The 113,239-nt window shown below is 67.6% G+C and carries 103 protein-coding genes, 1 tRNA gene and 14 pseudogenes (2 of these 118 cut by a window edge); 61 read left to right on the forward strand and 57 right to left on the reverse strand.

Annotated elements, in window-relative coordinates:
* Positions 1-539, forward strand: partial view of an ABC-F family ATP-binding cassette domain-containing protein gene (locus RGU41_RS06365; RefSeq protein ID WP_322135805.1) — the end only. The gene continues 1,060 nt to the left of window position 1, outside the view; the window shows 539 of its 1,599 coding nt (coding positions 1,061-1,599); its start codon lies beyond the left edge, outside the window; it ends in the stop codon at positions 537-539.
* Positions 540-569: 30 nt separating this feature from the next.
* Here the strand turns inward: RGU41_RS06365 and RGU41_RS06370 are convergent, their stop codons facing one another.
* From RGU41_RS06370 to RGU41_RS06380, 3 genes are read right to left on the reverse strand one after another with little or no spacing between them, the layout of a single operon-like run.
* Positions 570-1,412 (reverse strand): SURF1 family protein, encoded by an 843-nt coding sequence (locus tag RGU41_RS06370; RefSeq protein WP_322135806.1) that lies wholly within the window; start codon positions 1,410-1,412, stop codon positions 570-572.
* Entirely contained in the window at positions 1,409-1,669 is a 261-nt protein-coding gene (locus RGU41_RS06375) for a hypothetical protein (RefSeq protein ID WP_322135807.1), read from the reverse strand. The genes RGU41_RS06370 and RGU41_RS06375 overlap by 4 nt, the downstream gene beginning before the upstream one ends.
* Positions 1,666-2,037: a DUF3099 domain-containing protein gene (locus tag RGU41_RS06380; protein WP_134448670.1), complete on the reverse strand. Its 372-nt coding sequence runs from the start codon at positions 2,035-2,037 to the stop codon at positions 1,666-1,668. Before RGU41_RS06380 ends, RGU41_RS06375 begins: the two co-directional genes overlap by 4 nt.
* A gap of 206 nt (positions 2,038-2,243) precedes the next feature.
* On the opposite strand from RGU41_RS06380, the pseudogene RGU41_RS06385 reads away from it, so the two are divergent.
* The 3 genes and pseudogenes from RGU41_RS06385 (at position 2,244) to RGU41_RS06395 (ending at position 5,731) form a co-directional block, all read left to right on the forward strand.
* A pseudogene (locus RGU41_RS06385) lies at positions 2,244-2,881 on the forward strand (SDR family oxidoreductase).
* Between the two features lie 20 nt (positions 2,882-2,901).
* Positions 2,902-3,885 carry a zinc-binding dehydrogenase gene (locus RGU41_RS06390; RefSeq protein WP_134561128.1) on the forward strand — a complete coding sequence of 328 codons (984 nt, stop codon included), beginning with the start codon at positions 2,902-2,904 and terminating at the stop codon, positions 3,883-3,885.
* A 175-nt stretch (positions 3,886-4,060) separates the two neighbouring features.
* A complete protein-coding gene (locus RGU41_RS06395; protein WP_322135808.1) occupies positions 4,061-5,731 on the forward strand; it encodes an HNH endonuclease signature motif containing protein in 1,671 nt (556 codons plus the stop codon).
* A 36-nt stretch (positions 5,732-5,767) separates the two neighbouring features.
* Here RGU41_RS06395 and serB read toward each other — a convergent pair whose 3' ends face one another.
* Positions 5,768-6,415: a phosphoserine phosphatase SerB gene (serB, locus tag RGU41_RS06400; RefSeq protein ID WP_134560139.1), complete on the reverse strand. Its 648-nt coding sequence runs from the start codon at positions 6,413-6,415 to the stop codon at positions 5,768-5,770.
* Positions 6,412-7,656: a glucose-1-phosphate adenylyltransferase gene (locus RGU41_RS06405; protein WP_134446608.1), complete on the reverse strand. Its 1,245-nt coding sequence runs from the start codon at positions 7,654-7,656 to the stop codon at positions 6,412-6,414. Before RGU41_RS06405 ends, serB begins: the two co-directional genes overlap by 4 nt.
* Positions 7,657-7,737: 81 nt before the next feature.
* Between RGU41_RS06405 and glgA the strand changes: the two genes are divergently transcribed.
* The 3 genes from glgA to RGU41_RS06420 all read left to right on the forward strand — a co-directional run bounded on the left by glgA (position 7,738) and on the right by RGU41_RS06420 (position 10,114).
* Positions 7,738-8,919 (forward strand): glycogen synthase, encoded by a 1,182-nt coding sequence (gene glgA, locus RGU41_RS06410; protein ID WP_134446607.1) that lies wholly within the window; start codon positions 7,738-7,740, stop codon positions 8,917-8,919.
* Positions 8,920-8,968: 49 nt separating this feature from the next.
* The gene (locus RGU41_RS06415; protein ID WP_134446606.1) at positions 8,969-9,751 is read left to right on the forward strand and encodes an ABC transporter ATP-binding protein; all 783 of its coding nucleotides are present in this window, start codon (positions 8,969-8,971) and stop codon (positions 9,749-9,751) included.
* A gap of 111 nt (positions 9,752-9,862) precedes the next feature.
* On the forward strand, positions 9,863-10,114 hold the full coding sequence (locus RGU41_RS06420) for a type B 50S ribosomal protein L31 (RefSeq protein WP_134446605.1): 252 nt from the start codon (positions 9,863-9,865) through the stop codon (positions 10,112-10,114).
* Positions 10,115-10,222: 108 nt separating this feature from the next.
* On the opposite strand, the gene RGU41_RS20765 is transcribed toward RGU41_RS06420, so the two are convergent.
* Together RGU41_RS20765 and RGU41_RS20770 are read right to left on the reverse strand one after the other, a co-directional pair.
* The gene (locus RGU41_RS20765) at positions 10,223-10,504 is read right to left on the reverse strand and encodes a hypothetical protein (protein WP_416173194.1); all 282 of its coding nucleotides are present in this window, start codon (positions 10,502-10,504) and stop codon (positions 10,223-10,225) included.
* A 110-nt stretch (positions 10,505-10,614) separates the two neighbouring features.
* Positions 10,615-10,908: pseudogene (locus RGU41_RS20770) on the reverse strand (exonuclease domain-containing protein); the annotation flags it as partial.
* An 81-nt stretch (positions 10,909-10,989) separates the two neighbouring features.
* On the opposite strand from RGU41_RS20770, the gene RGU41_RS06430 reads away from it, so the two are divergent.
* Positions 10,990-11,889 carry an alpha/beta fold hydrolase gene (locus RGU41_RS06430; protein WP_134560141.1) on the forward strand — a complete coding sequence of 300 codons (900 nt, stop codon included), beginning with the start codon at positions 10,990-10,992 and terminating at the stop codon, positions 11,887-11,889.
* Positions 11,890-11,932: 43 nt separating this feature from the next.
* The gene (locus RGU41_RS06435; RefSeq protein ID WP_322135809.1) at positions 11,933-13,018 is read left to right on the forward strand and encodes a glycosyltransferase family 1 protein; all 1,086 of its coding nucleotides are present in this window, start codon (positions 11,933-11,935) and stop codon (positions 13,016-13,018) included.
* Here RGU41_RS06435 and RGU41_RS06440 read toward each other — a convergent pair.
* Positions 13,006-13,662 carry a histidine phosphatase family protein gene (locus RGU41_RS06440; RefSeq protein ID WP_241975454.1) on the reverse strand — a complete coding sequence of 219 codons (657 nt, stop codon included), beginning with the start codon at positions 13,660-13,662 and terminating at the stop codon, positions 13,006-13,008. The two genes, RGU41_RS06435 and RGU41_RS06440, sit on opposite strands and share 13 nt — an antisense overlap.
* 76 nt (positions 13,663-13,738) lie before the next feature.
* Positions 13,739-14,590 carry a Sir2 family NAD-dependent protein deacetylase gene (locus tag RGU41_RS06445; RefSeq protein WP_134446600.1) on the reverse strand — a complete coding sequence of 284 codons (852 nt, stop codon included), beginning with the start codon at positions 14,588-14,590 and terminating at the stop codon, positions 13,739-13,741.
* 140 nt (positions 14,591-14,730) lie between these two features.
* On the opposite strand from RGU41_RS06445, the gene RGU41_RS06450 reads away from it, so the two are divergent.
* Positions 14,731-15,531, forward strand: a complete 801-nt coding sequence (locus RGU41_RS06450; protein ID WP_134561122.1) for a TrmH family RNA methyltransferase — start codon at positions 14,731-14,733, stop codon at positions 15,529-15,531.
* A gap of 63 nt (positions 15,532-15,594) precedes the next feature.
* Positions 15,595-16,830, forward strand: coding sequence for a D-alanyl-D-alanine carboxypeptidase (locus tag RGU41_RS06455; RefSeq protein ID WP_322135810.1), 1,236 nt, complete (start codon positions 15,595-15,597; stop codon positions 16,828-16,830).
* Positions 16,831-16,857: 27 nt separating this feature from the next.
* Here RGU41_RS06455 and RGU41_RS06460 read toward each other — a convergent pair whose 3' ends face one another.
* Positions 16,858-17,646: an SGNH/GDSL hydrolase family protein gene (locus RGU41_RS06460; RefSeq protein WP_134446597.1), complete on the reverse strand. Its 789-nt coding sequence runs from the start codon at positions 17,644-17,646 to the stop codon at positions 16,858-16,860.
* Between the two features lie 58 nt (positions 17,647-17,704).
* Between RGU41_RS06460 and RGU41_RS06465 the strand changes: the two genes are divergently transcribed.
* Positions 17,705-19,522 (forward strand): DEAD/DEAH box helicase, encoded by a 1,818-nt coding sequence (locus RGU41_RS06465; RefSeq protein ID WP_322135811.1) that lies wholly within the window; start codon positions 17,705-17,707, stop codon positions 19,520-19,522.
* 110 nt (positions 19,523-19,632) lie between these two features.
* Positions 19,633-20,112 carry an Lrp/AsnC family transcriptional regulator gene (locus RGU41_RS06470; protein WP_134446595.1) on the forward strand — a complete coding sequence of 160 codons (480 nt, stop codon included), beginning with the start codon at positions 19,633-19,635 and terminating at the stop codon, positions 20,110-20,112.
* Positions 20,113-20,127: 15 nt separating this feature from the next.
* On the opposite strand, the gene RGU41_RS06475 is transcribed toward RGU41_RS06470, so the two are convergent.
* Entirely contained in the window at positions 20,128-20,406 is a 279-nt protein-coding gene (locus RGU41_RS06475; protein WP_322135812.1) for a hypothetical protein, read from the reverse strand.
* 17 nt (positions 20,407-20,423) lie between these two features.
* Positions 20,424-20,636, reverse strand: coding sequence for a SixA phosphatase family protein (locus tag RGU41_RS06480; protein WP_322135813.1), 213 nt, complete (start codon positions 20,634-20,636; stop codon positions 20,424-20,426).
* A gap of 119 nt (positions 20,637-20,755) precedes the next feature.
* On the opposite strand from RGU41_RS06480, the gene RGU41_RS06485 reads away from it, so the two are divergent.
* Positions 20,756-21,343 carry a TMEM175 family protein gene (locus RGU41_RS06485; RefSeq protein ID WP_134446593.1) on the forward strand — a complete coding sequence of 196 codons (588 nt, stop codon included), beginning with the start codon at positions 20,756-20,758 and terminating at the stop codon, positions 21,341-21,343.
* Between the two features lie 133 nt (positions 21,344-21,476).
* On the opposite strand, the gene RGU41_RS06490 is transcribed toward RGU41_RS06485, so the two are convergent.
* The 6 genes and pseudogenes from RGU41_RS06490 to RGU41_RS06515 form a co-directional block, all read right to left on the reverse strand.
* Positions 21,477-21,680: a cold-shock protein gene (locus RGU41_RS06490; protein WP_035840308.1), complete on the reverse strand. Its 204-nt coding sequence runs from the start codon at positions 21,678-21,680 to the stop codon at positions 21,477-21,479.
* A gap of 256 nt (positions 21,681-21,936) precedes the next feature.
* Positions 21,937-22,773 carry a DUF3097 domain-containing protein gene (locus tag RGU41_RS06495; RefSeq protein WP_322135814.1) on the reverse strand — a complete coding sequence of 279 codons (837 nt, stop codon included), beginning with the start codon at positions 22,771-22,773 and terminating at the stop codon, positions 21,937-21,939.
* A 44-nt stretch (positions 22,774-22,817) separates the two neighbouring features.
* Positions 22,818-26,228 (reverse strand): annotated as a pseudogene (locus RGU41_RS06500) (error-prone DNA polymerase).
* A 75-nt stretch (positions 26,229-26,303) separates the two neighbouring features.
* Entirely contained in the window at positions 26,304-27,314 is a 1,011-nt protein-coding gene (locus RGU41_RS06505) for a hypothetical protein (protein ID WP_322135815.1), read from the reverse strand.
* Positions 27,302-27,940: a hypothetical protein gene (locus RGU41_RS06510; protein WP_322135816.1), complete on the reverse strand. Its 639-nt coding sequence runs from the start codon at positions 27,938-27,940 to the stop codon at positions 27,302-27,304. The genes RGU41_RS06505 and RGU41_RS06510 overlap by 13 nt, the downstream gene beginning before the upstream one ends.
* A 2-nt stretch (positions 27,941-27,942) precedes the next feature.
* Complete coding sequence (locus RGU41_RS06515; RefSeq protein ID WP_322135817.1) at positions 27,943-28,653, reverse strand: hypothetical protein; 711 nt, start codon at positions 28,651-28,653, stop codon at positions 27,943-27,945.
* A 110-nt stretch (positions 28,654-28,763) separates the two neighbouring features.
* On the opposite strand from RGU41_RS06515, the gene RGU41_RS06520 reads away from it, so the two are divergent.
* The 3 genes from RGU41_RS06520 to RGU41_RS06530 are packed head-to-tail and all read left to right on the forward strand — an operon-like array spanning position 28,764 to position 30,535.
* The gene (locus RGU41_RS06520) at positions 28,764-29,462 is read left to right on the forward strand and encodes an SOS response-associated peptidase (RefSeq protein WP_134446589.1); all 699 of its coding nucleotides are present in this window, start codon (positions 28,764-28,766) and stop codon (positions 29,460-29,462) included.
* A gap of 54 nt (positions 29,463-29,516) precedes the next feature.
* Positions 29,517-29,681 carry a hypothetical protein gene (locus tag RGU41_RS06525; protein ID WP_166787273.1) on the forward strand — a complete coding sequence of 55 codons (165 nt, stop codon included), beginning with the start codon at positions 29,517-29,519 and terminating at the stop codon, positions 29,679-29,681.
* A gap of 8 nt (positions 29,682-29,689) precedes the next feature.
* Entirely contained in the window at positions 29,690-30,535 is an 846-nt protein-coding gene (locus tag RGU41_RS06530) for an SMP-30/gluconolactonase/LRE family protein (protein WP_134446588.1), read from the forward strand.
* Positions 30,536-30,568: 33 nt separating this feature from the next.
* Here the strand turns inward: RGU41_RS06530 and RGU41_RS06535 are convergent, their stop codons facing one another.
* Entirely contained in the window at positions 30,569-31,219 is a 651-nt protein-coding gene (locus tag RGU41_RS06535; protein WP_134446587.1) for a DUF1345 domain-containing protein, read from the reverse strand.
* 154 nt (positions 31,220-31,373) lie between these two features.
* Here RGU41_RS06535 and RGU41_RS06540 point away from each other — a divergent pair, with 154 nt between their 5' ends.
* A complete protein-coding gene (locus tag RGU41_RS06540; protein WP_134446586.1) occupies positions 31,374-32,336 on the forward strand; it encodes a J domain-containing protein in 963 nt (320 codons plus the stop codon).
* A gap of 24 nt (positions 32,337-32,360) precedes the next feature.
* Here RGU41_RS06540 and RGU41_RS06545 read toward each other — a convergent pair whose 3' ends face one another.
* The 3 genes and pseudogenes from RGU41_RS06545 to RGU41_RS06555 all read right to left on the reverse strand — a co-directional run bounded on the left by RGU41_RS06545 (position 32,361) and on the right by RGU41_RS06555 (position 36,213).
* A complete protein-coding gene (locus tag RGU41_RS06545; RefSeq protein ID WP_322135818.1) occupies positions 32,361-33,014 on the reverse strand; it encodes a hypothetical protein in 654 nt (217 codons plus the stop codon).
* 304 nt (positions 33,015-33,318) lie between these two features.
* Positions 33,319-34,185, reverse strand: coding sequence for a DUF4097 family beta strand repeat-containing protein (locus tag RGU41_RS06550; RefSeq protein WP_166787272.1), 867 nt, complete (start codon positions 34,183-34,185; stop codon positions 33,319-33,321).
* Between the two features lie 57 nt (positions 34,186-34,242).
* Positions 34,243-36,213: pseudogene (locus RGU41_RS06555) on the reverse strand (amino acid transporter).
* 193 nt (positions 36,214-36,406) lie between these two features.
* On the opposite strand from RGU41_RS06555, the gene RGU41_RS06560 reads away from it, so the two are divergent.
* Positions 36,407-36,838 carry a hypothetical protein gene (locus tag RGU41_RS06560; protein ID WP_322135819.1) on the forward strand — a complete coding sequence of 144 codons (432 nt, stop codon included), beginning with the start codon at positions 36,407-36,409 and terminating at the stop codon, positions 36,836-36,838.
* On the opposite strand, the gene RGU41_RS06565 is transcribed toward RGU41_RS06560, so the two are convergent.
* The 3 genes from RGU41_RS06565 to arfB form a co-directional block, all read right to left on the reverse strand.
* On the reverse strand, positions 36,780-38,180 hold the full coding sequence (locus tag RGU41_RS06565; protein WP_134446582.1) for an MFS transporter: 1,401 nt from the start codon (positions 38,178-38,180) through the stop codon (positions 36,780-36,782). The two genes, RGU41_RS06560 and RGU41_RS06565, sit on opposite strands and share 59 nt — an antisense overlap.
* A gap of 235 nt (positions 38,181-38,415) precedes the next feature.
* Positions 38,416-38,889 (reverse strand): GNAT family N-acetyltransferase, encoded by a 474-nt coding sequence (locus RGU41_RS06570; RefSeq protein WP_134446581.1) that lies wholly within the window; start codon positions 38,887-38,889, stop codon positions 38,416-38,418.
* A gap of 34 nt (positions 38,890-38,923) precedes the next feature.
* Positions 38,924-39,346: an alternative ribosome rescue aminoacyl-tRNA hydrolase ArfB gene (gene arfB / locus RGU41_RS06575; protein WP_322135820.1), complete on the reverse strand. Its 423-nt coding sequence runs from the start codon at positions 39,344-39,346 to the stop codon at positions 38,924-38,926.
* A 208-nt stretch (positions 39,347-39,554) separates the two neighbouring features.
* On the opposite strand from arfB, the gene RGU41_RS06580 reads away from it, so the two are divergent.
* The 9 genes and pseudogenes from RGU41_RS06580 to RGU41_RS06620 all read left to right on the forward strand — a co-directional run.
* On the forward strand, positions 39,555-40,520 hold the full coding sequence (locus RGU41_RS06580; RefSeq protein WP_322135821.1) for a hypothetical protein: 966 nt from the start codon (positions 39,555-39,557) through the stop codon (positions 40,518-40,520).
* Positions 40,517-42,025: a GH36-type glycosyl hydrolase domain-containing protein gene (locus RGU41_RS06585; RefSeq protein ID WP_322135822.1), complete on the forward strand. Its 1,509-nt coding sequence runs from the start codon at positions 40,517-40,519 to the stop codon at positions 42,023-42,025. Before RGU41_RS06580 ends, RGU41_RS06585 begins: the two co-directional genes overlap by 4 nt.
* Positions 42,026-42,160: 135 nt before the next feature.
* On the forward strand, positions 42,161-43,099 hold the full coding sequence (locus RGU41_RS06590; protein WP_322135823.1) for a heavy metal-binding domain-containing protein: 939 nt from the start codon (positions 42,161-42,163) through the stop codon (positions 43,097-43,099).
* A gap of 40 nt (positions 43,100-43,139) precedes the next feature.
* Positions 43,140-43,946 carry a heavy metal-binding domain-containing protein gene (locus tag RGU41_RS06595; protein WP_322135824.1) on the forward strand — a complete coding sequence of 269 codons (807 nt, stop codon included), beginning with the start codon at positions 43,140-43,142 and terminating at the stop codon, positions 43,944-43,946.
* 16 nt (positions 43,947-43,962) lie between these two features.
* Positions 43,963-44,784 carry a hypothetical protein gene (locus tag RGU41_RS06600; RefSeq protein WP_134446576.1) on the forward strand — a complete coding sequence of 274 codons (822 nt, stop codon included), beginning with the start codon at positions 43,963-43,965 and terminating at the stop codon, positions 44,782-44,784.
* A 44-nt stretch (positions 44,785-44,828) separates the two neighbouring features.
* Complete coding sequence (locus RGU41_RS06605) at positions 44,829-46,259, forward strand: FAD-binding oxidoreductase (protein WP_322135825.1); 1,431 nt, start codon at positions 44,829-44,831, stop codon at positions 46,257-46,259.
* Complete coding sequence (locus RGU41_RS06610) at positions 46,204-47,541, forward strand: class I SAM-dependent methyltransferase (RefSeq protein WP_322135826.1); 1,338 nt, start codon at positions 46,204-46,206, stop codon at positions 47,539-47,541. The genes RGU41_RS06605 and RGU41_RS06610 overlap by 56 nt, the downstream gene beginning before the upstream one ends.
* A 127-nt stretch (positions 47,542-47,668) precedes the next feature.
* Complete coding sequence (locus RGU41_RS06615; protein ID WP_416173180.1) at positions 47,669-48,061, forward strand: DUF1206 domain-containing protein; 393 nt, start codon at positions 47,669-47,671, stop codon at positions 48,059-48,061.
* Positions 48,046-48,417 (forward strand): annotated as a pseudogene (locus tag RGU41_RS06620) (DUF1206 domain-containing protein); the annotation flags it as partial. The gene RGU41_RS06615 and the pseudogene RGU41_RS06620, both read left to right, overlap by 16 nt.
* Before the next feature lie 25 nt (positions 48,418-48,442).
* Here the strand turns inward: RGU41_RS06620 and RGU41_RS06625 are convergent.
* The gene (locus RGU41_RS06625) at positions 48,443-49,138 is read right to left on the reverse strand and encodes a phosphatase PAP2 family protein (RefSeq protein WP_241975456.1); all 696 of its coding nucleotides are present in this window, start codon (positions 49,136-49,138) and stop codon (positions 48,443-48,445) included.
* Between the two features lie 71 nt (positions 49,139-49,209).
* Positions 49,210-49,947, reverse strand: coding sequence for a phosphatase PAP2 family protein (locus RGU41_RS06630; RefSeq protein ID WP_134446573.1), 738 nt, complete (start codon positions 49,945-49,947; stop codon positions 49,210-49,212).
* 211 nt (positions 49,948-50,158) lie between these two features.
* Here RGU41_RS06630 and cls point away from each other — a divergent pair.
* A pseudogene (gene cls, locus RGU41_RS06635) lies at positions 50,159-51,567 on the forward strand (cardiolipin synthase).
* A 260-nt stretch (positions 51,568-51,827) separates the two neighbouring features.
* Here the strand turns inward: cls and RGU41_RS06640 are convergent.
* Positions 51,828-51,909 (reverse strand) — tRNA-Leu (locus RGU41_RS06640).
* A 149-nt stretch (positions 51,910-52,058) separates the two neighbouring features.
* Between RGU41_RS06640 and RGU41_RS06645 the strand changes: the two genes are divergently transcribed.
* From RGU41_RS06645 to mshC, 3 genes are read left to right on the forward strand one after another with little or no spacing between them, the layout of a single operon-like run.
* Entirely contained in the window at positions 52,059-53,384 is a 1,326-nt protein-coding gene (locus RGU41_RS06645; RefSeq protein ID WP_134446572.1) for a M20/M25/M40 family metallo-hydrolase, read from the forward strand.
* Between the two features lie 14 nt (positions 53,385-53,398).
* Complete coding sequence (locus RGU41_RS06650) at positions 53,399-54,253, forward strand: undecaprenyl-diphosphate phosphatase (RefSeq protein WP_134446571.1); 855 nt, start codon at positions 53,399-53,401, stop codon at positions 54,251-54,253.
* 10 nt (positions 54,254-54,263) lie between these two features.
* The gene (gene mshC / locus RGU41_RS06655; RefSeq protein WP_322135829.1) at positions 54,264-55,604 is read left to right on the forward strand and encodes a cysteine--1-D-myo-inosityl 2-amino-2-deoxy-alpha-D-glucopyranoside ligase; all 1,341 of its coding nucleotides are present in this window, start codon (positions 54,264-54,266) and stop codon (positions 55,602-55,604) included.
* Positions 55,605-55,616: 12 nt separating this feature from the next.
* On the opposite strand, the gene RGU41_RS06660 is transcribed toward mshC, so the two are convergent.
* Positions 55,617-56,567 carry a PAC2 family protein gene (locus RGU41_RS06660; RefSeq protein WP_134446569.1) on the reverse strand — a complete coding sequence of 317 codons (951 nt, stop codon included), beginning with the start codon at positions 56,565-56,567 and terminating at the stop codon, positions 55,617-55,619.
* Between the two features lie 81 nt (positions 56,568-56,648).
* On the opposite strand from RGU41_RS06660, the gene RGU41_RS06665 reads away from it, so the two are divergent.
* From RGU41_RS06665 to RGU41_RS06720, 12 genes and pseudogenes are all read left to right on the forward strand, one after another.
* Positions 56,649-57,398, forward strand: coding sequence for an HAD family hydrolase (locus RGU41_RS06665; protein WP_255454103.1), 750 nt, complete (start codon positions 56,649-56,651; stop codon positions 57,396-57,398).
* Positions 57,399-57,430: 32 nt separating this feature from the next.
* Positions 57,431-58,612 carry a tRNA (adenine-N1)-methyltransferase gene (locus tag RGU41_RS06670; protein WP_322137311.1) on the forward strand — a complete coding sequence of 394 codons (1,182 nt, stop codon included), beginning with the start codon at positions 57,431-57,433 and terminating at the stop codon, positions 58,610-58,612.
* 85 nt (positions 58,613-58,697) lie between these two features.
* A complete protein-coding gene (locus tag RGU41_RS06675; RefSeq protein WP_134561108.1) occupies positions 58,698-59,666 on the forward strand; it encodes an FKBP-type peptidyl-prolyl cis-trans isomerase in 969 nt (322 codons plus the stop codon).
* Positions 59,667-59,951: 285 nt separating this feature from the next.
* Complete coding sequence (locus RGU41_RS06680; RefSeq protein WP_322135830.1) at positions 59,952-61,622, forward strand: HNH endonuclease signature motif containing protein; 1,671 nt, start codon at positions 59,952-59,954, stop codon at positions 61,620-61,622.
* 81 nt (positions 61,623-61,703) lie between these two features.
* Entirely contained in the window at positions 61,704-62,732 is a 1,029-nt protein-coding gene (locus tag RGU41_RS06685; protein WP_241984946.1) for a helix-turn-helix transcriptional regulator, read from the forward strand.
* The gene (locus tag RGU41_RS06690) at positions 62,729-63,739 is read left to right on the forward strand and encodes a WYL domain-containing protein (RefSeq protein ID WP_322135831.1); all 1,011 of its coding nucleotides are present in this window, start codon (positions 62,729-62,731) and stop codon (positions 63,737-63,739) included. The genes RGU41_RS06685 and RGU41_RS06690 overlap by 4 nt, the downstream gene beginning before the upstream one ends.
* A gap of 3 nt (positions 63,740-63,742) precedes the next feature.
* Entirely contained in the window at positions 63,743-64,105 is a 363-nt protein-coding gene (locus RGU41_RS06695) for a hypothetical protein (protein WP_322135832.1), read from the forward strand.
* Positions 64,098-64,319, forward strand: coding sequence for a twin-arginine translocase TatA/TatE family subunit (tatA, locus tag RGU41_RS06700; protein WP_134561105.1), 222 nt, complete (start codon positions 64,098-64,100; stop codon positions 64,317-64,319). Before RGU41_RS06695 ends, tatA begins: the two co-directional genes overlap by 8 nt.
* A gap of 47 nt (positions 64,320-64,366) precedes the next feature.
* Positions 64,367-65,119, forward strand: coding sequence for a twin-arginine translocase subunit TatC (gene tatC / locus RGU41_RS06705; protein WP_134446563.1), 753 nt, complete (start codon positions 64,367-64,369; stop codon positions 65,117-65,119).
* 9 nt (positions 65,120-65,128) lie between these two features.
* Positions 65,129-67,587 (forward strand): annotated as a pseudogene (locus RGU41_RS06710) (DEAD/DEAH box helicase).
* Between the two features lie 9 nt (positions 67,588-67,596).
* A complete protein-coding gene (locus RGU41_RS06715; RefSeq protein WP_322135833.1) occupies positions 67,597-68,745 on the forward strand; it encodes a hypothetical protein in 1,149 nt (382 codons plus the stop codon).
* Positions 68,703-69,293 carry a nitrilase-related carbon-nitrogen hydrolase gene (locus tag RGU41_RS06720; RefSeq protein WP_322135834.1) on the forward strand — a complete coding sequence of 197 codons (591 nt, stop codon included), beginning with the start codon at positions 68,703-68,705 and terminating at the stop codon, positions 69,291-69,293. Before RGU41_RS06715 ends, RGU41_RS06720 begins: the two co-directional genes overlap by 43 nt.
* A 13-nt stretch (positions 69,294-69,306) precedes the next feature.
* Here RGU41_RS06720 and RGU41_RS06725 read toward each other — a convergent pair whose 3' ends face one another.
* From RGU41_RS06725 to RGU41_RS06740, 4 genes and pseudogenes are all read right to left on the reverse strand, one after another.
* On the reverse strand, positions 69,307-69,672 hold the full coding sequence (locus tag RGU41_RS06725; protein WP_134446560.1) for an RNA polymerase-binding protein RbpA: 366 nt from the start codon (positions 69,670-69,672) through the stop codon (positions 69,307-69,309).
* Between the two features lie 109 nt (positions 69,673-69,781).
* Complete coding sequence (locus RGU41_RS06730) at positions 69,782-70,567, reverse strand: glycerophosphodiester phosphodiesterase family protein (RefSeq protein WP_322137312.1); 786 nt, start codon at positions 70,565-70,567, stop codon at positions 69,782-69,784.
* Between the two features lie 30 nt (positions 70,568-70,597).
* Positions 70,598-71,609 (reverse strand): annotated as a pseudogene (locus RGU41_RS06735) (SPFH domain-containing protein).
* Positions 71,602-72,075, reverse strand: a complete 474-nt coding sequence (locus RGU41_RS06740; RefSeq protein WP_322135835.1) for an NfeD family protein — start codon at positions 72,073-72,075, stop codon at positions 71,602-71,604. The pseudogene RGU41_RS06735 and the gene RGU41_RS06740 overlap by 8 nt, the downstream one beginning before the upstream one ends.
* A 116-nt stretch (positions 72,076-72,191) precedes the next feature.
* Here RGU41_RS06740 and RGU41_RS06745 point away from each other — a divergent pair, with 116 nt between their 5' ends.
* Entirely contained in the window at positions 72,192-72,956 is a 765-nt protein-coding gene (locus RGU41_RS06745) for an SDR family oxidoreductase (RefSeq protein ID WP_134446556.1), read from the forward strand.
* A gap of 5 nt (positions 72,957-72,961) precedes the next feature.
* Here the strand turns inward: RGU41_RS06745 and RGU41_RS06750 are convergent, their stop codons facing one another.
* Positions 72,962-73,555 (reverse strand): HdeD family acid-resistance protein, encoded by a 594-nt coding sequence (locus RGU41_RS06750; protein ID WP_166787271.1) that lies wholly within the window; start codon positions 73,553-73,555, stop codon positions 72,962-72,964.
* Positions 73,556-73,705: 150 nt separating this feature from the next.
* Here RGU41_RS06750 and RGU41_RS06755 point away from each other — a divergent pair, with 150 nt between their 5' ends.
* The gene (locus RGU41_RS06755; protein ID WP_416173141.1) at positions 73,706-75,247 is read left to right on the forward strand and encodes a hypothetical protein; all 1,542 of its coding nucleotides are present in this window, start codon (positions 73,706-73,708) and stop codon (positions 75,245-75,247) included.
* Positions 75,232-76,071: an ATP-binding cassette domain-containing protein gene (locus RGU41_RS20775; RefSeq protein ID WP_416173142.1), complete on the forward strand. Its 840-nt coding sequence runs from the start codon at positions 75,232-75,234 to the stop codon at positions 76,069-76,071. Before RGU41_RS06755 ends, RGU41_RS20775 begins: the two co-directional genes overlap by 16 nt.
* Positions 76,072-76,232: 161 nt before the next feature.
* Here RGU41_RS20775 and RGU41_RS06760 read toward each other — a convergent pair whose 3' ends face one another.
* From RGU41_RS06760 to RGU41_RS06775, 4 genes are all read right to left on the reverse strand, one after another.
* Positions 76,233-76,586 carry a VOC family protein gene (locus RGU41_RS06760; protein ID WP_134558400.1) on the reverse strand — a complete coding sequence of 118 codons (354 nt, stop codon included), beginning with the start codon at positions 76,584-76,586 and terminating at the stop codon, positions 76,233-76,235.
* 37 nt (positions 76,587-76,623) lie between these two features.
* A complete protein-coding gene (locus tag RGU41_RS06765) occupies positions 76,624-76,947 on the reverse strand; it encodes a hypothetical protein (RefSeq protein WP_322135836.1) in 324 nt (107 codons plus the stop codon).
* Between the two features lie 153 nt (positions 76,948-77,100).
* Positions 77,101-77,706 carry a hypothetical protein gene (locus tag RGU41_RS06770; RefSeq protein WP_322135837.1) on the reverse strand — a complete coding sequence of 202 codons (606 nt, stop codon included), beginning with the start codon at positions 77,704-77,706 and terminating at the stop codon, positions 77,101-77,103.
* A gap of 1 nt (position 77,707) precedes the next feature.
* Complete coding sequence (locus tag RGU41_RS06775; protein ID WP_322135838.1) at positions 77,708-78,328, reverse strand: helix-turn-helix domain-containing protein; 621 nt, start codon at positions 78,326-78,328, stop codon at positions 77,708-77,710.
* A 134-nt stretch (positions 78,329-78,462) separates the two neighbouring features.
* Between RGU41_RS06775 and RGU41_RS06780 the strand changes: the two genes are divergently transcribed.
* Positions 78,463-79,092: a dihydrofolate reductase family protein gene (locus RGU41_RS06780; protein ID WP_134446550.1), complete on the forward strand. Its 630-nt coding sequence runs from the start codon at positions 78,463-78,465 to the stop codon at positions 79,090-79,092.
* Between the two features lies 1 nt (position 79,093).
* Here the strand turns inward: RGU41_RS06780 and RGU41_RS06785 are convergent, their stop codons facing one another.
* The 9 genes from RGU41_RS06785 to dhaK form a co-directional block, all read right to left on the reverse strand.
* On the reverse strand, positions 79,094-79,732 hold the full coding sequence (locus RGU41_RS06785) for a hypothetical protein (RefSeq protein WP_322135839.1): 639 nt from the start codon (positions 79,730-79,732) through the stop codon (positions 79,094-79,096).
* Positions 79,719-81,320: a VWA domain-containing protein gene (locus RGU41_RS06790; RefSeq protein ID WP_322135840.1), complete on the reverse strand. Its 1,602-nt coding sequence runs from the start codon at positions 81,318-81,320 to the stop codon at positions 79,719-79,721. The genes RGU41_RS06785 and RGU41_RS06790 overlap by 14 nt, the downstream gene beginning before the upstream one ends.
* 2 nt (positions 81,321-81,322) lie before the next feature.
* Positions 81,323-82,564, reverse strand: coding sequence for a toxic anion resistance protein (locus RGU41_RS06795; RefSeq protein ID WP_134558403.1), 1,242 nt, complete (start codon positions 82,562-82,564; stop codon positions 81,323-81,325).
* A 45-nt stretch (positions 82,565-82,609) separates the two neighbouring features.
* A complete protein-coding gene (locus RGU41_RS06800) occupies positions 82,610-83,770 on the reverse strand; it encodes a hypothetical protein (protein WP_322135841.1) in 1,161 nt (386 codons plus the stop codon).
* A gap of 132 nt (positions 83,771-83,902) precedes the next feature.
* Positions 83,903-84,106, reverse strand: a complete 204-nt coding sequence (locus tag RGU41_RS06805; RefSeq protein ID WP_134446545.1) for a hypothetical protein — start codon at positions 84,104-84,106, stop codon at positions 83,903-83,905.
* Positions 84,107-84,192: 86 nt separating this feature from the next.
* Positions 84,193-84,432, reverse strand: coding sequence for an HPr family phosphocarrier protein (locus RGU41_RS06810; RefSeq protein ID WP_322135842.1), 240 nt, complete (start codon positions 84,430-84,432; stop codon positions 84,193-84,195).
* A gap of 8 nt (positions 84,433-84,440) precedes the next feature.
* Positions 84,441-84,932 (reverse strand): dihydroxyacetone kinase phosphoryl donor subunit DhaM, encoded by a 492-nt coding sequence (dhaM, locus tag RGU41_RS06815; RefSeq protein ID WP_322135843.1) that lies wholly within the window; start codon positions 84,930-84,932, stop codon positions 84,441-84,443.
* Positions 84,925-85,572: a dihydroxyacetone kinase subunit DhaL gene (dhaL, locus tag RGU41_RS06820; protein ID WP_322135844.1), complete on the reverse strand. Its 648-nt coding sequence runs from the start codon at positions 85,570-85,572 to the stop codon at positions 84,925-84,927. Before dhaL ends, dhaM begins: the two co-directional genes overlap by 8 nt.
* A gap of 11 nt (positions 85,573-85,583) precedes the next feature.
* Complete coding sequence (gene dhaK / locus RGU41_RS06825; RefSeq protein ID WP_134446542.1) at positions 85,584-86,585, reverse strand: dihydroxyacetone kinase subunit DhaK; 1,002 nt, start codon at positions 86,583-86,585, stop codon at positions 85,584-85,586.
* Between the two features lie 267 nt (positions 86,586-86,852).
* Between dhaK and RGU41_RS06830 the strand changes: the two genes are divergently transcribed.
* Positions 86,853-87,569, forward strand: coding sequence for an MIP/aquaporin family protein (locus tag RGU41_RS06830; protein ID WP_241975266.1), 717 nt, complete (start codon positions 86,853-86,855; stop codon positions 87,567-87,569).
* A gap of 115 nt (positions 87,570-87,684) precedes the next feature.
* A pseudogene (glpK, locus tag RGU41_RS06835) lies at positions 87,685-89,200 on the forward strand (glycerol kinase GlpK).
* Positions 89,201-89,323: 123 nt separating this feature from the next.
* On the opposite strand, the pseudogene trpD reads toward glpK, so the two are convergent.
* Positions 89,324-90,375: pseudogene (trpD, locus tag RGU41_RS06840) on the reverse strand (anthranilate phosphoribosyltransferase).
* 85 nt (positions 90,376-90,460) lie between these two features.
* Between trpD and RGU41_RS06845 the strand changes: the two are divergent.
* From RGU41_RS06845 to RGU41_RS06865, 5 genes and pseudogenes are all read left to right on the forward strand, one after another.
* Positions 90,461-91,150, forward strand: a complete 690-nt coding sequence (locus RGU41_RS06845) for a cytochrome c oxidase subunit 3 (protein WP_134446538.1) — start codon at positions 90,461-90,463, stop codon at positions 91,148-91,150.
* A 23-nt stretch (positions 91,151-91,173) separates the two neighbouring features.
* Entirely contained in the window at positions 91,174-91,986 is an 813-nt protein-coding gene (locus RGU41_RS06850; protein ID WP_134446537.1) for a c-type cytochrome, read from the forward strand.
* A gap of 93 nt (positions 91,987-92,079) precedes the next feature.
* Positions 92,080-93,150 carry a ubiquinol-cytochrome c reductase iron-sulfur subunit gene (locus RGU41_RS06855; protein WP_134446536.1) on the forward strand — a complete coding sequence of 357 codons (1,071 nt, stop codon included), beginning with the start codon at positions 92,080-92,082 and terminating at the stop codon, positions 93,148-93,150.
* A gap of 2 nt (positions 93,151-93,152) precedes the next feature.
* Positions 93,153-94,768, forward strand: a pseudogene (locus tag RGU41_RS06860) (cytochrome b).
* A gap of 52 nt (positions 94,769-94,820) precedes the next feature.
* Positions 94,821-95,729 carry a methyltransferase gene (locus RGU41_RS06865; RefSeq protein ID WP_322135845.1) on the forward strand — a complete coding sequence of 303 codons (909 nt, stop codon included), beginning with the start codon at positions 94,821-94,823 and terminating at the stop codon, positions 95,727-95,729.
* A gap of 67 nt (positions 95,730-95,796) precedes the next feature.
* On the opposite strand, the gene RGU41_RS06870 is transcribed toward RGU41_RS06865, so the two are convergent.
* From RGU41_RS06870 to RGU41_RS06890, 5 genes and pseudogenes are all read right to left on the reverse strand, one after another.
* Positions 95,797-96,219 carry a cytochrome c oxidase subunit 4 gene (locus tag RGU41_RS06870; RefSeq protein ID WP_134446534.1) on the reverse strand — a complete coding sequence of 141 codons (423 nt, stop codon included), beginning with the start codon at positions 96,217-96,219 and terminating at the stop codon, positions 95,797-95,799.
* Entirely contained in the window at positions 96,220-97,962 is a 1,743-nt protein-coding gene (gene ctaD / locus RGU41_RS06875; protein ID WP_134446533.1) for a cytochrome c oxidase subunit I, read from the reverse strand.
* Between the two features lie 3 nt (positions 97,963-97,965).
* Positions 97,966-98,853, reverse strand: coding sequence for a cytochrome c oxidase subunit II (coxB, locus tag RGU41_RS06880; RefSeq protein ID WP_166787268.1), 888 nt, complete (start codon positions 98,851-98,853; stop codon positions 97,966-97,968).
* 163 nt (positions 98,854-99,016) lie between these two features.
* Positions 99,017-99,373 (reverse strand): iron-sulfur cluster insertion protein ErpA, encoded by a 357-nt coding sequence (gene erpA / locus RGU41_RS06885; protein ID WP_134446531.1) that lies wholly within the window; start codon positions 99,371-99,373, stop codon positions 99,017-99,019.
* Between the two features lie 112 nt (positions 99,374-99,485).
* Positions 99,486-100,921 (reverse strand): annotated as a pseudogene (locus tag RGU41_RS06890) (dipeptidase).
* A 37-nt stretch (positions 100,922-100,958) separates the two neighbouring features.
* Between RGU41_RS06890 and RGU41_RS06895 the strand changes: the two are divergent.
* Positions 100,959-101,567 (forward strand): DUF3043 domain-containing protein, encoded by a 609-nt coding sequence (locus RGU41_RS06895; RefSeq protein ID WP_134446529.1) that lies wholly within the window; start codon positions 100,959-100,961, stop codon positions 101,565-101,567.
* A 70-nt stretch (positions 101,568-101,637) separates the two neighbouring features.
* Here RGU41_RS06895 and RGU41_RS06900 read toward each other — a convergent pair whose 3' ends face one another.
* Positions 101,638-102,792 carry an alkaline phosphatase family protein gene (locus RGU41_RS06900; RefSeq protein WP_322135846.1) on the reverse strand — a complete coding sequence of 385 codons (1,155 nt, stop codon included), beginning with the start codon at positions 102,790-102,792 and terminating at the stop codon, positions 101,638-101,640.
* Between the two features lie 115 nt (positions 102,793-102,907).
* Here RGU41_RS06900 and RGU41_RS06905 point away from each other — a divergent pair.
* Positions 102,908-105,456: pseudogene (locus RGU41_RS06905) on the forward strand (DNA gyrase/topoisomerase IV subunit A).
* 48 nt (positions 105,457-105,504) lie between these two features.
* Positions 105,505-106,209 (forward strand): SDR family NAD(P)-dependent oxidoreductase, encoded by a 705-nt coding sequence (locus tag RGU41_RS06910; protein ID WP_322135847.1) that lies wholly within the window; start codon positions 105,505-105,507, stop codon positions 106,207-106,209.
* Between the two features lie 20 nt (positions 106,210-106,229).
* Here the strand turns inward: RGU41_RS06910 and RGU41_RS06920 are convergent.
* The 3 genes and pseudogenes from RGU41_RS06920 to RGU41_RS06930 all read right to left on the reverse strand — a co-directional run bounded on the left by RGU41_RS06920 (position 106,230) and on the right by RGU41_RS06930 (position 110,168).
* Positions 106,230-107,005: pseudogene (locus tag RGU41_RS06920) on the reverse strand (SDR family NAD(P)-dependent oxidoreductase).
* 72 nt (positions 107,006-107,077) lie between these two features.
* Positions 107,078-109,159, reverse strand: coding sequence for a DNA gyrase/topoisomerase IV subunit B (locus RGU41_RS06925; RefSeq protein WP_134446524.1), 2,082 nt, complete (start codon positions 109,157-109,159; stop codon positions 107,078-107,080).
* A 31-nt stretch (positions 109,160-109,190) separates the two neighbouring features.
* Positions 109,191-110,168: a helix-turn-helix transcriptional regulator gene (locus RGU41_RS06930; protein WP_166787267.1), complete on the reverse strand. Its 978-nt coding sequence runs from the start codon at positions 110,166-110,168 to the stop codon at positions 109,191-109,193.
* Positions 110,169-110,458: 290 nt separating this feature from the next.
* Between RGU41_RS06930 and RGU41_RS06935 the strand changes: the two genes are divergently transcribed.
* The 3 genes in view from RGU41_RS06935 to RGU41_RS06945 are tightly spaced (at most 46 nt apart) and all read left to right on the forward strand, a layout consistent with a single transcriptional unit that may run on beyond the window.
* On the forward strand, positions 110,459-112,147 hold the full coding sequence (locus RGU41_RS06935; RefSeq protein WP_322135850.1) for an MFS transporter: 1,689 nt from the start codon (positions 110,459-110,461) through the stop codon (positions 112,145-112,147).
* 46 nt (positions 112,148-112,193) lie between these two features.
* Complete coding sequence (locus RGU41_RS06940; protein ID WP_322135851.1) at positions 112,194-112,970, forward strand: SLC13 family permease; 777 nt, start codon at positions 112,194-112,196, stop codon at positions 112,968-112,970.
* Positions 112,940-113,239, forward strand: partial view of an SLC13 family permease gene (locus RGU41_RS06945; RefSeq protein WP_322135852.1) — the 5' portion only. 330 nt of this gene lie beyond the right edge of the window; only the first 300 of its 630 coding nucleotides appear in the window; the start codon lies at positions 112,940-112,942; the stop codon falls past the right edge of the window. The genes RGU41_RS06940 and RGU41_RS06945 overlap by 31 nt, the downstream gene beginning before the upstream one ends.

Consider the following 113,239-nt stretch of genomic DNA (forward strand, 5'->3'; position numbering starts at 1 on the left):
TCGTCATCCTCGGCCTCAACGGTGCGGGCAAGACCACGCTTCTGCGGATGCTCGCGGGCGTCGACAAGCCGGACACCGGCACGATCGTCCCCGGCCACGGTCTCCGCATCGGGTACTACGCGCAGGAACACGAGACCATCGACGTCAAGCGCAGCGTTCTGCAGAACATGGTGTCCTCGTCGCCGAACATCACCGAAATGGAAGCCCGCCGGGTCCTCGGCTCGTTCCTGTTCACCGGTGACGATTCCGACAAGCCGGCCGGGGTTCTTTCCGGTGGAGAGAAGACCAGGCTTGCCCTCGCGATGATCGTGGTCTCCGGCGCCAACGTGTTACTCCTCGACGAACCGACGAACAACCTCGACCCCGCGAGCCGTGACGAGATCCTCGACGCGCTCGCGCACTACGAGGGTGCCGTCGTTCTGGTCAGCCACGACGAGGGCGCCGTCGAGGCGCTCAACCCGGAACGCGTGCTGATTATGCCGGAGGGCACAGAGGACCACTGGAACAAGGACTACCTCGACCTGATCATGCTCGCCTAGCTTCCGCTATCGGTCGGTGCGTACTGTCTGTCAGTGCGTGCTGTCGATGAGGTCGTCTTCGACCTCTGCGTCCGTACGCGGCTTGGCGGCCGCACGGCGGGCGCGTTCCTCTGCGCGCGCGCGCTCTTCGGGGTCGTCCGCGTTGAGAGAGCGGAATTCCTGCCGCACCGCCCAGCCGAGCCCGATGAAGCCGAGCAGGGCGAACAGCATCCACTGGAACGCGTACGACAGGTGCGAGCCTTCGTCCGCGACCGGCCTGGTCACGCCGGCCGGCCGGGTGGCCGGCGCGGGATCCTCGGAGGCCATCAGGCCGTATGCCGCGGTGTACGTGGGTGCGCCGACCCGGTCGGCGACGTCGGCGAGGTGGATCGTGGCGATCTGGTTCCCGCTCGCCGTGCGCCCGGGAAGGGTCGGTTCTCCGGCCTTGAGCCTGGCGATGACCGTGACTTCACCCGTCGGCGCTGCGGGAACCGGGCCGGGGGCCTCCGCCGTCTCGCCGGTGGGGACCCAGCCACGATCGACGACGAAGACCGTGCCGTCAGCGAGGAGCAGCGGCGTGAGCACCTCGAAGCCCGGGTGCACGTTCAACGGGCGATTCCGCACGATCAGCTCATCGGCGACGAGGTACGTTCCCGTCATCGTCACCGGCAGCCACTTCTGTGACTCGTTGAAGGAATCGAGAGTGGGAAGTGCTTCGGTCAGGCTCACCGGGATGTGGTCGTAGTTCGCGTCGACCTTGTTGATCTCGACGAGGGCCTCGTTGCGCCTGGCGAACTGCCACATACCGAGGCCGGCGCAGGCGGCGCCGAAGATGATGGTGAGCACGAGGTATCCGGCCCACCTGCGGGTGAAGGCGAACTTCCAGCCGGTCACGACGGGTCCGTCCCTGCGGCCGGGCGGCCCGGTATTGTTTCCGGTGCAGCTTCGAGCGCGAAGACGGCCACCGGAAAGTCCCTGGCACCCAGGAATTCCCGCAGATACTCGACATGCTCCGGGCAGGCGAGCCAGGTCTTGACCCGGTCAGCGGTATGGATACGCGGGTTGCGCCAGTCGATGCGCCACTGCGCGTCCTCCCGGCAGCCGGCCCTCGAACAACGCGGTACGTCGAGGTCGTCGTCGAAACCGATCATTCGTCCGTACCCGGGCCGCGGGACGGGTCGTGAGTCGGCGCCGGCCGGTCGGAGGCTTGCCCGGGTGGCGACTGGGCGGCCGACGAGGATTCAGGACTGGTCGAGGACTGACCGCGGTAGAGCTGAACGGCTCCCGGGCGGACGACGGCGGTTCCCGCGCCGTTTCCGTGGACGTTTGCGACGATGACCGCGAAATAGGGGAGCAGGATCGCTCCGGCGGCGCAGACCAGGAGCCACCAGCCGTGCACGAAGAGCATCAGGACGATGCACACCATCCGGATGCCCATGGTCACCGAGTATTTGATCATCCGGGCGCGTCGCTCGGCCTCCGGAGACGGAGGCAGGGACGTGATCGACTGCTGTTTCATACTCTCATCGCTTCGGTCAACCGGTGGAGATTTTGCCTGATAAGCCTACGTCTCGCCCGGTCTGTGGGATGACACCGTAAACTGGAATATACGTGCGTACGGCTGGTCGTTCGCTGGGAATAGATTGGAACCGTATGCCCTCCGTCAGGACCGTTCTCGTGACCGGGGGCAACCGTGGGATCGGCTTTGCCATCGCCGAAGAATTCGTGCGCCAGGGCCATCGCGTCGCGGTCACGGCCCGCTCCGGGTCCGGCCCAGAGGGCAGCCTCACGGTACGTGCCGACGTCACCGACGCCGCATCGATCGACGCCGCGTTCACCGAGATCGAAGCGTCCCTCGGACCGGTTGAAGTGGTCGTGGCCAACGCCGGCATCACCAAAGACACCCTTCTGATGCGGATGACGGAAGACGACTTCACCTCCGTCATCGACACGAACCTGAGCGGTGCCTTCCGCGTCGTCAAGCGCGCATCCAAGGGCATGCTCAAGGCCAGGTTCGGCCGGATCGTGCTCATCTCGAGCGTGGTCGGCCTCTACGGTTCCGCCGGGCAGGTCAACTACTCCGCCTCCAAGAGCGGGCTCGTCGGGCTCGCCCGCTCGGTCACCCGCGAGCTCGGCGCCCGCGGCATCACTGCGAACGTCGTCGCACCCGGCTTCATCGAGACCGAGATGACCGCGGAGCTTTCCGAGGCCGTCCAGGCCGAATACAAGAAGAACATCCCGGCAGGACGCTTCGCTTCCCCGCCGAGGTCGCCAAGGTCGTCACGTGGCTCGCGGGCGACGACGCCGGTTACATCTCCGGCGCCGTGATCCCGGTCGACGGCGGACTCGGAATGGGTCACTGACCTCCGCCATGAGACCGACAATGACGGCGACAATGCGGGCGGTTGTCGTCGACGGGCCTGGTGACCCCGGTGTTCTGCGCGTCCGTGACGTGCCGATGCCGACGCCGCGACCCGGATGGGTGCTGATCCGGGTTGAGGCCTTCGGGCTCAACCGGTCCGAACTCCACTTCCGTTCCGGTGTCGCGTCGACCGGCTCGTTTCCGCGCATTCCTGGGATCGAAGCGGTCGGAACGATAGCGGATGCCCCGGGTGGGGAGTATCCCGTCGGCGCCCAGGTGGCCGCGATGATGGGCGGCATGGGCCGCTCCTTCGACGGCGGTTACGCCGAATACGTGTCGGTGCCGGCCGCGATCGTCGTGCCCTTCACCAGCGGACTCGGCTGGGACGTGCTCGGTGCCGTGCCCGAGATGCTGCAGACCGCGGCGGGGTCGCTGCGTGTCGGGCTGCAGGCCGCCGACGGCCAGAGCCTGCTCATCCGCGGCGGAACGTCCTCTGTCGGCCTCGCGCTGGCCACCCTCGGCGCGCTGCGCGGGATGCGGGTGCTTTCGACCACGCGGAATCCCTCGAGCGTCGGCCTGCTCGAGGCTGCAGGCGCCGACCACGTCATCATCGACGATGGCGAGGTCGCGCGCCGGGTGCGGGAGATCGTGCCTGGCGGTGTCGACGGAGCCGTCGAGCTCGTCGGCGTCAACGTCCTGCGCGACACCCTCCGAGCGGTGCGAGCCGGAGGCACCGTCTGCTTCACCGGGATGCTCTCCGACACCTGGACGATCGACGAGTTCTACCCGATGGACTGGCTTCCCAACGGAGTGCGCCTCACCGCGTATTCCGGAGAGGCCGCAGACCTGACATCAGCGGAGTTGCAGGCCTTCCTCGACGCCGTCGCAGCCGGTCACGCGCGCGTCCCGCTCGGCCGTGTCTACAGGCTCGATGAGATCGTGCAGGCCCACCGCGACATGGAGGCCGGTACCGCCGGCGGAAAACTCGTCGTCCTTCCGCGCTGAACTCCCCGACTGAGGTCGGACGGATCGTCACACCGCTGGCGAACGGCGCCGGTCACATGCACAGCGTCCGCCAGGGGTCGGTACCCTCGTTTCCAGGTGTGAAACTCGGAATGAGAAGCCTGAAATTATGTGAGTAAGTCTCGCATTCGTGTTCGATTCGGGGTAGAATCGGGGTATGGCAGGAGCTTCCGATCCCCAGTCACACACCCCGCAGACACCCGGTTCCGGGGTCGCGGGAGATCAGCCCATCGCAGGTGTCGAGTCGGCCCATCCGGTTGCGGTTGTCGAGGGTTTCGAGGGCGCGGAGGGCGCGGAGGGTCTGGCCGGGTCGGTGCCGTCGGTGCATGCGGATGCTGTCGCCCGTCTCGCCGAGGCCCAGGCGGTTCTCGCCGAGGCCCTGGCCGCGATCCCGGTCGGGCTGCTCAGCGACACAGAAGCGGTCACGGCGCTGAGCACCGTGGAGGCGATCGGGCGGACAGTGGACGCGGCCAGGGTGAGCACGGCGACGGATGTGGACCGGCGGGCCCGGGTCCTCGGCCGCGAGGGCCTGGCCTGGCGGATGGGCTGCACGGGCCCGTGGGATGTCCTCACCCGGGTGACGCGGGTGTCGGCCCGGGAGGTGAAGCGGCGCACGAAGCTTGGCGACGCGGTGTTGCCGCGGCCGTGCGGCGGGAGCAGCTGGTTGCCGCCCTTGTTCCCGACCGTCGGGGCCGCCCTGGCAGCGGGGGAGATCGGGGTGGAGACGGCGGAGTTGATCGTGGCGGGGTTGCAGGTGATCAGTCACCGGGTGGCGCCGGATGACCTGTTGACGGCGGAGCGGGCCCTGGTCGCCACGGCGGCGGGGCTGATCACCCCGGAGACCGAGGATTTGGCCGGGGCAGGTGTGCCGGTGACGACGGACCTGATCCGGGGCATGGTCGCGCAGTGGCAGGCGGCCCTGGACCCCGACGGGGTCCTCCCGACCGAGGACCTGTTCGAGGCGAAGTCCAACATCGGCTTCGGACAACTCAAGAACGGGTTGTACCCGGTGAAGGGCGGAGTGACACCGGAACTGTTCGGGGTGATGAACACCCTCTTCGACGCCTTCCTCAGCTTCCACGCCCGCCCGGCGTTCCCCACCGCCGAGGAGCAGGCGCTGATGGATTCGGGGCAGATGATCCCCGGCGCCGAGACCGCGGACGGCGAGAGCGACACGGGCCCGGATCTGGACGTGATCGAGGCAGAGCTCCGGGAGCGCCGGGCGGATACCCGCACGAGTGGGGAGAAACGCGCCGACATCCTCCGGGCGTTGTTCGAGCACGCGGCCCGCGACGAGGACACGCCCAGCATGGGCGGGTCCGCCCCGACGGTGATGGTGCACGTGAACGCTGCGGACCTCGCCTCGGGGGTCGGGGTGGGGTGGGTCGACGGGGTCGAGGCCCCCGTGTCGCTCAAGACGGTGCACCAGCGCATCTGTGACGGCGGCTTCCAAGGGGTCCTCTTCGGGGCGAACAACGAAGTGCTCAAGCTCGGGCCGGAACGACGGTACTTCAACCGGGCCCAGCGCCGGGCGATCACCGCCCGGGACGGCGGCTGCATCATCCCCGGGTGCAACGCCCCGGCGCACTGGGCCGAAGTGCACCATGTGAAGCCCTGGGCGAAGGACGGCCCGACGACCGTCGACAACGGGGTCTTACTCTGCTGGTTCCATCACCACAGCATCGATACCTCCGGGTGGGAGATCCGCATGGTGAAGGGCTCACCGCAAGTGCGGGCCCCTGGGTTGATCGATCCGCAACGACTCTGGCGGCCACCGAACAGGCACCGCGCCCACCAGGTCCTCACCGGACCACCCAGACGCGACTAGAGTCCACCGGACACGGCGGCGCCTGTAGTGGAAGTGCTAGCCGCGGAGGCCGAGGATGGGCAGGACCTGGCTGAGGTCGCAGATGTCGATCGCGACATCCGCCTGTGCCCGCACGAGAGGCTTCGCGTTGAACGCGATGCCGAGACCCGCGACGTGCATCATCTTCAGGTCGTTCGCTCCGTCGCCGACGGCGACGGTCTGGGGGAGCGCGACGCCGAGTTCCGCCGCCCACTCCTGGAGGGTATCCGCCTTCGCGGTTGCGTCGATGATCGGCCCGACGAGGTTGCCGGTGAGGTGGCCGCCGACGACTTCGAGCCGGTTGGCTCGCCAGTGGTCGATGCCGAGGCTCTCCGCGAGCGGATCGAGCACTTCGTGGAAACCGCCGGAGACGACCCCGATTCTGCTGCCGTGGGCATGCAGTCCGGCGATGAGCTCGTGCACGCCCGGAGTCGGGCGCACCAGGAGCCCGACGTCGGTGAAGACGCTCTCCGGCAGCCCGGCGAGGGTCTTCACCCGGGCACGGAGGCTCTCGGCGAAGTCGATCTCACCGCGCATGGCCTGCTCGGTCACCGCAGCGACGAGTTCGAGCGAGCCCGCAGCATCCGCCAGGAGCTCGATCACTTCGTTTTCAATCAGGGTGGAATCGGAATCGAGGACGACAAGGAAACGAGTGGGACGGGTCACGGGTGTACGTGCACGCCCTTGCCGACGACGGTGATGCCGGACTCGGTGACGCTGAAGCCGCGCGCGAGGTCACGGTCCCTGTCGACACCGACGGAGGCTCCGGCGGCGACGACGACGTTCTTGTCGAGGATGGCCCGACGGACGGTCGCGCCGGGCAGGATCTGCACCCGGTCGAAGAGAATCGAGTCCGCGATGTGGGCGCCGGAATCGATGGCCACCCACGGCCCGAGCACACTGCGCTCGATGTGGGCGCCGGAGATGACGCAGCCGAGGGACACGATCGAGTCGATCATCGTGCCGAGCGAACCACGCCCGTCACGGACGAACTTGGCCGGCGGCGAGTTGAGCTGCTGGCTGAAGATCGGCCACTTCTGGTTGTAGAGGTTGAAGACCGGGAGCGCGCTGATCAGGTCCTGGTGTGCCTCGAAGAAGGAGTCGATGGTTCCCACATCGCGCCAGTAGTACCGGTCGCGATCGGTGGAGCCCGGTACCTCGTTGCGCTGGAGGTCGTAGACACCGGCTTCGCCGCGGGACACGAAGTCGGGAATGATGTCCCCGCCCATGTCGTGGCTCGAGTCGGTGCGTTCTCCGTCACGCAGCACGGCCTCGATCAGGGCGTCGGCGTTGAAGACGTAGTTGCCCATCGAGGCGAACACCTCGTGCGGCGCGTCGGCGAGGCCGATCGCGTCCTTCGGCTTCTCGCGGAACTCCCGGATGTGGTCCGGAGTGGCCCCGTCGACCTCGATGACGCCGAACTGGTCGGCGAGGCCGATCGGCTGGCGGATCGCAGCGACCGTCGCCTGTGCCCCCGAGGCGATGTGGGCCGCGATCATCTGGCTGAAGTCCATGCGGTAGACGTGGTCGGCGCCGACCACGACGACGATGTCGGGCTTCTCGTCGTGGATCAGGTTGAGGCTCTGCAGGATTGCGTCCGCGGAGCCGGAGAACCAGCGCTTGCCGAGGCGCTGCTGCGCGGGCACGGACGCGATGTATGAGTTGAACAAGCCGCCGGAGACGTGCCAGGTCTGGGAGACGTGACGGTCGAGGCTGTGCGACTTGTACTGCGTCAGGACGACGATCTGGGTCAACCCGGAATTGATCAGGTTGGACAGTGCGAAGTCGATGAGCCGGTAGTTGCCGCCGAACGGAACGGCCGGCTTTGCGCGGTCCTCCGTCAACGGCATCAGTCGTTTGCCCTCGCCACCAGCGAGTACGATTCCAAAGATCTTCTTCGATGCCATGTCTTTACAGTAAGGGCATCCGGGGCCTGTGGCCACCCGAAAACGGTGTGTCGGATGCGATGCTGCGCTAGTTTTACTTTCATGCGAGTCGATCTGTTGACCAAGGAATATCCACCAGAGGTTTACGGCGGGGCCGGCGTGCACGTCGCTGAGCTCGTCAAGGCCCTCCGTACCGACATCGACGTCGTGGTGCGCTGCTTCGGTTCGCCGCGCGACGAACCGAATACCTTCGCATACGGCGTCCCAGCCGAGCTTGCGACGGCGAACGGCGCCCTGTCGACACTCGGCGTCGACCTGTTGATGGCCCAGGACGCCGCGGGCACCGACATCGTGCACTCGCACACCTGGTACGCCAACGGCGCAGGGCACCTCGCCAAGCTCCTGCACGGCGTCCCGCACGTCGTCACTGCACACAGCCTGGAGCCGCTCCGGCCGTGGAAGGCCGAACAACTCGGCGGAGGCTACCGGGTCTCGAGCTGGATCGAACGCACGGCCTTCGAGGCAGCGGATGCCGTCATCGCCGTCAGCGGGGGAATGCGGGCGGATATCCTCCGCAGCTATCCGGCACTCGACGAGTCCCGGGTGCACGTCGTCTACAACGGCATCGACCTCGAGGCCTGGAAGCCGACCGCGGACGAGGACATCGTCCGTTCGCTCGGCATCGACCCGACCCGACCCTCTGTCGTGTTCGTCGGACGGATCACCCGGCAGAAGGGACTCCCGTATCTTCTCCGTGCCGCAGCGTCTCTCCCGCCTGAGGTCCAGCTCGTGCTCTGCGCCGGGGCACCGGACACCGCAGAAATCATGGCCGAGGTGACCGCTGGAGTCAGGGCGCTCCAGGCCGAGCGCACCGGGGTCGTGTGGATTCCGGAACACCTGTCCCAGCACGACCTCTCCGCCGTCCTGACGGCCGGCACCGTCTTCGTCTGTCCCTCGGTCTACGAGCCTCTCGGCATCGTGAACCTCGAGGCGATGGCGTGCGGCCTCCCGGTTGTCGGTTCGGCGACCGGCGGCATCCCCGAGGTCGTCGACGACGGGGTCACCGGACGACTCGTGCCCATCGACCAGGTCAGTGATGGCACCGGCACGCCGATCGACCCTGACCGTTTCGTCGCCGACCTCGCCCGCACCCTCCTGGAGGTCGTCTCAGACCCCGATCGTGCCGCGGAAATGGGCAGGGCCGGCCGGATCAGGGCAGAGGAAAAGTTCAGCTGGAGCCAGATCGCCACGAGCACCCGGGAGATCTACGCCGGGTTGCTCTGAGCCCCGCCCGGCGTGCCGACGCCTCGGCGACGGCAGATAACATGGATGCATGGTCAACGTTCTTCAATTCACCGACGTCTCCGTCGTCCGGGCTGGCACAACCATCCTCGACTCAGTGAACTGGAGTGTTGATGACGATCAGCGCTGGGTGATCCTCGGCCCGAACGGCGCTGGAAAGACCACGCTCCTCCAGATCGCCGCCGCGATGCTGCACCCCACCCGGGGCACAGCCGAGGTGCTCGAGGAGCCGATCGGCGGCACCGACCTGTTCGAGCTGCGTCCGCGCATCGGCTTCGCGTCGACCGCGCTCGCCCGGAAGGTTCCGGCGGGTGAAAAGGTGATCGACGTCGTCATGACCGCCGCGTATTCGGTGACCGGTCGCTGGACCGAGGAATATGAGGCCATCGACGAGCGCCGCGCCCAGCGTGTCCTCCAGGAATGGCGCCTCGACCACCTCGCCGATCGCACCTTCGGAACCCTGAGCGACGGTGAACAGAAGCGAGTGCAGATCGCCAGATCGATCATGACCGACCCCGAACTGCTCCTGCTCGACGAACCGGCGGCGAGCCTCGACCTCGGCGCCCGCGAAGAACTCCTGCGCCTGCTCGGCGGTTATGCCCTCGAGCAGAGTTCACCGGCCATCATCATGGTCACCCATCACGTCGAAGAGATCCCCCTCGGCTTCACCCACGCCCTGCTTCTCTCTGGTGGACGCGTCGTTTCGGCCGGCCCCTTCGCGGAGTCTCTGACGGCGGACACCCTCACCGAAACGTTCGGCCTGCCGATCGGCCTGAGCGAGGACGCCGGTCGCTTCACGGCCCGTGCGGCCTGACGTTCGCTTCTGCTAGACTCGACAGTCGGTCCTCGGGCCGTGTAACTTTTCCTGCCGCCGTTCCCCGGGCCATCCGGTCCGGACCGGCGCAACTCATATAAGGAAGTTTTCATGAAGTCTGACATCCACCCCACATATGCCCCCGTGGTCTTCCGCGACCTCGCGTCGGGTGCGACCTTCCTGACTCGTTCGACGGTCTCGAGCGCCAAGACGATCGAGTGGGAAGACGGATCCACCTACCCCGTCATCGACGTGGAAATCTCCTCTGAGTCGCACCCGTTCTACACAGGCAAGCAGCGCATCATGGACTCCGCCGGACGCGTGGAGAAGTTCAACTCCCGCTACAAGGGCTTCGGCAAATAAGACCGACGCACTCGAGCGCGATACACGAAAGGCGAGCAGCCACGGCTGCTCGCCTTTTCTGTACCCCGCGTTCCGTACCCCGCGCGGATGCCTGCGGTGCTGCTCGCGTTACCGCTCGGGCCACGCGCCGCTCGCGACGAACTTCGGGTCGCGTTCGCGGCGCATGTAGTCCTGGAAGCGCTCGGCCTGCTGCATGGACCACTGCACCTGCAGCTCGTGCAGTTCGGCGACCGTGCCCGGCAGCACGGCGACGTGGGCCTTCGCGATGGCCTGGGCGACCCTGCCCGCGGCGATCGCGTCCGCACCGGCGTCATGGGCGTCGTCGAGGGACACCCCGTAGTAGGCGCTCGTGACCTCGAGGGTGCGCTTGCCCTTGCGGTAGCGGTCCACCTGCTTGTCGATGACCAGCGGGTCGACGACGGGGAGGGCGACACGAGTGGTGCGACCCCGTAGCGGATGGCCTCCCGGTTGAGCAGGGAGAGGTCGTACGGCGCGTTGTATGCCACGATCGGAAGGCCCCTGCTGAGCAGTTCCCGGATGGTCGCGACGATCTCGGTGACACCTTCGCCGGCGGCGCGCCCGTTCGCAACGGCCTGGGCCGTCGTGATGCCGTGCACGTTGGTCGCCTGCTCGGGGATCTCGATGCCGGGGTCGAGCAGCCAGTCGATGCGCTCGACGACGGCCCCTGAGACATCGATCACGGCCACCGTCGCCGAGACGATGCGACTCGTCTCCACGTCGATTCCGGTCGTTTCGAGGTCGAAGACGGCGAGGGTGTCACTCCAGTTGCTCATGGGGCCAGCCTAGGGCCGACCGCCGACATCCCCGGGCGTCGACGCCGCTCCGTCGCGCGCGTCCTGCGTAAACTGGAGGGGATGATTGTTCCTTCGCCATACGACGCCCAGCTCGCCCGGATCCCGGTGAGCGTCCACACCGTCCCGGTGCTCGGGACCGACACCCGCTACTGGGAGTACGGGGATCCCGCAGCGACGACGACGATCGTGATGGTGCACGGCTTCCGCGGCGACCACCACGGCCTCGAGCCCGTCGTCGCCCAGCTCGCGGGGTATCGCATCCTCTCGCCAGACCTGCCAGGCTTCGGCGAATCGGCGGCGCTCACGACCCTGGGACACGACGTGCCCGGCTACTCGGAGTGGCTCAGGGGCTTCGTCTCGGCGGTCGCCCCGACCGGGCGCACCGTGATCCTCGGGCACTCGTTCGGCTCGATCATCGTGGCCTCCGCCGTCGCGGGCGGACTGCCCGCGGATGTCGTCGTGCTCGTCAACCCGATCGCGGCGCCGGCCCTGTCCGGTCCCCGCGGAATCCTCACCCGCCTCGCGGTGTTCTACTACTGGTCAGCGGCCGCCCTACCGGAGCGGCTCGGCTTCGCCCTGCTCCGCAACCGCGTCATCGTGCGGGTGATGAGCATCGCGATGGCCAAGACCCGTGACCCCGCCCTGCGCCGCTGGATCCACAACCAGCACGACCGGTATTTCTCCGCCTTCTCCGATCGCCGGGTCGTGCTCGAAGCCTTCCGCGCGTCCGTCGGAAGCGACGTGAGTGAATTCGCCGCGCGCATTCCGCAACGCACCCTGCTGATCGCGGCGGACAAGGACGACATCACCCCCGTCGAGGCCCAGTACCGGCTGCGCGCGCTGTTCCCGGACGCCCGTCTCTATGTCATCCCCAACGTCGGGCACCTCATCCACTACGAAGTTCCCGCCGAAGCGGCAGAACAGCTGCGCCGCTTCCTCGACGAGGCGGCGTCGGCATGATCGGCCCCGGCATGATCGGCCCCAGCAGGATCGAGTTGACAGCATGAGGATCGTTTTCGACTGCCGCTACACCCGGTTCGACCGGCACGACGGCATCAGCCGCTACACCTCCGAACTCGTCACCGAGCTGAGCCGGCTGCACGCCGTGACGATGCTCATCAGCGACCACAGGCAACTCGCGATGCTCCCCGCGCTCCCGTGGCAGCTCGTGAACGCGCCCACGAGCATCCGCGAGCCCCTCGTCGCCCTCCGCGTCAACCGGCTGCACCCCGACGTCGTCTTCAGCCCGATGCAGACCATGGGTTCGTGGGGCCGCAACTACAGACTGCTGCTCACCGTCCACGACCTGATCTACTATCGCAACCGCACACCCCCGCGCGACCTGCCCGCCTTCATCCGGCTGCTCTGGCGGTTCTACCACCTGTCCTGGTGGCCCCAGCGGATGCTGCTGAACCGCGCTGACGGCGTCGTCACGGTCTCCGAGACGACACGGGCACTCATGCTGAAGCACCGCCTCACCCGCAAGCCCATCACGGTCGTCCCCAACGCCGCCGGTGCCCTCGGCGAGGCGGCAGGCGCAGGGACGGGCGTGCGTCGCACCGGGCCGGCAACGGGCAGCCTCGTCTACATGGGCTCGTTCATGCCGTACAAGAACGTCGACACGCTCGTGCGCGCCCTCGCTGACCTTCCCGGCCATGACCTGCACCTGCTCAGCCGGATCGGTGACACGGAGAAGGCCCGCCTGCAGGGGCTCGCCCCCGGAGCGCGGATCGTTTTCCACGACGGCGTCTCCGACGCGGAGTACGTGTCCCTGCTCGATTCGGCGACGGCCCTGGTGACCGCGTCCCTCGACGAGGGCTTCGGGATCCCCCTCGTCGAAGCGATGAGCCTCGGGATCCCGGTCGTCGTGAGCGACATTCCGATCTTCCGGGAGATCGGCGGTGAGGCCGCGCTCTACTTCGAACCGCGCGACGCCGGGGGGCTCGCGGCTGCCGTGCACCAGCTCGACGAACCGGGGGAGTGGGCGAAGCGCTCAGGGCTCGCCATCGACCAGGCCGCCCGGTACAACTGGGCGGACTCCGCGCAGATCCTGCTCCGCGCGATCCGGGAGACCGCTCAGCCCGAGTAGTGCGTGTTCTCCGCTAAACCGCGGATCGTCGCGTCGAAGTGCTCGAGCTCGAGCCGGCCGTCGGTCCAGAGGAAGTCGTGGACGGATCCGTTGGCGATGATCTCGTCGGGGTGCGGGCGCACGCCGGCGGTCAGGTAGCGGATCAGGGTTCCGATCACGCCGCCGTGGCAGACCACGAGTACCGCGTCACCCGGGAACTCCTCGGCCACGCGGCCGAGGGCCGGAAGCACCCTGTCGAGGACCTGTTGGCGCGACTCGAGGCCGGGCACCGGCATCCCGTTCGGGAACTGGCGCTGCCGTTCTGCGAACGTGAGGCCCTCGATGTGGCCGTGGTGACGCTCGGTGAGGTCGTCGATGATCTCCGGCCGCGGCAGGCCGAGTTCCCCCGCGATGATGCGGGCGGTTTCCGCGGCCCGGTCGAGCGGGCTCGAGACGATCTTCTCCCAGGCGGCGGAGCTCTCGGTCAGGCCGCCGTCGAGGCTGGGCGCCAACCCCGCGCGGCTGCGCTTGAGGAGCCGCAGGCCGGTCTCGGCGGCCTGGGCCCGTCCCGTCGAGTTCAGCGGGATGTCGGTGCGGCCCTGGATCCGGGTGGCGAGGTTCCAGTCGGTCTGGCCGTGTCGGACGATCGAAAGCCTGGTCTGCAACCGGTGCATGGTCTCGCGTGGCCCCTGTCTGCGCTGTCCTGTCTGGCGCTGTCCCGTCTGGCGACCAGGACCTCCTCTACCCCGTGAGGCGTTCGGCGAGCCCGGCCAGCACCTCGGAGGTGCCGGCTTCCAGCTTAACCAGTGCGCGCGCGTCTCCCTTGGTCACGCCCCGATTGATGACGATAATCGGCAGTTTGCGCCGGCGGGCCTGTTCGAGCAGTCGGATGCCCGAATTCACCGCGAGAGACGATCCGGCGACGATGAGCGCCTGGGCCCCGGCGACGAGGGCGGTGGCCTCGACGAACTTGACCGTCGGCACGAGCTCGCCGAAGAAGACCACGTTGGGTTTGAGCATCCCGCCGCAGACCGTGCACGCGGGGATGACGAAGCCCGTGAGGTCGGTGACGTCGGCGTCACCGTCCGGTGCGAGACGGGCGGAGTCCGGCCGCCGCAGGGACGGGTTGTCGGCTTCGAGGCGGGCCGCGATGCTCTCCCTGTCGAAGGCCTGGCCGCAGCCGAGGCAGACGACGAGATCCATCGAGCCATGCAGGTCGACGACGTGGCGGGAACCGGCCCTGGTGTGCAGCCCGTCGACGTTCTGGGTGATCACGCCGGAGATGACACCATGGGCCTCGAGGGCGACGAGCGAACGGTGCCCGAGGTTCGGCTCAGCTGCGCGGAACCGACGCCAGCCGAGGTGGCTGCCCGCCCAGTACCTGACCCGGGCCCTGGGGTCGTCGATGAAGGTCTGATAGTTCATCGGGGTGCGGACCGGCGCGCCCTTCCCCCGATAGTCGGGGATGCCCGAATCCGTGCTGAGCCCGGCGCCGGTCAGCACCGCAGCACGCTTTCCGCGCAGGAGTTCGGCGACCGTGTCAAGGGTGTCGGCCGAAACCTCGCCCGCGACGGGAATCGTCTCGGTGGTCATAACGCTCCGTCCTGTCCACTCCGAGTCTAAGCTGGCCAGTTTTCGTCCTTGTTACAGAACACGGGTACGTGACCTCGAGTACGTGACCGGGTGAGACAACTGGCAGTCTGGACGTGTTCTCCTTCGAAAGGCAAATCACCGTGCAGATCATCCCCATCGACTCCCTCGACCTTCCCGGTCTTGCCGACTACTCCCAGCTCACGGATGTCGCACTCCGGCGGAAGTCCGAACCGGCGGGCGGCCTGTACATCGCCGAGTCGACCAAGGTCATCGCGCGCGCCCTCGAGGCCGGACATCGCCCCCGCTCGGTGCTCCTGCAGGAGCAGTGGCTGCCCGACGCCCTCGAACTGCTCGCCGACTGGCCGGACGTGCCGATCTACGTCGGCGCGGCATCCGTGCTCGAAGAACTGACCGGGTACAACCTGCACAGGGGGGCACTCGCCGCGATGCACCGACCCGTGCTCGCGCCGGTGTCCGATCTGGTCAGGGGCGCCCGCCGGATCGTGATCCTCGAGGACATCGTCGACCACACCAACGTCGGCGCTATCTTCCGCTCGGTCGCCGGACTCGGCGCCGACGCCGTTCTGATCACCCCGCGCTGCGCCGACCCGCTCTACCGGCGCAGCGTGCGCGTGAGCATGGGCACGGTGCTTCAGGTGCCCTGGACCCGGCTCCCCGAGTGGGACGAAGCCGTTCCTCTGCTGCACGAAGCCGGCTTCCACCTCGCAGCACTCGCCCTCGCGGACAACGCGGTGAGCCTCGACGACTTCGCGATCGACCCGCCGGAGCGGCTCGCGATCGTGCTCGGCGCCGAGGGCGACGGGCTCAGCAGGCAGGCGCTCTCTGTCGCGGACACGGTCGTCACGATCCCGATGCTGCACGGCGTCGACTCGCTCAACGTCGCATCCGCGAGCGCGGTCGCACTGTACGCGCTGCGCTGACCGGGACTGCGCCGCGCCGCGGTGTCCAGCGTTTCCCTATCCGTGGATCGGTAAAGTGAGCGGATGCCTTCCGCGAGTCGTTCCACCATCCTGCGTCGCCGATTCGCGGTCCTCGGGGGCCTGCTCGTCGTGATCCTCCTCGGGGGCTACTTCGCGACAACGAGTGCCGCAGCACTTCCAGCGTCGGCGGCGACGCTCACGCAGCCTGCCGCGCTCACCCAGCCGGCGACGGCAATGAAATGGCCGGGAATCGGGGAGGGCGCGATCGGCGCCGTGGGCTACGACGGGGTGCTCGGCTCCAACGGCAGCCAGGCCGCCGTGCCGATCGCGAGCATCACCAAGATGGTCACCTCCCTCGTGCTGCTCGAGGCGAAGCCGCTCGCGGCCACCGAGGCCGGTCCCGACGTGAAGTTCACCGACGCCGATGTGCAGATCTACTACGACGTGCTCGCCCAGGACGGCTCGGTCGCCCCCGTCGTGTCCGGGATGGTGCTGAGCCAGCGCCAGGCCCTCGAGGGCATGCTGCTGCCCTCCGCGAACAACTACAGCATCACCCTCGCGAACTGGGCGTTCGGTTCTGTCGACGCGTATCTGAAGGTCGCCAGGGCCTGGCTCACCGACCATGGCCTGACCGGGACCACGATCGCGGACACGAGCGGGATTTCGCCGCTGAGCGCCAGCACGCCGGCCGACCTCGTCGAGATCGGCAAACTCGTGCTGAAGAACCCGGCGCTCGCCTCGATCGTCTCGGAGAAGACGGCCACGCTGCCGACGATCGGGACGGTGACCAACACCAACGAGATGCTCGGCGAGCACGGTGTCGACGGCATCAAGACCGGGACGACGGACGAAGCCGGCGCGTGCCTGCTCTTCTCCGCGGACTTCACCGTCGGAGACACGACCGTGACCCTCGTCGGGGTCCTGCTCGGCGGGACCACCCACGACACCCTCGACGCCGACATCGGGCGGCTCATCGAGAGCGTCAAACCCGGCTTCCGTGAGGTCACCCTGACCGAAGCCGGTGCGTCCTATGGAGCGTACGCGAGCGTCTGGGGGCAGAACGGTTCGGTCGTGGCCGCCGAGAAGGCATCCGCCCTCGTCTGGTCTGACACGGCCGTCACGGGCGTCGCAACGGCCCGTTCGGTCGGGGTCGGCTCGGACGGAGACGCCGTCGGGTCTCTCGACTTCGTGGTCGGCACCCAGAAGTTCAGTGTGCCCCTGGTGCTGGACGGCACACTCAGCGATCCCGGACCCGGCTGGCGCTTCACGCACCCTGGCGAACTGCTCGCGTCCCGCTGACGCCTCTGCGCTGTGTGAAGAGCTGGGCTACTTGACGGCCTGGCGGAACGGCCCGGCCTCCGGGCGTTTGGGCAGCACGTGGTCCCCGGACGACTGGTGCCTGATGCGGCGCAGCACCCACGGCACGAGATACTCCCGCGCCCAGACCATGTCCTCGCTGCGCGCCTGGCGCCAGGTCTGCGCGGGCAACGGCTCGGGCTCGGAGGGTTCGAGACTGTTGGGCACGTTGAGCACGTCAAGCACCATCCGGGCGACGGTGTGATGTCCGAGGGCGTTCAGGTGCAGCCGGTCGGGCGCCCACATCCGTGCGTCCTGGATCTCGGTGAGGGCCCACAGGTCGGCGACGACGCAGTCGTAGCGCGCAGCGACGGCACGGATGTTCTCGTTGTAGATCGCGATCTTGCCGCGGATCCCGCGGAAGACCGGGGCGAACCCGACATCGGCGCCCGTGAACAGCACGATCGTGGCTCCGTCGCGGCTGAGCAGGCGCACGGCCTCATCGCACCGGGCGGCGATCTCGTCGGGGTCTGACCCCGGTCGGATCACGTCGTTGCCGCCTGCCGAGAAGGTGATCAGGTCCGGATGCACGTCGAGGGCCTGCTCCAGCTGCTCGTCCATGACCTGCCGGATCAGTTTGCCGCGCACGGCGAGATTCGCATACGCGAAGTCCGTCGAGCCCTGGCTGAGTACCTCGGCGACGCGGTCTGACCAGCCGCGGAATCCTCCCGGGCACGCGGGCTCGGGATCCCCGACACCCTCCGTGAAGGAATCGCCGACGGCTACGTACCGCGACCAGGGATGCAATGGCGTTGTCATCAGTCCATTCTCCTCGTTTGCACGAAACTGTCTGCGCACCTTGCTAGGTTCTATTGAAGTGACTACCTCAGCAGCGTTCGAACCGAACCAGGGAACGAGTGCAGCCGAACACCTGTCCCCGTCGTTCCCCGGCCGGGCCGCCTGGGGTACCGCGACCAAGCTGCGCGCCTGGCAGGAAGAGGCCTTGGCCGCCTATTTCGTGCACCAGCCCCGTGACTTCCTCGCCGCCGCGACACCGGGAGCAGGCAAGACCACGTTCGCACTGCGGCTCGCCTCCGAGCTTCGTGCGCGGCACCTGATCGACCGCATCACCGTCGTAGCCCCGACCGAACACCTCAAGCGCCAGTGGGCGGATGCCGCCGCTCGCGCGGGCATCCGCCTCGACCCCTCGTTCAAGAACGCGGACGGGCGTTACGGCAACCACTTCCACGGTGTCGCCGTCACGTACGCTCAGGTCGCCAGCCGGGCCGCCCTGCACCGCGAGCTCACCCAGTCCAGCCGCACCCTCGTCATCCTCGACGAGGTGCACCACGAGGGCGACGCCCTCAGCTGGGGCGATGCGATCCGGGAGGCCTTCGAACCGGCGACCCGCCGCCTCTCCCTGACCGGGACCCCGTTCCGGTCAGACACCTCGCCCATCCCCTTCGTCAGCTACCTGCCGGACGAGCACGGCATCCGTCTCTCGCAGAGTGACTACAACTACGGCTACGGTCGCGCCCTTGCCGACGGCGTCGTGCGCCCGGTCATGTTCATGGTCTACGCCGGGCACATGAAGTGGCGCACGCGTGCCGGCGACGAGATGGAAGCCAAACTCGGCGAGGGCAACACCAAGGACATCACGAGCCAGGCCTGGCGTACGGCGCTCGAGCCGACCGGGCAGTGGATCCCCGCCGTGCTGCGCGCCGCTGACTCGCGCCTCACCCAGGTCCGGCACGGCATCCCGGACGCCGGCGGCCTCGTCATCGCAACGGACCAGTCAGCCGCACGCGCGTATGCCACCATCCTCGAGGAGATCTCCGGGGAACCGGTGACCGTCGTGCTTTCTGACGAGAAGGAGTCGAGCGACCGGATCGACGAGTTCTCGAAGAACACCCGGCGTTGGATGGTCGCCGTCCGGATGGTGTCAGAGGGTGTCGACGTTCCCCGGCTCGCCGTCGGCGTCTACGCGACGAGCGCATCGACACCCCTGTTCTTCGCGCAGGCCATCGGCCGCTTCGTGCGCGCCAGACGGCGCGGCGAGACGGCCTCGATCTTCCTGCCCAACGTGCCGAGCCTGCTGAGCCTCGCCAACGCCCTCGAACTCGAACGCGACCACGCGCTCGACCGGAGCAACAGGGACGACGGCGACGACGGGATGTACAACCCCGAAGACGCGATGGTCGCCGCGGCGAACCGGGACGAGAAGGGGTCGGACGGACTCGGCGAGGACGAGTTCACCTGGCAGGCGATCGACTCCCAGGCGACCTTCGACATGGTCATGTTCGACGGCGACGAGTTCGGCCAACTCGCCGAACCGGGAACGGACGAGGAATTCGACTTCATCGGCATCCCCGGACTCCTCGAGCCGGAACAGGTTTCTGAGCTGCTCCGGCAACGGCAGTCCCGCCAGGCCAAACGGTCGACCGACCGGCGAAAGAACCCGGTCACGGGCGAGATCGCCCCCGAGGAACCGCCGCCGCTTTACCGCACCCTCAAGGAACAGCGGACCTTGCTCGCGAGTCTCGTGGGCATGTGGTCGAAACTCGCGAATGAGCCGCACGGGATCGTACACGCCGAACTACGGCGGGTCTGCGGGGGACCCGCAGTTGCCCAGGCGAGCGTGACCCAGCTGCAGAACCGGATCGACTTGCTGCGTCGCCGCCTCGGCCGCAGCTGAAGCCACCGCCTCGCGCGATCGATCCTCGATCGTTACCCGGTCCAGGCGCAGACCCTTGCGTCAAGGAATGATTCGTCGCATAAGCTCTTAGGGACGAAAGAGTGTGACTGATGGAACCGAAGAAAGCCGAAATCGACAGGGTCGACCGGGCATTGCTGAAGGCCCTCTCGGTCAACGCGCGAGCCTCCGGCGCCGCACTGGCTGCCGAGATCGGTGTCGCCGAGTCAACCGTGTCGCTCCGGTTGCGCCGGCTGCAGCAGCTGGGCCACATCCGCGGGTACCGGGCGAACATCGACCTCGCAGCCCTCGGAGCCTCCCTGCAGGCGCTCATTTCCGTGCGGCTCGTCAAACACGCCCGGGTGCAGATCGACGACTTCCGTAATGCCGCTCCGCACTGGCCCGGCGTCATCGGTCTCTTCCACACCGCGGGGGCCGACGACTACCTCCTGCACGTCGCGGCGGCGAACGCGTCCGCGCTGCGTGACTTCGTGCTCGAACATCTCGCCGAGCATCCTGCTGTCGCGCACACCGAGACCAACCTCATCTTCGAGTACGTCGACGGTGACGGCTGGCAGGACCTCGTCAACTAGTCGACGACCGTCCCCTCACTGAGCGCGGTGACGGTGCGGAAAGTCTTCCGGCGGGCGCCCGGTCGCCAGGATCTCGGCCGGTCGCCTGCCGGCGTCAGACCACGGTCCGGCCAAGCCCAGCACGGCGAGGGTGCTGGTCGGCATCGGTATCCACGTTCCGGTGAGGAGTTCGGCGAGGCCGGTGATCCCGGGATTGTGCACGACGAGAACGACCGTGTGGTCCTCGTCGGGAAGCTCCCTGACGACGTCGAGCAGTTCGTCGGCGGATGCCGCATAGCCGCGGCTGTCGACCACGGTCGGCGGCGATTCCGTCAGTTCACCCTCGGCGATTTCCCAGGTGCTGCGAGCGCGGTGCGCGGGGAGACGACCGCGAGATCGATGTGCCCGATATTGCGGGCGAGCCACGCTCCGGCGAGCGGCGCCTGGCGCAGTCCCCGTTCGGCGAGCGGGCGCTCGAGGTCGGAGACCTCGCCGGACCAGTCGGACTTGGCGTGCCGCAGCAGGATCAGGGTGCGCTCACTCATACCCTGAGTCTGCCACCGACGGCCGGACAGGTTGTGCGAAATCCGGCTCCTGACAGGGCGAACGGAATCTGGGATGATGCCCTCAGCGCACCTGAACGGACGACAGGGACCGGAGGCACATGACCAAGAACAGGCTCGAAGCGTTCAGCGATGGCGTGCTCGCCATCATCATCACGATCATGGTGCTCGAGATCCGGGTCCCGGAGGAACCGACCTGGCAGGGGCTCGTGACCATCCTGCCCACGCTGTTCAGTTACCTGCTGAGTTTCCTCTACATCGGGATCTACTGGAACAACCACCACCACTTGCTGCGCCTCGCCTCCGGCGTGAACGGCGGCATCCTCTGGGCGAACCTGCACCTCTTGTTCTGGCTCTCCCTGTTCCCCTTCGCTACGAGGTGGAGCGACGAGTCCGGCTTCGCCGAGGTCCCGGTCATGGTCTACGGGTTCACGCTGCTCCTGGCCGCCGTGGCGTTCTACATCCTGCAGCGGACCCTGATCCGTTACCAGGGCGCCGACGGAGCCCTCGCCACGGCCCTCGGACGGGACTGGAAGGGCAAGGGCTCGCCCTTCATCTACCTGGCTGGGATTCTGCTCGCCCTGGTGCAGCCGCTCGTGTCCATGGGCGTTTTCGCGATCGCCGCACTCATCTGGCTGGTGCCGGACCGGCGGGTCGAGCGTTTCGTCGGAGACGGCCGCGCAGACTAGGGCGGCGGCGAGAAAAGCTTCGGCTTAACGAAGTAATGCCCCCGCCGAAGCTGGGGCATTACTGGAGCTCTCTGGGCGAATGACCTCGGTCAGACGCAGTTCAAGCAGTGTGCTGATTCAGCACTGAGCAGAATCAGAGGGCGCGGATGTTCTCGGCCTGGGGACCCTTGGGGCCCTGGGTTACCTCGAACTCGACCTTCTGGTTCTCGTCGAGGGACTTGTAGCCATTGGAAGCGATCGCGGAGTAGTGCGCGAACACGTCGGCGCTTCCGTCGTCGGGAGCAATGAATCCGAAGCCCTTTTCAGCGTTGAACCATTTCACGGTACCTGTTGCCATTTTTGAAACTCCTCCAGGAGTGTTAGACCGACCCCGACTGTCGGGGCCGTTCGTCGCGGTATTCGTCGTCCGCTTCCGAAAGGAATACGCCGCATGGACCGAAGTCCGTGCGTTTTAAGACGTGCAAGCACTACAACTACTGGGACAAGACTAGACCACTTCGCTCGGTAAGAACCGGATTTGGGGCGAATTCGAGTCATAACCGTTACGTTTTATGAATATTTCGCCCGAACAGGGGCGGTATTCAGCCCACCTGTCAATCGACGGTCGCGAAGTCGATGAGCTGTTCGACCCTGCCGAGGAATGCGGCCTCGAGGTCGGCATACGACCGGACCCGGCCCAGGATGCGTTGCCAGGCCCTGGCGATGTCGGCCTGGTCCTCGTGCGGCCAGCCCAGGTGCTCGCAGATCCCGTGTTTCCACTCGACCGTGCGGGGGATCGTCGGCCAGTCCTTCATCCCGAGTCGCTCGGGTTTGACGGCCTGCCAGACGTCGACGTAGGGGTGCCCGACCACGAGGACGCTCCGCCCGTGCGGACCGCGAGCGACGTTCTCGGCGATCCGGCTCTCCTTGGACCCTGGTACGAGGTGGTCGACGAGCACGCCGACCTTCCTGCCTGGTCCCGGGCCGAATTCGGTGAGGAGTTCCTCGAGGTTGTCGACTCCCTCGATGTATTCGACGACGACGCCCTCGATCCGGAGGTCGGCGCCCCAGACCTTCTCGACGAGTTCGGCGTCGTGCCGACCCTCGACGAAGATCCGGCTGCCGCGGGCGACCCGCGCGCGGGTCGCGGCCATGGCCAGGGAACCGGATGCCGTCCGGGCGCGTTGCTGGGCCGCCCTGGCGGGCACGACGAGCCTGACGGGCTCCCCGTCGATCAGGAACGCTGAGCCGAGGGGAAAGAGCCGGAGCGCGCCGTGCCGGTCCTCGAGGGTCACGATCTGCTTCTCGAGGCGCACGATGGCGCCGCAGAACCCCGTGGCGACTTCTTCGACGACGAGGTCGCGGACGGCGTCGTGGGTCGGGATGACCTTCCGTCCCACCTCGCGCCAGCCCGGCCTCAGGGCGTCCTGTCCGTATCGATCGTCATTCACCCGTTCGACGTTAGCCGAAGACCCACGGGAGAGGGACGGCTCTCTCAGCGGAAATCCCGGGAGGTCGTCGGCGCCGCGAGGGTGAGGGTTTCGAATTTGTCGGCGAGGAGATTCGTGACGCCCTCCGGGGAACGCTCCAGGATGCCGCGCACCACGAGCGCGGGCGATTCCCTCGCGATTCTTCGGTAGCGGTTCCAGACGCCGATTCCGGCGATGACGTTGAGAGTCCCGGTTTCATCCTCGATATTGAGGAAGGTCACCCCGCCGGCGGTCGACGGGCGCTGCCGGTGGGTGACGACGCCGCCGACCTGGATCCGGCGTCCGGACTCGGCGGCGGGAAGCCGGTCGATCGGAAGGCTGCACCGCGTGCGGCCAGGCCCGCGCGCGCGTGGCTGATCGGATGGTCGTCCGGGGAGATGCCGGTTGCCCAGAGATCATAGACGACCTGTTCGACGGGGCTGAGCAGGTCGAGCAGAGGCGGCTGCACGGTGACGGCGGTTCCGCTGAGGTGGTTCGGTCGTTCGGTCGCCGCCTCTCCGGCCGTCCACAGCGCGGTCCGCGGTTCGAGCCCGAGACCGGAGAAAGCACCGGCGGCGGCGAGCGCCTCGAGCTGTTCCGTGTTCAGGCCGACCCGCCCCGCGGCATCCGCCATCGACAGGTACGGCCCGTTGAGGCCGCGCTCTGCGACGATGCGGCCCGCCAGGTCGCCGCCGATGCCGGAGACCTCGGCCAGGCCGAGGCGCACCGCGAAGTCGCCGTCCCTGCGGTGGTCTGCCCAGTCCGGCGGAACAGCTCGGTCGAAGGGCGGCACCGGAGGCTGCTCTGGGCACAGGCACACCGAACGGCGAACTGTCGGGGGACCGTCGGTGGTTTCGAGGCCCGCGTCGGCGCCCGATCGGAGGATGTCCGGACGGAGCACGGTGACGCCGTGGCGGCGGGCGTCCGCGACGAGCGACTGCGGAGAGTAGAAGCCCATCGGCTGGGCGCGGAGGAGGGCGGCCAGGAAGGCGCCGGGGTAGTGCAGGCGCAACCAGGCGCTCGCGTACACGAGCAGGGCGAAGCTGATCGAGTGGCTCTCCGCGAAGCCGAAGTTGGCGAAGGCCTCGATCTTGGCGTAGATCGTGTCGGCCACGTCCCCGGTGATGCCGTTCGACGCCATCCCGGCGTAGAGCCGGTCGCGGAGGGTGGAGATCTTCTCGATGCCGCGCTTGGATCCCATCGCGCGACGGAGCAGGTCGGCGTCCTCGCCGGAGCACCCGCCGACGGCCATGGCCATCTGCATGAGTTGCTCCTGGAAGAGCGGGATGCCGAGTGTGCGTTCGAGCACGGGCTCGAGTTTCGGGTGCAGGTACGTCACCGGTTCCTGGCCGAGCTTGCGCCGGATGTAGGGATGCACGGCGCCGCCCTGGATGGGCCCCGGCCGGATCAGGGCGATCTCGACGACGAGGTCGTAGAAGCGGCGCGGCTGGAGGCGGGGCAGGGTGCCCATCTGGGCGCGGCTCTCGACCTGGAAGACTCCGACGGAGTCCGCCCGGCAGAGCTGGTCGTAGACGCCGGCTTCCTCGCGGGGGATGGTCGCGAGGGTCCAGGTCTCGCCGAGGTGTTCTGCGGTGAGGTCGAAGGTGTACTGGATGGCCGCGAGCATGCCGAGTCCGAGCAGGTCGAACTTCACCAGGCCCATCCAGGCGCAGTCGTCCTTGTCCCACTGCAGCACTGTCCGGTTGTCCATCCTGGCCGGCTCGATCGGGCAGACCTCGCCGACGGGGCGGTCGGTCAGGACCATGCCGCCGGAGTGGATGCCGAGGTGCCTGGGGGAGCCGAGCAGCTGCTCGGCGAGGTCGGTCACGAGCGGGGGATGTCGTGTTCCGGACTCGAGACGGATTCGCCCCAGCGCTCGACCTGCTTGGACCAGGCGTCCTGCTGGCCCGTGCTGAAGCCGAGCGCCTTGGACATGTCGCGCACGGCGACCTTCGGCCGGTAGGTGATGACGTTCGCGACCTGGGCCGCGTTGAGCCTGCCGTAACGGCCGTAGACGTACTGGATGACCTCCTCGCGCCGGTCGGAGTCGAAGTCGACGTCGATGTCCGGCTCCTCGTCGCGAAGGCTCGACAGGAAGCGTTCGAAGGGGAGCCGGTAGAAGATGGAGTCGACCGCGGTGATGCCGAGCACGAAGCAGACGGCCGAGTTCGCCGCAGAGCCGCGGCCCTGACAGAGGATGCCGCGGCTGCGCGCGAACCGGACGATGTCGTGCACGATCAGGAAGTAGCCGGGGAAGTCCTTGGCCTCGATGACCGCGAGTTCCTTCTCGATGCGTTCGAGCACCGACGGAGAAGCTCCCGGGTACTTCTCGGCGACGCCGTCCGTGACCAGGGACCGCAACCAGGTCATCGGTGTGTGCCCCGCAGGGACATCCTGGCGGGGAAGGCGGGGGCGCGCCCGGCGTAGCGAGAAGGCGAGTTCGGCGGCGAGCGGAACGGTGTTCGCGACCGCGTCGGGATAGCGCGCGAACCGGGCGGCCATTTCGGCGCCGCTGCGCAGGTGCGCTCCGTCGGAGCCGGGGAGCCAGCCGTCCATCTGGTCGAGGCTGCGCCGGGCGCGCACGGCGGCGAGCGCGGAGGCGAGCCGGGAACCTGCCGGCGTTGCGTAATGCACGGCGTTCGTGGCGAGCACCGGCAGGCCCGCCTCAGCGGCGAGGCCCGCGAGGGCGTCGTTGCCGGCGCTGTCCGCGGGGTAGCCGTGGTCGTACAGTTCCACGAAGACGTTGTCCCTGCCGAAGAGGCGCACGAGTCCGGCCAGTTCCCTCGCCGCAGCAGCAGGCCCCCTGTGACGAGAGCCCGGCGCACGGCGCCCTTGCGGCATCCGGTCAGCACGGCCCAGGTGCCGTCGGCCTGGGCTGCGAGATCCTCGATGTCGTAGACCGGACGGCCCTTCTCGCCTCCCGCGAGATGGGCGCTCGTGAGGGCGGCGGCGAGGCGATGGTAGCCGGCCTGGCCGCGGGCGAGAACGAGCAGGTGGGTGCCGGCCGGGTCGGGAACGCCGGCCTGCGGCTCGCCGAGGCCGAGGGACAGCTCTGCTCCGAAGATGGTGGCCAGGTTGGGAAAGCTCTCGGCCGTCTCGGCGAGGCGCACGGCGCCGTAGAGCCCGTCATGGTCGGCCAGGGCGAGAGCGGAGAGTCCGAGCCTCGAGGCCTCCTCGAGCAGGGCCTCCGGCGAACTGGCGCCGTCGAGGAAGCTGAAGTTGGAGTGCGCGTGCAGTTCGGCGTACGGCACGAGGGCAGCCCGCGTGGTTGAGCCGGCCGGAACGGCGGGCTCCGCCGGGCGGTATGGCCTGCGCTTGCCCGACCACGCCGGGCTGTCGCCGCCGTCGGCTCCCGCGGGCGGACCGCCGGGGCGGCGCCGGTCGGAGAGGGCGCGCTCGAGTTCGGACCACGGGATCGGGGGATTGCTCCAGCCCATCAGTCGGTTCCGTTCTGAGTCATACCGTTGTCAGCCATACCGTTCTCAGCCATACCGTTCCCAGTGGTTCCGTCGTCAGTCATACCGGGCCTCCGCAACCCAGCGGGCGGACTCGAGCAGGAGCAGCCAGGCCGCGCCCGATCCGTCCACGAGCTGGAGGCGATGGCCGTGGTGCGCCCTGGCGAGATCCCACCAGCGTTCGACGAGCGGCCAGGGTCCGGCCCAGGCCGTGACAGGGGACAGGTCGTCGGTTCGCCCGGTTTGAGAGAAGGCGGCAGGAGTCCCGGAGAGGATGCCCCGCTCGTCGACGCCGACGGCAGCGCCGTCCGTGGCGTGGAGCAGGACCGACGGCGATTCCAGGAAAACGGTCGCGGGGGAGAGCCCGGGGAGGCTGCCAGGCCAGGGCGCCGTGGCCGTGCGTTCGCGTGCCGAGGCCGGCTGGGCGGGGACGACGGGGACGGCGTCGCCCCAGGGAACGAGCACCCGGCGGTCCCTGAGCAGCCGGCCGCCCGCACTGATTGCGGTGAGCACCCCGTCGTGCCCGAGCAGGCCCTGGACCCGGGTGAGCGCGTGGTGGATCCGCTCGTCTGGCCCGGAGTCCCAGAGACCCTGCTCGTGATCGGCTGTCGAGTCCACGCGTTCGGGGATGATCCGCACCCGGGTGATGGCGGCTTCGAGCTCGCTCGCACCGGGGCCGGCCCCCTGCAGTTGCCACCGCACCCGGTCGGCGATGTCCGCGCCGGTGAACCAACGCGGATGCCGCCACGAACGCGTGTGCACGGCTCCTGCCCCCGCCGCGGCCTCGGTGCACACCTCGATCGTGACTTCGGTGCAGACCAGGCGCGAGGCGGCGAGGTCGCCGACGAAGGCGTCGAGTCCCGCCCGGATGGCGAAGGTGACCTGGTCGACCCGGTCGAGGGGAGGTTCCCAGTCGAAGGCCACCTCCCGGTGGCGGGGAGGGACCCGGGGAACGACTCGGCCATCGTCCGCCGCCCCTGCGATCCGGTGGGCGCGGGCCGCTGCCGCTCCGAACCGGTGCCGCACCCGGTCGGCGGGGAGCGCCGCGAAGTCCCTCAGCGTGTGCACGCCCAGGCGGCGCAGCAGGGTCGCGAGGTCCCTGTCGATGAGCCCGGCGTCGACGAGGGTCGTGACCGGGCGGACGGCGAGAAAGGCCGCTGACCCCCGGGGAGAACCACCCTGACCGGGGTGGGGGCCTGGTCCCTGGCGACCTGTTCCGCGGCGAAGGCGCCGTCCGCGATGCCGACCCGGGCGCCGGGGATCCCGAGCCCCACGACGCACGCGACGAGGGCGTCCGCGGCCGCCTCTTCGCTGCCGTAGAACCGGGCAGGCCCGCGGGAGCGGATGGCGCAGAGTCCGGGACGCAGGACCTGCACGCCGGGTGTCGTGTCCTCGAGCCGCTCGATGACGGGTTCGAAGGCCCGGTCGTCGAGTACGCGGTCGTAGCCGAGCACGACGAGCTCCGGGCAGCGGAACTGGGCCTCGCGTGCGGCGAGTCCTCTCCGCACGCCCGTCGTGCGGGCCGCCGGCGAGCAGGCAAATACGATGCCGCGGTCGACGAGCGCGAGGGGCACGTCCTCCGGGAGCCCGGCGCGCACCCTGGCCGCCGTCACGGGCCAGTCGGGGCACCAGAGCACCAGGGTGCGCTCGGGTCCGTGCGGGTGCCCCACTGTCGTACCGGTGAGTGCTGTCATTGTCAGACCGCCTCGCTGTACCGGTGCGCGCCGAAGGGGATACCGAGGCGGGGCGGGTCGACGGACTCTGCCTCCGCCGGGCCGCCGGCGAGCGACATCCGTGCGGTGCGGGGTGCGCCGGAGCGCGCGGACGCCGCGACGGTCACCTCGCGTCCCGTGAGGTGACCGTGACCGTCGCCGAGCCCGGTCCAGGTGCTTGAGCGCACGGAGAGCCTCGCCTCGGCCTGCGGCCAATCGCCGGCGACGAGGAGTGTGCACCCGCGTTGCCGGAGCCGGGCGGCGAGCCGGGAGGCCTCCGCCTCCGAGACCCGCCGCGTCGGTCGCACCGCGACGACGGGGAGAACGTCCGCGAGGGCCGCCGTGACGGTGAGCCACTGGTCGCCCGGCGCAGGGACCAGGACGAGGCGCGTGAGGTCGATGCCGAGGCTCGTCGCCGCTTCGGGGCCGAGGTCGGGCAGCCCGATGATCCCGCACCAGGACCCGGCCTGGGACGGCCCGGCGAGGAGCGCGAGAATGAGGGAGACGGAGCCGTCCACGGTGTAGACCGACCCGGGCCTGAGCGCGCCGCCCGGCAGGAGGCCGGCGAATCCCGTTGCCGCCTGGCGGCTTTCGAGTCCCGCCCGAGTGGATTCCATCCCGCGGATGCGCGCCTGCAACCCGGCCGCGAGTTCTCGCGGGTCGGGTCCGCTGCGGGGGACGGGGAAACTGGACACCCCACCATATTCGAACAGACATTCGATTAAGTCAAGACGATCCGGGGCGGGCGGATGCACGGCCGATGCCCGGGGAGAGGGTTGTCGGTGGGCCGCGCTAGCCTGAGACCATGTGTGGTCGATTCATCATCACGGACACGGCGCCGGACCTCGCCGCGATGTTCGACGTCGAGCATGAGGGCGAGGACCTCCCGGAACCGTCGTGGAACATCAAGCCAACCGAGCGGATTCCGATCGTGCTCGAGTCGGCGAAATCAGGCGCCGTCGTGCGCAGGATCGAGTCTGCGCGCTGGTCGCTCGTTCCCTCCTTCGCGTCGGCGCTCGTGTCGAAGTTCCCGACGTTCAACGCCCGGTCGGAGACGGTGGGGGAGAAGCCCACCTTCCAGCCCTCCCTCGCATCGCGGCGTGCTCTCGTGCCCGCCACCGGTTACTACGAATGGCACACCGAAGGCACCGTCAAGACCCCGTACTTCGTGCACTCGGACGATGGGCTGCCCCTGGCCCTCGCCGGTCTCTACGCGTGGTGGCGCAACCCTGCCCTCACGGAAGACGACCCGGCGCGATGGGTGCTGAGCGCCACGATCCTCACCCAGGAGTCGAGTGGCCGTCTCCGGGGCCTTCACGAGCGGATGCCCGTCGTGCTCCCGGAGGAGACCTGGGACCAGTGGCTCGACCCGCACACGGTCGGCGACCAGGAGTTCGTGGACGCGGCCGTGGCCGCCTCCGCGGAATCCGTGGAGGGTTTGCGGTTCCACGAGGTTGCGCCCCTCATCGGCGACGGGCCCGAACTCATCGAACCGGTCGCCTGAGCGGCTACGCTCGTCATGGCACGGAACGGCCGGGCCGGTGTCGAAAGGACCCCTATGAAAATTGTCGCCTTCATCGTCGCGATGGCCGTGTTCGTCTTCGGACTGTGGCTCTTCGGGTTCGCCTTCACGGTCACCGCGGGCCAGTTGCCCATCTTCTTCGGCGGGATCCTCTGCGTGGCCCTCGCCGTGGCGATTCCCGTCCAGATCCTGCGCGACTGAGCAACCCCGTGCAGGCCGAACAGCGTACCGATCCCCTCGCCTTCCACGGTGAGGGCCCCGTATGGTCCCCGTCCTGGGGCGGCCTGCGCTGGCTCGACATGTTCGCGGGAGACATCCTCTCGCTGGACGGTGACACCGTGCATCGCAGGCACGTCGGCAGCATGGTCGTGACCGTGCGGCCGCGCCGCGCGGGCGGCGCCGTCCTGGCCCTGCAGCGCGGTTTCGCCCTCGAGGATGCCGAAGGGACGATCACCGAACTCGGGGAGCTCTGGAGCGATCCGCTCCTGAGACTCAACGAGGGCGGCTGCGACCCGGACGGCCGGTTCTACTGCGGTTCGATGGCGTTCGACCAGTACCCGGGCGCCGGTTCCCTCCGCCGCCTCGACCCGGACGGCTCGGTCGAGGTCGTCCTGACCGGCCTCACCATCTCCAACGGGCTGGACTGGAGCCCGGACGGCTCCCTCGCCTACTACAACGACACCGCGACGGGCCGGGTCGCGGTGTTCGACTACAGTGCAGAGACGGGCCTGACGGGCCTGCGCAGTTTTGTCGAGATCCCGGCGGAGTCCGGCTTTCCCGACGGTCTCACCGTCGACAGCGACGGCGGGGTCTGGGTGGCACTCTACGGCGGGAGCGCCGTGCATCGCTACACGCAGGATGGCCGCCTGGACGAGGTCGTCGAGGTCGCCGCAAGCCGCGTCACCGCGTGCACCTTCGGCGGACCGAACCTGGACGAGCTTTTCATCACGACGTCACGGGAAGGCCTCGACGACGGGGAAGAGGCACTCGCCGGATCGTTGTTCCGGGTGGATGCCGGGGTCACCGGCCTGCCCGTGCGCGCGTTCGCCGGCTGAACGTCCGGCCCAGCGCCTGACCCGAAGCCGGGCTCAGTGCAGCAGCCCGGCGACGAGGTTGATCATCGTCGCAAGGATCACGGATCCGAAGAGGTAGGACAGCAGGCCGTGGCGCAGCGCCGTCATCCGGATGATGTGTGTCTTCAGGTTGGTGTCCGACACCTGGAACGTCATGCCGAGGGTGAATGCGAGATAGGCGAAGTCCCCGTAGCTCGGCGGCGCTGTCTGGTTGAATTCGATCCCGCCATCCGCCCCCTCGTAGTAGAGCCGGGCATAGCGGAGGGTGAACAAGGTGTGCAGAAGCGTCCAGGACAGCACGACGCTCAGCACGGACAACAGGGCCAGCACGACCTGCGCTGCTCCCGTCGTGGAATGCGTTTCGACGAGCAGAAGGCCGAGCGCGCCGAGGCTCGCGAGGCTGATCAGGAGCACGAGCAGGTCGGACACGCCCCGGGACGGGTCCTCACGGGTCGCATGCGTCGCGGTCGTCGCGGCGTCCATCGGCCCGATCACGATCCAGACCCAGGCGATGAACGTCACGCAGGCCGCTGCCCAGCCCACGATCGGGGCGAGCACCCAGTCGCCCCCGATCGACGCCACCACCCCGGCGGCAAGGCCGATCACGGCCATCACGATCAGGCGGGTGCTCGAGCGACGCACCGTCAGGCGTTCCCAGGTCTTCATGGGCCGATCGTCCCACAGATCCGTCAGGATCCCGTGAGCGGCTCGGGTGGGGCGAGATGACAGAAACGGTCGATAAGGTGAAGAGAACGTCTGACACAGGTCAGACCCCGGACGGCGGCTTGCCGCACACGATCGAACGAAAGAGACCGCGAGGATGTCAGAGAGCCCGGCGGCGGCATCACCCTATGAGGTGCTGGGCGTGAGCCCTGAGGCGACCAGCGAGGAATTGCGACGCGCCTACCGCAAGAGGCTGCGTCTCACCCACCCGGATGTCGGGGGTCGCGCCGCCGACTTCCAGGCCGTCCAGGTGGCGTGGGAACGGATCGGCAATCCCGAGAGCCGGGCCGATTACGACAGGCGCCGGTACCCGGACAACGAGCACGGGACCGTGCACACCGGCTCCGCCTCCGGTTCGTCCGGTTCCGGTTCGTCCGCAGGCTCGGCGCGCGCTTCGTCGGCGGCGACAGGTCCGCGTGCGCGGATGTACGGACACCCGGGGGGCCACGCCCGGCAACGGTACCTCGAGCTCCTGCGCGAGTGGGTCGGCCGCGGGACCGTCATCGACGATCCGTACGCGCCCCAGCTCGTCCGCTCCGCGCCCCGCGAGATCCGGCACTGCCTGGCCCGCGCCCTCGCCCAGGAATCGACGGCACACCTCGTGTCCCTGCTCGGCATCGGCTACACGGCCTGGCACGACGTGCTCGCGGGCTCCCACCCCGACCCGATCGACCATGTCGTCCTCGGCCCCGCCGGGCTGTTCGCAATCCTCTCCGAGGACTGGGGCGCCTCCGTCGAACTCCGGCGCGGCGAGCTCCTCGCGGAGACCCTCCGGCCGGAGGACCGTCCCGTTCATGAATTCGAGGATGCCGCGCGGGCGCTCTCGCGCGCCCTTGGCGTGCGCTTCACCGCCCTCGTCGTCGTGCTCCCCGACGACGCCCTGTCCGACCCGCTTGCGGTACCCGGCCGCGGCCGGCGTCCCACGGTCGTCATCATTCCGCGGTCGCGGCTCGTCGGCCTGTTGCGCGAGGGGCTGCCGGGGATGGATCGGGGCAGCTTCGAGAAGGTGTTCGACCTGCGCAGCCGCCTGCAGGACGGCATCCGCTTCGTCACCGACTAGCGGCCCGCGCCACTCGGCCCGGGTCTAACGCAGGCCGAGTGTGTCGACCCAGTAGGCCAGGAAGTTCGCGCCGGCGGCGTCGTGGATCAGGTCACCCTCGATGATCACGGGGTACGGTCGCTCGAGGACCCCGTCGGACGGGCGCACATCCACGTGGGCGACCTCGTACCCGGCGGTGTGCAGGTGGTCGGCCATCAGGTAGTCGCTGCGTGAGTCGCCGACGGAGCGCCACACCCGGGGGAGCGGGCCGGTCTCGGCGAAGAAGGCGAGGGCGCGTTCGGCGCCGTGGTCTTTGTCGAGGGTGACGGATTCGATGTCCGTCGAGATGATCGTGGGATCGATCCGGAACGGCACAGCACCCGACGCGTCCGGGGAGACCCGGTCACCGAAGCGGACCCCGAGCCCGAGGCCCGTGAGGATCGCGAATGAGGCCTCGTTGAAGTCGGCAGCGGCCGCCGCGTAGTCGGAGTCTGCGGCATCCGTGCGTTGTTCGACCGAGACCATGGCCTGCTTGGTCTCATCGAAGAACATGGTGTCGGCGAAACGGTCGTGCACGAGCGAACGGATCGCGTCGACGGCGGCCGCAGGCAGTGCGACGCTCGGGTCGACGACAACGTCGCCCATTCCCGCTGCGGTGATCGGGAACCAGACGGCGCCCTTCTCGCAGACACCGTACATGCGCATGGTCTCCGGGAGGCCGGCCGCGAGGAGGGCGTGATGACCTGCTCGCGAATGAAGAGCGCCGACCGGCCGGTGATGAAGGCGATCGGCACGTTCGCGGCCGCGAGCGTGATCAGGTCGGCGATGATGCTGTCGCGCCGGATCGTTCGGGTGACCGGACTGGCGATCGGCCCGTCGACGTCGAGGAGGAGGCCGAGGGGAGGGAGGCTGTCTGGCATGGCTCCATTGTTTCATGGGCCGCCCGGTGCATGGCCCGCCCGGTGCACGGCCCGCCCGGTGCGCGGCCGCCCGTCGACGGGCGTCAGCCGGTCGTGACGCGCACATCACCGTTGGTGGTCTGGGCGATGATCGTGCGCCGTGCGGAGGGATCGCTCGGGACGGAGCCTGTGTCGACGTTCCCGTTCGTCGTCCGCGCGTCGACGAGGTAGGAGAGTCCGGCTGCCGGCATGCGCACCGTGATCGAACCGTTGGTGCTGCGGGCCTCGACGGCCTCAGGGGCATCCCGGAAATCGACCTCGACGGCTCCGTTCGTGGTCGTGGCGACCACGCGGCGGGAACCGGCATCGCGCACCCTGATCGCGCCGTTGGTGGTGTGGACCTCCACCCGGCCGAGCGTACCCGTCGTCTCGACGGCTCCGTTCGTGGTCGTCAGCCTCAGCGCGCCGGTGAGTGCCGACGCCTCGATCTGCCCGTTCACCCCGTCCGCGGTGAGGGAGAGTGCCGCAGGGAGGGCCACCGTCATGTTCAGGGAGCAGAAGCCGAGCCACTGGCTCGGGCACCCGCCGGTGACCTCGGTCACGCCGTTCGCCGTTGTGATCGCCAGCGTCGGCGTGGCGCCGAGCGAACTGCCGTCTGCCCGCACGTGCACCTGCGAATCGGGGCTGGGTTCGAAGCGGATGGCGGAGTTCGGAACCCGGACAGCCACGCTCGACCCGGCCTCGGCATCCGCTGCGAGATGGACGGGCGTGCCGACCGCGCCGCCGGTCAGAAGAAGGATGAGCAGTGCGGCCCCGGCCAGGATGACGACGCCGAGCACAACGACGGCGACGATGAGGCCTGCCCGCCCTCCGCGGCGCCGATCCGGCTGCGGGGGCACGGCCGGCTGGGGTGGCACCGGCGTTCGGGGCTGGACCGGTGGACGTTCCGGCGGCATTGCGCTCGCGTTCATGCAGCAGACCATACCCGTGTCCTGCCCTCCCGGTACGGAGCGAGGCCTGGGCAGCGGTCAGCTGACGTGCACCGCCGGACGGCGCTTGACGTCGCGCTCGGCGACGCGGAGCACCTCGCGGGTCACCGGGGCGACCTCGCCGTTTCCGAAGAACAGGAACCTGGCCATGTTGGAGATCGGGCTGCCCTCTGTCCACTCGAAGTAGATCGTGGGGACGATGCCGGTCACGTCGCGAATTTCGAGGAGCACGGAAGCCAGGGTGTTGGGGATGTTGCCGCTGTAGACCTCGAGGACCCGGTAGCCGTGCTTGACGACGCCGCGAACGAGGAGGTCCTCCTCGAACTCGGAGGAGTCGGTGCCGTGCACCTCGAGGAAGATGGTCTGCGAGTCGCGGGGAATGTGCGAGTACCGGCGCTCGTCGCGGTCCTTGTGCCGGTACTCGTGTTCGCTGCCGTCGTCCGGTTCGTTCGCGATGACCCGGACTGCGCCGTCGGCGGCATCCGCTTTCACGAAAGCGAGGGCCCTCTCGTCGAGGGCCACGGATGTCGCCCGAAGCTGGAAGGACCGGCGTACCCGGGAGATCAGCGAGATGAGCAGGATCCCGGCGATGAACAGCCCGGCGATGCGCAGGCCGTCCGGGCGTTCGATGACGTTGAGGACGGTCGTGTACGCGAAGACGAGGAAATGGCTCCGAAGCCGATCGTCCGCTTGCGCTGGCCCTGCCTGCGGGCGGACAGGGTCACAGCGGCGGACGCCGACGTGATCAGCACGAGAACGCCTGTCGCGTATGCGCCGCCCTGGGCGTCGACGCTGGCCTGGAAGACGACCGTGATGATGAACGCGATCGCGGTGAAGACGAGAACGAGCGGCCGCACGGCGCGAGCCCACTGCGGTGCCATGCCGTAGCGCGGCAGGTACCGGGGCACGAGGTTGAGCAGTCCGGCCATGGCGGACGCCCCGGCGAACCAGAGGATACAGATGGTGCTGACGTCGTACACGGTTCCGAACACCGGGCCGAGGAACTCGTGTGCGAGGTACGCGAGCGCGCGCCCATTGGCCTGCCCGCCCGGCTGGAATTCGGCCTGGGGGATCAGGAACGTCGTCATGAAGCTCGTCAGGATCAGGAAGCCGCTCATGATCACGGCGGCCGTCGTCAGCAGGCGGCCGGCGCCGCGGATGCGCCCTGCGGGACGCTCGGGTGTGTCCGTCGGGTCGCCGGTGATCTGCGGCATCACGGCGACGCCGGTCTCGAAGCCGGAGAGGCCGAGGGCGAGCTTCGGGAAGACGATGAGGGCGATCCCGACCATGATCAGCGGATCACCGTGCTGGGCGTTGAGCGCGCTCCACCAGTCGGTGATCATCACCGGCCGGCTCGCGATCTGCGCCAGGGAGACGCACACGACCACGAGGTTGAGCGCGAGGTAGACGCCGACGAGCACGACGGCGATGCCGATCGCTTCCTTGAAACCCTTGAGGAACACGATCGCGAGGAGCGAGATCAGGGCGAGGGTGATGCCGATCTCGTTGCCGTGGAACCATTCGGGGGCGAAGGGATTCTCGATGGCGTGTGCCGTGGCATCCGCCGCGGAGAGGGTGATCGTGATCATGAAGTCGGTGGCCGCAAAGCCGAGCAGGGCCAGGACGAAGAGCTTGCCCGCCCACCAGGGCAGGAGGTGTTCGAGCATGTGGATGGACCCGGAGCCGTTGAAGCTCTCGCGGGCGACCCTGCGATACACGGGGAGCGCGCCGAGCAGGGTCAGCAGGACGAAGTGACGATCGTCGCAAAGGGGAGAGCAGGCCGGCCGCGAGCGCGGCGATGGCCGGCTGGTAGCCGAGCGTGGAGAAGTAGTCGACGCCGGTGAGGCACATGACGCGCCACCAGCTGTGCGTCTTCTCCGCTGTGCGGGCGTGCGGACCCTGGTGCGGGCGCTCACTGTCCTGAAGGAGCCAGTGCGAAAGACGGTCCCGCCGGGTGGTGACGGGTCGGGGAACCGCGGTGGAGCCGGCCTCCGTCGAGGAGTGAGGCATACGAGGGGCCCTTACTGGTCTGGAGGTCGCGTAGTGCAGAGATCAGCCTACGCGCACGAAAGGCCTGCTGGCACGTTCCTCAGCACCGAATTGACGCCGGATACCGCGGTGGTGTCGGGGATGTCGTCCGGGGTACCGTCCCGGGTGATGTCGGCGGACCAGACCCGGCCGGCGGCGATTATCCTTGAACACGATGATTACGAGACGAATGGCCGCCTTGCGACTGGATATTCCGCTCGAGATGGCGCAGCGACACGACCTTCCCTCGCGCCTGACCGAAGCGGAACTGGCCGAGATTGAGAACAACCCGCCGGACTGGCTGGTGCAGTCGCGGGCCAACCGCACGGGCAAGAAACCGGTCTGGGTCGAGCTCCGCTGCGACGTCTGCGGTTTCTCGGAGGCGGCCCGCCCGAAGAAGTGGTGGCCGGCCTTCACGTACCTCACGTGTGACGACCATGGCGCAGACGAACTGCCGGAGCCTGCCGCCGGTCTCAGCCGTACAGAGGTCGACGGTGTCGGCACCCGCTTCATCGGAATCGTCGACGAGACCCCTGACCGGATCGGCCTCAGGCCCGGGCGCGCCGGGGCATCGACACCGCGGCGACCACGGTCAGCGCGGCGGTGATGGCGACCGCGACGAAGACGGCGACGGATGCCGCCTGAACGCTCGCGGCATCCCGCACGCCCGATGCCGACGAGCCGATGATCCCGTTCGCCACTGCGCCGAAGATCGCGACACCGACGGCACTGCCGATGGACCGGGAGAACAGGTTCGCGCCGGTCACGACGCCGCGCTCGTCCCATTCGACGCTCGACTGCGCCGCGATGAGCGTGGGTGTCGCGACGAGGCCGAGGCCGAGGCCCACGACGAAGCAGCTCAGCGCGGTCACCACCACCATCGGAGTGCCGGCCGTCCCCGCGAGGAGCAGGGCGCCGAACAGGACGATGGACACGCCGATCAGCGCCGTGTTCCGGAAGCCGATCCTGAGGTAGAACCGGCCGGACAGCGCCGCGGAGATGGGCCAGCCGACCGTGAGGGCGGCGAGAGCGAGTCCGGCGACGAGCGGCGGCGTGCCGAGCACGCCTTCGAGGTAGGTCGGAACGAAGGAGGTCAGCCCGATCAGGATCGCGCCGACGCCGACCGAGATCAACGCGGTACTGAGCAGCAGGCGCCTGCTGAACGCCCAGAGCGGCAGCACCGGTTCTGCGGCACGACGCTCCGCCAACCCGAACAGGACGAGGAGCACGGCCCCGGTCGCGAAGGCCGCGATGCTCGGCACGGAATCCCAGGCCCAGGCCTGACCACCCTCGAGGACCGCGAGGATCAGAAGAGTGAGTGCCGTCGTCAGGAGGACGGCGCCGAGGTAGTCGACGCGGTGCCGGCGGGCCGTCACGGTCTCGTGGAAGGTGCGTTGCAGCATCCAGGCAGCGATGAGGCACAGCGGGATGTTCACGAAGAAGATCCAGCGCCAGGACAGGAACTGCGAGAAGATCCCGCCGAGGCTCGGTCCCACCACCGAGGAGATCGCCCAGACGCTTGCGAGGTAGCCCTGCACCTTGGCCCGTTCGACGACGGTGTAGATGTCCCCGGCGATCGTGATCGCCATCGGCTGCACGGCGCCGGCGCCGAGGCCCTGGATCGCCCGGAACGCGATCAGCGCAGGCATGCTCCAGGCCAGGCCGCAGAGCACGGACCCGAGAAGGAACAGTCCGATGCCGATCATCACGATCGGTTTCCGGCCGAGCGTGTCCGAGAGTTTCGCGTAGACCGGCACGGAGACGGCCTGCGCGAGCAGGTAGATCGAGAACAGCCACGGAAACTGGGCGAATCCGCCGAGGTCGCCGACGATCGTCGGCACCGCTGTGGCGAGGATCGTCGCGTCGATCGCCACGAGCCCCGTCGTCAGCATCAGGGCGATCAGGATCGGGCCGCGCGCGGATCGGAAACCTACTTCAGTCGTGCTCATGCGGCCTCCGTCGTCATTTCGGTACGAGGGATGTAATCGGCGCCGACGGTTCCGCATTCCCATTCCAGAATAAGAAGTCCGAGCCGAGGCAAGAGAAGGCCCCCGGACGAATCCGGGGGCCTTCCTGCACTGTCTCAACCAGCGCTCGTCCGTTCGCTGAAGTTATCAGCGACCGGAAGTCTGGACCGAGTCTAGTCGACGTCCGGGACCGGGCCGGTGAAGCGGATGCGCGGGCTCAGGCGCGCCGCAACGCTGCGCCGTCGAGACGGTACGTCGTCCAGCCGTCGAGGGGCCGGGCGGCGAGAGACTCGTAGAAGCCGATCGCGGGCGCGTTCCAGTCGAGGACATCCCATTCCAGGCGCGCGTACCCGCGCTCGACGCACAGTGCCGCGAGGCTGGTGAGGAGTGCGGTTCCATACCCGCCGCCCCGGTGGGCCGGCCGTACGTACAGGTCCTCGAGATGGATGCCGTGCACGCCCTCCCAGGTCGAGAAGGTCAGGAACCACACGGCCATCCCGGCCAGGGTACCGGCCTCCTCGCCGTCGATGACGAACGCGTGGACCGCGGGCTCGTCGCCGAAGAGGGCGGCGAGGAATCCCTCCTCCGTCGCCGCGACCGCGTCGGGTTCGCGTTCGTATTCGGCGAGTTCGACGACCAGCCGAAGGATCTCGGGAACATCGGCGGGCACGGCGGGACGGATCGGCTTCATCCGACCAGCGTACGGGACCTCCCGCTGGCCGGCGCTAGTCCTCCGACGGCCTCCGGCGCTGCTGTTTCGTCGCCGAACGCTGTTCCTTGGCCGCGAGGCGCCGACGGTTCGAACCCCTGGTCGGTTTGGTCGCCCGGCGGCGAGCGGCATCCGGGGCCAGGGCCGCGGACACGAGTTCGGCGAGCTTGGCCAGGGCGATCTCGCGGTTCCGGAGCTGGGAGCGCTGCTCCGACGCTGCGACCGTGATCACCCCGCCGACGAGTCGCCGGTCGAGTCGCGCCAGGAGCCTTGCCCGCTGGTCGTCGGACAGGGACAGCGACAGGGCGACGCTCCAGGACAGTTCGACGCGGCTATCCGAGGTGTTCACGTGCTGCCCGCCAGGCCCCGGCGACCGCGAGAACCGCCAGCCGAGTTCCGATGCGGGAATCGTGAGCGCGGGTGACACCTCCAGATCCATGGTCCCAGCGTGCCACAGCAGAGTGGAGCCGGCGGGGTATGCATCCGGTGGGCGTGCGGTGTGGCACCCCGGGGTCTACCTTTGCTAGGGTAGCCGTGGGCGCCAATGAGAGCGCTCTCACACAGGTTTGGGTCTGGTGCATCGATGGATTCCGATATTTTCGGATCCCGTCGCTATCCGGTCCTCCGCATATCGCAAAGGTGCACACATGAGGTTCGGTCATTTCGACGACGAGGCCAGGGAATACGTGATCGAGACCCCGCTCACGCCATACCCGTGGATCAACTACCTGGGCAGCGAAGATTTCTTTTCCCTGATTTCTCACACGGCCGGCGGGTACACGTTCTATAAGGACGCGAAGATGCGTCGCCTGACGCGGTATCGCTACAACGACATTCCCACCGACTCCGGCGGACGATATTTCTTCATCAACGACGGCGGCGACGTCTGGACGCCGAGCTGGCTGCCGATGAAGAAGGACCTCGACTTCTTCGAGACCCGCCACGGCATGGGGTACACCCGGATCACCGGCGAGCGCGGCGGCCTGCGCGTCTCCACCCTGTACTTCGTACCCCTCGGCGAGACGGCCGAGGTGCAGAAGGTGACGATCACCAACACCTCGGACCACGTCAAGACCTTCTCCCTCTTCTCGTACCTCGAGTTCTGCCTCTGGAACGCCCAGGACGACCAGACCAACTACCAGCGCAACCTCTCCCTCGCCGAGGTCGAGGTCGAGGGCAGCACGATCTACCACAAGACCGAATACCGCGAGCGTCGCGACCACTACGCCGTGTACTCGGTGAACGCCGAGATCGCCGGGTTCGACACCGACAGGGAGACCTTCGTCGGGCTCTATGAGACCCTGGCCGAGGCGAAGGTCCCGAACGCCGGCACGGCGCAGAACTCGATGGCGTCCGGCTGGTACCCGATCGGTTCGCACCAGGTCGACTCGACCCTGCAGCCCGGCGAGACCCGCGAGCTCGTGTTCGTCGTCGGCTATGTCGAGAACACGGAGGAGAACGGCCAGGGCAAGTGGGCCGACGATGCCAAGCAGGTCATCAACAAGACACGGGCGCACGAACTTCTCGCCCGGCTCGACACGACCGAGAAGGCGGATGCCGCGTTCGAGGCCCTGGGGAGTACTGGACCACCCTGCTCTCCGCGTACACCGTGACCTCGCCGGACGACAAGCTCAACCGGATGGTCAACATCTGGAACCAGTACCAGTGCATGGTCACATTCAACATGTCCCGCTCGGCCTCCTACTTCGAGACCGGAATCGGGCGCGGGATGGGCTTCCGAGACTCGACCCAGGACCTGCTCGGCTTCGTACACCTGATCCCCGACCGCGCCCGCGAACGCATCCTCGACATCGCCGCCACCCAGCTTCCGGACGGCTCGGCCTACCACCAGTACCAGCCGCTCACCAAGCGCGGCAACAACGAGCTCGGGAGCGGCTTCAACGACGACCCGGCCTGGCTGATCATCGGGGTGGATGCCTACCTCAAGGAGACCGGGGACTTCAGCATCCTCGACGAGGTCGTGCCGTTCGACAACAACGACGCGCTCGCGCAGACGCTCTACACCCACCTCACGCGCTCCTTCGAGTTCACCCTCAACAACCTCGGCCCGCACGGCCTGCCCCTGATCGGGCGCGCCGACTGGAACGACTGCCTGAACCTGAACTGCTTCTCGACGACGCCGGGCGAGTCTTTCCAGACCACGGAGAACCAGGCAGGCGGCGTCGCGGAGTCGACATTCATCGCGGCCCAGTTCGTGCTCGCTGCCGGACAGTACGCGACCATCGCCGAGCGCGGCGGCGACACCCAGCAGGCCGACCGCGCCCGCAAGGCCGCTGCGACCATGAGCCAGGTGCTGCTCTCCGACGGCTGGGACGGCGAGTGGTTCCTGCGCGCTTACGACTTCTACGGCAACAAGGTCGGCACCCACGAAGACACCGAGGGCCAGATCTGGATCGAGCCGCAGGGCTTCGCGGTCCTCGCCGGCGTCGGCGTCGAGCACAACGCGGACGGAACCCCGTCCGCTACAAGCCCCGCGTTCCGAGCCCTCGACTCCGTGGACCGCCTGCTCGGCTCCGCACACGGACTCGTACTGCAATACCCGGCGTACAAGAGCTACCGCATCGAACTCGGCGAGGTCTCGACGTACCCGCCGGGCTACAAGGAGAACGGCGGAATCTTCTGCCACAACAACCCGTGGGTCATCATCGGCGAGACGGTTCTCGGCCGCGGCGCCAAGGCCTTCGACCACTACCGCAAGATCACGCCGGCCTACCGTGAGGAGATCTCCGAGGTGCACCGCCTCGAACCGTACGTGTACGCGCAGATGATCGCCGGCAAGGAGGCCTCCCGGCACGGCGAGGCCAAGAACTCCTGGCTCACCGGCACAGCCGCGTGGAACTTCGTGACGGTCTCCCAGTACCTCCTGGGCGTGCGCACCGACTACGACGGCCTCGTCGTCGACCCGCAGCTCGGACCGGACGTCGCTGAATTCACCGTCACTCGCCGGGCCCGCGGTGCGACCTACGTCATCACCGTTGCCAACTCGGGCAGGGAGGGGTCGCGCGCGAGCCTCGAGGTCGACGGAGTGGCCATCCAAGGCCGCACCGTGCCGTACGCCCCTGACGGCGCCGTCGTGCAGGTGCGCGCCACCCTGTAGTCACCCCGGCCGGCATTCGCCCGGTGCGCCCGAGAGAGTCTCCGGCGCACCGGGCGTTCTGCGTCACCGGGAAATAAACCGTGTCCGACCGCGGAAGTGCCTGGCTATCCGGGTCCGGGGTGCTTATATGAGCACGTGGATCAATGGACGGGGGGACTGCCGCCTGCTGCGCATGCCCGCATCGCTGGACAAAAGGCCAGTCGAACAGCGGGGTCGCTGCTCTCGGTCGCCGCGGCGGCGAGCATCCAGAGCGTCGGGCTGACCGCCGTCGGCGAAGTCTTCGGCTGCGCCGTCATGAACCTCGGGTGGAAGGGCAGCGGTTGTGCCTGGTGGACGTCGGGGGCGAAGATGGGGAGATCGTCGATAGGCCAGGTTTCGCCCGTGACGACCTCAGGCGGCGGGTCCACCTGGGGCAGCTTCGCCCCCTACGTCGGCGCATACGAACGCGGCTGGTATGGCGCACTCAAGCGGATGCGCGTCGAAGCGCAGGCACTCGGGGCGCACGGAGTCGTTGACATTCGCATCCGTCGCACCCGCGTCGAGGGCACGGCCTGGGAATTCAGCGCCCTCGGTACGGCCGTGCGCTCCACGGATTCCTCTCTCGTGCCTTCTCCCGGATCCGCGGCCGACCCCTGGTACACCAACCTGAGCGGAGAAGACTGCGCCGCGGCTCTCCTGGCCGGATATCTCCCGCACAGTGTCGTGCTCGGGATGTCCGTGTCGACGAAGCATGAGGATTGGCAGCTTCAGCAGCAGCGCACCAGTTGGATCAACGGCGAAGTGACCGGGATGACCAGGCTGGTCCAGGCGGCGCGGCGCGAAGCCAGGGAGCGGCTCGCGCGCCGGGTCACGCACACGGGTGCGGCAGATCTCGTCGTGACCGACACCACGCTGTCCGAGTTCGACACCGCGTGCGGCGGCTCGGATGCGCGAGACCTGCACGCCGAATTCGTCGTCGTCGGCACCACCCTGGTGGCGTTGCCGCGCGCGCGGAACCGGTCGGCCGTTCCTCCGCCCCTGACCGTGATGCCCCTGCGCGATTCCCCGCAACGCCCACGAACGCCTGAACGATGATCTCCCCAGCACCCACGACGAGCGAACGGACGACCACCCCATGACGGACCCATTCTCCGGCGTCTCCCTCTCGGCGAGCGCCCGGGCGCGCCTGGCCGACGGCAAGAAGCATCTGTTCACGTCCGACCTGTCCGTCAACGAGTTCCTCCTGGTGCGGCAAGCCGGATTCCGCCCGGTGGGACTCGTGCTCGGTTCGAGCGTCTACCACGTCGGGATCCAGACGCGACGCTGGGGCCAGAACATGGAGCTCGACAAGCTCAGTGCCGCGATGTACCACGCTCGGGAACTCGCGATGACGCGCATGGAGGCGGAGGCCGACGCCCTGGGCGCAGACGGCATCGTGGGCGTTCGGCTCGAGATCGAGTTCAAGGACTACGGCAACAACCTTGCCGAATTCGTGGCCATCGGAACAGCCGTCGTGGCAGACCACGCCCCGGCGAGCGGTACCTGGCGCAACAACAAGGGTCTTCCGTTCACCTCGGACCTCTCCGGCCAGGACTTCTGGACCCTGATCCAGTCGGGCTACGCACCGCTCGGCCTCGTGATGGGAACCTGCGTCTATCACATCGCCCACCGGGGAACGATAGCCGCCCTCAGCAGCCTGGGAGCGAACGTCGAGATCACCCAATTCACGGAGGCGCTGTACGACGCTCGCGAACTGGCCATGGGGAGAATGCAGACGGAGGCCGAAACCCTCGCGGCTGACGGCATCGTCGGAGTGCAACTCCTGTCGCTGCCGCACCGGTGGGGCGGGCACACCACGGAATTCTTCGCGATCGGAAGCGTCCGGTCCGCGAACTGCGCGAGGATCACGTCATCGCCACTCCGAGCCTCGTGCTTCCCCTGACGGACGGTGGCCGCTGGTGACCCTCGAGCAAGCCACGGCCGACCCCCAGGCGTTTCTGGCCGGCCTCGCCGACGGAGCCATACGTGCGCTGTCCGCACCGGTGGCCGCGAGTGTCCTGACGGTGGAACGGAACCGCTCGCTGGCAGACCGCCTGGCCGGCAAGCCCGGGTCCATCCGTGAGATTCGACTTGGGGCGAACAGTGAGACCCTGACCCTCACTCACCTCGCGGGACCCCGGTTCCTCGCCCAGGCCCAGAAGGTTTCCGGCGGCGTCGTGATCTCACGGCGGACCCTGACCCTCGGCGAATGGCTCAGCGTCTTCGCCGGCCGTATCGCCGCCGTGGCGGGGGATGCCGCGGGCGAGGCTTCCGCGGCGGCGCACGCACTCCACACCCTCGGCATCGAGTCGACAGGGTCGGACGTACGGGTTGCCGATGCGACCCTCGACGTCGATCTGAGAAGCCTTCCGGCGCGGGTGGAGTCCCGTCTCCCGCCGGAAGCCGTGACGGCCGTCCGTCGGATCACCGGGCTGCTGCTGGAGACACTGCCGAGGCTGGCGGGCAACCTGGAAGCCGAGATGACGGCCAGGCGAACGGCGACCTCGTATCTCCCCGAGACTCTGCGCACGTATCTTGCGCTCCCTGCCGAGTGGGCGCACAATCACGTCTTCGCCGACGGCACCACGCCTGACACGGCACTGGCCGCTCAGTTGACCGTTCTCGAGACGGCCGTCACCGAGATGTACGACGCGGCCGTCCGTGATGATGCCGAAGGTCTCCTGATCAACGGCCGGTTCCTCTCCGCTCGTTTCGCCAGGTCCAGTCTCGATCTCTCGTAACGGCGATGCGTGCGGGCTGGGCGATCGAGGACTAGCTTGGGTGGGTGTCCACTCCCTCGATCGACGCACACACCATTCACGCCGCCGGCGTCGAGCGGCTGCTCGCGAGCTATCGGGCGGTCCCGCCGACGGCCTCCGTCCGGCTCGCGAAGCACACCTCGAACCTGTTCCGGTCACGCGCGAAGTCGGACGCCCCGGGCCTCGACACGTCGGGATTGACGGGCGTCATCGCGGTCGATACCGAAGCGCGGACGGCCGACGTGGCCGGCATGTGCACCTATGAGGACCTCCTCGCCGCGACCTTGCCGCTCGGGTTGGCTCCGCTCGTGGTCCCACAGCTGAAGACGATCACCCTCGGCGGTGCGGTCACGGGCCTCGGCATCGAATCGACGTCCTTCCGCAACGGCCTTCCGCACGAGTCGGTGCTGGAGCTGGACATCCTCACCGGAACGGGCGACGTCATCACGGCGTCGCCGGCTGAGCACGAGGACCTCTTCCGCGCTTTCCCGAACTCCTACGGCACGCTCGGGTACGCGGTGCGCCTGCGCATTGAGCTGGAGCAGGTTGACCCCTTCGTCGAGATCCGGCACCTGCGGTTCCACTCGCTCCCCGCCCTCGTCGCGGCGATGGGCCGCATCGTCGCGACCGGTGACCTGGACGGCGACCGCGTCGACTACCTCGACGGCGTGGTGTTCAGCGCCGACGAAGGCTACCTCTGCGTGGGCGCCCAGACCGCCGCGTCCGGCCCGGTGAGCGATTACACCGGGCAGAAGATCTACTACCGGTCCATCCAGCACGACGCCGGCACCACGGTCGACCGGCTCACGATCCACGACTACCTGTGGCGGTGGGACACGGACTGGTTCTGGTGCTCGGCGGCATTCGGCGCACAGCGTCCGCTCGTCCGCAGGCTCTGGCCCCGAACGCTTCGGCGCAGCAGCTTCTACGGGAAGCTGATGCGCTACGAACAGCGATTCCAGATTGGGGATCGCCTCGAGTGGCTGCGGAATCGTCCACGCCGGGAACGAGTCGTGCAGGACGTCGAGATACCGATCGAGCGCTGTGCGGAGTTCCTGGAGTGGTTTCTGGCCACTGTGCCGATCGAACCGATCTGGCTCTGCCCGCTGCGGCTGCGTGACGACGGCGGCTGGCCGCTGTACCCGATCCGGCCGCGACAGACGTATGTCAACGTCGGGTTCTGGTCGACGGTGCCGGTGGGGTCGACCGAGGGGAGACGAACCGTCGGATCGAGGATGCGGTCGGCGAGTTCGACGGGCACAAGTCGCTGTACTCGGACTCGTACTACTCTCCGGAGAAGTTCGACGGACTCTATGGCGGAGACGTCTATCGGAGCGTCAAGGACCGCTACGACCCCGATTCGCGTCTCCTCGATCTCTACGCAAAGGCGGTGTTACGACGATGACCACGTTCCAGCAACGAACGCCGGAAGAGGCGGATCAGGCAGGGCGACCTGAACCAGAGGGCAAGCTCGCCCTGGCCGGGATCCTCGAGATCCTGGCCGGCGGTCGGCTCCCGCTTCGGTTCACCGCCTACGACGGGAGTTCGGCCGGCCCGCGAGACGCACCCCTCGGGCTGGAGCTGAGAACGCCGCGGGGCACGACCTACCTGGCGACCGGCCGCGGCGACCTGGGCCTGGCCCGCGCCTACATCGCCGGTGACCTCGAGATCCACGGGGTGCACCCCGGCGACCCGTACGAGCTCCTCAGAGCGCTCACCGGCGACCTGGTCTTCACGCTGCCGTCGCCCCGGGTGATGGCCACCATCATCCGCTCGATCGGAGTCGGCCACCTGCGCCCGATCAAACCGCCGGAACTGGAAGCACCGCCGCGCTGGCGCCGGATCGCCGGGGGACTACGGCACAGCAAGAGCAGGGACGCCGAGGCGATCCACCACCACTACGACGTGTCGAACACCTTCTACGAGTGGGTGCTCGGGCCGTCGATGACCTACACGTGCGCGTGCTACCCGCGCCCGGACGCCTCCCTCGACGAGGCTCAGGAGAACAAGTACCGGCTGGTGTTCGAGAAGCTGCGGCTGAAGCCGGGCGACCGGCTGCTCGACGTCGGCTGCGGCTGGGGCGGCATGGTGCGTTACGCGGCCCGCCGCGGCGTGAGGGCCACCGGAGTGACCCTGTCGGAACAGCAGGCCGGCTGGGCGCAGCGTGCGATCGCCGAGGAAGGCCTCGCCGGTCTGGCCGAAGTCCGGTTCGGCGACTACCGCGACATCGCCGAGACCGGCTTCGACGCCGTGTCGTCGATCGGGCTGCTCGAGCACATCGGCGTGCGCAACTATCCCGCGTACTTCGAGTTCCTGCAGTCCCGCCTGCGCCAGGGCGGGCTCCTGCTCAACCACTGCATCACCCGCCCGGACAACCATTCCGAAGCGTCCACCCGCGGGTTCATCGACCGGTATGTCTTCCCCGACGGCGAGCTCACCGGCTCCGGCCGCATCATCAGCGCCGCACAGGACACCGGCCTGGAGGTGCTTCACGAGGAGAACCTGCGGCAGCACTACGCCCTGACCCTGCGCGACTGGTGCACCAACCTCGTCGAGCACTGGGATGAGGCCGTCGCCGAGGTCGGACTGCAGACCGCGAAGGTCTGGGGCCTGTACATGGCCGGCTCACGGCTCGCGTTCGAGACGGGGGGAATCCAGCTGCACCAGGTCCTTGCGGTGAAGCCGTCGGACGGGGATGGCCTCGGGAGCCTGCCCCTGCGGCCCTGGTGGACTCCCTGATTCGTTGGGGAAGTTCGTTAGGGAAGAAGGATAGTCCGGACCACCGATGTCGTCCTATGCTGAGGCCGTGATCAGTAACTCAGCGGCCAGCGTTGCCAGCACAGCAAAGAACAGCCGCACTTTGCAGATGCTTGCCCGCCTGGGCTTCGCCGTCAACGGCTTGTTGCACATCCTCATCGCCGCGATAGCCATCGCCATCGCGGTTGGTGCCGGAAGCGGTAGTGCAGATCAGTCCGGTGCTCTCGGGCAGCTCGCGACGAGCCCGGGCGGAGTATTCGTTCTGTGGGTTGTGGTCGCGGGACTGGCTGCCCTCGGGCTCTGGCTGCTTTTGGGAGCGTTCCTGATGCGCGGCGCAGACCCCAAACGTCAGTGGTCCCGGCGCGTCACTGAAGTCGGCAAGGCGGTTGTCTACTTCCTTCTTGCGGGGACCGCTTTCACCTTTGCGCAGGGGGAGCGACGAGTTCCGCCGGCAGTACCCGTGATGCCAGCGCATCGCTTCTTGCGGCGCCAGGAGGCGTGATCGTCCTCCTGGCCGGGGGTCTTCTCGTGCTGGCCATCGGGGTCTACTTCGTGCGCAAGGGTGCGTTGCAGAAGTTCACGGCAGATATCTCGGTGCCGAGCGGGTCGGCTGGAAAGTTTGTCCTCGCTTTGGGAATCGTCGGCTACGTCGCCAAGGGAATCGTGTTGGCCGTCGTGGCGGTCCTCATCGTGGTTGCGGCCATCACCGTGGACCCGAGCCAGTCGACCGGCCTGGACGGGGCGCTGAGGTCCCTCGTCGCTCTTCCGTACGGCGGGCCTATCTTGTCTGCTCTTGGTGCGGGTCTGATCGCCTATGGGCTGTACTGCTTCGTCAGGGCCTGGCGCGCCCGGCTCTGACATCTGAGGTTCACGCGGGTTCAGGTCATTCCGCAGAGTGCGGGATCGTGATCTGGAGCTCCCCGGAAGCCCGAAGGCTTCGCCACGTGTCGTAGGCGATCACGCTGCCCAGAATGACCAGAGAAAGTGATACGGATGCCATGACATCCGTTGCCCAGTGGTAGCCCAAATAAACGCGACTGACCGCCGCGGCGACGATGCACAGGAGCGCGAAGCCGAAGCCTGCCATTGCTCCACGGATGCTTCGACGACGTGAGAACACGAGGTACGCGGTCAACAGCACGAAGTCTGATGCGCCCAGGACGTGTCCGGACGGGAAGGAGAAGGAGGGATCGGGGCCGAAGAGCATGAGATCGGTCGGCGGTCGATGGCGGTCCACCGCATGTCCGATCACCTGCCCCAAGAGGACTCCGACCAACATGGCCGATGCCAGGATGAGTGGACGTCGGCCGTGCTTACCTATGATGCCCCAGACCACGCACACGACGAGAAGAAGGATGGGAAGTGCGACGGGCCCGAAAACGATCGCCAGTCCGATCATGATCGCGGTCAGGGTTGGCGAGCGCATACCGAAGAGCCAGTCCTGCACAGGCGCGTCCACCACGGTGAGTCCGTTGTGCTGCAGGACGGAGGCGAGGATTGCCGTGAAACAGACGACGCCGAAGCCGACCAGAACAATCGACGTCACATAGAATCGCCGGCGAGAGGCGGGCTCCAGCACGCGTTCCTCTGCGATGAATCTGGTGCGCATGCCGTGCAGGGAAGGCCGCTGGCCGTTGGTGCGGGGAGGATTCACGGGGCAATCCCTTTCGCTGATCGTGACCTGCGTTCCTTGGCGAGCGCGCGTTCACCGTCGAGCTTGGCGGCGAGCGGCGCCCACGTGACAATCGCGACGCCGATTCCGAGCAGCAGGGCGCCCAGGGTATCGGTGAGCCAGTGTGCACCGAGATAGGTGCGACTGATCATCATGAGGGCCGTGTAAACGGTCCCGGCGACCACAACCCAGATCCGTGGCAGGAGAATCGCAATGACTGCGGCCATCGTCGCGGCATTCGCAACGTGGCCAGATGGGAAAGATCCGAAATCGAGGTTCGTCAGGAAATTTTCCGGGCGTGCGCGCCCGAAGAATTGTTTCAGGAGTTGGACGGCTGCTCCGGTGACGATGGTCGCGACCAGGTAGTAAGCCGCCGCCCAGGGACGTCGTGCCACAAGCAGCGCGACGGCGACGAGGGCCGGCACGACGAGGGTCGCCACCACGCCTCCTCCGAGGAAGTCCATCGTCAGTGCAAGGACCTGCCAGAGGGGTTCGCGATTCTCAACCAGTTCCCGCATCCATTCCACATCGATGGGCAACGGCAGCCCATGATCACGCGTTGCGATCAGAGCGCCCAGCGCACACGCCAGGGCGACGGCTGCGAGGCCACTGATCAGCGGCCACCGGCGGGAGACGCGGCGTGCACCCGACGTTGCCGCACGTTCAGGACGCGCGCCGGGCGCTGCATCCGAGCGTTCGGTTGAACTACCGGCCATGACTCCAGCCAAAGGATCGTTTGATGGGCACCGACCGGTCACCATGCTCATGCGGTGATCGTGGGTGAAGGCGAGCTTACCTCCCGGGGTACCGGCGGCCCAACTAAGGTGGGGACACGTGAATCCGCGCGGCCGCACGTCAGATCGGACTTCCAGAGTGAACCTGCGAAAACTGCCCAAGGCCCTGCCGATCGCGGTCCTCGTCCTCGAGATGGCCATCCGCGTCGGGGCGGTCATCAGGATTCCGCCGAACCGCCGTCCCACGGCGGCGATGGCCTGGCTGATGGCGATCTTCATTGCGCCGATCCCGGGAGCGGTGCTCTTCAGCCTCTTCGGCAGCAGCAGGCTCCCGAGGGCACGGCGCGAGAAGCAACAGGACATCAACGACTACATCCTCGGTACGACCGCCGGCCTCGACCAGGTCTCCAAGACGGAGACCTGGCCCCAATGGTTCGAATCCGTCGTCGAACTGAACCACACGTTGGGCGCCATGCCGCTCGTCGGCGGAAACGACGCTGTGCTTCTGCCCGACTACGAGGAGTCGATCGCCGCGATGACCGAGGAAGTGATGCGGGCCGAACGGTACGTGCACGTGGAGTTCTACATTCTCAGCCGAGACCGGACGACGATGCCGTTTTTCGACGCCCTCCTCGCAGCCCATGAACGGGGTGTGATCGTCAGGGTTCTGTACGACCACATCTCGACGATCCGGAGCCCGCAGGGCCGGGCGACCCGCCGTTGGCTGAGGAACGTCGGCATCGATTCCCACGAAATGCTCCCCTTCCATCCTTTCAGAACGCAATGGCGGCGCCCGGACCTGCGAAACCACCGCAAGGTGCTCGTGATCGACGGAATCGTCGGATTCATGGGCTCGCAGAACATGGTCGACCCCAGCTACAACACCAGGGGAAACATCAAACGGAACCTGCGGTGGAAGGATCTGATGGTGCGACTGGAAGGCCCCGTCGTCGCGGGCGTCAACGCGATCTTCATCACCGACTGGTACTCCGAGACGGAAGATCTCCTCACCCGTGAGGCAGACCCGATCTATTCCGTGACCACCGAGGACACCCTCGACTGCCAGGTCGTTCCGAGTGGGCCCGGGTTCGAAGGCGAGAACAACCTGCGGGTCTTCAACGCCCTGCTCTACTCGGCCCAGGAACGACTCGTCATCGCCAGCCCCTACTTCGTCCCCGACGACTCCATGCTCTACGCGATCACGACGGCCGCGGAACGGGGAGTAACGGTGCACCTGTACGCCTGCGAAGTCGCCGACCAGGCCCTCGTATACCACGCACAACGCTCGTACTACGAGACCCTGTTGCGGGCGGGAGTGCGCATCTTCCTGTACGAGAAACCGGTCGTCCTGCATGCCAAGCATTTCACCGTCGACGATGAAGTCGCGGTGATCGGGTCGAGCAATATGGACATGCGCTCGTTCAGCCTCAACTTCGAAATCTCGCTGCTGGTCCGGGGAGACGTTTCGTCGACGCGCTGCGCAGGATTCAGGACGACTACCGGAGCCACTCCCGGGAGGTTCTGCTCGACGAGTGGCTGCAACGTCCGCTTGGCACGCAGGTCCTGGACAACCTCAGCAGGCTCACTGCCACCGTCCAATGACCGCCGCATGGCGCGACCATTCCCGTTCCCGGGGCACAGCGGGTGGGCAGGCACGTCAGCCGTTCTTCAGGACTCGGGCGGCACGATCAGGAACGTATCGGAACGAATCCTTGGGCCACTGTCAGCAAACTGCAGGCTGCACATATCGCAAGGAGCGCTGAGTATCCGATCCGGGCAAAGAAATAGGCCGGACATCCGTTGGATGTCTCGACCTATTTCTTCTCACAGCGAAGAACCTGGACTACCGGATCTTCATTCTGTGCCCGAGGGGGACTTGAACCCCCACGCCCATAAGGGCACTAGCACCTCAAGCTAGCGCGTCTGCCATTCCGCCACCCGGGCTGGTGCTGGCCAGCCGGTGACCGGCTGACGAGTCAATAATCTAGCACGGATTTCGAGGCCTTCCCGCACAACCCGACCGCACACCCGCACATGACAGTCCGTGAACCCCCGGGACAGCTCCCCGCAGCGACAACCGATAGCGTGAAGTCATGGCTTCCTGGGCAGACGACACCGATCCGGCAACACCCCTCGATCTGACCGCGGAACTCGCCCGCGACCTGATCCGGTTCGACACCACGAACTACGGCGAGGGCCGTTCCAACGGTGAAACGGATGCCGCGGAGTACGTCGCCGAGCACCTCAGGGGCCTCGGCCTCGCGCCGGAGCTCTTCGACTCGGAGCCGGGGCGCACGAGTGTCGTCGTGCGCGTGCCCGGCCGGAACCGCGACGCGGGCGCCCTGGTCGTGCACGGCCACCTCGACGTCGTCCCCGCCGACCCGGAGACCTGGTCGGTCGACCCTTTCGCCGGTGTCATCAAGGACGGCCTGCTCTGGGGCCGGGGTGCCGTCGACATGAAGAACATGGATGCGATGATCCTCGCGGCACTGGGCGACATCCTCGGCGCGGGCGAGGCACCGGCCCGTGACCTCATCGTGGCGTTCTTCGCCGACGAAGAGGCCGGGGGAGTGCTCGGCTCGCACTACCTCGTCGACACCCGCCCGGAGCTCTTCGCAGGCGCCACCGAGGCGATCAGCGAGGTCGGCGGGTACTCGATCACGCTCGGCGGCCAGCGCGCCTACCTGCTGCAGACGGGGGAGAAGGCCCTGATCTGGATCAAGCTCGTCGCCCGCGGCGACGCCGCCCACGGCTCGAGGCTCATCCGGAACAACGCCGTCACCAAGCTCGCAACGGCCGTCGCGGCGATCGGCCGCCGGGAGTGGCCGATCCGGCTGACCGACACCACGACCCAGCTGCTCGCCGAGATCGCCCGGATCCTCGACGTCGATCCGCAGCGCGTCGGCCCGGACGAACTCGCGCTCGCGACGGGAACAGCGTCCGGGTTCATCCAGGCCAGCCTCCGCACCACGACCAACCCGACGCTGCTCAAGGCCGGGTACAAGCACAACGTGATCCCCGACCTCGCCGAGGCGCTCATCGACATCCGCACTCTGCCCGGCGAGGAGGACGCGGTGCTCGCCGAAGTTGCGAGCCTCGTCGGCCCGGACATCGAGATCGTCGTGATGCACCGCGACATCGGCCTAGAGACCGACTTCGGCGGCCCGCTCGTCGACGCCGTGGTCGGCAGCCTGCACCGGCACGACCCGGGCGCCCCCGTGCTTCCCTATCTCCTGTCAGCGGGCACCGACAACAAAGCCCTGTCCAAGCTTGGAATCCGCGGGTACGGGTTCGCCCCGCTGCGCCTTCCGGCTGAGCTGGACTTCCCCGGAATGTTCCACGGGGTCGACGAGCGGGTTCCGCTCGACGCGCTAGTCTTTGGCAGGCGGGTCCTTACCGACCTGTTGTCGACCTACTAGCAAAGCGAGCTCCGGTGAACTTCCTCAACGCCATCATCCTGGGACTCGTGCAGGGTCTGACCGAGTTCCTCCCGGTTTCGTCCAGCGCCCACATCCGCATCGTCGGCGAACTCCTCGGCATGGGCGGGGACCCGGGCGCCCGGTTCACCGCGATCATCCAGATCGGCACGGAGGCGGCCGTCGTGCTGTTCTTCTGGCGGGACATCTCGCGCATCGTGACGCACTGGGTCAAGTCCCTGTTCGGCAAGATCCCGCGCAGTGATCCCGACGCGCGGATGGGCTGGCTCATCATCTTCGGATCGCTCCCGATCATCGTGCTCGGCCTGGTCTTCCAGAACCAGATCGAGTCCACCCTCCGCAACCTGTGGATCACGGCGACCGTGCTCATCGTCTTCGGCGTGCTGCTCGGTGTCGCCGATGCGGTCGGGGCCCACCGGCGCCGCCTGAAGGACATCACGGTCACGCACGGCGTCATCTACGGCTTCGCCCAGGCGCTCGCGCTGATCCCTGGCGTCTCCCGTTCCGGCGGAACGATCACGGCCGGCCTGTTCATGGGCTACGAGCGCCGCGCCGCCGCCCGTTACGCATTCCTCCTCGCCATCCCGGCTGTGCTCGGCAGCGGCTTCTACGAGATGTACAAGGCCATCGCGCACCCCTGCCTCGAGGGCGCCACCAACTGCACCCCGGAGATCTTCGGCCCGGCCGAGACCGCGGTCGCGACCGTCGTCGCCTTCGTCGTCGCCTTGTTCGTCATCGGATTCTTCATGAACTACATCTCCAAGCGCAGCTTCCTGCCCTTCGTCATCTACCGCATCGTGCTCGGCTTCGCTCTGATGGCCCTGCTCGCGACCAACACCATCGCGGCTTAGGGGCCCTGGAATGCGCGCCTGGCGACACCCCGACATCCCCGTCCTCCCCGGAAACTCCGAAGCACCGCACCTGTACGACACGGCGACGGAAGCACTCGTGCTCGCGGAACCGGTCGACGTCGCCCGGCTCTACGTCTGCGGGATCACGCCGTATGACGCGACGCATATCGGCCACGCGAACACCTACCTCGCCTTCGACACCCTCCAGCGGGTGTGGCTCGATGCCGGCTACCGCGTGCACTACGCACAGAACGTGACGGATGTCGACGACCCGCTCCTGGAGCGGGCGACGGCCACCGGCGTCGACTGGCGCGACCTCGCTGCGTCCCAGGTCGACCTGTTCCGCACGGACATGGAAGCCCTCGGCATCATCCCTCCGGACAACTACGTCGCCGTGACCGAGGTCATCGAAGAGGTTGCCGACGCGGTCGCCCAGCTCTGGGACGACGGTCTCGCATACGCCGTTGCCGTCGATGCCGCCGAGCTCTCGGACACCGCAGGTCCGGCGGAGGCCGCGGGCTCAGACATCTACTTCGATATCGCCGCCGCAGAGCGGGTGGCGCCCTGGCAGCTCGGCGACGAGAGCAACCTCGACCGCGAGCAGATGCTGACCCTGTTCGCCCAGCGTGGCGGCGACCCCGACCGCGAAGGAAAGCGCGACGCCCTCGACCCGCTGCTCTGGCGTGCCGCCCGGGTGGGCGAACCGGCCTGGGACTCGCGCGTCGGCGCCGGCCGTCCCGGCTGGCACATCGAATGTTCCGTGATCGCCCTCACCGAACTCGGCACAGACTTCACCGTTCAGGGCGGCGGCTCGGACCTGATCTTCCCGCACCACGACATGAGCGCCGGCCATGCGGCCGCCCTCTCGGGGCATCCGCTCGCCGGCGTGTACAGCCACACCGGCATGGTCGCATACCAGGGCGAGAAGATGAGCAAGTCGCTCGGCAACCTCGTGCTCGTTTCGGCGCTACGCGCCGAGGGCACCGACCCCCGGGCCATCCGCCTGGCCCTGCTCGCGCAGCACTATCGCAGCGACTGGGAATGGACCACCGACTCGCTCTCCGCCGCCGAGGCGCGCCTCGAGGCCTGGACGAGGGCCTTCGGTCGTGCCACCGGAGACGCGACGGCCGCCGCCGCCGATGGCAGGGTGGACGAAGACCTGGTCGACGACGTCAACACGGATGCCGTCGCGAACGCGGACGAGGTCATCGTCGCGCTGCGCGCAGCGCTCGTCAACGACCTCGACACCCCGGCCGCGCTGCGGATCCTGGACGCCGCCGCAGAAGCGGGCACGGCTGCGCCGGAACTGGTGGCCCTGGCCATCGACGCCCTGCTGGGCATCACCCTCTAGGTCGGCCGAGGGCTACGGCTGACGCGGCACGTCAGGACCCGGACGCCCGTCCGCGCGCCCGGACTGGCCGTCGCGACCGTCGCCGCGCTTACGGAGGTACTTCTCAAATTCCTGGGCGATCGCCTCGCCGCTCGCCTCCGGCGAGTCGACTGTGTCCCTGGCCTGCTCGAGCTGGTTGATGTACGCCGCCATCTCCTCGTCGTCTGCCGCGAGGGTGTCGATGCCGGTCTGCCATTCCTCGGCCTCGGTGACGAGGTCGCCGCGTGGGATGACCACGTCGATGATCTCCTCGAGCTTGTCGATCAGGGCGAGCATCGCCTTCGGCGACGGCGCGTTGTGCACGTAGTGGGGGACGGACGCCCAGATCGAGAGGGTCGGGATGCCGACGAGCTCTGCCGCGTGCGAGAGCACGCTCAGGATCCCGACGGGACCCTCGTAGCTGCTGCGCTCGATCTGCAGCTCGCTGCGCACCTCGGGGTTCTCGCTCGAGACAAAAATGGAGATGGGGCGCGTGTGCGGAACGTCCGCGAGCATGGCGCCGAGGAAGACGATTCCGCCGATGTCCGCAGCGAGGGCCGCGTCGAGCACCTCTGCGGTGAATCCCTTCCAGCTGCGGCTCGGCTCTGTGCCGAGCAGGAGGTAGATGTTGCCCGCATTGCTGCCGCTCACGCGCAGCTGTGCGTCGTCGGCGAGGGGCTCCCCGACGACGCCAGGCTCTGCAGGACCGAACAGGGTCGCGCCGGGCCATTCGAGCTGGCGGTGACCCTCGTCATCCGTGGAGATCGTCGGCCGGTTGAACTGGTAGTCGAAGTAGACCTCGGGGTCCACCTCGAAGAGGGAGGACACGTCGAGGAGGTCCCTGAGGATGCCAACGGCACCGGTCGCGGCCTCACCCGCGTCGTTCCAGCCTGCAAACGCCACCACAAGGAGGCGTCCGCCCAGGAATCCATTGCCATCTGTCACTGCGTGAAACCTCGATCTGCCGGGGCGCCCGGAAAAGCACCGTCAGTCAAGGATAAGCGGTGCCCCTTACACTTGGACCCTGTGAACCCGTTCCGTCCTCTTTCGCCCCTGCCCGCGGCCGTGCTGTGGGATATGGACGGCACGATCGTCGACTCGGAACCGTACTGGATGCGTGCCGAAACCGAGCTCGTCGAGAGCTTCGGCGGTGTCTGGACGCACAGTGATTGCATGCTTCTGGTCGGAAGCGGCCTGCTGGGCTCCGCGGCCATCCTGCAGGATCGCGGTGTCCGCCTCGACGCCGAAGTGATCGTCGACCGTCTGACCACGCGGGTCCAGGGCCTCCTCAGTGAGTTCGGTGCACCCTGGCGCCCCGGCGCCCTCGAGCTGATGACGGAGGTCAAGGCCGCGGGCATCCCGATGGCCCTCGTGACCATGTCGGAACACCGGATGGCGCAGCAGGTGTCCGACCAGGTCGGATTCGCCGCATTCGATGCGATCGTCGCCGGTGACATGGTCCTCCAGAGCAAACCGCACCCTGAGGCCTATCTCTCGGCCGCCCGGTTGCTGGGTGTCACCCCCGCCGACTGTGTTGCCGTCGAGGACTCCCTGCCCGGCATTGCGGCGGCCGTCGCCTCCGGCGCCGTTGTCATCGCGGTCCCGCACATGGTCGAGATCGAAGCGAGCGCCCGGTACGAACTGTGGCCGACCCTGCACGGACGCACGCTGGCCGGCGTCCACACTGTCTTTGCCGAGCGGCGCGCTGCCGTCGCCGAGGTACCCGCGCGGCCCGGTTCCGGCTCGCATCCGACCGAGGACGACATCCACGCATGAGCGACACCGACAACATGAGCGAAACCGGCACCATGAGCGCCGGCAACGGCATCACCCCGAACGGCGAATACACCCAGGTCATCCAGAGCAGCGGGCCCTTCCGGGTCGGCGATCGCGTGCAGCTCACCGGCCCCAAGAACAAGCTCAACACCATCACGCTCGAGCCGGGCAAGGTCTTCCACACCCACAGGGGAATCCTCGCGCACGACGACATCATCGGCCTGCCCGATGCATCCGTCGTCGTGAACAACGTCGGGGTCGAGCACCTCGCGCTGCGCCCGCTGCTCAACGACTTCGTGATGTCGATGCCGCGGGGAGCCGCGATCATCTACCCCAAGGATGCGGCCCAGATCCTCGCCCAGGCGGACATCTTCCCCGGTGCGACGGTCGTCGAGGCCGGGGTGGGCTCTGGTGCGCTGTCGCTGTGGCTGCTCCGCGCGATCGGGCCGGCCGGGCACCTCGCCTCCTTCGAACGCCGGGCGGAGTTCGCCGATGTCGCGAGGGACAACGTAGCGACCTTCCTCGGCGCCGACCCGACGAACTGGACGATCACCCTCGGGGACCTTGCAGACGCACTGCCGTCCGCGGTCCCCGACCAGACCGCCGACCGGGTCGTGCTCGACATGCTCGCCCCCTGGGAATGCCTCGAGGCCGTCTCCGCCGCCCTCAAGCCCGGCGGCGTGCTCCTCTGCTACGTCGCGACCGTGACCCAGCTCTCCCGGGTGGCCGAGGCCATCCGTGGAACCGGGTTCTACACGAACCCGGATTCGAACGAGACCATGGTGCGCGGCTGGCACGTCGAGGGTCTCGCGGTCCGCCCGGACCACCGCATGATCGGGCACACCGGGTTCCTGATCACGGCACGGCGTCTCGCCCCCGACACGATCCTGCCCGAGCTCAAGCGCCGGCCCTCCAAGACCGACTTCTCGGATGCGGATGTCGAGGCTTGGACCCCTGGCGCACTCGGCGAACGCAGTGTGAGCGGAAAGGTCATGCGCAAGCGGGTCCGGATCGCGGAGGCCGGCGCAGCCACCTCCAAGGCCAGAGGCCTCGACGGTCGGGGCCCGGCCATCGTCGCTGCGCCCCTCGACCTGCACGGAACCGCCGAGACCACCGCCGAGACCACGGCCGACACCACGGCCGACACCACGGCCGACACTGCAGCCGACACTGCAGCCGACGCCGCGACCGACACCGCAGCCGACGCCGGTTAGGATAGGCTCCGGCCGTGTTCGGCCTCCCGACTGTGGGCGCCAGAGGGCGCCGCACGCTGAACGTCCCACACTGAAATGAGATCCTGTGCGTAGAGCTTCTGCCCTCATTGCGACTGCCGGCCTGCTGCTTGCCGCCCTCACCGGGTGCAGCAGCAGTGCGGATGCCGCGTCGAGCTGCGTCGCACCGATCAGCGATGGCGCCGCCTCGAAGCTCGTCACGGTCAGCGACAACCTCGGCGCCGTTCCGAAGGTCGACTTCCCGACCCCGCTCATGACGGGGACGACCCAGGGCAGGGTCATCGTCCCCGGCTCCGGCGACAGGCTTGTCACCGGCCAGCAGGCGAAGATCGAACTGAACGTCTACAACGGGACGACGGGCTCACCGATCCAGGTCAGCAAGTACGACAGCACGAGCGCGAACGTGCTCACCCTCAACGACCAGACCATCAAGGGCATCACCGACGGGCTCGCCTGCGCGCAGGCCGGCTCGCGCATCGCCGTCGTCGTCTCCCCGGACGACGCGTTCGGACCCCAGGGCGGCAACTCCACCCTCGGGATCGCCGCGACGGACTCCCTGGTCTTCGTGATCGACGTTGTGAAGACCTACCTGCTCCGGGCGAACGGTGCCGACCAGACTCCGATCAACGGCCTTCCCGCCGTCGTGCTCGACGCCAACGGCACCCCCGGGATCACGATCCCGGGCGGCACGCCGCCGGCCGACCTTCAGGTCGCCGTCCTGAAGAAGGGCACCGGCGACACCGTCAAGGAGGGCGACACGGTCACCGTGCACTACACCGGCGTCCTCTGGGCGGAGAAGAAGGTCTTCGACTCCAGCTGGACGAAGGGCGCGCCGGCACAGCTCCTCGCCGTCGACGGCTCGAAGACCCAGGGCGGCGTCGTCCCTGGCTTCGCGACCGCGATCATCGGACAGACCGTGGGCTCGCAGATCCTCACCGTTGTCCCGCCCGCGAAGGGCTACGGAGACGCAGCGCAGGGAACCATCCCGGCCGGCTCCACCCTCGTCTTCGTCATCGACATCCTCGGCATCGGCTAGCCCCACCGCTCCACTGCCGCACGCGTCACCCTCCGTTCACGAGAGCGAGGGTGCCGCGTGCTTTCGGGTGACCGGCCCGTGCTTTCGCCGGTGAGCCGGGTCTTCATGGATGCCCCACGAATCTCTGGTCAGGACCACGCGGCCGCCTGGGGCCGCGTGGGGGTCGCCTGAGTGGAACCACGGGCAGGTGAATCAACCGTCTTCAGGTGTGAAACTCGGAATGAGAAGCCCAAAATTATGTGAGTAAGTCTCGCATTCGTGTTCTATTCGGGGTAGAATCGGGGTATGGCAGGAGCTTCAGATCCCCAGTCACACACCCCACCCCACGATTCAGTGGCCGCGGGCGATCAGCCCATCACGGTGGGCCGCGTATCCACCGAGTCGGCCCATCCGGTTGCGGTCGCCGAAGGTCTCGAGGGCGCGGAGGGTCTGGTCGGCTCGGTGTCGTCGGTGCATGCGGATGCTGTCGCCCGGCTCGTGGAGGCGCAGGCGGTTCTCGCAGAGGCCCTGGCGGCGATCCCGGTCGGGCTGCTCAGTGACACAGAAGCTGTCACGGCGCTGAGTACCGTGGAGGCGATCGGTCGGACGGTTGATGCGGCCCGGGTGAGCACGGCGACGGATGTGGACCGGCGGGCCCGGGTCCTCGGCCGCGAAGGTCTGGCCTGGCGGATGGGCTGCACGGGCCCGTGGGATGTCCTCACCCGGGTGACGCGGGTTTCGGCCCGGGAGGTGAAGCGGCGCACGAAGCTTGGCGACGCGGTGTTGCCGCGGCCGTGCGGCGGGAGCAGCTGGTTGCCGCCCTTGTTCCCGACCGTTGGGGCCGCCCTGGCAGCGGGGGAGATCGGGGTGGAGACGGCGGAGTTGATCGTGGCCGGGCTGCAGGTGATCAGTCACCGGGTGGCACCGGATGACCTGTTGACGGCGGAGCGGGCCCTGGTCGCCACGGCGGCCGGGCTGATCACCCCGGAGACCGAGGATTTGGCCGGGGCAGGTGTCCCGGTGACGACGGACCTGATCCGGGGCATGGTCGCGCAGTGGCAGGCGGCCCTGGACCCCGACGGGGTCCTCCCGACCGAGGACCTGTTCGAGGCGAAGTCCAACATCGGCTTCGGCCAACTCAAGAACGGGTTGTATCCGGTGAAGGGTGGGGTGACGCCGGAACTGTTCGGGGTGATGAACACCCTCTTCGACGCCTTCCTGAGCTTCCATGCGAGGCCCGCGTTCCCCACCGCCGAGGAGCAGGCGCTGATGGATTCGGGGCAGATGATTCCCGGCGCCGAATCAGCGGGTACCGACGCGGGCACGGGCCCGGATCTGGACGTGATCGAGGCAGAGCTCCGGGAGCGCCGGGCGGATACCCGCACGGGCGGGGAGAAACGCGCCGACATCCTCCGGGCGTTGTTCGAACACGCTGCCCGCGACACGGACACCCCGTCGATGGGCGGGTCGGCGCCGACGGTGATGGTGCACGTGAACGCCGCCGACCTCGCCTCCGGGGTCGGGGTCGGGTGGATCGACGGGGTCGAAGCCCCCGTGTCTTTGAAGACGGTGCATCAGCGCATCTGCGACGGCGGCTTCCAAGGCGTGTTGTTCGGGGCGAACAACGAAGTCCTCAAGCTCGGGCCGGAACGACGGTACTTCAACCGGGCCCAGCGCCGGGCGATCACCGCCCGGGACGGCGGCTGCATCATCCCCGGCTGCAAGGCGCCGGCGCACTGGGCCGAAGTGCACCACGTGAAGCCCTGGGCGAAAGACGGGCCGACCAACGTCGACAACGGGGTCTTACTCTGCTGGTTCCACCACCACACCATCGACACCTCCGGGTGGGAGATCCGCATGGTGAAGGGCTCACCGCAAGTGCGGGCCCCTGGGTTGATCGATCCGCAACGACTCTGGCGGCCGCCGAACCGGCACCGCGCCCACCAAGTCCTCACCGGACCGCCCAACCGCGCATGACCAGTGACCCGGGCAACGAGTCGCCTCCGCTTCTCGCTCCGCGACACGGTCGGTGTGCCGGCGCTCGGTTAGACTCACGGGGTGTCGACGACCCCCGAACCGATCAACCGCGTCACGGTTGAAGAACGCCTGTTCAGCCTCGTGCTGGCCCTGATAGCGACCGAAATCGGCCTCACGAAGGCCGACATCCTCTCGACCGTTCAGGGCTACCGGCAGCGCTACGTGCACAGCGGCGACAATGCGAGCCTGGAACGGCAGTTCGAGCGGGACAAGGACGACATCCGCGAACTCGGAATCCCGCTCGAGACCGTCGAACAGCCCGACGATCCCGGCAATAACCGGTACCTGCGCTACCGGATCCCCAAGGGGCTCTACGAACTTCCGACCGACGTGTCCTTCTCCGGTGACGAACTGATGCTGCTCAAGCTCGCCGCGACCGTGTGGCGCGAGGGATCGCTCTCGGCGGAGTCCCGGCGCGCCCTGACCAAGCTCAACGCGCTCGGCGGAGCGGACGGCGACCCCGTGCTCGGGTACGCCCCGACCCTCCGGGTCCGCGACGCGTCCTTCGAACCGCTCAGCAAGGCCATGGACCGCGCGCACGTGGTCTCCTTCCTCTACCTCAAGCCCGGCGAGGCGGCGCCCCGGCGCCGTCAGGTGGCGCCGCGCGCCGTCGTCCAGCACGAAAGCCGTTGGCACCTGTTCGGTACCGACCTCGACGCCGGGGCGACCCGCACGTTCCTGCTGTCCCGCATCGTCGGACCGGTCGTGGTCGTCCCCGACCTGGTCGCACCCGAATCCGGGCCGGACGCCGGCCAGACCGCCCTCGCCGAACTCGATGCGCTCTCCGCGGCCAACGTCGCTGAGATCGAGGTCCTCCCGGGCAGCGATGCCGCGGTGCGTCTCGGCAAACGGGCGGCGGATGCCTCCGGCGGCGCCCAGCCGATCGCGGCACTCGTCCTGCACTACACGGACCTCAACATCCTCGCGGACGAGCTTTCCGGGTTCGGTCCCGAGGTCCTCGTGCTCTCCCCGCCGGCCCTCCGGGACGCCGTGCTCGACCGGCTGCTCCGCGTCCGCGACGCCCATGAGCCGCTCGAGGTGCGTTCATGACCCCCCGCGTGCCCCTCGGCGCCCCCGACAAGCTCACATTCCTGCTCTCGCTCGTTCCCTATCTCATCGACCACGACGGCATCAGCGTCACGGACGTCGCCGCTCACTTCGGCGTCGCGCCAGAGCGGGTGCGCGACGCGGTCACCCTCATCGCCGTTTCCGGGGTGCCCGGAGACACGAGCCAGTACCTGCCAGGGGATCTCTTCGACATCGAGTGGGGCCAATTCGAGGCCGACGACACGATCGTGCTGACCCACCTCGTGGCGATCGAGGACTCGCCACGGTTCTCCGCCCGCGAGGCCGCCGCGCTCATCGCAGGACTGCAATACCTCTCCTCGCTTCCCGAGAACGCCGACCGGGATGCGATCGCATCCTTGATGGCCAAGCTCAGCCGGAGCGCCACCGCCGCGCCGAGCCAGCTCGCCGTATCCGCTCGTACCTCGGGAGACGCCATCTCCCTTATCCAGTCCGCACTGCGCTCCGGCGTCCAGGTCAGGTTCGACTACCTGAACGCCCGCGGCGGGCAGGAAGAACGCTACGTCGACCCGCTCCGCGTCGAATCCGTCGACCGGGACTGGTACCTGCGCGGCTGGTGCCACCTGCGCGGAGCCGTCCGGACGTTCCGGCTCGACCGGATGAGCGCCCTCACCGTCACCGATCGCCCCGTGACGAGCCGCACCGAGGAACTCGTGCTGCCGGAGACCCTGTTCCAGGGCTCCGAATCCGACCTGGACGTCGTCGTGGAGCTCGCTGCCGGTGCGCTGCCGCTCCTGGGCGACTACCTCTCCGGCCGCCCGGTCCAGCACCTCGCGGGTGACCGGGTCAGGGCGACCCTGCGTGTCTCGCACTACCACGCACTCAAACGCCTCGTCGCGGGTCTCTCCGGGGTCGTGACCGTCGTCGAGCCCGCCGCCGCTCGCGAGATCGTGCGCGCGTGGGCGGATGCCGGCGCGGCACGGTATTCGGAGCCTGCGGCACCCAGTGCACCGGCAGGGCCGGGGGAGTAGCCGATGCCGTGGTGGAGTTGGCTCCTGAGCTGGACCGGCCTGGTGCTCGTCCTCCTCGGCATGCTGGCCTGGTTCGCCGTCATGCTCTTCCGGAAGCTGATGGCGCTCGCGGATGCAGTCGGCGCGCTCGGTGACCTCGTCGGGGAACTCGACACGGACCCGGCCGAGGAGACACGGCCGCCGCGGCGTCCTGCGATCTTCGCGGACGTGAACGAACTCGCCCTGACCGTCGACCTGCACCGCACCGCGCGTGAACGCTCCAGGCAGGAACGGCGCGATCGTCGGATCGCCAGAGGTAAGCTGTTGCAACACGGCCCGATCGTTAGACCAGACCCACCGATGAAGAGGACACGCCCTCATGCTTAACAACCTGACCGGATGGCACTTCCTGATCATCCTTGTCATCGTTCTGCTGCTCTTCGGTGCGCCCAAGCTTCCCGCACTCGCGCGCAGCCTCGGCCAGTCGATGAAGATCTTCAAGAGCGAGATCCGCAGCGATGAGCCCGCTGAGACGAAGAGCGCACCGGGGACGGACTCCGCCCCGGGAGTCGACGCGCCCGATCCGACGACAAAGCCGTAACCTCCGTGCCTGGGCGCACTCCTCGGCGCACGAACTCCGACGGGAAGATGTCCCTCGGACAGCATCTGCTCGAGCTGCGGAAACGCCTCTTCCTCGCGGCAGCCGGAATACTCGTCGGCGCCGTGATCGGCTATTTCCTGTCCGACTTCGTGTGGAACGCCCTCAGGGAGCCGATTTACACGATCGCGTCGGCACAGGGGCGCAGCGCGCAGCTGAACTACCCGGACATCACGAGCGCCTTTGACCTCAAGCTCAAGATCTCCGTCTACGTCGGAATCGTCATCTCGAGCCCGATGTGGCTGTACCAGGTCTTCGCGTTCCTGATGCCGGGCCTGACCCGCACGGAAAAGCGCTATACCTTCGGCTTCTTCTTCACCGCGGTGCCGCTGTTCCTGGCGGGCTGTGCCGCCGGCTTCTATGTCCTCCCGCACGTCGTTGAACTCATGACCGGCTTTGCACCGTCGCAGGACGCCGCGCTCATCACCGCTCAGAGCTATTTCGATTTCGTGCTGAAACTCGTCGTCGCGATCGGGATCGCATTTGTGCTGCCCGTCTTCATCGTGCTGCTGAACTTCGCCGGGGTGATCAGTGCGCAGTCGATCATCAAGTCCTGGCGGGTCGCCATCCTCGTGATCATCCTTTTCACCGCGATCGCGACCCCCGCCGCTGACGTCGTGTCGATGTTCCTCCTCGCCATCCCCATGGTGGTGCTGTACTTCGCCGCGTACGGGGTGGCCGTGCTGCACGACCGGCGTGCCGCCCGGCGCGCCCTCGCATTCGAACAGGAGCTGGCGCTCTAGGCGTCGACCATGACCTCTCTCCAGACCCCGGCCGAGCCGACGCCGGCCGAGCGCTTCGCAGCGGCCCGCGACCGGGCGAGCCGCCCCAGGCTCTCAGCTTTCCGAGCCGGCCTCCGGTTCGACCTCGACCCGTTCCAGATCGCCGCCTGCGCCTCCCTCGAGGACGGCAACAGCGTCCTCGTGGCGGCACCGACCGGAGCGGGCAAGACCCTGATCGCGGAATTCGCGATCTACCTGGCGATGAAGCAGTCGACCAAAAAGGTCTTCTACACCGCCCCGATGAAGGCGCTCAGCAACCAGAAGTTCCAGGAGCTCGTCGCCGAGTACGGGGCGGACGAAGTCGGCCTCCTCACCGGCGACACCAACGTGAACCCGCAGGCCCGGATCGTCGTCATGACGACCGAGGTGCTGCGCAACATGCTCTACGCGGACTCTGACCTGCTCACCAACCTCGCCTTCGTGGTGCTCGACGAAGTGCACTTCCTCGCCGACCGGTTCCGCGGCGCCGTGTGGGAAGAGGTCATCATCCACCTGCCCCAGAACGTGCGGATGGTGTCGCTGAGTGCGACCGTGTCCAACGCGGAGGAGTTCGGCGACTGGCTGCAGGCCGTTCGCGGCGAGACCGACGTGATCGTCTCCGAGGAACGGCCGGTGCCGCTCGAGCAGCATGTGCTCGTCAAGAGCAAGATGCTCGACCTGTTCGACGCTGCGGGCGCCGCGGGAACGCACCGGGTGAACCCGGAACTGGTCCGTCTGGCCCAGGGCGCGGGCCGCGGGGTCTCCGTCCGCCAGGACGGCAGGCACGGGGGCAACCGCGGCCGCGCGCAGCCCCCGCGTTCGACCTTCGAACCGGGCAGGATGGACAGAGCCGAGATCGTCCGGCTCCTCGGCGGCAAGCATCTGCTCCCCGCCATCTTCTTCATCTTCAGCAGGGTCGGCTGCGACCAGGCGGTCAACCAGGTCCTGCGGGCAGGCGTCCGCCTGACCGATGCCGCGGAACGGGCCGAGATCCGTGCGATCGTCGACGAACGCTGCCGCACCCTGCTCGACGAGGACCTCGGCGTGCTCGGCTACTTCGAATGGCTCGACGGTCTCGAACGCGGCGTCGCCGCCCACCATGCCGGCATGCTCCCCGCCTTCAAGGAGGTCGTCGAGGAACTCTTCCAGAAGAAGCTCGTCAAAGCGGTCTTCGCGACGGAGACCCTCGCCCTCGGGATCAACATGCCCGCGCGAACCGTCGTCCTCGACAAGCTCGAGAAGTTCAACGGCGAGGCCCGGGTCCCGATCACGCCGGGGGAGTACACCCAGCTCACCGGCCGCGCCGGCCGCCGCGGCATCGACGTCGAAGGCCACTCGGTCATCCAGTGGGCCTCAGGACTCGACCCGCAGACCGTCGCATCGCTCGCCTCCCGGCGCACGTACCCGCTCAATTCGAGCTTCAAGCCGACCTACAACATGGCCGTGAACCTGATCGACCAGTTCGGCCGTGACCGCACCCGCACGGTCCTGGAATCCTCATTCGCCCAGTTCCAGGCCGACAGGGCTGTCGTCGACATGGCCAGGGCCGTCCGCCAGCAGGAGGAATCCCTCACGGGCTTCGCCGCCTCGATGGTCTGCCACCTCGGAGACTTCACCGAGTACTCGGCGATCCGCCGCCGGCTCACCGAGGTCGAACGCGAGACGCTCACGGGGAGACCGGCGCCCGCGCGGCGAAGGAACGCCGCCAGCGCGAGCTCGCGAGCCTCCGGAAGCGGCTGCGCGCGCATCCGTGCCACAACTGCCCCGAGCGCGAGTCGCACGCCCGCTGGGCGCAGCGGTGGTGGAAACTGCGTCGGGAAACGGATGCCCTCACCAAGCAGATCACGACCCGCACGGGAGCCGTCGCCCGCGTCTTCGACCGCGTCACCGAGGTCCTCCTCGGTTACGGCTACCTGCTCGAAGACCGGGACGGTGCGGTGACCCTGAGCGAGAGCGGCCTCATCCTCCGGCGGATCTATGCCGACAGGGACCTGCTCGTCGCCGAGTCCCTGCGCCGCGGCTTGTGGAACGACCTCGACCCGGCCGGGCTCGCGGCGATGGCCTGCGCCCTCGTCTTCGAACCAAGACGCGAAGAGGGACTGATCGACGAGCGCTACCTGCCGCGGGGCCCGTTCCGCGCAGCCCTGCACGACACCCAGGAGCTCTGGAGCCGCCTCGACGACCTCGAACGGGACCACCAGCTGCCTGGCAGTAACCCGCTCGCGGTCGGACTCAGCCTTGCCATGTGGAAATGGGCCCGTGACGGCTCGCTCATCGACGTCCTCGACGAGGCCGAAATGGCCGCGGGGGACTTCGTACGCTGGACCAAGCAGACCATCGACCTCCTTGATCAGCTGTCCGTCGTCGCCGATGCCCCGGTCGGCGCGACAGCCCGGATCGCGCTCGATGCCATTCGACGCGGCATCGTCGCATACTCGTCGTTCGCCTAGGCCGTGCAGATGAGTGTCGTGCAGGCGGGTGTCGTGCCGGTGAGTGTCGTGCCGGTGAGTGTCGCCCCGGTGAACCGTGTCGACGTACAGGTGAACCGCGTCGGGAGGTCCGCGGACCGCGGGGACTTCCGCCTGCCGCTCCCGGCCGCCCTGGTGCTGGCAGCGGGCGCGGGCGCCATCCTCGACGGCGGGTTCCCCGACCGCTCCTGGTGGATCCTCGCTCCGGTCGGCGTACTGCTGATGTTCCTCGCCCTGCTCGGCCGCCGGCCGGGACCGGCGCTTCTGGTCGGCATGGTCGCCGGACTGTCCTTCTGGCTGATCCACATCAGCTGGATCACCCTCTACCTCGGCCCGGTGCCCTGGCTCGCCCTCGGCGGACTCGAGGCGATCTTCTTCGGCGTCGGGCTGTGGCTCATCGCCGTGGTCCTCAACCGCGGACCGCTGGCCTGGCCGACCCGATGGGGACGCCTGGGCATGGTTCCGCTGGTCGTGGCCGGCCTCTGGACGGCGCGTGAGGCGATTTCCGCGGTCTGGCCGTACGGCGGCTTCGCCTGGGGCCGCGTGGCGATCTCGCAGTCGGAGAGTCCGTTTGCCGGCCTCGTCGCCTGGGTCGGGATGTCCGGGCTCACCTTCCTGATCGTCTGGCTGAGTGCCCTCGCGCTGCAGCTGCTGCGTGAGGTGGGCTGGGGCGTGCTGGCCAGGTGGACCGTGCTCACGGCATCCGTCGCCCTGCTCCTCCTCGTGCCGGCGGTGTCCATCGCCCAGTCGGGGGAGGCCAGGATCGCCGCCGTCCAGGGCGCTTCCGATGCCGGGCTCTTTGCGCGGTATTCGCCGGGGCAGATCCTCGCCGACCACACCTCAGCCACCCTCCCGCTCGTCGGGCAGCCGGTCGACTTCGTCGTGTGGCCGGAGAACGGCAGTGACATCGACCCGACCCGGTCGCAGGACGCCGCCGACGTCCTCGACTACGTCAGCCGCGCGATGGTGGCCCCGCTCATCACGGGAACGATCACGTACCGGGACGGCAAGTACTACAACACGAGCCTGCTCTGGAAGGCGGGGAGGGCGTCACAGCGCTCTACGACAAGGTCCACCCGGTACCGTTCGCAGAATACATGCCTGATCGGGCATTTTGGCGCCCCTTTGCCCCGGAGTTGATCGACCTGATCTCGCGGGACTACCAGCTCGGCACCCAGCCGAACGTCTTCGACGTCAACGGGATCCTGGCCGGCATCGCGATCTGCTTCGACATCGCAGACGACCAGCTGGTTCACCAGATGATCGACTCCGGGGCCACGGTCATCCTGGCGCAGACCAACAACGCCGACTTCGGGCACACGGACGAGAGCGTCCAGCAGCTCGCGATCGCCCGTCTGCGCGCAATCGAGGCCGGGCGGACCGTCGTCAATATTTCGACGGTCGGGTCGAGCGCCATCATCGCGCCCGACGGCCACACGATGGACAGCCTGCCGACGTGGGTGCCAGGGGCCATGGTGCAGACCGTTCCGCTCAGCACGACGCTGACCCCCGCGATGGTTGCCGGTCGGGGCATCGAGTGGCTTGTCTCCGGGCTCGGACTCGCGGGGCTCGTCTTCTGCCTGTTCTTCGCGCCGTCCGCCCGGAGCGATGCGCGCCGGCGTGCAGAGGTGGCATCGATCCGGCCGGTTAACGCAGAACGCACCCGACGGAATCGGGTGCGTGCGTAGTGTCTGCTCGGTGTCAGGCGCCGATCTTCTGCTGGCCGCGACGTGCGCGGAGGAACGCGAGGCGCTCCTGCAACAGTTCCTCGAGCTCGGGACGGGTGCGACGTTCCAGGAGCATGTCCCAGTGTGTGCGCGGTACCTTCTCGGCCGAGTGATCGACGATGACGGGCTTGGAATCGACGAGCCGGGTGGCCGTCTGGGAACAGAACCGGCATTCCCACTCGTCGGGGGCTTCCGCCTCCGCCGAAAAGATCATCACCGTCTCTCGTGAGCACGTTGCACACAGGTATGTGTGACTAACTCGTGGTGAAAAGGTTACGCCCTCTTCGCTTTGAAGGCTTTGTGCGCCCAACCTCATGCCACGCAAACTGCGATCCGCCATTGTGTGGTCTCCTCTCGCGATGCAACTCTCAGTTATAAACCGTCAAGCTGGGCGTTATCTTTCCGTTATGCCCCTACTCGGTGATAACTCTCAGTTTCGGAAGTGGGATTTATGGCATGCCGGGCGTGTCGCGGGCTGTTCCGCGGTCGGTTCCACGGTCGGATCTGCGGTCCACGAGCGCGGCGGCGAGGTCTGGTCGGTCGGTGACAAGGCCGTCGACACCGGTGTCCAGCAGTCGTTCCATGGCGGCGGGGTCGTTGACCGTCCAGACGTGAACCTCGACGCCCGCCGAGTGGATGGCCCTTACGAAGTGGGGTGTCACCACTCGCAGCACTGATGCCGACTCCGGAACCTGGACCGCAACGCATCCGTTGAGAACGCGTCGCAGCAGCGCCCTGTTCCCGAGCCGCGCGGCGACAACGGACTGAGCCACAACCGGCGCGGACGCGCTCGACGCGACTCCGGGAAGGAGCCGGAGCGTCTTCCTGCGTCGTTCCTCGGAGAACGAGGTCACCAGGACCCGCCCGGTCGCTCCCGCCGCAAGAACGGCGGCCGCCGTCGCGGCAATGGCGCCCTCGGATTTCACGTCGAGGTTGAACAGCGCCTCCGGGAAGGCCTCGAGGGCTTCCGTCAGTGAGGAGAAGGACTGGCCGTAGCCGAGGTCGATCCGCTGCAGTTCGGCGATACGCAGCTCCTCGAGCGGGATGTCCAACTCGGGCAGTGCCAGACTCGCGTCATGACTGAGCACGGCGACCCCGTCACGGGAGGCGTGCACGTCGGTCTCCAGGTGGGTCGCGCCGTGCTCGAGCGCGTGCCGGAAGGCGAGGACCGTGTTCTCGGGGGCGTTCAGTGCGAGGCCGCGGTGCGCGAAAATGCGCGGGGGCGACCCGGCCAGGAATGCAGGGGGCCGCCCGAAACCACGGGGCTACCCCTCTGCGGCGTGTGAGCCGGCCGGCGCGTCGGCGGGAATCTCCACGGACGGCCCGGCGGACGCGGCAGCCGGGGGAGCGGCGGCCGGGGAGGTGGAGGAACCGGCGACGGGCCGCTCTCCGAAAGCGCGGCCGATGCCCTTCATCGCCTCGGTGAGTTCGCTCGGCACGATCCACAGCTTGTTCGCACTGCCCTCTGCGAGCTTCGGCAGGGTCATCAGGTACTGGTAGGCGAGGAGTTTCGGGTCGGGGTCGCCTTCGTGGATCGCCCGGAACACGGTCGTGATGGCCTCGGCCTCACCCTGGGCCCGCAGCACAGCCGCCTTCGCGTCGCCCTCCGCGGAGAGGATGGCCGCCTGTCGGGCGCCCTCCGCCGTGAGGATGGCGGACTGCTTGGTGCCCTCTGCGGTCAGGATCAGCGCGCGACGGTCACGCTCGGCGCGCATCTGCTTCTCCATCGAGTCCTGGATGGAGTGCGGCGGATCAATGGCCTTGAGCTCGACTCTGCCGACCCGGATGCCCCACTTGCCCGTTGCTTCGTCGAGAACGATGCGGAGCTGGCCGTTGATGTTGTCACGGCTCGTAAGCGCTTCCTCGAGGTTCAGCCCGCCGACGACGTTACGGAGGGTCGTCGTCGTGAGCAGTTCGACCGCTGCCCAGGTAGTTGGCGATCTCATAGGTCGCTGCCCGGGCATCCGTCACCTGGAAGTACACGACCGTGTCGATCGACACGACGAGGTTGTCCTCGGTGATCACCGGCTGGGGCGGGAAGGACACGACCTGCTCGCGCAGGTCGATGAGGGGACGCAGCCTGTCGACGAACGGGATCAGGATGTTGAGGCCGGGCATGAGCGTCTTGTGGTACCTGCCCAGCCTTTCCACGACCCCGGCCCTGGCCTGGGGGATGATGCGGATGGATTTCGCGAGGGTGACGATCACGAAGATGACCAGCGCCGCGACGAAGGCCACAACGATCACCTGCACGACGACCTGGGTCGGATCATTCATGAAATGTTCCTTTCTGCGGGGATGACCACTGCGGTCGCCCCGTCGATGGCGATGACGATGACGCGTTCGCCCGGCGTAAAAACGGCCGGCTCGACGAGGGGGAGAAGCGCGCGGTCCAGGTCTCACCGTTCGCGAGGCGCACCTGGGCGAGGGCGCCGGTCGAGCTCACGATGTGACCGTCCTGGCCGAGGAGGGCGTCGACGTTGCTGAGGGTCGGGTCGCCACCTCGTTTGAGCACCCGGAGCAGGGGCGGGCGGATGCCGAGCAGCAGCACCATGGACAGGAGCGCCGCGATCACGAGCTGGCCCCACCACGGCACACCGAACAGGCCGGAAATCAGGCCGCCGAGACTGCCAAGGGAAATCATCAGGAACGTGAGGTCAAGAGTGACCATCTCGATCGTGATGAAGATCAATATGAGCACCAGCCAGACAACCCACGCGTAATTCGCAGCGAATACGTCCATAGTGACCCTCCCCATTGTGTTCCCCTTCTCAAACTAGCAGGTGTGCCGACAAGGGCGGGGTCGGGGTTCTTGGTAAGGTCTTCTGCTAGACCCAGTTCGTTATTTGAGGAGTTCGTGTGACCAACCCACTTGCCGCAGGTTCACTGAACGGACAGCGTGTCCTCGTCACCGGCTCTTCCCGGGGCGTGGGAGCCGCGACCGTCGGAATCTTCGCGGAGGCCGGAGCGAGCGTCGTCATCAACTTCCGCAACAAGGAGGCGCGGGCGATCAAAGTCGCCGACGCCATCCGCGCGGCCGGCGGAACGGCCATCACCGCGGGCGCCGACCTCACCGATGAGGCCTCGGTCGCAGCCATGATCGAAACGATCCGCGCGGAATACGGCGGACTCGACATCCTCGTGATGAATGCCTCAGGCGGCATGGAAACCGGGATGGCCCCCGACTACGCGATGAAGCTCAACCGGGATGCCCAGCTCAACCTGCTCGCGGCCGCTCGCCCCCTGCTGGGCGCCGGCGCCAGGGTCGTGTTCGTCACGAGCCACCAGGCGCACTTCTTCGAGACAGCCCCGACCATGCCGGAGTACGTACCGGTCGCGCGGAGCAAGCGTGCGGGTGAGGACGCGCTGCGCGCGCTCATCCCCGAACTCGACTCCGAAGGCATCGGTTTCGTCGTGGTCTCCGGAGACATTATCGAGGGCACCGTCACCGCGACGCTCCTCGAGCGTTCGAGCCCCGGAACGATGAGCGCCCGCAAGGTCGCCGCAGGTCGCCTGTACAACGTGAGCGAATTCGCCGCAGAGGTGGCCCTGGCCGCCGTCGAGCCGGTTCCCGCGGGCAACACCCGGTACGTCGGCGACACCACCGACATGGTCACCGACTAGCGAGGTCAGTCTGTGACGCTGGTGCGCGCGCCGCGTCCGAGCGTGAACGACACAACCAGCTGGACCAGGCCGGACACGATCAGGAACACCCCGCCGACGATGACGAGCACGCCGAGCGAGTTCACGGGGGAGAGCAGCACCACGATTCCGGCCACGATGCTGATCACAGCGAAGAGGATGCCGAACCACCTGCTCGAGTCCGAGGCCGTTTCGACGAGCGCCGCAACACCCTCGATCAGCCACGAGATCCCGATGACCATGCCGAGCACGGCGATCGTCCCGATCGGATTGCGGATCGCGATGACACCGGCGACGAGCAGCAGCACACCGAGCAGGATGTTCAGCACCCGGACGCCTGCGCCGCCGCCGGCCATGACGATGCCGCGCACGATCCGGACGATTCCGCCGATCAGGAAGTAGAGGCCGAAGAGGACGGCCACGATGGTGAGCGTCGCTCCCGGCCAGACCAGGATCATCACGCCGAGCACGATGGCGACGACCCCGCCGACGGCCATGGCGGTTCGCATCGTGGTCAGTTCGGGCTTGCTCAGGCGGCTCGTGTCCACCGTGAGATCGAATTCGGTGACGGGATGAGACATGACTGCGCTCCTCGGACTCGAAATACCACTGGGGACGCCTGGGCGTCTGGTTCGGTCACCCAGACTGTAGCGAGGACGGCCCCTGGCGCGCAATGGTCGCCGGGGAGTTCACCCCGCTCGCGCATTGCGCGATGCTGGTTGAATGGAGCCATGATGAGTCTTCCTCCGCACGCCGCCGACATCCACGATCTGATTCGGGTTCAGGGCGCGAGGGAGAACAACCTCAAGAACGTCACCATCGACATCCCGAAACGTCGCCTGACGGTGTTCACCGGCGTCTCCGGTTCGGGAAAGAGTTCCCTCGTGTTCAGTACGATCGCCGCAGAGTCCCAGCGGATGATCAACGAGACGTACAGCGCCTTCCTGCAGGGCTTCATGCCGACCCTCGCGCGGCCGGATGTGGACGTGCTCGAGGGGCTCACGACCGCGATCATCGTCGACCAGGAGCGCATGGGCGCCAATTCCCGGTCAACGGTCGGAACCGCGACCGACGCGAACGCGCTGCTGCGCATCCTCTTCAGCCGGCTGGGGCAGCCGCATATCGGCTCGCCGCAGGCGTACTCCTTCAACGTCGCCTCGATCAGCGGAGCGGGAGCGGTCACGCTCGAACGGGCGGGCAAGACCGTGAAGGAACGACGCAGTTTCACGATCACCGGCGGCATGTGCCCCCGGTGCGAGGGCATGGGCACGGTCAACGACATCGACCTCACCCAGCTCTATGATTCCGCCAAATCGCTCAACGAGGGTGCGCTCACGATTCCCGGCTACACCCCGGACGGCTGGGGCGTGCGGATCTTCACGGGGTCGGGCTTCCTCGACGCGGACAAGCCGATCCGCGACTACAGCGCGCAGGAGCTCGAGGACTTCCTGTACCGGGAACCGACCAAGGTGAAGGTGGGGGACATCAACATGACCTACGAGGGTCTGGTCCCCAAGGTCCAGAAGGCCTTCCTCTCCAAAGACCGCGAGGCGATGCAGCCGCACATCCGCGTGTTCGTGGACCGCGCGGTCACGTTCACGACCTGCCCGGAGTGCCGGGGGACCCGCCTCAGTGCGGCCGCGCGGTCCTCGAAGGTCGCAGGCATCAGTATCGCGGATGCCTGCTCCCTGCAGATCAGCGACCTGGCCGGGTGGGTTCGCGCTCTCGACGAACCCTCCGTGTTGCCGCTCCTGACCGCGCTGCGCCAGCTCCTCGATTCCTTCGTCGAGATCGGACTGGGCTATCTCTCCCTTGACCGGCCGGCCGGCACCCTCTCCGGCGGTGAAGCCCAGCGCACCAAGATGATCCGGCACCTGGGATCCTCGCTGACCGACGTGACCTACGTCTTCGACGAACCCACCATCGGGCTGCACCCCCATGACATCGAACGGATGAACACGTTGCTGCTGCAGCTGCGGGACAAGGGAAACACGGTGCTCGTCGTCGAGCACAAGCCGGAGACGATCGTGATCGCCGACCACGTCGTCGACCTCGGCCCTGGCGCGGGAACGGCCGGCGGCACGGTCTGCTTCGAGGGCACCGTCGAGGAACTCCGATCCAGCGGCACCCTGACCGGTCGTCATTTCGACGACCGCTCCGCCCTCAAGAACACCGTGCGCACGCCCAGGGGGCGCTCGAGATCCGCGGCGCAACGAGGAACAACCTGCAGGGCGTCGACGTCGACATCCCGCTCGGCGTGCTCGTCGTGCTGACCGGGGTGGCCGGGTCGGGAAAGAGTTCGCTCGTGCACGGTTCCATCCCGGCAGGCGCGGATGTGGTGTCGATCGACCAGGGTGGCATCCGGGGTTCCCGACGCAGCAACCCGGCGACGTACACCGGAATGCTCGAGCCGATCCGCAAGGCCTTCGCCAAAGCCAACGGGGTCAAGCCTGCGCTGTTCAGTTCCAACTCCGAGGGCGCCTGCGCCAATTGCAACGGGGCAGGCGTCATCTACACCGACCTCGGCGTGATGGCCACCGTCGCGACGACCTGCGAGGTCTGCGAGGGCAAGCGGTTCGAGGCATCCGTGCTCGACTACCACCTCGGCGGGCGCGACATCAGCGAGGTCCTTGCCATGTCGGTCACCGAGGCCGAAAGTTTCTTCGGTTCGGGGGAGGCGCGCACGCCCGCCGCTCACGCGATCCTCGTCCGGCTGGCCGATGTCGGACTCGGCTATCTCGGCCTGGGACAGCCGCTGACGACCCTGTCCGGGGGCGAACGACAGCGGCTCAAGCTCGCGAGCCAGATGGCAGAGAAAGGCGACATCTACGTCCTGGACGAACCGACCACCGGCCTCCACCTCGCCGACGTCGAGCAGCTTCTCGGCCTGCTCGACAGGCTGGTCGACTCCGGCAAGTCCGTGATCGTCGTCGAACACCACCAGGCGGTCATGGCACACGCCGACTGGATCATCGACCTCGGCCCCGGTGCGGGCCACGACGGCGGACGGATCGTCTTCGAAGGAACGCCCGCCGATCTCGTCGCCGCCCGGTCCACCCTCACCGGCCAGTTCCTCGCTGCGTACGTCGGCGCCTGACCGGGCCGCCCGGCTCCGCTGGCCGTCAGACAGAATCCGACGCGATAACGCCGACAAAACAACGACGACACGGCTCAGATTACAGGCATCCGGTAATGACCGATAATGCACATTATGTCAGTTGGCAGGGCGAATGGGTAGGCTGATGCGATCCGGCCCGTTCAGGCCGGAGGCTCCCAGAGCTCGATCGGAAGCCCCTCGGGATCGTGGATGCGGGCGAAGCGGCCGTAGTCGGTCGTATCCCACTCTGGGCGACGCTCGACGTGGACTCCCGCCGCCGTGAGCCGTGCGGTGAGCGCGTCGAGGTCCGTCACACGGAGGTTGAGCATGAACGAGTGCTTCTCTGAGAAATAGTCGCTTTCGGAGGGGAACGGCGCGAACACGGTCGGGCCTGCCTGCTGCTGCCAGACGCCGGCCTGGCCCGCTTCGATACCGAGGTGCTCCCGGTACCAGGCCGCCCGGGTGTCCGGATCATTGCTGCGGAAGAAGAGCCCGCCGATACCCGTCACTGCCATGGTTGGCTCCCCTACCCGGTTCCACGGATGAGCTGGGTCAGGAGTGTCGCAGCAACCTCGTTGCCCTCGTCGGCGAGACGGCTGAGTTCGTCGATGTCCTCCCGCGCCGCGGCGAACTGGGCCAGCTTGTCTGCCGCCAGTTCGTTTCCCGCGCCGACCAGACGGCGCAACTCGTCGATGTCGCCGCGCTCCCCGCGAGCTGCGCGAGCTTCTCGCCGGCGAGTTCGTTGCCGGAATCCACTAGCTCGCGCAGTTCGGCCAGGTCGCCGCGAGTCGCCGCGAGTTCGGCGAGCCGGTTCGCGGCCTCTTCGTTGCCCTCCGCGGCCAGGCGGCGGAGGGTGGCCAGATCCATTGCGCTCATGCTGCCACGGTAGCGCGCGAGGCACACGGTTTCCAGAGGTCCGACGTCCCCGGACGTTGCTTCCCGACCGGCGTCAGCCATACAGGGCGTCGAGCCAGGTCTTCCAGTCCTCGGGAAGTCCCGCGCTCCCGATGTCGCCGAACCGGTGCACGGTCAGCCCGACGACAGCACCGAAGGCGTTCCGACCGAAGAATCGGTAGAGACCGTCGGCCGTGCGGAGGCCGATGAAGTGCTCTGCGTTCCAGTCGACGCTTGCCGTTCCCGCCGGGACTCCGGGCAGGGCGACGGTGACGGTCTCCCCACGGCCGACGTGGGAGTCAAACCCAGTGCGCTCCGGAGCGTCTCGAATCCCTCGGGACCGCAAGAGGCCTCCGGTCCCTGGACATCGGCGTAGACGGCACTGCGGCCGGCGAAGTGCTCGAGGTACTCGGACAGGGTGTGCAGGTAGAACAGGGTGTGCTTGCTCGCGCTGTCGTACTGGTTGTCCCAGTCGTCCTGGATGACGCCGCTGTGCACCCAGCGGAGGAACGAATGCCCACCCGGACGCGGTTCGATGACCTGTTCGAGCTGGTTGAACCAGCCGTCGGGTCCCTCCATCCGATTCACGTGATGGGTCGGGCGCTCCGAGACCAGGTCAACCCCGGGCATGTCGTCCGTCGGGAACAGCCACGCCGCCGTGTTCTGGGTGATGGCGTCCCACATCTGCTCAGGATCGCCGGGGAACTCCCCCTCGACGACGATCTCGAAGTCCTTGCTCATGTCAGTTCTCCTTGTCTGCTGGGTTACCGGGTTCTTCCGGAGGTCGGGTGATGCTCGGGTGCAGCGCGAGGACGAGCCGGTGGGCGCGACCGCCCGGGGACTGCGGCGCGTCGTAGCGCGTGACGAGGGTGGCGACCGTGAGAGCGAGTTCCGCGCTGAAATCGGCACGATCGGCCGCCGAAGCGAAGCGCAGCTCGCTGTCGATTGTGAATGTGGCAAGCGGGCGGTGTGCGCGCCCCGCGCGGTCGAGCAGGATTCCGACCTCCTGGACGAGCCGGGCGGCAACCGCGAGCATCCAGCGCGCCGAGAATTCATTCACGCCACGCCGCGGATCGGGAGCCACTCCCCCGAGCGCCGTTGGCGAGATCACGAATGACTGTGCCGTCGCCCGCATCACCCGCTCGGTCATGTTCCCCTTGCGACGCTCGGCGACGAGTTCGATGAGACCGTGGCGTTCCAGTTCGCGCAAGTGATAGTTGACCTTCTGGCGCGGCAGGCCGAGCCTGGCCGCCAGGGTCGTGGCCGAACCCGGTTCGCCGAGCTCGGCGAGCAGCCGGCTCCGTGTGGGCTCGAGCGACGCTGCCGCCGCTCCGGCGGTGTCGATGACGGCGACTTCGAGCATGCAACCAGCCTTCCACCGACAATATTTTTTGTCAAGAAGGTGAAAGGCCGTCTGGAGCAGGCGTCATCTGTTGTCCCCCGAATTAGGAGATTCGGCATCGGGCAGTAAGTTTGCAGACGGAGGAAAGGATTTCGATGAGCAGAATCGTGGTCACCAACAGCGTGACCCTCGATGGCGTGATGCAGGCGCCCGGCCGGGCGAACGAGGATCGCCGGGACGGCTTCGACCTCGGCGGCTGGGCCCAGCCCTATGCCGACTCGGTGATGGGCAGCGTCATGGCCGCGGGAATCGGCGATGCCGGCGCCCTGCTCTTCGGACGCAAGACGTACGCGGATTTCGCTTCGATCTGGCCGGCGATGACCCTGGAGAACCCGTATACCGAGGTGATCAACAACATCCCGAAGTACGTGACGTCGATGACCCTTCCCGGCCCCCTGGCCTGGAACAACTCGATCCTCCTGAGCGGTGAGGCGACGACGACCGTCGCGGAACTGCGCCAGCAGCCCGGCAAGGACATCGTGATCCTCGGCAGCGGCGAGCTCGTGCGTGCACTGATGCGCTGGGGCCTGATCGACCAGTACACGCTCCTGATCCACCCCCTGGTGCTCGGCACCGGTCGACGCCTCTTCCCGGACGGTGGCCCCTCGGCATCCCTCGACCTCGTCGACAGCACGACGACGAGCACGGGTGTCATCATCGCGACCTATCGCCCAGCGGCCCCCGTCGCACCGGCGCCGCCGGTCCCCCTGCCCGGGCTCGCCTGAATCAGAGGTCCAGTTCGGATCGGCCGAATTTCTCACGCAGGAAACGACTCTGGTCTTCGAGCGCCGCGAGGTCTTTCGCGTAGAGTGCGGTGCGGATGCGATCGCTCTCCGTCTCGAGGATGTCCAACTGCTCGATCAGTTCGTCCTCAGCCGTCTTCTTCCCTTCGACCCGGCTTGCGATCGCAAAGCTCCGCGGCAGGTTCAGGAACCGCTGGATCGACGTGGGCAGGTAGTCGAGGATCATCTGCTCTACCGTGTGAGCCTGATCGGCCGCTTCGGTCAGGTCCGTCCAGCGGGCGATGACCTGATCGAGGGCATCCAGGATTCGGGCGAGCCTCGAGGTCGCTTCGTCCGGCAGGCGGCGGTTCTCCGCCGTCATCGATCTCCTCAGCACGGCCAGCTGGGCAGCAAGGTCCGCGGCTGACGCCACTCCCCCGTCTCCATGCAGTGGTCCCGGCCGCAGGTCCACCCTGTCGCGCGGTGCGACGAGCGCGCCGACCGCGTACATCGCGACGACGACAACGGGCCACAGCGGACCGAGGCCGACGGCGACGTGCGCGCCGAGGGTCGCGATGCCGAGTACCGAACCCACGATGTTCTTCGTGGAGGCGAGCCACCGCGACACGCTACTGGTACCCACGAATGTCCTGGAACGCGCTCGACAGGTCGCCGTTCAGGGCGTCGAAGGCCTGCCCGCCCGTGAGCTTCGCCACGCTCGTGAGCTCATCGACGTTGCCATTGCCGAAGAGAACGACGTAGGTCGCGATGGACCGGGTATCCGCACCCTGGGCCGCGTAGTAGTCCGCGAAGTCCTTCGCCGTTGCACCGTCGGTGTTCTCACCATCGGTCATGAGCACGATCGAGACGAAGGTATCCGGCCGCTCGGCCTTCTGCTGCCGCGCGAGGGCATACGCCCGCTCCAGCGAGGCATAGATCGCCGTGCCGCCGTCTGCGGAGAGTCCATCCGCGACATCGCGAATCCGTTGCAGGGCCTCGGTCTTGTCCGCCGCAGGCACGTCGACGATCGTCGGGGTATCCGGGGCGGTGCTGAACGGGATCAGGGTCACGCGCTCACGGTTGCGGAACGCGGCAAAACCGCCCGTCGTCGAGGAATCTGCCCCGGCGAGGTTCTTGAGCGCCTGTTGGAGCGCGGTGAGCCGCTCCCCCGCCATCGACCCGGAGGTATCGAGCACGAAGAGCGTCTGCGCGGGAGCCCGCACCGTGTCGAGGTAGGTCGCGATCAGGGTGTTGGCGACGTCCAGCGTGTTCGGGAACGGCGTCTCGAAGAGGATGCCGGCCGGGAAGGCCGACCCGGTGTCGATCCCGGGAACGCCTGGCCGACGGTGGGTCTCCGACACGATTCGCTTCTGTACGGCGTCAGTGGTGAGCCAGGCCGTCAGGGTGTCGAAGAGTGGACGCTTGCCCGTGTCGGCCGAGGCCAGCAGGGTGAGCGGATAGTCGCTCGTGACGACTCCGTCGGTCGGCCGGACGATCGTGAGCGGTGCACCCTTGCCGGCGAGACCGAGGAGTACGGACTCGTAGTTGATGACGCCGTCGACGAGGGTGGGGTCTGCGACGAATTTGTCAGCAAGGAAGCCGGAGGACCCGGCGGTCAGTTTCTGCCCGGAGAAGAACCGGGTCAGCTCAGGACCGACCGCAGTGACGTCCGCATCGGTGAGCGCGGTTCCCGTTCCGGACAGTGCCGTCGCGACCGCCACGAGGGCGCTGAACCCGGAGTTCGAGGCCGCGGGATTGGTCATGCCGTAGGTGAATTCACCGTCGGCAGCGGCGGTGGCGAGGTCCGCCCAGGTCGGCGGGGCGGAGTCCCAGCCGAGCCGCGCCGCCACTGCGGGCCGAAGCCCGAGGACGACCGGGGAGCTCATGATCTTGACGCTCGAGGAGACGGCCTTGGCCGCCCCGGGAAGCAGCGACAGGTAGCGGTTGTTCGGGAACCACGTCGCGTCGTAGCGACCGACGGCACGACCGGATGCGACGAGTTCCGTGCCGGCGAGGGTGCCGGTGTAGTCGAAGACCACCCGGATTCCCTTGTCCGCGGCCGCGGACTCCAGGATCGGAGCCATGTCCTTGACCTCGCTGCCCGCAAGGACCCGAAGAGTCGTGGCGTCGTTGGGCAGGCCGTCCTGCTCGTTCGGCTGCGCAACGGTGCAGCCCGCCAGCAGCAGCGCCGCGACCGGGACCACGCCGAAGCTCCTCAGGAGGCGAAGCATGCTCAGCGAGCTTCCGGCCGGGCTCGCTCGAGGTATGCGGTTGCCTCGGCCAGGCGGGTCTGAAGGGTGTCGACCGTCTGGGCCATCGTCGCGACCGCCTTGAGCTTGTAGCTGTCCAGGGCGTCCATGGTCTCGTAGATGTTCTGGAAGGCCGTTTCCAACGATTCGAGGCTGATGGTGGCGGATGCCGACTGCTCGCTGATGGCGACAGACTGGGTCTTGAGCATCTGCGAGGTCGAGACGATCAGGTTCGAGGTCGTCGTGTTGAGGGCGGTGATCTGGTCGAGGACGAGCTTCTGGTTGGCCAGTGCCTGTGCCACGATCACGGCCGTGCGCAGGGCGGATATGGTCGTCGTCGTTGCCCGTTCGACGCCCTTGATGAGTTCGACGTTGTTCTTCCGCACGACGTCGAGGGCGAGGTAGCCCTGGGCGCTCACGGCGAGCTGGGTGAGCAGGTCCTGGTGCTTCTGTCGGATCGTGAAGAGGAGATCGCTCGTGAGCGCGTCGGCCCTGGCCGGGTCGGTCGTCCTGACCGTGTCGATCTGTTCCACCAGTTGGGTGTCGAGGGCGCTCGTGAGGAGGGCGTACTCCTGCAGGCGATTCATCGTCTCCCAGAGCCGCACCTTTTCCCCCTCGACCGCCGCATTGTCCTTGAGAAGGGCGTCCTGGCCGTTCTGAAGCGAGTGGATGATCTTGTTGAGCTGGCTCTGTGCGGAGGCGTACCGGGCGAAATAGCTGCGGAGCTTGTCCCGGAACGGGATCAGGTTCAGGAGGAACTGGGCGACCCCGCCGTCGGCCCTGGACGGGTCAAGGTCTTCGATCGTTCCGCGCAGTTCGACGAGTGTGCTGGCGACGCGCCGTTGCGCGTCGGCCTCGTCGCCTTTTCCGCGCGCGGCGGCAAGCGCTGCGACCGGGCGCTGGAGCATCCGGTTGCTGACCTCGGACGCGGCCCGGATCTCGTCCCGGCCCATCTGGGCCACGTCCGAGATCTTCTTCTGGAATTCCGGGGCCGAGGGATCGCGGTCGATGAGGTCGGCGACGAAGGCCCTGGCTCGTCCGGCGAGTTCCTCAGTGCGGGCGTCGTCGATCGGCATCATCGCGCTGGCCTGGGTGCCACCGATGTCCGGGACAGCGTTCGGCGGCACGAGCACAAGTCCGGTGTCGACGCGCGGTGCTGTCGTTGCAGCGGCGGCCGGCCTCTCGCCCGGTGTGGGAGTGCTCAGATCGAGGGATGAGTCTGCCATGGTGCTCCTTGGTCTCCGGGGATCGTTCGGCGGGTGTTCGTCGGGTCATTTGTCGACGTTGGCGTCTGGTGAGGCAAGAGGGGTGTCGTACCGCCCGCTGATGGTCGTGATCATCGCCTCGAGCGTCTCGTAGCTCGGCGGGTCGATGACGTTGACGGGGCTTGCGGGCGCCGCGAGGCCGTTGCCGGCGAGGGCTGCCGTGAACACGGCCGGGTCGGCAGGCCGGAACCCGTACTGCGCCGCGAGCCGGGCGAGGCGGGGGTCGGATTGGAGGAGTTCGCCGACCTGGGTTCCCTGCTCGGTCAGCGGGACCACCGTGTGTTTGGAGAGCACGGTCGGGTCCGGATACATCAGGACCATGTCAGGGGTGATGGCACTGCGGCCGGTGACGCTCATCTGCCGGCCGAGGAACTGTGCCTCGTAGACCATCACGAGCGGTTTCGAGCCGATTCCCTGGGAGAGGTAGTCCTCGAATGGTGCCTCGGAGGAGGAGGCCGAAAAGCCCTGCTCGAGGAAGAGTGCGGCCATCGGGTCGATGACGGCGGCCTCCGCGTCGGCGGAGCTGATGACGCTGTTCCCGTTGGCGACGTAGGACGCGATCGCAAGGTACATGGCCGCTGAGTTCGACTGGCGGATGTCCGTGCTGGAGATCAGGATCGAACGGGAGCTGTTGTAGCTCGCCGCCGCACCGGGGAGCTGATTCCAGCGGGTTCCCGCGGCGACGGCCTTGAGGTATTCCGCGACGTTCAGGTGCCAGGTGCCCGCGGCGTCCTGGTTCGCGATCCCCGCGGACTGCAGGAGGGTCACGATCGGCGTGAAGGTCGCGATGGCGAGCGGCGAGTAGAACGGTGAGAACACGCTGCGCGCCCCGGCTTCGCGCCGGATCTTCTCGGCGGCGGGCGCGGAGGACGGGAACACGAAATCGACTCCGGTGAGGTCGACGGATGTGGCGATCTGGCGTGATCCCGCCGTCACGACCTCGACGTCGAGGCCCTTCTCGGCGAAGACCGCCCGGACGGCCGGGTCGTCGAAGAACGGCTTCTTCTCCGAGCCGATGACCCCGTGGACGACAGCGAGGTCCGTGGTCACCGGAGCCGTCCCTGTCGGTGCTCCGAACAGGCGACCGCCGACCACGACGATGACCACGCCGACGACGAGCACGCCCGCGAGGACGAGCCCGATCACACGCTTGGCTGTGGCGCTCATTCGATGGATACCGTCTGGATTAGGTGGGACGACGTTGTGCAGGAGATCTGCACTGCAGACAATAGGGCATCCGGGGAAATTCTTGGTGAACTCGTACGCTGACCAGCCGTTGCAGGTGCGGAGCAGGAGAATTCAGCCGTGAACGGGAGGGTCCTCCGCAGGGTGCTGGTGGGTGACCATGCCGAACTCGTTCACAGGTTCGAATGCGTCCCTGTCCCAGGCGCCCGGATGGGGCACCGGACAGTTCAGGATCGTGTCGTGCACGCCGTGCACGATCGTGTGTTCACTCATGGCATGGCCGCACACGGGGCACGGCACTGTGGTGTCCTGGATCATGCGGCCAGCATAGAACCAATCGGGTCGGTATGAGCCGAAATTTCCCGGCGCGATCTTCCGCCGTGCCGCTGGCTCCCCCGGGACTCTCAGGCCTCGCCGAACCCCGATTCGAGGAGTGTGGCAAGGGCGTCGACCGCCGCGGCCGCGCCGGCACCGCTTGCCGAGAGTTCAACCCGTGCGCCCCGGGTCAACCCGAGGCCCATGATGGCCAGCAGGCTCGCGGCATCGCGGCCATTGACCGTGACCGGAACGCCGAGCGTCGCGGCGAGGGTCACGAACTCCGCGGCGGGCCGGGCGTGCAGGCCGTCAGCGTTGATCAGGGTCACCGTCCTCATCACCGTCGTGTCGGCCCCCGACTGACCGGACCCGGCATCTGCGGCCGGGACCGGCGCCTGGGCCGAGGGCGCACCCGAGTACGCTGCCCCAGCCGACCGGGCCGCAGACTCCACGGCAGGCAGGTCGCCACCGATCTGTGCGGCGACGGCGGCGGCGACGGCGCCCTCGACAAGGGTGCGTCGACGATGACGACCCGGGATCGAGTGTCGTCATCGAGGAAATCGAGCGCTGATTCCGCCGTCAGGATTGCGGAGCCGAGGTCGCAAAGCACGACAACTCCCCTGCCTGCTTCTGCGGCCTCGATGCCCGCCGCCACCTTGGCGAAGCTCGTTCCGATCCGGTCGTCGTCGGTGCCGCCCGCCGGCAGCATCCGCACGGTCGGAGCCATCTGGCGGGCGAGATCGACGAGGCCCCTCGCGATCAGCGAGCTGTGCGACACGAAGACAAGGCCGACGAGTACGGCGGGGACGGCGGGTTCTGAATCACTCATCCGCAACCTGCTCGGCGGTGTCGGCGGCAGCACGCAGAAGCAGGGCACTGGACTGGGCACCCGGATCGCGATGCCCGATGGCGCGTTCGCCGAGGTAACTCGCGCGTCCCTTGTGCGCGATGAGCGGCTCCGTCGCAACCGCGCCGGCCTCCGCAGCATCCGCGGCCTCGACGAGGATGGCGACGGGCGTCGCTCCGGCGCGTTCCGCGGCCGCTGCAGCGTTCACAGCGGGCGTCCAGGCGTCGACCATGGTCTTGTCGCCGCTCTCCGCCTTGCCCCTGAGCACGATTCCGTCGCGTGCCGCCGTCAGGAGTGCGACGACCGCGGCACCGTCCAGGTCCGGCTTCCCCGCCACGGCGACGGCCGCCTTCAGGAAAGCCGTTCCGTAGAGCGGCCCCGCGGCGCCGCCCACCGTGGAAATGAGTGTCGTCGCGACGAGTTTGAAGACGTCGCCGGGAACGGCGTCTGCCGGGAGCGTGTCGAGTTTCCCCAGCACCGCCTGGAAACCACGGTCCATGTTCTCGCCGTGGTCGCCGTCGCCGATGTCCCTGTCGAGGGTGATCAGCTCCACACGATGCTCAGCGATAACGTCCACACACTGCCGGATCCAGGCTTCAGCCCAGGTGACACTCAGATTCATCGAATCTCCTTCTACCGTCCCCACCGTAGCGCCGCAGTCTGCACCGGCGCATCCCAGAGCGCGGTGAGCTCGTCATCGAGCTTGAGAACCGTGATGGACATGCCCTGCATTTCGAGGGAGGTGGTGAAATTCCCGACCAGCGTCCGCGTGACAGTGATCCCCTTGGCAGCAAGGACCTCGGCGGCCCTCCGGAAGACGATATAGAGCTCGATCTGGGGAGTGCCGCCCATGCCGTTGACGAGGAGGAGCACCGAATCCCCGCTCACGAACGGGATGTCCTCCAGAATCGGTCCGAGGAGACGGTCGACGATGGCGTCTGCGGGTTCGAGCTTGATCCGCTCCCGGCCCGGCTCGCCGTGGATGCCGATGCCGATTTCGATCTCGTCCTCTGCGAGGGTGAAGCTCGGTTCTCCCGCGTGCGGGACGACACACGGCGTCAGCGCCACACCCATCGTGCGCACCTGCCCGATCACCTTCTCCGCGACGGCGGCAACGGAGGCGAGGTCATCGCCGCGTTCGGCCGCAGCTCCGGCGATCTTCTCGACGAGGACCGTTCCGGCGACTCCGCGACGTCCGGCGGTGTACAGCGAATCCTTCACGGCGACGTCGTCATTGACGATGACCGTGCGGACCTCGATCCCATCCGCGAGGGCCAGGTCGGCAGCCGTCTCGAAATTGAGGACGTCGCCGGTGTAGTTCTTCACGATGTGCAGCACCCCTGCGCCGCCGTTGACCGCCTGCGTCGCCGCGAGGATGGGATCGGGGGTCGGCGAGGTGAAGACCGCGCCTGGCACGGCGGCGTCGAGCATGCCGACGCCGACGAATCCGCCGTGCAACGGCTCATGGCCGCTTCCGCCTCCGCTGACCAGGCCGACCTTGCCCGACACCGGGGCATCGGCGCGGACGATGAAAGTAGGGTCGCTGGATACGCGCACGATGTCGCCGTGCGCGGCTGCAAAGCCGGCCACGGCCTCATCGACAACGTTCTTGGGATCATTGACGAGCTTTTTCATGACTCTTCCTTCGGGTCGGATGGTGACGATCGGTCGGCGTCGCATCGTGCGATTCGATACGGAGCTGTCCTTAACCTACGCGCAGGTAGCCGGGGAAGTAAGGGACGAACCACGCCTCGACCTGCCCATTTCGCTCGGGATACCAGCGCGCTATGGTGTTGCCAGTCGCTCACCGCGACCAGACTGTTCAGCGCTCGAGCCCTACCTAGGAAGGTCAACGTGGACAATATTGGAGTCGTATTTTTGTCGGAGGTCGTGGGCACCGCGATGCTCGTCCTCCTCGGTACCGGTGTCGTAGCCAACGTCGCCCTGGCCAAGAACAAAGGTCTCGGCGGCGGCTTCCTGATGGTCACCATCGGGTGGGGTTTCGCCGTCTTCTCCGGCGTCATCGTGGCGTACAACTCAGGTGCGCACCTGAACCCCGCCGTCACCCTCGGCCTCGTCGCATCGGGCGCGACCGAGTTCGGCTCCGGGGTCCCGGTGAACTTCCTGTCGGTGCTCGTCTACATCGCGGCTCAGTTCCTCGGCGCCATCATCGGGGCCGTGTTCTGCTGGCTCGCCTACAAGCAGCACTTCGACCAGGAACCGAACCCGGCGAACAAGCTCGGCGTCTTCTCGACCGGTCCGGCCATCCGCTCCTACGGCTGGAACCTCGTCACCGAGATCATCGGCACCTTCGTGCTGGTGTTCGTCGTGATCGCCTTCGGCGGCGGTCGCCAGGGCACGTCCGGCGGCCTCGCGGCCCTGGGCGCCCTGCCGGTGGCTCTGCTTGTCATCGTGATCGGCACCTCGCTCGGTGGCCCGACCGGGTATGCGATCAACCCGGCCCGTGACCTCGGACCGCGCATCGCACACTTCATCCTGCCGATCAAGGGCAAGGGCTCGTCCGACTGGGCGTACTCCTGGGTGCCGGTCGTCGGCCCCGTCATCGGCGGCGTCCTCGCCGGATGGGCCTCGTACGCTCTCCTGCCCATTCTCACCTAGTGCGCCTGCCGACCGGCCGGTTCCCCAACCAGGACCGACCGGTCGGCTTCTGCATGTCCATCAGTAGTCAGTACGTCTCAGCACAACGTGTCAGAACAATACAAGGAGGTATTCCATGGCCCAATACGTCATCGCCATCGACCAGGGCACCACGAGTTCGCGGGCGATCATCTTCGACAAGGCCGGTTCGATCGTCTCGACCGGACAACTCGAGCACGAGCAGATCTTCCCCCAGGCCGGCTGGGTCGAGCACGACCCGATGGAGATCTGGAACAACACCCGTGAGGTCATCGGGCAGGCGCTGTCCAAGGCGAACCTGACCCGGCACGACATCGCCGCCGTCGGCATCACCAACCAGCGCGAGACCGCCGTGGTCTGGGACCGCACCACCGGGCTCCCCGTCTACAACGCGATCGTGTGGCAGGACACCCGCACCCAGCCCATCGTCGACCGCCTCGCCGCCGACGGGGGCGTGGAGCGCTTCAAGAAGCAGGTCGGCCTGCCGCTCGCCACGTACTTCTCGGGCACGAAGATCGTCTGGATCCTCGAGAACGTCGAAGGCGCCAGGGCCAAGGCGGATGCCGGCGAGCTGATGTTCGGCACGACGGACTCGTGGGTGCTCTGGAACCTCACCGGCGGCCTCGAGGGCGGCGTGCACGCGACCGACGTCACCAACGCGAGCCGCACGCTGTTCATGGACCTCGAGACCCTGCAGTGGGACGACGACATCCTCGCCGCCTTCGACGTGCCCCGGTCGATGCTGCCAGAGATCCGCTCCTCCTCCGAAGTCTACGGAACGGTCAACGAACACAGCCTGCTTCGCGAGGTGCCGATCGCGGGCATCCTCGGCGACCAGCAGGCCGCGACGTTCGGCCAGGCCGCGTTCGACCAGGGCGAGGCCAAGAACACCTACGGCACCGGCTAGCTTCCTGATCTTCAACACCGGCACCGAGATCGTGCACTCGAAGAACGGGCTGCTCACGACCCTGGGCTACAAGCTCGGCGACGCCGAACCGCACTACGCGCTCGAGGGCTCGATCGCCGTCACAGGCGCGCTCGTGCAGTGGCTGCGCGACAACCTCGGCATGATCAGTTCCTCCGAAGAGGTCGAGACGCTCGCGAAGTCCGTCGACGACAACGGCGGCGCCTACTTCGTGCCGGCATTCTCCGGGCTGTTCGCGCCGTACTGGCGTTCGGACGCCCGGGGCGCCCTCGTCGGGCTGACCCGGTTCGTGAACAAGGGTCACATCGCCAGGGCGGCCCTCGAGGCGACCGCGTTCCAGACCCGGGAGGTGATCGACGCGGTCAACGCCGACTCCGGGGTCCCGCTCACCGAGATCAAGGTCGACGGCGGCATGATCGCCAACAACACGCTCATGCAGTTCCAGGCCGACATTCTCGGCGTGCCCGTCGTCCGGCCCGTCGTCGCGGAGACCACGGCGCTCGGTGCCGCATACGCGGCCGGCCTCGCGGTCGGCTTCTGGAGCGACCTCGACGAGCTCCGCGCCAACTGGCAGGAGGACAGCCGCTGGACGCCGCAGATGACGGTCGCCGAGCGCGACCGGCAGCTGCGCAACTGGAAGAAGGCCGTCACGAAGACCTTCGGCTGGGTCGACGAGGACGTGCTCTAAGCCGCACAACTCGCTGCCGCACAACCAACCGATTCGACGGAGATTCCGGGTTCCACACACGCGGGAGCGCGTCTCAGGCGCTTTCCCACCAGAATCTCCGTCGAATCGGTGCGGGCAGGCTGGCTAGGCGCGGCTGGCCGCGACCCATTCGGCGAGCTTGGCCGTAGCGGCCCCTGAATCGATGGATTCCGCTGCCACGGCCAGCTTGTCGCGGAATCGGTCGAGGATGCTCGACTGCGCGGACACCGGATTCTTCGCAAGATCGAAGGCGACAAGACCGGCCGCTGCGTTGAGGAGCACGATGTCGCGCACGGCGCCCGCCTGTCCGGCGAGCGTCTGGTGCACGACCTCCGCGTTGTGCGCCGGATCGCCGCCGAGGAGTTCGCTCATCGAGGCGCGGCGGATGCCGAGCTCGCGCGGGTCGATGTCATGCTCGGTCACGAGTCCCCGGGAGACCTCCCAGACGTGACTGTGACCGGTCGTCGTGAGTTCATCGAGACCGTCGTCCCCGCGGAAGACGAGCGCGGCAGCTCCGCGGGTCTGGAAGACACCGACGATGAGCGGTACCCGGTCGAGTCCGGCGACACCGACAGCGGAGGCTTCCGGACGCGCCGGGTTGCAGAGCGGGCCGAGGTAGTTGAACACCGTCGGGATGCCCAGCTCGGCCCTGACCGGTCCGGCGTGACGGAATCCTGGGTGGAATGCCGCCGCATAGGCGAAGGTGATCCCGGTCGCCTCGAGGATCTCGGCGACCTTCTCGGCGGAGAGGGTCAGGTCGATGCCCAGCGCCGAGAGCACGTCCGAGGCGCCCGATGCCGAACTCGCGGCCCTGTTCCCGTGCTTGATCACTGGAACGCCCGCGCCGGCACAGACGATCAAGCCATCGTCGAGATGTTGACGGTGCCGAAACGGTCACCGCCGGTGCCGACGATATCGAGCGCCATCGGGTTGACCGGGAGGGCGACGGCATGCTCGAGGATGGCGTCACGAAAACCGACGATCTCGTCGACGGTCTCCCCCTTGGCGCGCAAGGCGACGAGGAACCCGGCGATCTGGGCCTGGGTCGCGTGCCCCTGCATCACCTGCTCCATGCTCCACGCCGCATCGGAGACACTCAGGTCCTCTCCACTGAGCAGGGCGCTGAGGACATTGGGCCAGGACTGGATTTCGAGCATGAAACCGATCTTAAGCGCATCGGCTCCCGCGTTCCGAATCTGCTCCAGCGGCGCTTTCGTTCCAATCTGGTTACCTTTTGGGTAAATGACGCACCCGCGTCCGCATGGTGCGCACCCCGGCTGCGAAATCGGCCATAATGGACGAGTGACGAGCCCTTCGATAACTTATTCAGCCACAGCGCCCGTGGTTAATCGGCCCAACAGCGTTGCTGTCGGCACCATTGTGTGGCTGGGCAGCGAAGTCATGTTCTTCGCGGGCCTGTTCGCCATCTACTTCACGCTCCGGTCGACATCGCCGGAACTCTGGCAATTCGAAGCCGAGAAGCACAATTTTCCCTACGCACTCGTGAACACCCTGATCCTCGTCTCCTCGTCGATCACCTGCCAGTTCGGCGTGTTCGCCGCGGAGCGTCTCCAGGCCCGCTCAACGGGCTGGAAGCCCAGCCAGTGGGGCATGGTCGAGTGGTTCTTCCTGACGTACGCCCTCGGCGCCGTCTTCGTTTCCGGGCAGATCTGGGAGTACGCCACCCTGGTCTCCGAGGGCGTTTCGCTGCAGAGCAACGCATACGGATCGGCGTTCTACCTCACCACCGGCTTCCACGGCATCCACGTCACGGCCGGCCTGATCGCCTTCCTCCTCGTCATCGGCCGCGGGTTCGCGGTCAAGAACTTCGGTCACAAGGAGGCGACGAGCGCCATCGTCGTCTCGTACTACTGGCACTTCGTCGATGTCGTCTGGATCGGCCTCTTCCTCGTCATTTACGTCCTCAAATAGAGATCCGGAGCGGACACCTCAGAATGACCAAGACCAACACCCCCAAGCCGGCCCGCGTGCGCAAGTCCGGCCGCCGCAGCCCACTTGCCAGTGTCGCCCTGATCGCCATCGGCCTCCTCTTCACGGGCGGCGCCTATGCGCTGTTCAGCACGAGCACCGCGAGTGCCCAGACGGATGCCTCGTCTCAGCAGACCATCGGAGAGGGCCAGAAGCTTTTCGCGAGCAACTGCGCCACCTGCCACGGCCTCGGCGCCGCGGGAACCGGATCCGGCCCGAGCCTCATCGGTGTCGGTGCGGCATCCGTCGATTTCCAGGTCGGCACCGGCCGGATGCCCATGCAGATGGACGGGCCTCAGGCTGAGAAGAAGGCCGTCGTGTTCACGGACGAACAGATCGCAGCCCTCGCCGCATACGTCGCCTCCCTCGCCCCCGGGCCGGCCATCCCTGATGCGCGGTACCTCGACGCGCAGGGCGATTCCGCCAAGGGCGCCGAGCTTTTCCGCATCAACTGCGCGATGTGCCACAACGTCGCAGGCGCCGGAGGCGCCCTCACGGAGGGCAAGTTCGCACCCGCACTCGACGGCGTCTCCGCCCAGCACATCTATGAGGCCATGATCACGGGACCGCAGAGCATGCCGGTCTTCAACGACATGAACATCTCACCGGAGAGCAAACGCGACATCATCACGTACCTCAAGTACCTCGAGAACAACCCGTCCCCGGGCGGATACGCCCTCGGCTCGCTCGGTCCGGTTTCCGAAGGACTGTTCCTCTGGATCTTCGGACTCGGCGCGATCGTCGGGTTGACGGTGTGGATCACCGCAAAATCGAACTGACCCGCATCCGAACAGGGCGCGGAATCAGAATCATGCAGCAGACACACCTGCTCAGCACACAACTGCACGACACACAGCAGACAAAGGAGCACAATGGCCACGGACGATAACAGCGGGAAGGACCTCACCGCTGCTGACTCCGGCGCCGGGCACGACCCCGCGAACGCCGGCACGGCCGTTGTCGTGCGCGACGCCGTGGACAACCCCGGATTCCCGCCGCACCGCCCCCGCGTCACCGACCTGAACCCGAGCGCCGAGCGCCGTGCCGAGCGCACGGTGTACACGCTCTTCTACCTCTCGATCGTCGGCAGCGTTTTTGCTATCGCCGCGTACATGGCGTTCCCGATCGTGGAAACCGACCCGGGTTCCGTGCGGCTGAACAACCTCTTCATCGGCCTCGGTCTGGCCCTCGCGCTCCTGGCGATCGGCATCGGCGCCGTCCACTGGGGCAAGGCGCTGATGAGCGACCACGAAGGCATCGATGTCCGCCACCCCGTCCGCGGCTCAGACGAGACGAGGGCCAGGGCCGTCGAGATCTTCGCCGAAGCCAACGAGGAATCCGGGATCGGACGACGCAGCCTCATCCGGAACAGCCTGATCGGCGCGCTCATCGCCTTCCCCCTTCCCGCGGTCGTGCTCTTCCGCGGCCTCGGCCCGATGAACGAGAACCCTTCCGAGCTGCTCACCCACACGATGTGGACGAAGGGGACCCGGTTGGCGATCGACCCGACCGGCACACCGATCAAGGCCTCGGACGTCACCCTCGGCTCCGCCTTCCACGTCATTCCGGAGGGTCTGCAGGACCTTCCGAGCGGTCGTCTGGAAGAGAAGGCCAAGGCGGCCGTGCTGCTGATGCGCCTCAAGCCCGAGGACCTCAACGAACTCCCCGAGCGTGCAGGCTGGTCGTACGACGGCATCGTCGCGTATTCCAAGATCTGCACCCATGTCGGCTGCCCCGTCGCCCTCTACGAACAGCAGACCCACCACCTGCTCTGCCCGTGCCACCAGTCACAGTTCGACGTGTCGAACCACTGCGAGGTCATCTTCGGGCCGGCCAAGCGGCCGCTCCCCCAGCTGCCCATCGCCGTAGACTCTGAGGGCTACCTCATTGCGCAGAGCGATTTCACTGAACCCGTCGGACCGAGTTTCTGGGAGCGGCATTGAGTATCACGAAAACGACCACAGGCGTGGTCGAGACGACGAAAGCCAACGGCGGTTTCACGGGCGCGGCGGCGAACTACATCGACGAGCGCACGAGCATCTCCACCGCGGTGAAGGAACTCGGCAGGAAGATCTTTCCAGACCACTGGTCCTTCCTCCTCGGTGAGGTTGCCCTCTACAGCTTCGTCATCATCCTGCTGTCCGGGACGTTCCTGACGTTCTTCTTCAGCGCCTCGATGGCACCCGTCCACTACGAAGGCTCGTACGTTCCGCTCAAGGGCGTCGAAATGTCGGCGGCGATGTCCTCGTCGCTCAATATCTCCTTCGACATCCGCGGCGGCCTCCTGATGCGCCAGGTGCACCACTGGGCTGCGCTGCTGTTCGTGGCGTCCATCGGCCTGCACATGCTCCGGATCTACTTCACGGGTGCGTTCCGCAAGCCCCGCGAACTCAACTGGGTCATCGGCTTCATCCTGTTCATCCTCGCGATGGCAGAGGGCTTCACCGGATATTCCCTCCCCGACGATCTGCTCTCCGGCAACGGCCTGCGGATCATCGACGGAATGGTCAAGGGCATCCCGCTGATCGGAACCTGGATCTCCTTCCTGCTCTTCGGCGGCGAGTTCCCGGGCGAGGCGATCGTGGGTCGGCTCTACTCGCTCCACATCCTGCTGCTGCCCGCGATCATCATCGCCCTCATCGCGATGCACCTGCTCTTCGTCGTCGTGCACAAGCACACCCAGTACCCCGGTGCCGGACGCACGAACCAGAACGTCGTCGGCTACCCGGTCCTCCCGGTCTATGCCGCCAAGGCCGGCGGGTTCTTCTTCATCGTCTTCGGTGTCGTGATGCTGATCGCCTCACTGTTCACGATCAACCCGATCTGGAACTACGGACCCTATGACCCCTCCCCGTCTCGGCGGGTACCCAGCCGGACTGGTACATCGGCTTTGCCGACGGGGCCCTGCGCCTGATTCCGCCGGGACTCGAGTTCGTCTGGCTCGATCGCACCTGGTCGTTCAACATCCTGATCCCTCTGATCAGCCTCGGACTCTTCATCCTGGTCGTGTTGATCTACCCCTTCATCGAGGCCTGGGTCACCGGGGACAAGCGCGAGCACCACATCCTCGATCGCCCGCGCAACGCCCCGACCCGCACGGCGATCGGCGCGGCCGGCGTGACGTTCTACGCCGCGCTCTGGTCGACCGCATCCTCGGACATCATCGCCACGCACTTCCACGTGACGATGGAGGGCGTCATCCACGCCTGTCAGTTCGCCACGATCGTCGGACCGTTCATCGCGTTCTTCGTCGCCAAGCGAGTCTGCCTCGCGCTGCAGAAGAAGGATCGCGAGATCGTCCTGCACGGTTACGAATCCGGCCGGATCGTCCGCCTGCCCGGTGGCGAGTACATCGAGGTGCACCAGCCCGTCGACGAGTACGAGCGCTGGAAGCTCGTGAGCTACTCGGACTACAAGCCGCTGATGATCCGCCCGAACGACCAGGGCAAGATCACGACCGGCCAGCGCCTGCGCGGCGGACTCTCTCGCTGGTTCTTCGAGGACCGGATTGTTCCGGTCACCACGACGGAGCTCGAGCAGAGCCACGGAGACCACCACTAACCAGCGGTAGTTCCACAATCACCACAACACAACATGAACAGATCGGGCATCGATGTCCCTCCAGACCCTGTCGGAGTGGCTTCGGTGCCCGAACTGTTTGTCGCCCCTCGCGGCGAACGGCGGCCTCGTGCTGCGGTGTGCTTCCGGGCATTCCTTCGACGCCAACCGGCGCGGCTATCTGTCGCTCCTGGGCGGGCGCAGCCACGTGGTCGGTGACAGCGCCGCGATGCTCGACGCGCGTGAGGCCTTCCTCGAAGCCGGCTGGTACGAAGACCTGCGCACGGCCGTCACGACGCTCGTCGCAGCGGAACAGCCCGCTCGGGTGCTCGACATCGGCTGTGGCACCGGGTACTACCTCCGCGGAGTGACCGAAGCCTGTCCGACCGCCGGATACCTCGGAATGGACCTCTCCCCCGTCGCCGTGGCCCGAACTGTGGCCGCTGCCCGCACCGTCGCCGCGCCTGGGCACGAACATGCTGCAGCCTCAGGCGGCAAACTCCCTGAACCGCCGCACGTGGACGGGCTCGTCGCCGACGTCTGGGCCGACCTTCCGGTGCGGACCGGAGTCGCCGATGCCCTCCTGAACGTCTTCGCACCGCGGAACCCGGCCGAATTCCATCGCGTGCTGCGCGACAGGGGTCTCCTCGCCGTCGTCGTTCCCCACGATGACCATCTCCGCGAGCTCAGGCGATGCCGGACTGGCCCTCGATATCCCGCCGAACAAAGCCGAGGACCTCAGGGACTCCCTGCAGCCCTGGTTCGCCCTGGAGACCCGGATCAGGGTCACCAGTCGTCACGACCTCGGCGCGGACGCCGTTGCCGTCCTGATCGGCATGGGCCCGTCGGCACATCACACCGGGACGGAGGCCATCGCAGGCCGCTGGCCTTCCCGCAGTCCCGTGACGTTCTCCTTCGACGTGCTCGGCTTCCGGCGCCGCGCCCTGCACGCTCTCCCCATTAACGCGAAAGCGGGTGAGCCGTCGTTCTCAGGAATCGAGACCGACTGCTCACCCGCTTTCGCGGACCGGCTAGCGCGCGAAGTTACCGCGGTAGTACTCGTAGACCCAGCCGATGAGGCAGATCACGCCGATGCCGACCGCGATGATCGAGATCCAGAACCCGATCGCGAGGCCGAGGAAAAGCAACGCAGCACTCGCGGCGAGGAGGATGGGCCACCAGCTCCACGGGCTGAAGAAGCCGACTTCGGGATCGCCGTCGTCGACGTTGGCGTCGAGGCGGTCCTCTGGAAGCTCTCCTCCCTGAGCGCCGTGCACCCGGGACAGGTAGAAGGCGACGAAGCTCACGAACACGGAGCTCAGTGCCAGGGCGAAGGTCCCCGCCCATTCGATGCTGTGCTGGTGCGGGTCGACGAGACCCCAGACGATGTACGCGACCGTGACGAGGGCGAAGAAGCCCGCGAGCAGCCAGAGCAGGTTGGTGTTTGCCCTCATTTATTTGACCTCGTTCGTTGCGGCGTCGTAGACGGGGGCATCGGGCGCGTCCTTGCCCGGCCCGATCCCGACCGGCATGGCGACCTCGGGGTGGTTGAGGTCGAAGGCCGGCCGCTCTGAGCGGATGCGCGGAATCGACGTGAAGTTGTGCCGCGGCGGCGGGCACGACGTGGCCCACTCGAGGGAGGCTCCGAAGCCCCACGGGTCGTTGACCGTGACCTTCGGCGCCTTGCGGGCAGTGATGTACACGTTCAGGAAGAACGGGATCATCGAGACGGCGAGGATCATCGACCCGATGGTGGACAGCTGGTTCATCCAGGTGAAGCCGTCCTCCGGAGAGTACGAGGCGTAGCGGCGCGGCATGCCGACCACTCCGAGCCAGTGCTGCACGAGGAAGGTGGTGTGGAATCCGATGAACAGGAACCAGAAGTGCCACTTGCCGAGGCTCTCGTTGAGCATCTTGCCCGTCCACTTCGGCCACCAGAAGTAGAAGCCGCTGAACATGGCGAACACGACGGTTCCGAAGATGACGTAGTGGAAGTGCGCCACGACGAAGTACGTGTCGGAGACGTGGAAGTCGAGCGGCGGCGAGGCGAGGATGACACCGGTGAGCCCGCCGAACGTGAAGGTGACGAGGAAGCCGAGCGCCCACAGCATCGGCGTCTCGAAGGTCAGGGACCCCCGCCACATCGTGCCGATCCAGTTGAAGATCTTCACACCGGTCGGAACCGCGATGAGCATCGTCATGAGCGAGAAGAACGGCAGCAGCACCGAACCGGTCACGTACATGTGGTGGGCCCAGACCGCCACCGACAGGGCGGCGATCGAAATGGTCGCGTAGATGAGCGTCTTGTACCCGAAGATCGGCTTGCGGCTGAAGACCGGGAACACCTCGGAGACGATGCCGAAGAACGGCAGCGCGATGATGTACACCTCGGGGTGGCCGAAGAACCAGAACAGGTGCTGCCAGAGGATGGCACCGCCGTTGGCCGGGTCGTAGATGTGCGAGAGGAAGATGCGGTCAGAGGCCGCTGCAAGGAGGGCCGCGGCGAGCACCGGGAACGCCATCAGGACCAGCAGCGAGGTGACGAGCGTGTTCCAGGTGAAGATCGGCATCCGGAACATGGTCATGCCGGGGGCGCGCATCGTGATGATGGTCGTGATGAAGTTCACCGCGCCGAGAATGGTGCCGAAACCGGACAGTCCCAGGCCCACCATCCACAGGTTTCCGCCGACGCCGGGCGAGAAGGTCGTGCTCGCGAGCGGTTGGTAGGCGAACCAGCCGAAGGATGCTGCTCCCTGCGGCGTCAGGAACCCGCCGACGGCGATGAGGCTGCCGAAGAAGAATGCCCAGAACGAGAAGGCGTTGAGGCGCGGGAAGGCGACGTCAGGAGCGCCGATCTGCAGGGGCATCAGCGAGTTCGCGAAGCCGAAGAACAACGGCGTCGCGAACATCAGCAGCATGATCGTTCCATGCATCGTGAAGAGCTGGTTGTACTGCTCCTTGGTCTGCACGACCTCGAGGCCGGGCTCGAAGAGCTGCGCGCGGATGACGAGCGCCATCACGCCGGCGAGGCAGAAGTAGACGAAGGAGGTGATGAGGTACATGTACCCGATCACCTTGTGGTCGGTGGAGGTGATCCAGCGGACGAGGACGTTGCCCTTGCGCTCGACGCCCGTGGGACGACGGGTAGCGGCCGGGGCTGCCGGCGTCGCGGGTGCTGCGGGTGCGGTTGTGGTCATGGCCTACTTGCCTTCCTCTACCGCCGGGGCGGACGTGCCCGGAAGATTCTGGTTGCGGTTGTACCCGTTGTCGAGTTGCCCGGAGTTGCCCGCGGCCTTGAGCGAGGCCGTGTACGCCTCGTAGTCGGCCTCAGACACGACCTTGACGTTGAAGAGCATGAGCGAGTGGTACTCACCGCACAGCTCGGCGCACTTGCCGGAATAGGTGCCGATCCGTTCAGGGATGACCGACATGTAGTTGGTCTTCCCCGGGATCATGTCCTTCTTGTAGAGGAAGTCGATGACCCAGAAGGAGTGGATGACGTCGCGGGATTCGAGCGCGAGTTCGACCTTCTTGCCCACCGGGAGGACGAGCGTCGGCAACTCGGCTTCGACGAGCGAGCCCTTGGGCCCGTCGAGGTTCGGCTGGCCCTGGATGCCGGCGGAGTAGACGTTCTCGTTGACGTAGTTGAAGTCCCAGGCCCACTGCTTGCCGATGACCTCGATCTTCACGTCCGGTGAGTCGAAGCGGGCCTCGATGGCGGCCTGGTCCCTCGCGGTGAATGCGAAGAAACCGATGACGAGGATGAGAGGAACGATCGTGTAGAAGATCTCGATCGGCATGTTGTACCGCAGCTGGACCGGAAGTCCGGTCTGGCCCTTGCGGCGCCGGTAGACGATCACGGCCCAGATTGTCAGGCCCCAGGTGATCAGGCCGACGATCAGGAGCACGATCCAGGATGTCGTCCAGAGTCCGGCGACGCGGTCGGTCTGGTTCGTCACCGCCGGTTCGCCCTCGACGAAGCCGGGCAGGAAGCCGTGGAGCTGGGCTTGGGTGCACCCCGCTAGAACAATGACCAACGACGCTGCGATCGGAATTGCAGCCCATCGGAGACGGTGGTTTTTGCGCACCAGTAACCTTTCGGGGAGTCTCGACATCACTTCATCGGAAGTGCCTCTGTGTGAATGACAGCCTACTGCGCGGGATGCGCTTCGGGGTGCAGCGCAGGCGCTGATCCGGTAACGAATCCACGCCAAGATGCCGGGCGGCCCGCCCGGCATCGTCTGTGGTTCCCTAGCTGAACGAGTCCCCGCAGGCGCAGCTGCCGCCGGCGTTGGGGTTGTCGATGGTGAAGCCCTGCTTCTGGATGGTGTCCTCGAAGTCGATCGAGGCCCCGTCCAGGTACGGAACGCTCATTTTGTCGACGACGACCTCGACACCGTCGAAGTCGACGAGCGCGTCACCGTCGAGCACACGCTCGTCGAAGTAGAGCTGGTAGATGAGGCCGGAGCAGCCGCCGGGCTGGACGGCGACGCGGAGGCGCAGGTCCTCACGGCCCTCCTGGGCGAGCAGGCTTCGTACCTTCAGCGCTGCGGCCTCGCTCAGGCCCACTCCGTGGGCGGCGGTGCTGGTTGTGATGGTGTCGGTCATGACGCTCCTTGCGCTGTGCTCGAATTCTGACAGATTCTACCTGCAGCAACGGTGAGTCCGCCGCAGTAATTCCCGCCTGCCGGTCTCTCGTCTCTGACCGGGGCTGATGGGTTCATCGGGTGGGGGCCTCCAGAGTCCCGGTGCGGCGGTTGAGCCGGTCGAGCAGGAACGCCTCGGCGAGGACTGCCCGTTTGAACACGCCCAGGTGGAGGGACTCGTTGGGGCTGTGCGCCCGGGAATCGGGGTCTTCGACACCCGTGACGAGGATCTGGGCCTCCGGGAACACCCGCACGAGGTCCGAGATGAACGGAATGGAGCCGCCGATGCCGACGTTGACCGGGGGCTTGCCCCAGGCATCCGTCATCGCACCGAGCGCGAGCGGCACGGCCCAGCCGCTGTCGTCGACGAGGAACCCCTCGCCGGTGTCGACGTCGTCGATGGTGATGCTCGCCCCGTACGGGACGTGGGCGCGCAGGTGCGCCTCGAGGGCCTGGTAAGCCTCAGCAGCGGGCTGTCCTGGTGCGATCCGGGTGCTGAGACGCACGCTCACGACCGGGGACAGGGTGTTCGACGCGTTCGCGACGCTCGGGGCGTCGATGCCTGTGATCGTGATGGCGGGCTGGGACCAGAGCCTGCTGAGCAGCGGGCCGTGGCCGATGGGCGTCGCACCATCGAGGAGGCCGGTTTCCAGGCGCAGCTGTTCCTCGGTGTATTCGGGTGCGGGGACGTCCCGACTCGTGAGCCCGTCGACGGCCACGGAGCCGTCTTCCGCGTAGAGGCTCGCGAGAAGGCGCACAGTCGCCATCATGGCATCGGGCACCGCTCCCCCGTACATTCCGGAGTGGGAGGCGTGGTCGAGAGTGCGCACGGTCAGTCGGAAGGTGACGTTGCCCCGCAGGGCGACCGTGAGGGCGGGGGTGTCCACGTCCCAATTGTTGGAGTCGGCGACGACGATGACGTCGGCGCGGAGCGACTCCCGGTTGTCCTCGAGGAATGCCGCGAACGAGCGACTGCCGAACTCCTCCTCACCCTCGATGAACACGGCGATTCCGAGGTCGAAGTCGGGGCCGGCCGTCTCGGCGAGTGCCCGGATCGACGCTACGTGCGCCATCACCCCTGCCTTGTCGTCCGCTGCGCCTCTTCCGTAGAGCCGATCCCCGCGAACGGTCGGCTCGAACGGGGTGGATTCCCAGTCGATGTCGTGGCCGGGGGCTGCACATCGTGGTGGGCATAGAGCAGGACCGTGGGTCGGCCGTTGCGGGCCGGCCGGTGGGCGAGCACGGCAGGCTGGCCCAGTTCCGTGGTGCCGGGAATTCCCGACCGGGTCACGACAACCTCGTCGAAGACGTTGAGCCCCCGCACCAGGGCGGCGACGGCCTCCGCGCTTTCCGCCACCCTGGCCGGATCGAACGCGTCCCAGGACACGGACGGGATGCGCACGAGGGCGCACAGGTCGGCAATCGTGGCGGGAAGGGCGGCCTCGACCGCGGCGCGCACAGGCGCGTCGGCGAGTGCGGCTTCGGGTGCAGTATCTGGGGTAACGGTCATCAGGTAATCTTAAGCCAACTAATTGCAAGGAACTGATGTGGCCAAGCCAGTGAACCCAGACGCACAACCGCCGATCGAATCGATCGACGAGACGAGGGCGCGCCTCGCGGCCGCCCACCCCGCCGGCCACCCGGAAGGGAAGGGCCAGCCGACGCCGAGTCGTAAGGAGCAGGAGGCCGCCAACCGGCGCCCCCTCGTGCCCGACGACCGCAAGCTCGCCGCACGCCAGGCACGCGCCAAGTCCGCGGAGACCCGCGACAGGGCCAGGATCGGCATGGCCGCGGGTGAGGACAAGTTCCTCCCCGTCCGCGAACGTGGTCCGCAGAAGCGCTTCGTGCGCGACTACGTGGACGCCCGGGTGAACATCGGCGAGTTCATGATCCCAGTGATGTTCCTCGTCATCCTCCTCACGTTCTTCCCCGACCGCAACGTGCAGACCTACGGGATCCTCGCGCTCTGGGCCTTCTTCCTCATCGCCGTCGTGGACTGCACGGTGCTCGGCTTCACCCTCACCCGGAAGGTCAAGGCGAAGTTCGGCGACGCGAAGGCGGAGCGCGTGCGCTGGTATGCGGCGATGCGCGCGCTCCAGCTGCGAGCAATGCGGCTTCCGAAGCCCCAGGTCAAGCGCGGCCAGTACCCCTCCTGAGCATCAGGCTCTCCCTCAGGCCCGTCCCCCGGGGGCGGGCCTGAGGTGTTCCCCCGGGCGGAAGCCGCGGCTACGCGCCGAAGGCACCGTCGCGGATCACGGGGACGCGCAGTTCCTCGTCCGTGAGCGACCCGTGCTGGCCGATCATCGACCGGGCGGACTGGTTCGGCTCGCGGGAGTCGTAGTATGCGACGGCCTTCCGCGCGGCCACGATCACATCGCCGATCCTGGGCAGCACTTCGTCATCGACCCTGCCGAAGAGTCCGGCCGTGACCGCCTCCGCACGCGTGAAGATCCACGCCCGGTCGCCCTCGACCTCGCGCCAGGTTTCGGCCAGCGTGGTCGCCGCCTCTGATGCGGACGTTCCGGCGTCGCCGCGGGACTCGTCGAGGTACAGGTAGAGGCAGCGCGGGTCTCCCCCGATGTGCCGCACCGGCGCGACGAGTTCGGGAACGCTGTCGAAGAGCACGTGTTTCGTGGCGGGGACGTCGAGGACGCCGTGGTCTGCGGTGACGATGAGCCCCTCGTCCCGATGCATACCGGCAGCGAAGCGCCCGGCGGCGGAGTCGAGGGCCTCGAGGGCCGCGAGCCATTTCGCGGACTCCCAGCCGTGCGCGTGTGCGGCGACGTCGAGTTCGGGCACGTACAGGTAGACGAGGGCGCGCGACTCGGTGTCCAGCAGGGCACGGGCCGCCGCGAACCGATCGGAGATGCTCTCCGCCGGCACGTAGTGCGCACCACGGAGGGACGCGAGGGTGAATCCGGAGTGGGCGTAGCGCTTCGGGCCGATGGTGAAACTCGGCACACCGTCATCGGCGGCGCGTTCGAAGACGGTACGGGTCCGCTGCCACGTTTCCGGCGGCATCCGTTCGTCCCAGCCACTCAGCTGGTTGACGACCCTGTCGTTGGCGGCGTCGAGGGCCCGGTAGCCGACGATCCCGTGCCGACCGGGTTCGACCCCGGTGGTCAGGCTCGTGATCGCTGCGGCGGTCGTGGCGGGGAAGACCGTATCGACGACCCCGGCCCTGGTCAGTTTCGACATGAGGTACCGGGCGTGGCCTGCCCGTGCCCGCAGCGAGCTGACGCCGAGGCCGTCGACGAGCACGACGACGGCCTTGTCGACAGCGGCGAGGGCAAGCGCATTCTCCCGGCCGAGGACCGCAGCGTGGCAACTTGACAGGACGTCGGCAAGGCGCAGCGCACTGAATTGGCGGGCCGGTAGCATGGGGGCATTGGGTCAAGTCTGTCATGGACACGGCCCTGCACTGGCGCGCAGCCTGCGCGCCCACCCGATCGTGCCGCTGGTCCTGCCACCGGAGCACCCCAAGCAGAATTCACGAATGAGTCGCACACCCGCTACCCCGCCCGCAGCATTCACCGAACGCATCGAGGACGTCGATGTCTCGACGGAGATGCAGGGATCGTTCCTGGAGTACGCGTACTCGGTGATCTATTCCCGCGCCCTCCCCGACGCGAGGGACGGGCTCAAGCCCGTGCAGCGCCGGATCCTCTACCAGATGGCCGAGATGGGCCTGCGTCCGGACAAGGGCCACGTGAAGTCGGCGCGCGTCGTCGGCGAAGTCATGGGGAAGCTGCACCCGCACGGTGACACCGCGATCTACGACGCGCTCGTGCGGATGGCCCAGGCCTTCACCCTCCGCGTTCCCCTCATCGACGGCCACGGCAACTTCGGGTCCCTCGACGACGGCCCCGCCGCGCCGCGGTACACCGAGGCGCGCCTCGCAGCCCCCGCCCTCGCCATGACGGAAAACCTCGACGAGGACGTCGTTGACTTCGTCCCGAACTACGACAACCAGCTGACCCAGCCGGATGTGCTCCCTGCCGCGTACCCGAACCTGCTCGTCAACGGGGCCGCGGGCATCGCCGTCGGCATGGCGACGAACATGGCGCCGCACAACCTCATCGAGGTCGTCGGCGCGGCGCGGCACCTGCTCGCGCACCCCGACGCGACGCTCGACGAGCTGATGGAATACGTGCCGGGACCCGACCTGCCGACCGGGGGGACGATCGTCGGTCTCTCGGGGATCAAGGATGCCTACCTCACGGGCCGCGGCAGTTTCAAGACCCGCGCCAAGGTCTCCGTCGAGGCCATCACGGCCCGGAAATCGGGCCTCGTCGTGACGGAGCTCCCCTATCTCGTCGGCCCGGAGCGGGTCATCGAGAAAATCAAGGACGGCGTCACCTCCAAGAAGCTCAGCGGCATCTCCGACGTCACAGACCTCACCGACCGCACCCACGGCTTGCGGCTCGTGATCGGCATCAAGACCGGCTTCAGCCCCCTCGCCGTTCTCGAACAGCTCTACCGTTACACCCCCTCGAGGATTCCTTCAACATCAACGCGGTCGCCCTCGTGGACGGCGGACCGCAGACCCTCGGCCTGCGCGAGCTCCTGTCCGTCTACGTCGGCCACCGGATCGAGGTCGTCACCCGGCGCAGCGCCTACCGCCTGGCCAGGCGCACGGAACGCCTGCACCTCGTCGAGGGCCTCCTCATCGCCATCGTCGACATCGACGAGGTCATCCAGGTGATCCGCACGAGCGACGACACCGAGCAGGCCCGCACGCGCCTGATCGACGTCTTCGAGCTGAGCCACATCCAGGCCGAGTACATCCTCGAACTCCGTCTGCGCCGCCTCACCCGCTTCTCCCAGATCGAACTCGAGGCCGAACGCGACCAGCTCCTCGCCGAGATCGCCCTCCTCGAAGAACTGCTCGGGAGCAAGCAGGCCATCCGCACCCTCGTCTCCGACGAGCTCGCCGCCGTGGCGGAGAAGTTCGGCACCCCGCGCCGCACCCTCCTCACCGAGGCCAAGCCGAGCATCGCCGGCGCCGTCGCCAAACGCAACGCCCCGGTGCTCGAACTCACCGACACGCCGACCAGGGTCTACCTGAGTGCCACCGGTCGCATCGCCAGGGTCGACCTCGCCGCCATCGAGCCCACTGCTGACGACCCCTTCGATCCCGATGCCCTCCCGGCTGGAGACGCCGCGACGGAGACCGGTGACGCGGCATCCGCGCCCCGGACCAGGACCGTGCCCACCCAGCGGCGCAGCAAGCACGACGCCGTGCTCTCCACCCTGGACACGACGAGCCGTGCAGAGGTCGGCGCCGTCACGAGCCGCGGCAGGCTGATCCGGTTCACCCCGGTCGACCTGCCCGTGATGCCGCCCACATCCATCCAGCTCGGCGCCGGCGTGCGCGTGGCCGACTACCTGGGCCTGACCGACAGGTCCGAGACCGTGCTCGCGCTCGTTTCCCTCGAGTCCGACCGCTCCATCGCGCTCGGAACCGCCTTCGGCACCGTCAAGCGCGTCGTCGCGGGCGACTGGGCGAACCGGCCTGACTTCGAGATCATCCAGCTCAAGCCGAAGGACTCCGTCATCGGGGCCGAGCAGGGCACGGAGGACGACGAGCTCGTCTTCGTCACGTCCGACGCCCAGCTCTTGAGGTTCCCGGCCGCATCGGTGCGGCCCCAGGGCCGCCTTGCCGGCGGAATGGCCGGGATCAAACTCGCAGCGGATGCCCGGGCCGTGTTCTTCACGAGTCTCGCGGCCGACGACGCGGAGACGGCCGTCGTCGCCACCGTCGCAGCGTCCAGCCACACCCTCGCCGGAACGGACCCCGGCAGTGCCAAGGTCTCCGAGTTCACCGAATTCCCCGCGAAGGGCCGGGCGACGTCCGGAGTCCGCGCCCACCGCTTCCTCAAGGGGGAAGACGCCATCGCCGTCGCGTGGGTCGGTCCGATGCCCGCCCGCGCGGTCGGTCCGGACGGAGCCCCGCGCACCCTTCCGGAAACCGGGGCCAGGCGGGATGCCTCTGGGACGATGCTCGAAGCTCTGGTCGGCACGATCGGCGCCCGGATCGCCTGAACCGGCCGGCCGGCTCATGCGTCCGGCTCAGACGGCTACAGTGTCCGAATGACTACACTTCCCGGCTCGGTCGTCCTCGTCGTCGGCGCGACCGGCGGCCTCGGCCGTGAAATCGCCCGGCAGCTCTCGGCCGCCGGAGCGACCCTTGTCCTGGCCGGGCGTGACACGGCCAGGCTCGCAGCCCTCGGGATCCCCGGCACGCTCGTCACGGGTGACCTCACCGACGTTTCGGCAGTCGACGCCCTGGTCGCCCGTGCGGTCCAGGCCACCGGAGGACTCGACGGGGTCGTCAACGCGGCCGGTGTCGTGGCCTTCGGGCCGGCACGTGAGCTCGGAGACGCGGCCATGGAGGAACTCTTCGCCGTGAACACGCTCGCGCCCATCCGCCTGCTCAGCGCCGCAGCGGACAGCCTCACGGCATCCGCCGCCGCCGGCAGGGAACCGTTCTTCGTGACCCTCAGCGGTGTCGTGAGCGAGAGCCCGACCGCGGGCCTTGCGGCGTACTCGGCGTCCAAGGCCGCCCTCGCAGCATTCGGACAGGCCGCGGGGCGGGAGCTTCGCCGCAGCGGCATCCGCATGATCGACGCCCGCCCCGGACACACCGAAACCGGCCTCGCCGACCACCCGATCTCAGGCGTCGCGCCGAACTTCCCTGCCGGTCTGCAGCCGGAGGCCGTGGCCGCGCGGATCGTCGGCGCCATCGCCGCCGGGGAGCGCGACCTGCCCAGTTCCGCGTTCGCCCCGCCCGCCTGACCTCCGCAGACCGGCGTTCGCTAGATTGTCGACCAGCCGCCGTCGGACATCAGGACGGCTCCATTGACGTTGGGCGAGTCCTCGCTCAGCAACCAGCAAATGGACGCGGCCAGCTCCTCCGGCTCCGCAGGGGCCGGAATGGTCGTCTGCATGATCGGTCCGAGACGCTCGGCGGCCCACGCGGACAGGAACGGAGCCTCGATGTTCGTCTTCACCGCGCCGGGCGCCACCGCATTGCAGCGCACCCCTTCGGCCCGTAGAACAACGCCGTACTCTTGGTCAGTCCGATCACGGCGTGCTTGGACGCGCTGTACGTGGTGCCCGATGCTCCCGCGCGGATGCCTGCCTCGCTTGCGATGTTCACGATCCGCCCGAAACCGGCCGAGACCATGCCGGGCAGCACGGCACGCATCAGCCGCATCTGCGAGGTCACGTTCACCCGGAAGACCCGCTCCCACACCTCGTCGGTGATCTCCGCCGTCGGGAGGAACGAGTCCATGATCCCGGCATTGTTGACCAGCCCGTCGACCGTGGGTCCCGCGGCCAGCACGAGCGCGTCGACATCCGCTTGCAGGCTCACGTCGCCGGCCACGCCGACGAGCTCCCCGCTGCCGCTGCTCTGCTCCAGAGCCGCGAGACGCTCCGCCGAGATATCGGCGGCGATGACGCGGGCGCCCTCGCTGAGGAGCCGGAGCGCCGTCGCCCTCCCGATGCCGCTGCCCGCCCCGGTCACGATGACGGTCCGGCCCTTGAACCGTGCCTGCTGGAATCCTGCCTGGTCCGCCTGGGTGCTCATCTGGAATGCCCTCCGCCTTGTGCCGGCGCCAGTGCCGGCAGTGTGCGGCGACCATATCACCGTGAACAGGCATTACACGTCGATGCGGTCCCTGCTGAGCTTGTCCGAGCTTTCGATGATGAACTCCTTGCGCGGGGCGACGTCGTTGCCCATCAGGAGTTCGAAGACCTTGCCGGCCTGCTCGGCATCGGCGACCCGCACGCGGCGGAGCATCCGGTGCGAGCGCTCCATCGTCGTCGTCGCCAGCTGGTCCGCGTCCATCTCGCCGAGCCCCTTGTACCGCTGGATCGGGTCCTGGTACCGCTTTCCGCTTTTCTTCAGGGCCGCAAGCACGCTGTGCAGCTCGGGTTCCGAGTAGGTGTAGATGGTCTCATTGGGCTTCGAGCCCGGGTTCATCACGACCACTCTGTGCAGGGGCGGCACCGCGGCGAACACCCGCCCCTCTGTGATCATCGGGCGCATGTACCGGAAGAACAGGGTCAGCAGCAGGGTACGGATGTGCGCCCCGTCGACATCCGCATCGCTCATGATGATGACCTTGCCGTAGCGCGCCGCCGAGAGATCGAAGCTTCGGCCGGAGCCGGCGCCGATGACCTGGATGATCGAGGCGCACTCGAGGTTGGAGAGCATGTCGGCGACGGATGCCTTCTGCACGTTCAGGATCTTGCCGCGGATGGGCAGCAGGGCCTGGTGCTCGCTGTCGCGCGCGAGCTTGGCGGTGCCGAGCGCCGAGTCGCCTTCGACGATGAACAGTTCGCTGTTCAGCACGTCGTTGCTGCGGCAGTCGACGAGCTTCGCAGGCAGGGAGGAGCTTTCGAGGGCGTTCTTGCGCCGCTGCGTCTCCTTGTGGGCACGAGCGGAAATGCGCGACTTCATCTCCGCGACGATCTTGTCGAGCAGCACGGCCGCCTGCGTCTTGTCGTCGCGCCGGGTGGACACGAAGCGTTCGTTCATCGCCTGGGCGACGACGTTCGCGACGATCGCGCGCACGGCGGGCGTTCCGAGGACCTCCTTGGTCTGTCCCTCGAACTGCGGCTCGGGCAGGCGCACGGTGAGCACGGCGGTGAGCCCCGCCATCACGTCGTCCTTCTCGAGCTTGTCAGAACCCATCTTGAGCCTGCGCGCGTTGAGCTCGACCTGGGCCCTGAGGAACTTGATCAGCCCGGCGTCGAATCCGGCCTGGTGGGTGCCGCCCTTGGGCGTCGCGATGATGTTCACGAAACTGCGGACGATCGTGTCGTAGCCGGTCCCCCAGCGCAGCGCGATATCGACGGCGCAGTCCCTGACGAGCTCGGTCGGGACCATGGCACCCGTCGGCATCAGCACAGGAACGGTTTCGGTGAACGTGCCGTGGCCGGTGAGGCGCCAGGTGTCCGTGATCGCGGCATCCGTCGAGAGGTGCTCGACGAACTCGGAGATGCCACCCTCGAACCGGAATACCTCGACAACGGGCTCATCGCCACGGCGGTCGTCGATCGACAAGGCGAGCCCGGGAACGAGGAACGCCGTCTGCCTGGCCCGTTCGAGCAGTTCCTCGGTCTGGAACGTCGCGCCCTTGGTGAAGATCTGCCGATCCGCCCAATAGCGGATACGGGTTCCCGTGACGCCTCGACGGACCTTGCCGACCACACGGAGTTCGCTCTGGTGTTCGAAGGGGGTGAAGGGGGCGTCCGGACTCTTCTCCCCGGTGTCGGCGAACAGTCCGGGTTCACCGCGGTGGAAGGACATCGCCCAGGTCTTGCCGTCCCTGTCGACCTCGACGTCGAGGCGCTCCGACAGGGCATTCACGACGGATGCGCCGACTCCGTGCAGTCCACCCGACGCCGCATACGAACCGCCGCCGAACTTGCCGCCGGCGTGCAATTTGGTGAAGACGACCTCGACGCCGGTCAGTCCGGTCTTCGGTTCGATGTCAACGGGGATACCGCGGGCGGTGTCGCTGACCTCGACGCTCGCGTCCGGGTGCAGCACGATGTCGATTCCGGCACCGAATCCGCCGAGCGCCTCGTCGACGGAGTTGTCGATGATCTCCCAGAGGCAGTGCATCAACCCCCGGGAGTCGGTCGAGCCGATGTACATGCCGGGGCGCTTGCGCACGGCCTCGAGGCCTTCGAGGACCGAGAGGTGGCGGGCGGAATAGTCAGAAGAACTCACCGTCCCAAGAATACTGGCCGGGGACCGGGGATTACGCACGTCCAGACGCTCGTGTCTCCGGCAGGGCGATGCCGCCGATGCGGTACTGGGAGGGCAGGACGCCATACCGTGCGCGGAACCCGGCGCGGAGCTCGAAAGCGGACGTGTATCCGGAACGCGTTGCGATGTCGGCGATTGTCAGCCCCGCCGTGCGCGGTGCGAGCAGCAGCTGGGCGGCAGACTCCGCGCGACACCGGCTGATCTCCGCGGCGACAGTACTGCCCCCGCCCTCGAACGCGCGCTGCAGGTGCCGCAGGGAGATCCCCAGCTGGGCGGCAACGACAGCAGGACTGAGATCGCGGTTCCGGTGCCTGGCCTCGATGTGGGCGACGGCGCGCATGCGCAGGCCCGCCCGGAGGTCAGCGCTGTCCATGGCATAACCCTCGCCCTCCAGAAACATGCCGACCACGAGGTCCTCGATCGTCCTCTCTGTGACAGACACTCCGATGGCCGTCGGCGTCCAGGCCGCTTCGACGACCGCGAGCGCCAGGACCCGCAGGGGCGCGGCGAGAGACGCCGAGCGTTCGAGGCGCAGGCGTTCACCCTCGAGCTGGATCCCCCTCGCTATCAGGCGGGCCTGGGGAAGCTGGATGCCGAGTCCGCGCGTGACCTCCGTCGTCTGGACGGACGACGCGACCCCCGCCGGCATCACGTATGCGCTGATCGGGCTGAACCGTTGGGGCGGGTGCTGACCGAGTCCGATCGTCATGCTGCCATTGAGCATGAAACCGACGTGCAGGACCCCCGCGGTGGAATCGGTGCCCCCTGTGTAGCGGAAGGCCGACTGGGTGGCGAGCGTCACCGTCGTGCTGCCGATCGCTTTCCTGATCGCCGAAAAATGAAACACGTCAGAGGCCGGAACCTCGAGGCGCTGCGCGAGGAAGCCGACAGCGTCGTCGGGAAGCGGAACCGGGATGCCGGACTGAACGGTGAGATGCCGCACCGCGTCGCTGGACACCGGCACCCACATCTGAAACCCCTCACTTCTGCTGCGCGATCTCCGCGCGGCCCGCTGCGACGCAGACCTGCGATCCATTCCAGAACCGCAGGCTATCGCCCCCAAACGGGAACACAATGCAACGCGGAAGAACTCCGGGTTGTCGCCTGACAGCTCCGGACCCGGCACGGCGTTCTTGCGCCAGCACAAGCGCAGTCCTGCGCCAACTCTGCTGGACGCCGGATCAGTGGCCCTAGTCTGACAAGAATTCGCCGGACAGACCCAGACAGAACCAGTCGGAAACCCAGTTGGGAGCGTGAAGGATGTCCTCAGAGACCGTCGTACCCGGGGGTGCCACCCGCCCTGCCGTTGCAGCGTCGTGGTTGCCGTTGGTCGTGGTCGTGCTCACGCAGATTCAGGCGTCGTTCGCGGTGAATGCGTTGACGGTGTCGATGCAGGGCATCACGACGGATCTGAACACTCCAGCGACGAGTGTGGGGACGGCGATCACCGCGGGCACGTTCGCGATGGCGGCGTTCATCCTGCTCGGTGCCAAGCTGGGTGCGAAGTTCGGGTCCCGCCGGGTGTTCCAGATCGCAGTCGTGATCCATGGACTCGCGATGGCGGCCGTTGCCGTGAGTGTGAGTCCGACGATGCTGTTCATCGCGCAGGCCGCGTCCGGTGCGGTGATCGCGTTGATCGCGCCGGCGCTCGTGGTGTTCATCGCGGCGAACTATTCCGGTGAGCAGCAGGCCCGCTCGATCGGGTTCCTCGCGGCGGCCATCCCCGCGGCCGGGGTGCTCGCGCTCCTCATCGCGGGTACCTTCGCGTCCACGATCGGCTGGCGGTATTCCTTCGCCCTGATCGTGGCGCTCGCGGCAGTGAACCTGCTGCTGAGTTTCCGGTTGAAGGTCGTGCCGCCCCAGCCCGCCGTCGTGATCGACTGGGTCGGCGCCGTCCTCGCTGCGGGGTCCATCATCCTGCTGAGCTTCGGGTTCAGCGGCCTGAATTCCTGGGGCGTGGTCCTGGCCACGCCCAGCGCGCCTTTCACGGTCCTGGGGGTCTCCCCTGCGCCGGTCCTGATCCTCCTCGGGGCGATCGGCGGGCAGGCGTTCTTCGTGTGGTTGCGCCGGAGGAAGGCCGCGCACCTGCCGCAGATCTTCGACCTCGAGGTGCTGAAGTCCGGATCCGAGAAGGCGACGACCTTCGCGATGGCGGCGATGCTGTTCGTGGGAACCGCGGCGAACTTCCTGATCCCGCTCTACATCCAGATCGTGCAGGGCCGGTCGAGCTTCCAGACCTCGATCTCGATCATCCCGTACACCCTCTCGATCTTCATCGCCAGCTCCGTCGTGGCCACCCTGTACAAGCGGTACCCGCCGCACCAGATCGCCCGGGTGGGGTTCGTCGTCGTCGCCCTCGGGCTGGTGATCCTCGCCTTCACGATCCGGAACGAATGGGAACAGTTCGCCGTCGTCATCGGCCTCATCATCCTCGGCCTCGGCCAGGGGGCGATTGTGGCGCTCGTGTTCAACACCCTGCTCTCCGCGGCCCCGAAACGCCTCGCCGGAGACGTAGGCGCCTGGCGCGGCCTCGTCCACAACATCTCGGGGAGCGTCGGCATCGCCGTCGCGAGCGTCTTCGCCGTCGGAATCCTCAGCGCGATCGTGGCGTCGAGTGTCGCGAGCAGCCAGGCCCTGCCGCCGGAACTGGTCGCGCAAGTGCCCCTCGACAGTGTGAACTTCGTCACCAACGACCACCTCGAGTCGGTCCTGAGCCAGACATCCGCCACCCCGGAGCAGGTTGCAGAGGCCGTTGCCATCAACGAGGACGCGCGGCTCCGTGCCCTGCAGATCTCGCTGCTCGGCCTCGCCGGCATCGCACTCCTCGCGATCATCCCGGCCGGGCGGATGCCGGACTACATTCCCGGGGACATCCCCGCGGCGCTCTCGAGCGGCAAGGAACCGGACGACGACGAGGACGGCCTGGAACGGCCGGCCTCCCGGTCATGAGCAGGCCACGCGGCGACGCCGTTCACCGGCATCCTGGGGCGCAGCCGTGAACGACATCTCGATCACCCTGCTCGTGCTTCTCGCCGCGATCGTGCTCTTCGTCTGGAACGCGGTTCCCGTGGAGATCGTCGCCATCGGCGTCGCGCTGTCGCTTTTCCTGACCGGTGTGATTTCTTTCGAGCAGACCCTGGCGGGGTTCGGCGACCCGGTCATCGTCTTCATCGCCGCCCTGTTCGTCGTCAGCGAAGCACTCGACGCGACCGGGGTGACCACCTGGGCCGGCCAGCAGCTCACCAAACGCACCGGAACGAACCGGCGCATCATCGTGACGTTCGTGATGCTGCTCGTTGCGGTCGTCACCGCCCTGATCAGCGTCAACGGCGCCGTCGCGTCCCTGCTCCCGATGGTCGTCGTGCTCGCGATCCGGATTCGGCAGCCTCCTTCCCAGATGCTGATGCCACTCGCCTTCGGCGCACATGCCGGGTCCCTTCTCGTCCTGACCGGAACCCCGGTCAATGTGCTCGTCTCCGAGCTCGCGGTCAGCACGGGCCATGCACCGTTCGGATTCTTCGAATTCGGCCTCGTCGGCCTCCCGCTCGTCGTCGGGACCATCCTGATCACCGTATTCCTCGGCCCGAGGCTCCTGCCCAACCGAACCGCCCAGGTCGCGCCCAAGGATCTCAGCGACCACGCGCGTACCCTCGCAGCCCAGTACTCTCTCGCGGACGCGGAAGCCTGCTGGGCCGGAAGAACGGTGTCACAGAGGTCGTCATCGCACCACGCTCGTCCTTCGTGGGTGAAAGCGTCTTCACGGGAATGGTGACGGACAGTGGGGAACTCGTCGTCATCGCGATCCAGCGGAGCGGGGAGGACCTGACGGATGCCGTCCTCGCCGCTGGAGACGTGCTGCTGCTGCGCGGCCCGTGGCAGGCGCTCGACCGGAACACCGCAGACCCCAACGTCGTCGTCGTCGACGCACCCCAGCTGATTCGTCGCCAGGCCGTGCCGATGGGCCCGCGCGCAACGACCGCCCTCGTGATCCTCGCCGGCATGGTCGTCCTGCTTGCCACCGGGATCGTGCCTGCGGCGGTT

Source organism: Cryobacterium sp. 10C3, from assembly GCF_034314285.1.
Lineage (GTDB): Bacteria > Actinomycetota > Actinomycetes > Actinomycetales > Microbacteriaceae > Cryobacterium > Cryobacterium glucosi.

Bases quoted from the DNA above. Each gene is read 5' to 3' on its own strand.
- RGU41_RS06375 (WP_322135807.1), bottom strand. From the start codon at position 1,669: ATGATCGGTTTCGACGACGACCTCGACGTACCGCGTTGTTCGAGGGCC.
- RGU41_RS06380 (WP_134448670.1), bottom strand. From the start codon at position 2,037: ATGAAACAGCAGTCGATCACGTCCCTGCCTCCGTCTCCGGAGGCCGAG.
- RGU41_RS06390 (WP_134561128.1), top strand. From the start codon at position 2,902: ATGACGGCGACAATGCGGGCGGTTGTCGTCGACGGGCCTGGTGACCCC.
- RGU41_RS06395 (WP_322135808.1), top strand. From the start codon at position 4,061: ATGGCAGGAGCTTCCGATCCCCAGTCACACACCCCGCAGACACCCGGT.
- RGU41_RS06405 (WP_134446608.1), bottom strand. From the start codon at position 7,656: ATGGCATCGAAGAAGATCTTTGGAATCGTACTCGCTGGTGGCGAGGGC.
- glgA (WP_134446607.1), top strand. From the start codon at position 7,738: ATGCGAGTCGATCTGTTGACCAAGGAATATCCACCAGAGGTTTACGGC.
- RGU41_RS06415 (WP_134446606.1), top strand. From the start codon at position 8,969: ATGGTCAACGTTCTTCAATTCACCGACGTCTCCGTCGTCCGGGCTGGC.
- RGU41_RS06420 (WP_134446605.1), top strand. From the start codon at position 9,863: ATGAAGTCTGACATCCACCCCACATATGCCCCCGTGGTCTTCCGCGAC.
- RGU41_RS06430 (WP_134560141.1), top strand. From the start codon at position 10,990: ATGATTGTTCCTTCGCCATACGACGCCCAGCTCGCCCGGATCCCGGTG.
- RGU41_RS06435 (WP_322135809.1), top strand. From the start codon at position 11,933: ATGAGGATCGTTTTCGACTGCCGCTACACCCGGTTCGACCGGCACGAC.
- RGU41_RS06445 (WP_134446600.1), bottom strand. From the start codon at position 14,590: ATGACCACCGAGACGATTCCCGTCGCGGGCGAGGTTTCGGCCGACACC.
- RGU41_RS06455 (WP_322135810.1), top strand. From the start codon at position 15,595: ATGCCTTCCGCGAGTCGTTCCACCATCCTGCGTCGCCGATTCGCGGTC.
- RGU41_RS06460 (WP_134446597.1), bottom strand. From the start codon at position 17,646: ATGACAACGCCATTGCATCCCTGGTCGCGGTACGTAGCCGTCGGCGAT.
- RGU41_RS06470 (WP_134446595.1), top strand. From the start codon at position 19,633: ATGGAACCGAAGAAAGCCGAAATCGACAGGGTCGACCGGGCATTGCTG.
- RGU41_RS06480 (WP_322135813.1), bottom strand. From the start codon at position 20,636: ATGAGTGAGCGCACCCTGATCCTGCTGCGGCACGCCAAGTCCGACTGG.
- RGU41_RS06485 (WP_134446593.1), top strand. From the start codon at position 20,756: ATGACCAAGAACAGGCTCGAAGCGTTCAGCGATGGCGTGCTCGCCATC.
- RGU41_RS06490 (WP_035840308.1), bottom strand. From the start codon at position 21,680: ATGGCAACAGGTACCGTGAAATGGTTCAACGCTGAAAAGGGCTTCGGA.
- RGU41_RS06510 (WP_322135816.1), bottom strand. From the start codon at position 27,940: ATGACAGCACTCACCGGTACGACAGTGGGGCACCCGCACGGACCCGAG.
- RGU41_RS06520 (WP_134446589.1), top strand. From the start codon at position 28,764: ATGTGTGGTCGATTCATCATCACGGACACGGCGCCGGACCTCGCCGCG.
- RGU41_RS06525 (WP_166787273.1), top strand. From the start codon at position 29,517: ATGAAAATTGTCGCCTTCATCGTCGCGATGGCCGTGTTCGTCTTCGGA.
- RGU41_RS06535 (WP_134446587.1), bottom strand. From the start codon at position 31,219: ATGAAGACCTGGGAACGCCTGACGGTGCGTCGCTCGAGCACCCGCCTG.
- RGU41_RS06540 (WP_134446586.1), top strand. From the start codon at position 31,374: ATGTCAGAGAGCCCGGCGGCGGCATCACCCTATGAGGTGCTGGGCGTG.
- RGU41_RS06545 (WP_322135818.1), bottom strand. From the start codon at position 33,014: ATGTACGGTGTCTGCGAGAAGGGCGCCGTCTGGTTCCCGATCACCGCA.
- RGU41_RS06550 (WP_166787272.1), bottom strand. From the start codon at position 34,185: ATGAACGCGAGCGCAATGCCGCCGGAACGTCCACCGGTCCAGCCCCGA.
- RGU41_RS06560 (WP_322135819.1), top strand. From the start codon at position 36,407: ATGATTACGAGACGAATGGCCGCCTTGCGACTGGATATTCCGCTCGAG.
- RGU41_RS06565 (WP_134446582.1), bottom strand. From the start codon at position 38,180: ATGAGCACGACTGAAGTAGGTTTCCGATCCGCGCGCGGCCCGATCCTG.
- RGU41_RS06570 (WP_134446581.1), bottom strand. From the start codon at position 38,889: ATGAAGCCGATCCGTCCCGCCGTGCCCGCCGATGTTCCCGAGATCCTT.
- arfB (WP_322135820.1), bottom strand. From the start codon at position 39,346: ATGGATCTGGAGGTGTCACCCGCGCTCACGATTCCCGCATCGGAACTC.
- RGU41_RS06580 (WP_322135821.1), top strand. From the start codon at position 39,555: ATGAGGTTCGGTCATTTCGACGACGAGGCCAGGGAATACGTGATCGAG.
- RGU41_RS06595 (WP_322135824.1), top strand. From the start codon at position 43,140: ATGACGGACCCATTCTCCGGCGTCTCCCTCTCGGCGAGCGCCCGGGCG.
- RGU41_RS06610 (WP_322135826.1), top strand. From the start codon at position 46,204: ATGACCACGTTCCAGCAACGAACGCCGGAAGAGGCGGATCAGGCAGGG.
- RGU41_RS06615 (WP_416173180.1), top strand. From the start codon at position 47,669: ATGCTTGCCCGCCTGGGCTTCGCCGTCAACGGCTTGTTGCACATCCTC.
- RGU41_RS06630 (WP_134446573.1), bottom strand. From the start codon at position 49,947: ATGGCCGGTAGTTCAACCGAACGCTCGGATGCAGCGCCCGGCGCGCGT.
- RGU41_RS06645 (WP_134446572.1), top strand. From the start codon at position 52,059: ATGGCTTCCTGGGCAGACGACACCGATCCGGCAACACCCCTCGATCTG.
- mshC (WP_322135829.1), top strand. From the start codon at position 54,264: ATGCGCGCCTGGCGACACCCCGACATCCCCGTCCTCCCCGGAAACTCC.
- RGU41_RS06670 (WP_322137311.1), top strand. From the start codon at position 57,431: ATGAGCGCCGGCAACGGCATCACCCCGAACGGCGAATACACCCAGGTC.
- RGU41_RS06680 (WP_322135830.1), top strand. From the start codon at position 59,952: ATGGCAGGAGCTTCAGATCCCCAGTCACACACCCCACCCCACGATTCA.
- RGU41_RS06690 (WP_322135831.1), top strand. From the start codon at position 62,729: ATGACCCCCCGCGTGCCCCTCGGCGCCCCCGACAAGCTCACATTCCTG.
- RGU41_RS06695 (WP_322135832.1), top strand. From the start codon at position 63,743: ATGCCGTGGTGGAGTTGGCTCCTGAGCTGGACCGGCCTGGTGCTCGTC.
- tatA (WP_134561105.1), top strand. From the start codon at position 64,098: ATGCTTAACAACCTGACCGGATGGCACTTCCTGATCATCCTTGTCATC.
- tatC (WP_134446563.1), top strand. From the start codon at position 64,367: ATGTCCCTCGGACAGCATCTGCTCGAGCTGCGGAAACGCCTCTTCCTC.
- RGU41_RS06715 (WP_322135833.1), top strand. From the start codon at position 67,597: ATGAGTGTCGTGCAGGCGGGTGTCGTGCCGGTGAGTGTCGTGCCGGTG.
- RGU41_RS06720 (WP_322135834.1), top strand. From the start codon at position 68,703: ATGCCTGATCGGGCATTTTGGCGCCCCTTTGCCCCGGAGTTGATCGAC.
- RGU41_RS06725 (WP_134446560.1), bottom strand. From the start codon at position 69,672: ATGGCGGATCGCAGTTTGCGTGGCATGAGGTTGGGCGCACAAAGCCTT.
- RGU41_RS06740 (WP_322135835.1), bottom strand. From the start codon at position 72,075: ATGGACGTATTCGCTGCGAATTACGCGTGGGTTGTCTGGCTGGTGCTC.
- RGU41_RS06750 (WP_166787271.1), bottom strand. From the start codon at position 73,555: ATGTCTCATCCCGTCACCGAATTCGATCTCACGGTGGACACGAGCCGC.
- RGU41_RS06755 (WP_416173141.1), top strand. From the start codon at position 73,706: ATGATGAGTCTTCCTCCGCACGCCGCCGACATCCACGATCTGATTCGG.
- RGU41_RS06760 (WP_134558400.1), bottom strand. From the start codon at position 76,586: ATGGCAGTGACGGGTATCGGCGGGCTCTTCTTCCGCAGCAATGATCCG.
- RGU41_RS06765 (WP_322135836.1), bottom strand. From the start codon at position 76,947: ATGAGCGCAATGGATCTGGCCACCCTCCGCCGCCTGGCCGCGGAGGGC.
- RGU41_RS06770 (WP_322135837.1), bottom strand. From the start codon at position 77,706: ATGAGCAAGGACTTCGAGATCGTCGTCGAGGGGGAGTTCCCCGGCGAT.
- RGU41_RS06775 (WP_322135838.1), bottom strand. From the start codon at position 78,328: ATGCTCGAAGTCGCCGTCATCGACACCGCCGGAGCGGCGGCAGCGTCG.
- RGU41_RS06780 (WP_134446550.1), top strand. From the start codon at position 78,463: ATGAGCAGAATCGTGGTCACCAACAGCGTGACCCTCGATGGCGTGATG.
- RGU41_RS06790 (WP_322135840.1), bottom strand. From the start codon at position 81,320: ATGCTTCGCCTCCTGAGGAGCTTCGGCGTGGTCCCGGTCGCGGCGCTG.
- RGU41_RS06795 (WP_134558403.1), bottom strand. From the start codon at position 82,564: ATGGCAGACTCATCCCTCGATCTGAGCACTCCCACACCGGGCGAGAGG.
- RGU41_RS06800 (WP_322135841.1), bottom strand. From the start codon at position 83,770: ATGAGCGCCACAGCCAAGCGTGTGATCGGGCTCGTCCTCGCGGGCGTG.
- RGU41_RS06805 (WP_134446545.1), bottom strand. From the start codon at position 84,106: ATGATCCAGGACACCACAGTGCCGTGCCCCGTGTGCGGCCATGCCATG.
- dhaM (WP_322135843.1), bottom strand. From the start codon at position 84,932: ATGAGTGATTCAGAACCCGCCGTCCCCGCCGTACTCGTCGGCCTTGTC.
- dhaL (WP_322135844.1), bottom strand. From the start codon at position 85,572: ATGAATCTGAGTGTCACCTGGGCTGAAGCCTGGATCCGGCAGTGTGTG.
- dhaK (WP_134446542.1), bottom strand. From the start codon at position 86,585: ATGAAAAAGCTCGTCAATGATCCCAAGAACGTTGTCGATGAGGCCGTG.
- RGU41_RS06830 (WP_241975266.1), top strand. From the start codon at position 86,853: ATGCTCGTCCTCCTCGGTACCGGTGTCGTAGCCAACGTCGCCCTGGCC.
- RGU41_RS06845 (WP_134446538.1), top strand. From the start codon at position 90,461: ATGACGCACCCGCGTCCGCATGGTGCGCACCCCGGCTGCGAAATCGGC.
- RGU41_RS06850 (WP_134446537.1), top strand. From the start codon at position 91,174: ATGACCAAGACCAACACCCCCAAGCCGGCCCGCGTGCGCAAGTCCGGC.
- RGU41_RS06855 (WP_134446536.1), top strand. From the start codon at position 92,080: ATGGCCACGGACGATAACAGCGGGAAGGACCTCACCGCTGCTGACTCC.
- RGU41_RS06865 (WP_322135845.1), top strand. From the start codon at position 94,821: ATGTCCCTCCAGACCCTGTCGGAGTGGCTTCGGTGCCCGAACTGTTTG.
- RGU41_RS06870 (WP_134446534.1), bottom strand. From the start codon at position 96,219: ATGAGGGCAAACACCAACCTGCTCTGGCTGCTCGCGGGCTTCTTCGCC.
- ctaD (WP_134446533.1), bottom strand. From the start codon at position 97,962: ATGACCACAACCGCACCCGCAGCACCCGCGACGCCGGCAGCCCCGGCC.
- erpA (WP_134446531.1), bottom strand. From the start codon at position 99,373: ATGACCGACACCATCACAACCAGCACCGCCGCCCACGGAGTGGGCCTG.
- RGU41_RS06900 (WP_322135846.1), bottom strand. From the start codon at position 102,792: ATGCTACCGGCCCGCCAATTCAGTGCGCTGCGCCTTGCCGACGTCCTG.
- RGU41_RS06910 (WP_322135847.1), top strand. From the start codon at position 105,505: ATGACTACACTTCCCGGCTCGGTCGTCCTCGTCGTCGGCGCGACCGGC.
- RGU41_RS06930 (WP_166787267.1), bottom strand. From the start codon at position 110,168: ATGTGGGTGCCGGTGTCCAGCGACGCGGTGCGGCATCTCACCGTTCAG.
- RGU41_RS06935 (WP_322135850.1), top strand. From the start codon at position 110,459: ATGTCCTCAGAGACCGTCGTACCCGGGGGTGCCACCCGCCCTGCCGTT.